Source organism: Streptomyces pyxinicus (assembly GCF_024753135.1).
Taxonomy (GTDB): domain Bacteria; phylum Actinomycetota; class Actinomycetes; order Streptomycetales; family Streptomycetaceae; genus Streptomyces; species Streptomyces pyxinicus.
Genome location: NZ_JANUGP010000010.1, coordinates 56,139 through 169,826, shown reverse-complemented (window position 1 = coordinate 169,826; position 113,688 = coordinate 56,139). Strand labels below are relative to the sequence as shown.

The window sequence follows — 113,688 nt, the reverse complement described above, 5'->3', positions numbered from 1 at the left end:
CACGCGCGGCACCGCCCTCGGCCGGGCCCTCGCACCGGTCGCCGCCGAGATCACCGAGGACCGCGCCGCGCTGCTCGGCATCATGCGGGACCTGGACGTGCCGGTGCGCCACTACAAGGTGTGGGGCGCCTGGGCGGCCGAGAAGGCGGCCCGCCTCAAGGGCAACGGGCGCCTGGTCCGGCGCTCCCCGCTCAGCACCGTGCTGGAGCTGGAGGCGCTGCGGCTGGGCATCGAGGGCAAGGCGGCGGGCTGGACCACGCTGCGCCGGCTCGCCGACAGCGAGTCCCGCCTGGACGCCGGGCTGCTGGACCGGCTCATCGACCGGGCGCGCCGCCAGCTGGAGACGGTGGAGTCCTGGCGGGTGCGGGCGGCGGAGGCGACGCTGCACCCGACGGAGGCGGCACCCGCCTGACACCTCGTCACCTCCTCGACAGCGGCCCGGCGTTCCCTCGCCGGGCCGCTTTTCCATGGACCTCCGCCACGAGACTTCGGCACGGCGCTTCCCCATGAACGGGCAAAAGGAGAGTCCCGGACCTTGACCCCAGTTTGGTCCAGACCAATCATGGCCTAGACCAATCGCCCCGGCCGGGCCGCACAGCGCGACAGCACCACCCTCCCCACCCGCCTGTCGTTCGCTTTCCGGGAGTACCCGATGACACGTCCGAGATCCGTCCGCGCCCTGCTCACCGGAGTGGCCACCCTGGCCGCGTCGGCGGGGCTCACCCTGGGGATCGGGGGCACCGCGCACGCCGCGACCCCGCTGCCCGCGCACGTCTTCGCGCCCTACTTCGAGGCCTACAACGGCGACAGCCCCGCCGCGCTCGCCCAGGCCTCCGGCGCCAAGTACCTGACCATGGCCTTCCTCCAGACGGAGAAGAAGGGCTCGTGCACGCCCTACTGGAACGGCGAGACCAGCACCCCGGTGGACGCCTCGGTCTTCGGCTCCGACTTCACCACGATCCGCTCGCGCGGCGGTGACGTGATCCCCTCGCTCGGCGGCTACGCGGCCGACAACGGCGGCACGGAGATCGCCGACAGCTGCACCAGCGTGGACTCCATCGCCGCCGCCTACGAGAAGATCATCACCACCTACGACGTCTCGCGGCTCGACATGGACGTCGAGGACAACTCCCTCACCAACTCCGCCGGCGTCGACCGCCGCAACCAGGCCATCAAGAAGGTCCAGGACTGGGCCGCCGCCAATGGCCGCTCGGTGCAGTTCTCGTACACCCTGCCGACCACGACCACGGGTCTGGCCGACAGCGGGCTCGCCGTGCTGCGCAGCGCCAAGAAGGCGGGCGCCAAGGTGGACGTCGTCAACCTCATGACGTTCGACTACTACGACGGCGCCACCCACCACATGGCCACCGACACCCAGACGGCCGCGAGCGGACTGCGCGACCAGCTCGCCGGCCTGTACCCGGACCTGTCGGACACCCAGCTGTGGAACATGATCGGCGTCACCGAGATGCCCGGCGTGGACGACTACGGCCCGGCGGAGACCTTCACCACCGCCGACGCGGCCACCGTCTACGACTGGGCGGTCGCCAAGGGCATCAACACCCTGTCCTTCTGGGCGCTCCAGCGCGACAACGGCGGCTGCCCCGGCGGCGCCGCCTCCGACACCTGCTCGGGCATCGCCCAGGACACCTGGTACTTCACCCACACCTTCGCGCCCTTCACCGGCGGTACGACGACCCCGCCGGCCAACGACTTCGCCGTGTCCCTCTCCCCCGCCACCGCCGCCGTCGACCCGGGCGGCTCGGCGACGGCGACCGTGAAGACGTCGGTGACCTCGGGCAGCGCCCAGAGCGTCGCCCTCACGGTGAGCGGCGCCCCCGCCGGAGTGACCGCCACCGCGAGCCCCGCCTCGGTCACCGCCGGCGGCACCGCCACGCTGACCGTGAAGACCGCCGCGTCCACCACACCGGGCAGCTACCCGCTGACCGTCACCGGTACGGCCGGCTCGACCAGGCACAGCTCCACCTTCACCCTGACCGTGAACGGCCCGGCCGGCAGCTCCGCTCTGGCCAACGGCGACTTCGAGACCGGCGCGCTCGCGCCCTGGACCTGCGACAGTGGCGCCACGGTGGTCACCTCGCCCGCGCACGGCGGCGGCCACGCGCTGAAGACCACGCCGTCCGCCTCGGGGACCGGCCAGTGCGCCCAGACCCTCACCCTGAAGCCCAACACCGCCTACACGCTGAGCGGTTGGGTGCAGGGGTCGTACGCCTACCTGGGCGTCAGCGGCGGCGCGACCGCCAGCGCCTGGGCCTCGCCCTCGTCGTGGCAGAAGCTGACGGTGCCGTTCACCACCGGCGCCTCGGGCACCGTCACCGTGTACGTGCACGGCTGGTATGGACAGGGCGCGGTGTACGCCGACGACCTGAGCGTCTCCTGACCGGGCCGCCCGGCCGCGCGGCCGGTCCCGTCCGCGGCTCAGCGGGTGGGGCCGGCCGCGCTGATCTGTCCCAGCGTGGACTCGGGGTCGTACTCCATGGCCACGTCCCCGAGGGCGATGATCCCGACCACGCAGCCGTCCTCCACGACCGGCAGCCGGCGCAGCGCCTTGCCGCGCATGAGCTGCACGGCGCGGTCCACGTCGTCGTCCGGGGCCACGGTCACCAGTTCGCTGCTGCACGCCTCGGCGACGGTCCGCCCGCTGACGTCCCCGCAGTCGGCGAGGATGCGCACGGTCAGGTCCCGGTCGGTGACCAGACCGCGCAGCCGGTCGCCGGCGCAGACCAGGACGACCCCGATGTCCTCGTCGCGCATCCGGGCGGCGACGTCGCAGACGGGCGTCTCCGGTGCCACCGCGACCGGATTGCTGGTCATGATCTCGCGGACCTCCTGAGACATGCGTCCCTCCCAGTGCTCGGCCCCACCGGCCTCGTCCGGCTGGTACCCCCGATCCGGCCGGATCCCGCCTGCGGAACCGGCCGGTCCGCCCCACGCGTCGCATCCGGCGCGCCCGCGCCGCCTTCCGTACGCTGAAGGGGCACGTGCCTCCCCCGGGAGGCGCCGCCGGCAGGCTGGGAGACGGGCGTGATCGAACTGGCCGCGGTCTTCGCCGTCGCGGGAGCGGCGAGCAACGCCGTGGGCACCGCGTTCCAGCGCAAGGCCGCCTCGGCGAGCAGCCGCGGCGGGCTCCGGCTGATCGCGGAGCTGGTGCGCCGGCCGTTCTGGATGATCGGCATGGCCGGCGTGATCGGTGCCGCGCTGTTCCAGAGCCTGGCCCTGGTCAACGGCCCGCTCGCCCTGGTGCAGCCGCTGTTCATCCTGGAGCTGCCCTTCGCCCTGCTGGTCGCCGCGCCGCTGATGCGCCGGCGGCTGCCCCCTTCCGGCTGGTGGGGCGTCGGCGGTTGCGTGGGCGGCCTCGCGGTGCTGCTGGTCGCCGCCGCCCCGCACGGCGCGACCGACCAGGCGCCGCTGGTGCGCTGGGTCCCGGCGCTGTGCGCCTGCGTCGGCGCGATGGGCGCGGCGGTGCTGCTGGCCGGGCGGCGCCACTCCCCCGCCCGGCGCGCCGCGCTGCTGGCGGCGGCCTCGGCGACGGGCAACGCGCTCACCGCCGCCCTGCTGAAGTCGGCCAGCGGCACCTTCGCCGACGAGGGCTTCACCGCGTTCCTGCGGTCCTGGCAGACGTACGGTTTCGCGCTCGCCGGTGTGGCCTCCGTGCTGCTGCTGGAGAACGCGCTCCAGGCCGGCCCGCTCGCCGCCGCGCAGCCCGCGCTGACCATCGGCGACGCGGTGGTGAGCCTGACGCTGGGCATCGTCCTGTTCGGGGAGCGCGTCCGCACCGGCTGGTGGCTGGTGCCGGAGGCGTGCGGGGCGCTGCTGATCATCGGGGGCGTGCTCGTCCTGAGCCGGGCCGTACAGCGCCTGGTCGTGCTGCCGGTGCCGACCGAGGAGCGGCGGGCGTCCACCTGAGGGCGCGTGCGGGGCATGGCCTCTCCTTTGCTCGCCACGCCGTGACAAATAATCCCGTTCATATGTTTATCGCCCCTAATGTTCCGGCGGGAGAGGTTCCCGAGCGAACAGCGCACGACGTGCCCCGGCGGGGCACGGGGCGGGAGGCCGATGAGTGGGATCAGCCGCCGGAACATGGCACGCCTGGGTCTCGGTGCCGGCATCGGGGCGGCCGCCCTCGCGCTGGGCCGGGGCGGCGGGGAGGACCGGCCGCGCGCCGGCGCCCCGGGCGTCCCGGCCGCGCCGCCCCGGCCGATCGGCGACGGTTCCACGGCGCACACCGGCCCCCAGCCGAACCAGCCGGACCCGCCCCGCGCCCTCGAACCGGGCGAGACGCCACCGCAGTTCGTGGTGTTCTCCTGGGACGGCGCCGGCGAGGTCGGCACCGGTCTGTTCCCGCGCTTCCTGGAACTGGCCCGCGCCCACGGCGCGCACATGACGTTCTTCCTGTCCGGCCTGTATCTGCTGCCGGAGTCGAAGAAGCGGCTGTACCGGCCGCCCAACAACCCGGTCGGCGCCTCCGACATCGGCTACCTGACCGACGCCCACCTCAGGTCGACCCTCACCCACGTCCGCCAGGCCTGGCTGGACGGACACGAGATCGGCACCCACTTCAACGGGCACTTCTGCGCGGGCTCGGGCTCGGTGGCCGACTGGGGCCCGGCGGAGTGGCGCTCGGAGATCGAGCAGGCCCGCACCTTCGTCACGTCCTGGCGCACCCACACCGGTTGGCGCGACCTGCCACCGCTGCCCTTCGACTACGGCACGGAGCTGATCGGCGGTCGCACCCCGTGCCTGCTGGGGCAGGAGAACCTGCTGCCGGTCGCCCGGGAGCTGGGCTGGCGCTACGACGCCTCCTCGCCCGGCGGGGTACAGCGCTGGCCCCGCAAGCGGCAGGGTGTCTGGGACCTGCCGCTCCAGGAGATCCCTTTCCCCGGGCGGCAGTTCGAGGTGCTGTCCATGGACTACAACATGCTGGCCAACCAGTCGGGGAACTCGACGCGGGCACCGTCGTACAACTACCCGTACTGGCGGGCGCAGGCGACCCAGTCGTATCTGGCCGGGTTCGAGCGGGCCTACCGGACGAACCGGGCGCCGCTGTTCATCGGCAACCACTTCGAGGAGTGGAACGGCGGTATCTACATGGACGCGGCCGAGGAGACACTGCAGCAGATCGCCGGCCGGCCGGAGGTCCGCCTGGTCTCCTTCCGGCAGTTCGTGGACTGGCTCGACGCCCAGGACCCGGACCTCCTCGCCCGGCTGCGCACCCTCCAGGTCGGGGAGGCGCCGGACGGCGGCTGGCGGGAGTTCCTCCGCCCACCGGAGAAGGAGCGGCACGCATAGGCTCGGAGCCGGGGGTGCGCCGAGCGAGGTGCGCCACTATGCTCGACGTTGTTGAATCTGGAACTATCATGGAGGGGAGGTGGGCTCCGGTGAGCAACACCGAGACACGGCCTGCCGAACTGCGGTGCGGCGGTACTCCTGTCGAGGACGGCCCGCCGGGCCCGGCGTCCCGCGTCGAGATCCTCACGCCCCGCGACGTACCGCTCGGCGGCCCGCGCGCGATGACCGTGCGGCGCACACTCCCCCAGCGCTCCCGCAGCATGATCGGCGCCTGGTGCTTCGCCGACCACTACGGCCCCGACGACGTCGCCCGCAGCGGCGGCATGGTCGTCGCCCCGCACCCGCACACCGGGCTTCAGACGGTCAGCTGGCTGTTCAGCGGGGAGATCGAGCACCGCGACAGCCTCGGCAGCCACGCCCTCGTACGGCCCGGCGAGCTGAACCTGATGACCGGCGGACACGGCATCGCGCACTCCGAGGTGTCCACGCCCCGCACCACCGTCCTGCACGGCGTGCAGCTGTGGGTGGCGCTGCCGGACGAACACCGGGACACCGCACGGGACTTCCAGCACCACGTCCCGCCGCCGGTACGGGTCGGGGGTGCCGTCCTGCGCGTCTTCCTGGGCTCCCTCGCCGGCGCCGTCTCCCCCGTGCGCACCTTCACCCCGCTGCTCGGCGCCGAACTCCTCCTGGACCCGCGCGCCACGGTGAGCCTGCCGGTGGACCCCGCCTTCGAGCACGGCGTGCTGGTCGACCGGGGCGAGGTGCGCGCCGCCGGCACCCGGCTCGGCCCGGCCGAGCTGGGCTACGTACCGGACGGTGCCGAGAGCCTCAGCCTCGCCAACACCTCCGACGACACCGCCCGCGTCGTACTCCTCGGCGGCCCGCCCTTCGGCGAGGAGATCGTCATGTGGTGGAACTTCGTGTGCCGCTCCCACGCGGAGGTCGTCCAGGCCCGCGCGGACTGGGCGAACGGAGCCCGCTTCGGCGAGGTCGAGGGCTACGACGGCGCCCCGCTGCCGGCCCCGGAACTCCCGAACGCCCCGCTGAAGCCACGGGGCGCGGCGCGGGGGCGCGCCGGGCGGTGACTCAGGTCCCCGACGGCCCGGCGGGGCGGTAGCGCGGGCCAGAGTGGGGCGGGAGGCGTCGCACGGAGCGACCCGGGTGACGGCCGCCTCACCCCGCGCACGGGGGTGGACCCCGGCTCGTCTCACGGACGAGGGTGGGCGGCATGAACGATCACCACGTGCCGTCGGACGGGGAAGCCGGGGAGGTCCGCCGGTTCTGGGCCGGGCTCGGGCTTCCCGGACTGGTCGACGTCCACACGCACTTCATGCCCGAGCGGGTCCTGCGCAAGGTCTGGGAGTACTTCGGCGCCCGGGGGCCGCTGACCGGCGGTCTTGAGTGGCCCATCGCCTACCGGCGGGAGGAGGCCGAACGCACCGCGCTGCTCAGGGAGTTCGGGGTCCGGGCGTTCACCGCGATGCTCTACCCGCACAAGCCCGGCATGGCCCGCCGGCTGAACGGGTGGGCGGCCGACTTCGCCCGCCGCACCCCCGACTGCCTGCACACCGCCACCCTCTACCCCGAGCCGGACGTCGGGACATATGTGCGCGAGGCCGTGGCGGCGGGCGCGCGGGTGTTCAAGGCACATGTGCAGGTGGGCGCGTACGACCCGGCGGACGAACTGCTGCGGCCGGCCTGGGATGTGCTCGCCGAGGCCGGCGTCCCCGTGGTGATCCACTGCGGCTCCGGGCCCGCACCCGGCGAGCACACCGGCCCGGAGCCGATCGCGCGGGTGCTGGCCCGCCACCCGCGGCTGCGGCTGATCGTCGCGCACCTGGGGATGCCCGAGTACGAGGAGTTCCTGGACCTCGCCGAACGGTACCCGCAGGTACGGCTGGACACCACGATGGCCTTCACCGACTTCGCCGAGGGGTTCATGCCGTTCCCGCGCCGGGCCCTGCCACGGCTGGCCGCGCTCGGCGACCGCGTCCTGCTCGGCTCGGACTTCCCCAACCTGCCGTATCCCTATGTGCACCAACTGCACGCCCTGGAACGGCTCGGACTGGGGCGGGAGTGGCTGCGCGCGGTGTGCCACGACAACGCGGCGGGGCTGTTCGGCCTGTGAGGCCGGGGGCCGCCGCTCGGCGAGTGGCGGCCCCCGGTCGCGCGGTCGTGTCAGGCCGGCTCGCCGGTGACGATGTGCCGGATGGTCTCCAGCGGCAGCTTCGGTGAACCGTCCGCGAAGAGCAGGCCGTTGGTCTCCTGTGCGGTGTCCATGAACTGGGTGTAGCAGAAGCCCGCCACGACCGTGCTGGCGCGCAGCGCCGCGAAGAGGTCGGCCAGCAGTGCCGCGTACTGCTTGTCGGAGTCGGTGCGGGTGTAGGAGAAGTCCCCGGCGTCGGCGTGCAGCGACAGACCGCCGAACTCGGTGATCATCAGGGGGACTTCGCCTGCGCCCGGACGGATCGATCACCCAGCACCCCACCTCGCCGTTCGCGGGCGGCTGGTCCCTGCACGCCTACTCCTACGCGTGGGACGACTACCCGATCGGCACCTGGTACCTCAACAGCCTGGTGATCTCGGTCCTCGCCGTGGTCCTCACGGTGGCCTTCGGCTCGATGGCGGGCTTCGCGCTGGCCGTCCTCCGCTTCCGGGGCCGGGGCCTGGTCATGGCCCTGGTCACGGCGGCGCTGATGCTGCCGACCGAGGTGCTGGTGCTGCCGCAGTTCATCGAGTACCGCTCCTTCCACCTGCTGGGCACCTTCTGGGCGCTGGTCCTGCCGTCGGTGGCCGCGCCGATCTCCGTCTTCGTCTTCCAGGCGTTCTTCCGGGGCATCCCGCGGCCCCTGATCGAGGCCGCCCGCATCGACGGGGCGGGCTGATGGCGGGTCTATACGGCGATCTGCATGCCCATGTGCCGGCCGGCGCTGTCCACGGCCGCCATCCTGACCTTCATCACGTCCTGGAACTCCTTCCTGTGGCCGCTGCTGGTCCTGAACCAGACCACGTCGCAGACGATCCCGGTGGGCCTGGCCTCCCTGATCAACAACAGCAACATCCAGTACGCCGAGGTCATGGCCTCCTCCGTGCTGGGCTTCCTGCCGCTCATCGCCGTCTTCCTGGTGTTCCAGCGGCAGATCGTCCAGGGCATCGCCACAACCGGAATCAAATGATCCGGATGGCGTGTGCGCGGCGGGTCAGCGGGTAGTCGCGTCCTCTGGAGGCGCCCGCACCGCCACCGGGAAAACCGGGGCGGCGCGGGCCTGGCAAGGAGGAGGAGACCATGAACTCGACGCGACGGATCGCGATCCTCGGTGCGTCCACCGCGGTAGCCGCGGGCGTGATGATGATCGGCGGCGGTCCCGCGACAGCGGCCACTCCTCATACTGACCGGCACCACCACATCCACGGCGCCGCACACCACCACGGCCACGGCGCCCGGCACGCGTCCCACCACCACGATGCCGCCCGGCCGGCCACGGACCCGTGGATCAAGGACCAGATCGCGGCGTTCTACCCGTCCGCGGCCCAGCGCTCGGCGGTCTACGACCCCTGGGTCAAGGACCAGATCGCCCTCTTCGAGAACGGCACGCGGTAAGCGGACCGCCGGCGGCGCGCGTCGCTATGGGGTCCGCACCGCGAGGCCGGTGACGGTGGGAACATGAACACGCCCGCACACCCCGGCCCCGTCTACCTGGACCACAACGCCACCACCCCGGTCGATCCCCGCGTGGTCGAGGCGATGCTGCCCTTCCTGGCGGACGGGTTCGGCAATCCGTCCAGCGCGCATGTCTACGGCACCGGTCCGCGGGCGGCGCTGGCCCGGGCGCGTCGGCAGGTCGCGGCACTGCTCGGGGCCGGGCCCGGCGAGATCGTGTTCACCGGCTCCGGATCGGAGGCGGACAATCTCGCGCTGCGCGGCGCCGTCCTGGCGGCCGGGCCCGGCCGACGGCGCGTGATCACCCAGGTCACCGAGCACCCGGCCGTCCTGGAGGCGTGCCGCGCGCTGCACCGGCTGCACGGCACCGAGGTGACGTGGCTGCCGGTCGGCCGGGACGGCCGGGTGGACCCCGCCGATTTGGCCGCGCACCTGGACGGGCGGACGGCGGTGGTCTCGGTGATGGCCGCCAACAACGAGACGGGCACCCTGCAACCGGTCGACGAGCTGGCCCGCCTCGCCCACGAGCGGGGCGCGCTGTTCCACTGCGACGCCGCGCAGGCGGCCGGCAAGGTGCCGCTGGACGTACGGGTGCTCGGCGCGGACCTCGTCACCGTCGTCGGACACAAGCTGTACGCCCCGAAAGGCGTCGGTGCCCTGTACGTCCGGTCGGGCGTCCGGCTCGAACCGCTGGTCTACGGCGGCGGCCAGGAGGGTGGCCTGCGCGCCGGCACCGAGAACGTGGCCCTGGCGGTGGCCCTGGGCAGCGCGGCGGATCTCGCCGCCGCGGACCTCGCCGACGGCGCCGGGCCGCGCCTCGCGGCGCTGCGCGACCGTCTGCACCGGGAGCTGTCGCGCACCTTGCCCGGCCGGGTCCGGCTGAACGGCTCCGCGCGCCATCGCCTGCCCAACACCCTCAACCTCAGCGTCGACGGAGTCACGGGCCACGACCTGCTGGCCGCCGCTCCCGGGCTCGCGGCCTCCACCGGCTCCGCCTGCCACAGCGGGGCCCACTCCCCCTCGCCCGTGCTGCGCGCGATGGGCCTGGACAAGGTCCGCGCCCTGGCCGCGGTACGCCTGTCGCTGGGCCGCTGGACGACCGAGGCGGAGGTCGACCGGGCCGCCGGGCTGCTCGTCGCGGCGGTGCGCTCACTGAGCCCGGCGCCCGTCCCTTCCTGACCAGCCCGCCGACCCGCCCCTCCCCCGGCGCGGCAGCGGGTGCGGCTACTGGCCCACCCGGCCGTCGACGCGTTCGCGCAGCAGGTCGGCGTGGCCGCAGTGCCGGGCGTACTCCTCGATGCGGTGGACCAGGAGTTCGCGGACCGCGATGCCGTCCTTGCCGAGGCGTTCGCCGAGGTCCGGGTGGGCGGCCAGGGCGGCGTCGGTGGCGGCCTGCTCGCGGGCCAGGTCGGCGTAGGCGGCGTCGACCACTGCGGGGTCGGCGATAGCGCCCTCGAAGTCGGCGTCCCGTGCGCCGTACAGCTTCGGCAGCGGGTCGGCGTCGGTGATCCAGTCGCGCCAGTCCCGCTCCACCTCGGCGAGGTGCCGCAGCAGGCCGAGCAGGGACAGGGGGGAGGGCGGGACGGAGCGGCGGGCCAGCTGCTCGGCGTCCAGACCCTCGCACTTCATCCGCAGGGTCAGCCGGTAGTTGCTCAGGAAGTCCTGGAGCGTGGGGAGTTCGCCGTCGGGGCTGACACCTTCGCTGTCGCGCGGGTCGTCGTCAGGGTCCGTCCACATGTCCGGGTAGACCGTGGCCTGGGTCCAGCGCTCGGGATGGTCGCTCATGGGCCCATCGTGTCGTCGGCGGTGCCGAGCCGCCACCGGGTTTCAGGTGACCGGGCCCGAGCGCGGCGGTGCGGGGTCGTAGGCCGACTCTCGCACGACGGCCCGCAAGTGCCGGGCCGCCGTGAGGAGTTCGGTGTGGGTGGTGTAGAGCGCGTTGACGCCGAAGCGGAGCAGGTCGGGGGCGCGCATGTCGATGACGACGCCCCGGTCCGCCAGGGCCCGGGTCAGGCCGTGGGCGTGCGGGTGACGCAGGGCGACGTGGCCGGCGCGGCGGGCCGGGTCCCGGGGTGTCACGGGTGTGATGCCGAGCGGGGTGAGAAGTTCGTCGGCGCAGGTCAGGAAGAAGTCCGTCAACGACAGGCTCTTGGCGCGCAGTTCGCTCAGGTCCACGTCCTCGAAGACGGTGAGGGCCGCTTCCAGGGCGAGCAGGGAGAGGATGGGCGGGGTGCCGATACGGGCGCGGGCGATGCCCGGGGCCGGTGTGTAGTCCCGGTGCATGGCGAAGGGGTGCGCGTGGCCGTTCCAGCCGGTCAGCGGGGTGTCGAGGGCGTCGTGGTGGCGGCGGGCGGCGTAGAGCCAGGCGGGTGCGCCGGGGCCGCCGTTGAGGAACTTGTAGCCGCAGCCGACGGCGAGGTCCACCTCCAGGGCGTCCAGGCGCAGCGGCATCGCCCCGGCGGCGTGGCACAGGTCCCACACCGCGAGCGCGCCGGCGCGGTGCGTGGCCTCGGTCAGCGCGGCCATGTCGTACAGCTCGCCGGTGCGGAAGTCCACGGGCGAGTAGCTGACCGCCGCCACCCGGGAGCCGTGCCCGGCGAGGAACGGTTCCAGGTCGGCCGGGGGGACCCGGCACACCTCCATGCCGTCGTGGCGGCGGGCCACCGCGTCGGCCAGGTAGCGGTCGGTCGGGAAGTGCCCGGGGTCGGTGACCAGCAGGGGCCGGCCGGGGCGCAGCGCGGTGGCGGCGCCGAGCGCGGTGAACAGCTGCACGCTGGTGGAGTCGCCCGCCACGGTCTGCCCCGGCGCGGCCCCGACCAGGCGGCCGATGGTGTCGCCGATCCGCAGCGGAGCCTGCCACCAGCCGTTGTCGTTCCAGGAGTTGATCAGGTCGGTGCCCCACTGGCGCCCGACGGCGTCCGCCAGGGCGGGCGGTACGGCGGCGGGCAGCGGGCCCAGGGAGTTCCCGTCGAGGTAGATGACGCCCTCGGGGAGCAGGAAGCGCCCGGCCAGTGGGGCCAAGGGGTCCTCGGCGTCGGCGCGGGCGGCCCGGTCTTCGAGTGAGGTGGCGGTGGTCATCGGGTCGTGGCCTTCCCGGAGTCGGTACCGGGGCGCCGGGCGCCGAAGGCGGCGGACATGTCCCGGAGGGTGTCGGCGACCGCGCGGGCGCCGGGCGCGCCGGGTTCGATGAGCGTGTAGTGGCCGGTGCCGGGCAGTACGACGGTCCGCAGGTCCTCGTGTACGGCCGCGTAGTCGGCGAACTGGCTGAGCGGGACCTCCTCATCGGCGGCGCCGTGCAGCAGCACCGTGGGCACACCGGTGGTGCCCGCCCCGCGCAGCAGCGTGAGGGGATCGACAGCCGGCAGCCGCTCCTCGAACACCTCGGTGCCGCCGAGGAGTTGCAGGGCGGCGCCGTCGCTGAGGTCGTCGCGGCGGGTGGCGGTGAGGTCCGTGATCGGGGCGAGGGCCAGTACGCCCGTCGGGAGGGCTGTGGTGTGCCAGCGGGAGCCCTCGGGCAGCAGACCGCGCGCCGCGCACCACAGGGCCAGGTGGCCGCCGGAGCAGTGCCCGGCCAGCAGATACGGCCGGCCTTCGGGGAGGGTGTCCACGATCCGGGCCACGTCGTCGAAGGTCTCCGGGTAGCCGCCGGCGCCGCCGGAGCGGCGGAAGCCGGGCAGCAGCACGTCGAAGCCCTGCTGGGAGAGGTAGGCGGCGAAGGGGGTGAGGTGCATGCGGTCGTAGCGCCAGTAGCCGCCGTGCAGCAGGATCACCAGCGGGGCGCCGGGCTCCCGGGCCGGCCAGGCGTCGTAGGACTGGTGCGGGTGGTCGCCGTAGCGGCCGTGTGACGGTGCGAGGACCGGCTTCAGGCTCAGGACCCGCTTCTCCTCCTCCGCCGCGAAGGCGGAGATCTCCCTAGACACCACCGCGCACCTCCCACAGCTCCGGGAACACCGGTTTGCCGGCGCGCTGTTCGAGCCAGGCGAGGCCCGTGGAGCCGGCGCTGCCGGTCTTGGCGCCCATCGCGCGGCGGACCACCATCACGTGGTCGAAGCGCCAGCGCAGGACGAGTTCGGCTATGTCGGTGAGCAGTTCACCGAGGGTGAGCAGCGGATGGTGCTGAGGGCCGGTGTAGATCCGCCGCCACACCTCCACGACGCCCGGGTCCGCCGTGTAGGGCGCGGTCATGTCCCGGCCCCGTACCCGCTCGGGCACCGGCAGCCCCTGCCGGTGCAGGTAGCCCAACACCTCGTCGTACACCGACGGTTGGCGGTACGTCTCGCTGAGCGCCTCGTGCACGGCCGGGTCGCCCCCGTGCAGGCGGAGCATCGCCTCGGACTTGTCGCCGAGGAGGAACTCCAGGTGCCGGTACATCGCGGACTGGAAGCCCGACGCGTTGCCGAACGCCGCCCGGAAGCCGTTGAACTGGGCGGGCGTCAGGGCGGCCAGCGGCGCCCAGGTGGCGTTGAGGGCGGTCAGGGCGCGGCGGCTGCGGGTGAGGGCGTCGGTGGCGGCGTTCAGGTCGTCCTTGGCGAAGGCGGTGCCCGCCGCGCGCCACTCGTGGACGATCAGCGTGAACCACAGCTCCATCACCTGGGTGGTGACGACGAAGCCCATCTCCTCGGGTGCCTCGGTCAGGGGCTGTTGGAGGTGGTTGAGGACGGACGCGTGCACATAGGCGTCATAGGGGCTGGCGCCGTCGAAGGGCCGGGTCAGTGAGTCGTCCGCGGTCTGCCGGGCCGGCGCGGACGTGCCGTCGTTCATGGTGAGGGTCTCCTAGAGGTGCCGCGGGCGGTGCGGCGGGACGGGCGCGGGGCCGGGGCTCACGGGCCGAGGTGGACACCGCCGGAGGCGTCGAGCCACTGGCCGGTCACCCAGCGGGCCTCGTCGCTCGCCACGAAGGACACGATGTCGGCGATGTCCGCGGGGGCGCCGAGCCGGCCGAACACGGAGGCGGACTCGTACCGTCGGCGGATCTCCGGGACGGCGAGGGTCGGGTTGATCTCCGTCTCGGTGTAGCCGGGGGCGACGCTGTTGACGGTGATGCCGCGCGGTCCCAGTTCCCGGGCGAGGGCCAGGGTGAGGTAGTCCAGGGCGGCCTTGGTCATGGTGTAGGCGATGATCGGCGGGAAGGCGACGCGGGTGGCGACCGAGGAGACGTTCACGATCCGGCCGCCGTCGCGCAGCCGGCCGAGGCCGCGCTGGACGATGAAGAACGGCGCCTTCGTGTTGACGGCGAACACGCGGTCGTAGTCCTCCTCGGTGACGTCCGCGATCCCCCGGGGGACGGTGATGCCGGCGTTGTTGACGAGGATGTCCAGGCCGGGTTCGGCGCCCTGCCCGGCGAGGGCCCGGTCGAAGGCCGTCCAGAGGGTGTCGGCGTCGCCGGGCACGCCCAGTTCGGCGTGGACCGGGAAGGCGTGTCCGCCGTCGGACTCGATCTCCTTGACGGTGCGCTCGGCGGCCTCGCGGTCGTGCCCGTAGTGGACGGCCACCAGAGCGCCTTCGCGGGCCAGCCGGCGGCTGACGGCCCGGCCGATGCCGCGACTGCCGCCGGTGACCAGGGCGGTCCTGCCCGCGTGCCGCAGGGGGGTGGTCATCGTGCTCTCCTTCTGCTGGGGGTGGGCCTGTTGGAGGGGTGGATGCCGGCCGGGGCGGGTGCCGTCAGGCGTCGAAGTCGACGGTGACCTCGGCGCCGAGGGGTCTGGCGCGGCAGGTGAGCGTGTAGCCGGCGGCCAGCTGGGCGGCGTCCAGGGCGTGTTGGGGGCCGGTCGCGACCTCGCCGGTGAGGACCTTGGCGCGGCAGCTTCCGCAGATGCCCTCGCGGCAGGCGTAGGGCACGTCGGGGTGGTCGCGCAGCAGCGCGTCGAGCAGCGCCGGGTCCCGGGGCCCGGCGGTGACGACCCGGCGCCGGCCGTCGTACAGGGCGGTGATCCGGGTGCCCTCGGGGGTGGGCGGCGCGCCGGGCACGGGCGGGGTGCGCGGGGCGGCGCCGAGGGTGAACAGCTCGGAGCGGACCAGGTCCGGGTCGGCTCCCGCCGCCGTCAGCGCCGTACGGACGGTGGCGGTCAGGCCGGCCGGGCCGCACAGGGCGTAGGTGGTGCCGGGACCGGGCCGGGCGTCCAGCGCGGCGAGCAGGCCCGGCAGGTTGCCGGCGTCGATCCGGCCGTCCAGGGGCGGCCGCGCTTCGCGGGTGAGGACGTGGAGCACGGTGAACCGCTCGATGAACGCGTCCTTGAGCAGGGCGAGTTCGTCGGCGAGCAGGGCGTCGGCGGCCGTGGGCACCGCGTGCACGAGGGAGACCCGGCACGTCGGGTCCGTGCGCAGCGCGCCCGCGGCCAGGGCGGCGAGCGGGGTGATGCCGGAGCCGCCCGCGATCAGCACATGGTGGGCTCCGGGCAGCTCGGGCAGTGCGAAGTCGCCATCGGGCGGGGAGAGTTCGAGGTGGTCGCCGGGTGCGAGGCCGGTCAGGGCGTAGGCGCCGAAGCCGTCCGGGGTGCCCCGCTTGATCACCAGCCGCAGCGCGCCGGGGTCCTCGGGCGGCGGGCACACCGAGTAGCTGCGGCGCAGTTCCTCGCCCGCGCGGCGGTGCCGGACGACGACGTGCTCGCCGGGCCGGTGCGCGAAGGTGTCCCGGAGGGCGTCCGGGACGGCGAGGGTGACGGCGACGGCGTCCTGGGTGAGCCGCTGCACGGCGGTGACCGGGAGCCGGTGCCAGCCGGTGCGCCGGCGGGCGGCGGGCCGGACAGTGCCGGCCGGGGCGACGGAGTTCACGCGGGGCCTCATAGCGCGTTCAGGTGGGGGAACAGCTCGTGGCAGGCGGTGCAGCGCAGCATCGACTGGCAGCGGGAGGGGCCGAACGGGCTGTGCGGCCGGGTGGCCCGGGACCCGCAGTGCGGGCAGGGCACCCCTCCGAGCCGGACGAGCACCGGGCCGTCCCCCGGCGCGGCGGTGGGCGGGGCGATGCCGTGGGCGGCGAGCGCGGCCCGGCCGGCGGCGGTGATGCGGTCCGTCGTCCACGCCGGTGACAGCACCTGCCGTACCCGCCCGTCCGGGTGGCCGCAGTCGGCCAGGACATCGCGGATCGCGGAGGCCATGGCGGCCAGGGCCGGGCAGCCCAGGTAGGTGGGGGTGAACTCCACTTCGAGGCGTCCGTCGGCGCCGGGGGCGACCGAGCCGACCACCCCGAGGTCGCCGAGGGTGAGGAAGGGCAGCTCCGGGTCCGGTACGGCCGCCACCCGCGCCCGGACCTCCGGGGCCGCGAGGGCCGTCGCTCCGCTCACCAGGTGCCTCCGGGGAACTGCCGGTTGACCGACTGGAGTTCGGCGACCAGGGACGCGAACTCCTCGGTGTGCAGGCCCGTCCGGCCGCCCCGGGCCTGCCAGGCGGGGGTCGGCACGGTGAGTCCGGCCCGGGTGATGACCTCCGTCGTGCTCCGCTCCCACAGCGGGCGCAGCGGGGCGGGCGAGGGGATCGTGCCGGCGGCGGCGAGGGCGCGCACCACGTCGTCCTCGTCGAAGAGTTCCGCCGTGTACGGCCACACCAGGTCCAGGCCGCGCTGCATCCGGCGGGTGCTCTCGGGGGTGCCGAGGCCGAGCCGTTCGGTCCAGGTGTCGGCGTGCAGCCGGTGGAAGGCGACCTCCTTGGCGGCCCGCTGCCCGAACGCGGCCAGCTCGGGGTCCGGGCAGCCGCCCAGCGCCTCGTAGTAGGCCACGGCGTAGTGGGTGTAGGCGAGTTGCCGGGCGACGGTGGCCGCGAAGTCGCCGTTGGGCAGCTCGGTGAGCAGGGCGTTGGTGAACTCGCGGTCGGTGCGGGCGTAGGCGAGGGCGTCCTCGTCGCGTCCGGTGCCGTCCAGGCCTCCGGCGCGGGTGAGCAGCACACGGGCCTGGCCGATGAGGTCCAGGGCGATGTTGGACAGCGCCAGGTCCTCCTCGATGCTGGGCGCCCGGGTGATCCACTGGCACAGCCGCTGCCCGAGGACGAGGGCGTCGTCGCCGAGGCGCAGCAGGTGGACGGCAAGACCGGGATCGAGCCGGAGGCCCCCCGGGTCGGTCGTCGTGCTGACCGCCGGGTCAGTCGTCGTGTTCGCCGCCGGGTCAGTCGTCGTGTTCACCGTCGGGGCCCTTCTCGGTGGTGAGCGGCGCGAACTGCTCCGGGTACCGGTACGGCTTGTGCCGCGCGTTGGCGAAGTAGGGGTCGTGTTCGTCCGGGGAGGCGGTGTGCACGGCGTCGGAGCGGACCACCCACAGCGACAGCGGGTCGCCCCGGCGGGTGTACAGGTCGCGGGCCCTGAGCAGGGCGGTGTCCGGGTCGTGGGCGCGTACCGAGCCCATGTGCTGGTGGGCGAGTCCGCGCCTCGGGCGCAGGAAGACCTCCCAGGACGCGGGGGCGCCCTCCGGCTGCCGGCCGCTCATGCGCGCGCCTCCGGGATGTCGTCGCCGTCGGTGTTCGGGGTGCGGGCGGCATGCGCGGCGGCGGCCTCCCGCACCCAGGCCCCGTCCTCGTGCGCGGCGCGCCGGTGGGCCACGCGCTGCCGGGCCCAGTGCGTGTCCTCGCCGAGCGCCCGCCGGTAGCCGTCCCAGTCGACCGGGGTGAAGTCGTGGTGGCCGCGTTCCTCGTTCCAGCGGATCGCCGGGTCCGGCAGGGACAGGCCGAGGCGTTCGGCCTGCGGGACGCAGCTGTCGACGAAGCGCTGGCGCAGTTCGTCGTTGGTGTGCCGCTTGATGCCCCAGGCCATGGCCCGGCGCGAGACCGCGGCGCCGACCGCCGCGGTGCGCGCGTCGGCGCCGCCCGCCTCGGTGTCGGGCGGCCCGAACATCAGCGCCACGGCCGGCAGCCACCAGCGGTTCACGGCGTCCTGCGCCATCTCCTTCTGCGCCGGTGTCCCCTCGCACAGGGCGCGCATCAGGTCGTAGCCCTGCCGTACGTGGAAGGCCTCCTCCTGGCAGACGCGCCGCATGGCCCGTGCGTAGGGCCCGTACGAGGTGCGGCACAGCGGGGCTTGGTTGATGACGGCGGCGCCGTCCGTCAGCCAGGCGATGGTGCCGGTGTCGGCCCAGGTCAGCGCGGGGTGGTTGAAGGTGGCCGAGGCGCGCTGGCGGCCCTCGTGCAGGGCGTCCAGCAGGTCGGCGCGGTCCACGCCCAGGGTCTCGGCGGCGGAGTACAGGTACAGGCCGTGGCCGGCCTCGTCCTGCACCTTGGCGAGGAGCACCGACTTGCGGTGCAGGGAGGGTGCCCGGGTGAGCCAGGCGCCCTCCGGCTGCATGCCGATGATCTCGGAGTGGGCGTGCTGGGCGAGCTGCCGGAGGACCATGCGGCGGTAGCCGTCGGGCATCCAGTCCCGCGGTTCGACGGCCTCGCCGGCGCCGACGAGCGCCTCGAACCGCGCCGTCATCTCGTCCTCGCCGGCGGTCTCGGTGCCTGCGGGTGCTGCCGCGCTCATGCCACTCCTCCCCGGCCGGTCCGCCCGCCGCACGCCGGGGCGGGGACGTGGGCGCCCCCGGACCGGACCCCTCGCCTGGGCACTGGCATCACTCCTTCGGCACGTCCCGGACGCGTACGGCGCCCGCCGCGCCCGGCGGATCGGGCGCGGCCTCCGTCTCGGAAAGAGGCCGGGAGACGGGTCCGCAATCCCCCGGCCGGTGGCATGTGCGCGTGACAAACGTCACGCGGGGCCGCGGGGATTGCGGTCCGGTGCGGTCGCCTCTTGTTCGGGTGACAGGCGCGGGTGAACCGGCGCGGGTGACCGGCGCGGGTGAAGGCGGGCGGCGGCGCAGGACGCGATCCGCTCCGCGCCCGGCTCGGACGATCCGCCCGGCGGCCGGCCCGCCGGGGGCGAAAGGGGTAACCGATGAGCACCATCAGGGAGTTGCTGGTCGAGCTGACCGGCACCGAGGAGTACGCGGACGCCGGGCGGGTCGGTGACGACGTCGACCTCGCCGCGAGCGGCATCGACTCCGGTGACCTGGTGCGGCTGGTGCTGCTGGTCGAGCAGCGGGCCGGGGTGGAGATCACCGCCGACGACATGGAGAAGCTGCGCTCGATCGGCGACTACGAGCGTTTCGTGGCCGAGCGGTCGGCGGCCGGTGCGGGCGGCGGCGCCTGATGTGGCTGACCCAGCTGCTGGAACGCAACCGGCAGTGCTTTCCCGGGCGGACGGCACTGGTCGACGAGCAGCGCGCGGTCACCTGGGACCGGTTCCACGACCGCACGCTCGAACTGGCGCGGGGCCTGGCCGAGTTGGGCATCGGGCGCGGTGACCGGGTCGCCGTGCTGTCCAAGGACCGTATCGAGGTCCTGGAGACCTACTTCGCGCTCGCCCGGCTGGGCGCGCTGTTCGTGCCGCTGAACCACAGCCTGGCCGTGCCCGAGGTCGCCGGCATCGTGGCGCGGGTCGGGGCGGTGGCCGTGTTCGGCGAGTCCGAACTGCTGGACCGGCATCCGGAGTTGCCCGGGTCGGTGCGGCTCAGGATGGCGTTCGACAAGCCGGCGTTCGAGGCGCTGGGCAGGGTGGCGCCCGAGCGGGCGCTGCCGGCCGTGGCCGACACCGATCCGGTGGCCGTGCTGCACACCTCGGCGACCACCGGGCAGGCCAAGGGCGTCACGGTCGACAGCGCCTCGTTCCGCGCCATCGCCCTCGGCTGGCTGGTGTCGGCCCGGCCCACCGACGACATCGTGATGGTCAACTGCTGCCCGCTGTACCACGGCAGCATGGTGGTCTCGCTCACCTACATGGCCGCGGGCGCGACCATCGTGCTCATGCCGGGTTTCACCCCGCAGCGGGCGCTGGCCGCGGTGGAGCGGCACCGCGCGACCCATATGTGGCTGGTTCCGCAGATGCTCCGCTTCACGCTCCAGGCCAAGGGCGCGGACCGCACCGACCTCTCCACGCTCCGGGAGGTCCTGTACGGCGCCGCCCCCATGCCCCTGGACGTGTACGAGGAGGCCGTACGGCGCCTCGGCTGCGGCTTCCGGCAGGTGTACGGCATGACGGAGGTCGGCGGCCCGTTCGTCACCCTCGGCCCCGACGAGCACCCGGCGCCCGGGGACGTCACGGCGCGCATCCCCTGCGGGCGGGTGATCCCCGGCATGTCCGCCCGCGCGGTGGGCTCGGACGGAGCGGAGCTGCCGGGCGGCGAGACCGGCGAGATCGTGGTGCGCGGGCCCGGGGTGATGCGGGGTTACTGGAACGATCCGGAGGCCACCCGCGAGATCGACCTGGACGGATGGATCAGGACCGGTGACCTGGGGTTCGTGGACGAGGCGGGGCGCATCCACCTCGTGGACCGCACCAAGGACGTCATCATCCGGGCCGGGCAGAACGTCTACCCCTCGGAGATCGAGCGGGCCCTGATGAGCCACCCGGCGGTACGGGACGCGGCGGTCGTCGGCATGCCGGACGAGGACTACGGCGAGGTGCCGCTGGCGTACGTGGTGGCCGAGCCCGGCACCGGCACGGTCGAACTCCTCGGCCACGTCTCGCGGTTGCTGGCGCCCTACAAGCGGCCCCGGCGGGTGGAGTTCATCGAGCAGGTGCCCCGCAACCCCGCCGGGAAGATCATCAAGAAGCTGCTGCGGGCCTGAGGGCGTGCGGCTCCTCGCGGAGTTGCGGGCGGCGGGGCTCGGCGCGGGGATCGCCCTCGGCACCGAACCGCACCTGGCGCCCGCCGGGCCCGGTGAGGCCGCCGCGATCGCGTCGATGCCCGAGCGCCGCCGCTCCGAGTTCCTCGCGGGCCGGCTCGCCGCGCGCCGGGCGCTCCGCTCGGTCGGGCTGGACTGCGGGGACGTGCCCCGGGCCGGCCGGCGTCCACTGTTCCCGCCCGGCCGGGCCGCGTCGATCTCCCACAGCGGGGGCGTCGCGGTCGCGGTGGCCCGCGCCCCCGGCCACGACACCCCGCTCGGCTGCGACCTGGAACTGCGCCCCCTCCCGCCCGGCGCGGCCCGGCTGCTGCTCTGCGAGGACGAGGAACACCTGCTCCACACCTGGCCGGTGACCGCCCTCTTCTCCGCGAAGGAGGCCGCCTGGAAGGCCCTGGCGGGCGGCGGTTCCGTGGGCACACTCCGGGATCTGCGGGCCGCCCCGGGCGATGCAAGCTGCCTGCGGGTCGAGGTCCGTGACGAGACGCGACGCGCGGTGCGGGTCCGTGTCCTCGCCGCCGGGCCGGGGGTGTTCAGCGTGGTGCTGGGCGGGGACGAAGGCTGACGGACGCGTTGCCCCGCCGCTGGGCCTGGATGCCGGGGGCGGAGGTGTGACTCCCGCACGGGGTGGAGAGGCCGAGTGACGGACGCGCGCAGCCCGCGCTGGGCGGGGATGCCGGCCGACGGACGAGCGGTGCTCCCAGGTCCGCACGCGGGTTGTGGCGCCGTGCTGCCACGCGGCGCCAGCGCCGGGTCGGCCGGCGGCCATCGTGTCGCCCCACCGCATCGGGGTTGCCCATGGCACCCACCTGGTTCCGGCACCGGGGCCCAGCGCCGTCGGTCCCAGGGGCCGGCTGAGCCTTCGGCACCGGACCCACCGGCCGACGTCGCACCCCGCTCAGCCCCGGCCAGTCGGCGGCCCCCGCTCCGCACCCGGCGACCGAGCCGGCCGGCACTGCCAAGTGCCTGCCGGCCGACCCGGTCCAGCGTGTCCTACTCCGCCGCGTTCACCAGCACCGCCATGTTCCCCGCCGGGTGGCGGTTGTCGTGGATGAGCTGGTGGGCCAGGCCGATCTCGTCGAAGGGGAAGGTGCGGGAGAGGCAGGGGTCGATGATGCCCTGGTCGATGAGGCGGGTGACCTCGCGGGCCTCGCGGGCGCTGGCCACGTGGGAGCCCTGGAGCCGCTTCTGGCGCATCCAGAGGAACCGGAGGTCCACGTCGCCGTTGTAGCCGGTGGTGCCGCCGCAGATGACGACCATGCCCGCGTTGTCGCACAGGTAGATGGAGGTGGGGATGGTGTCGGCGCCGGAGTGCTCCAGCACGATCCGCGGGTTGCGGCGCTCGCCGAGCACCTCCCAGAAGCGCCGGCCGAAGGCGCGTGCCCCGGACAGCCAGCGGCTCATCGCGGCCTCGTCGGTGGTGTCGGGCATCCGCCCCCAGTGGTCGAACTCGCGCCGGTCGATCCAGCCCTTGGCGCCGAGGCGCATACAGAACTCGCCGCGTTCCGGGCTGGAGACGACGGCGACCGGGATGCCGCCGACGTGCCGGACGAGCTGGATGGCGATGCTGCCGAGGCCGCCGGCGCCGCCCCAGACCAGCACCGGGTCGCCGGGCCGGACGGTGTGCGGGTCCCAGCCGAAGAGCTGCCGGTAGGCGGTGGCGGCGGTCGCCATGTAGCAGGCGGCGGACGCCCAGGACAGCCGGGCGGGCTTGGGGTGGCACATGTAGTCGTCCACCACCGCGAACTGGGCGAAGGAGCCGTAGTTCTCCTCGTACCCCCACACCCGCTGGCTGACGGAGGCGGCCGGGTCGCCGCCGAGGCGGATGTCCTCGGCCGACTCGTCCCAGCGGCAGGCGAGCACGACCACCTCGTCACCGAGGCGGACGCCGCTGACGCCCTCGCCGACGGCCCACACGACGCCGGACAGGTCGGAGCCGCCGATGTGGAAGTCCTCGGTGGCGCCGGCCTTCTGCCGGGCGCCGATCACGTCGAGCGGCTGACCGAGCGCCGCCCACACGTTGTTGTAGTTGACGCCGGCCGCCATCACCTTGACCAGCACCTGGCCGCGGCGGACCGGGGGCACGTCGACCACCTCGGTGCGGAAGGCGTCCACGGGCTGTCCGTAGCGCTCCCGGCGGATGAGCGAGGCGTACATCTGCCGGGGCACGCTGCCGAGTTCGGGCGCGTCACCGAGTTCGTAGAGATCCTGGGGTGCGGTCACGGTCATGCGGGGTCTCCTGGACGGTCGGGGCCCCCTGGGGGCGGTACGGGTACGGACGCGTGGGAGTCGGGAGTGGCGCGCAAGGCCTCGGCGACCGCCTTGCCGATCAGGGCGAGCGGCTCGGGTTCGGTCATCTCGTAGTGCCCGCACGGCACCCGGTGGTCGTGCAGGGTCCCCCGCACGTGGGGCCGCCAGGCGTCGGCCTTGCCGGGCAGCACGGCGAGGTCGCCGGCGAAGTCGGTGACCGTCTCGTCGGCGGCGGTGAAGAACAGCACGTCGCCGTCGAAGTCGCCGGGCGCGAACTGCGGTGCGAGGCGCAGGTTGTTGCGCATGACGTCGGCGATGGCGGCGGCCTCGGCGCGGGTGACGGGTGAAGCGGTCGGGTCCGCCGCGACCTTGCCGGCGATGCGGTCCAGGACCTCTGCCACGTCCGGCGGTTCGGCCTCCGTGTCCATCGGGAGTCCGGCCACCCGCGTCAGCAGGGCCGCCACCTGGCGTTCGGCCGTCTCCGCGTCGTACGCGCTGCCGTGCGGCTGCGGGGCGTCCAGCATCGCCAGCAGCTCCACCCGCTCCCCCCGCTCCCGGAGGGCGCGGGCCATCGCGTGGGCGACGAAGCCGCCGTAGGACCAGCCCAGCAGCCGGTAGGGGCCGTGCGGCTGAACCTCGCGGACCAGGTCGACGTAGGAGGCGACCATGCCCGGGGCGTCCGGCGCGGGCGGCCGGGTGCCGTCGAGGCCGGCGGCCTGGATGCCGTACACCGGCTGGTCGCCGCCGAGGTGCGGCAGCAGTCCGGTGTAGCGCCAGGAGACGCCGGCGCCGGGGTGGACGCAGAACAGCGGGGCGGCGCTGCCCTCGGGGCGCAGCGGCAGCAGCGGGGCCAGGGCGTTCGCGGTGCCGGTCGGCTGGTCGCCGTCGCCGGTGGCGGCGAGGACGCCGGCGACGGTCGGGGCGGCGAGCAGGGTGGCGGCGGGCACGTCGAGGACGCCGGTCCGGCGGAGCCGGCCCGCCAGCAGGACGGCGCGCAGGGAGTCGCCGCCGAGGTCGAAGAAGTTGTCGTGCACACCGATGCCGCCGATGCCGAGAGTCTGTTCCCACAGGTGGGCGACGGTCTGTTCTCGGTCGGTGCGTGGTGGGACGTGTGCGGTGGTGAGGCGGGGGCGCGGCGCGAGGACCGGTACGGGCGGGGCCGTCTCCGGGGTGTCGGGCGCGGTGGCGCGGGCGCCGGGGGCGTCGATCCAGTGCCGGTGCCGTTCGAAGGCGTACGGCGGCAGCGGTACGGTCCGGGGCGCGCCCGGCACCGGTGGCAGCGCGCCCGCCACGCCGGCGCTCCACAGCCGGCCCAGTGCCTCGGCGAGGACGAAGCCGTCGGAGGCGTCGGCCTTGGCGTGCCGCATGGTGGTGACGGTCACCGGAGTGTCCGGGTCCAGTCGGGCGGCGGCCAGCTTGGTGAGGGTGTCCGCCGGTCCGATCTCCACCAGGACCGGGCGCCCGCGCTCCCACAGGGCGGTGACGCCGTCGGCGAACCGCACGGTGGCGCGGGTGTGGTCGAGCCAGTGCCGTACGGAGGTCGCCTGCTCGTCGGTGATCCAGGTGCCGGTGACGTTGGTGACGAACGGGATGCGGGGCGGGCGCAGGGTGACACCGCGCAGATGCTTCTCGTAGGTCTCCAGGACGGGGTCCAGGACGTGGGAGTGCGCGGCGGCCGGAATCCGCACCCGGCGGAACGGCACGTCCCGGCGGGCGAGTTCCTTCTCGAAGCGGGCCACGGCCTCGTCGTACCCGGCGACGGTGCAGGCGGCGGGCCCGTTGACCGCGGCGAGGGACAACTCGTCGTCCAGCAGCGGCAGGACGTCCTCGGCCGGGGCGGCGACGCCGACCGTGGCCCCGCCCGCCTCGCTGATCAGCCGGATGCGTGCGGTGACCAGGGGCAGCATGTCGGCGAGGTCGATGACCCCGGCGAGGCAGGCCGCCGTGTACTCGCCCAGGGAGTGGCCGATCAACGCGTCCGGGCGGACGCCGGCGGCCATCAGGGTGCGGGCGAGGGCGTACTCGGTGACGACCAGGCCGAGGAAGGTAGTGGTGTGGTCGGCCGGCGCGCCCTCGAACAGGGTGGCGCGCAGGTCGGCGCCGAGGACGGGGCGCAGGACGCGGGCGCATTCGTCCACGGTGTCGCGGTAGACGTCGTGGTCGCGGTACAGCTCCGCGCCCATGCCCGGGTACTGGGTGCCGCCGCCGGGCAGCAGGAACGCCACCCGGGCGGGTTCGTCCGGCACGGCCGGGGTGGCGGGGGCGGCGGTGCGCAGGGCCGACAGGGCCTCCTCGCGGGAGGCGGCGGTGACGGTCAGGCGGTGGCGCAGGGCGGGGCGGCTGGTGCGCAGCGCGTGCGCCACGTCGTCCAGGCGCAGGTCCGGCCGGTGTTCGAGGTGGCGGCCGAGGGCCTCGGCCTGGCCGCGCAGGGCGCCGGCGGTGCGCGCGGACAGCGGCAGCACCAGCCGGCCGCCGTTCTCGGGGGCGCGCGGCGGGGCGGGCGCGGGGGCCGGGGCCTCCTCCAGGATGACGTGGGCGTTGGTGCCGCCGATCCCGAAGGCGCTGATCGCGGCCCGCCGGGGGTGGCCGGCGGCCGGCCAGTCCTCCAGCGCGGTGGGGACGCGGAAGGGGCTCGCCGCGAAGTCGATGAGCGGGTTGGGCCGGTCGAAGTGCAGGCTGGGCGGGATCTGCCGGTGTTCCAGGGCGAGGACGGCCTTGATCAGTCCGGCGATGCCGGCCGCCGCGCCGAGGTGGCCGATGTTGGTCTTCACCGAGCCCAGCGCGCAGTAGCCGCCGCGGTCGGTGGTCTCGCGGAACGCCTCGGTGAGGGCGGCGACCTCGATGGGGTCGCCGAGCCGGGTCGCGGTGCCGTGCGCCTCGACCAGGCCGATGGTGCCGGCGTCCACCGCCGCCTGGGCCTGGGCGGCGAGCACGACCTCGGTCTGGCCGGCCGCACTGGGCGCGCTGAAGCCGACCTTGCGGCGGCCGTCGTTGTTGACGGCGCTGCCCCGGATGACGGCCCGGACGGGGTCGCCGTCGGCGAGCGCGTCCTCCAGCCGTTTGAGGACGACCGCGCCGACGCCGTCCCCGGAGGAGGTGCCGGCGGCGTCCGCGGCGAACGCCCGGCAGTGCCCGTCCGGTGAGAACGGTCCGTCGGGTACGTGGCGGTAGCCGAGCATGGCCGAGGGGTTGAGGGAGACGGCGGCGGCGAGGGCGGTGTCGCAGCGGTGGTCCAGGAGGTCCTGGCAGGCGGTGTGCACGGCGACCAGCGCGGTGGAGCAGGCCGTCTGCAGGGAAACGCTCGGTCCCATCAGGCCCAGTTCGTAGGAGATCCGGGTGGCGAGGGTGCCGAGGGAGTTGGCGGTGGCCGCGTGCACCAGCTCGACGGAGCCGGGCTGTCCGGCGTAGCGGGGGTGGATGTGGGCCGGGTAGTACCGGCTGTCGCCGCTGCCCGCGTACACGCCGAAGGTGCCGTTGTCGGTGCCGGGCGCGAGGCGGCCGGCGTCCTCCAGGGCGTGGTAGGCGGTCTCCAGCAGCAGGCGCTGCTGGGGGTCGATGACGGCGGCCTCGGCGGGTGTGCAGCCGAAGAAGCCGGAGTCGAAGCGGTCGATGCCCTCGACCACGGACGCCATGCGGATCAGCGACGGGTCGTCCAGGTCGCGCGGGTCGCCGCCGGCGGCGAGGAACTCCTCGTCGGTGACGGGCCGTACGGACGCGCGGCCGGCGGCCAGGTTGTCCCAGAAGGCGTCGAGGTCGTCGGCGCCGGGGAACCGGCCGGCCATGCCGATGACGGCGACGGCCGGTATCTCCTCCTCCGGGATGTCCTGAGCTGGGTGGGTCTCATGCATGGCCTCGGCCCTTTCCGTGCCGTGGGGAGCGGCGGGCCCGGGCCGCGCGCTGCCGTTGTGCCTGTTCCCTGGCGCGGTCGAGCCCGCTCGGCGGGTCTCCGGCATCGTCGTCGTCGGAGGTCTCGGGTGCGGGTGTGCGGGCGGCGAGGTGGCGGGCCAGGTCGCGCACCGTGGGGTGCGCGAACAGGTCGACCACGGTCAGCTCGCAGCCGAACGCCTGGTTGACGGCGGTCTGCGCGCCGACCAGCAGCAGCGAATTGCCGCCCAGGTCGAAGAAATTGTCCTCGCGGCCGACCCGGTCGCGGCCCAGGACACCGCACCACAGGTCGGCGATCCGCTGCTCCAGGCCGTGCAGCCGTTCCTCCGACTCGGCGGCGGCGGGCGGCCGTTCGGCGCTGCCGGCGGCGCGCAGCACCCAGGGCGTGGCACCCGCGGCGTCGGCCGCCGTCCGGTGCAGGGCGCCGAGGTCGGCGCCGTCCTCCAGGGCGACGCGTCCGGCCAACCGCCGTACCCCTCGGACCGGTTCGGCGGTGTGACTGCGGATCCAGGGGGCGGTGCGGTCGGCGCCGATCAGCAGGTGGGGTTCGTCCAGGGTGCAGGCGAGGTCGAGGGAGCGGAGCGCGGCGGCGGTGTCGAGCACCCGGTAGCCGCGGGCCTCGGTGAGGGCGGCCAGCCGGTAGCCGCTGCTCATGCCGCGTTCGTGCCACATGCTCCAGGCGAGGCTCTGCGCGGGCAGGCCCTGGGCGCGGCGGTGCAGGGCGAGTGCGTCGAGGTAGGCGTTGGCGGCGGCGTAGGCGGTGTTCAGGGCGCCGCCGAACCAGCCGTTGACGGAGGAGAACAGCACGAACGAGGTCACCGGGTGGTCGGCGCTGATCCGGTGCAGGGTCCAGGCGCCGTGGGCCTTGGCGTGCAGTGCCGTCCGCCAGGCGTCGGCGTCCAGGTCGCCGACCGGGCGCTCCACGAGGGTGCCGGCCAGGTGCCAGACCGATACCAGGGGCACGCCCCAGGCCGCGCCGGCCGCGTCCACGGCCGCCCGTACCTGGTCCTCGTCGGTGACGTCGGCGCGGGCGTGGCGCACGTTCGCCGTGTCGGGCAGGCGCGGGTCGCCGGGGGCCGGCGGGGTGCGGCCGAGGAGCAGCAGCCGGGTGCCGGGGGTCCGCAGCAGGTGGGCGGCGAGTTCGGTGCCGACGCCGCCCAGTCCCCCGCTGATCAGGTGGAAGCCCTCGGCGGCGGGCGGTTCCACACGGGCCGGCACCTCCGGCAGCCCGGCCAGCCGGCGCACCTGGCGGCGCCCGGCGCGGTGGGCCACCTCGGTGTCCACCGGCGGCTGCGCGGCTTCCGCCAGGATGAGCGGTACGGGATCGGTGCCGGGCTCGACGTCCAGGTGGACGCAGCGCAGCCCGGGCACCTCCTCGCGCAGCGACTTGAGGACCGCGCCGGCCATCGCCTGTGCCGGGGACGGGAGTTCGTCCGCAGTGACCGCCTGGGCGCCCGCCGTCACGTGCAGCAGGTCCACCGGCCGGGTGCCGAGGGCGCGGGCGAGGGCGAGCAGGGTGCGGGCGCTCGACTCGTCCGGGGCGCTCTCGCCGCCGCCGGGGGCGGTGAGGTGGACGACCGCGTCGACCGGCCGCTCGTCGGCGTCCAGGTCCCGCAGCAGCGCCGCGTGGTCGGTGTCGTCGGCGGGCCTGACCCGGTAGCGGGCGGCGTCGAGGCGCTCGTACGACGGCCCGTCCGTGACCACGGTGCAGCGGGCGCCGTCGGCACGCAGGGAGCGGGCCAGGCGGTCGGCGAGTGCGTGGGTCTCGGGTTCGGCGCCGGCCAGGACGAGGGTGTGCCGGCCGGGCGGCAGGACGCGCGGCCGGTGCGGTGCGGCGGGCCCCCACGTGGGCCGCAGGAACCAGTCGGGCAGGGTGGCGGCGGTGCCGAGCAGCAGTTGGGCCTCGCGGACGGCGTCGTCGAAGTCGCCCGCCTCGAAGCTCTTGCGGAGCTTGGTCCGCTGGATCTTGCCGATCTCGGTCTTGGGGATGTCGCCGGGGCCGACCGGGACGAGGAAGGCGGGGCTGACGCCGATCTCGCGGGTGACCTTGCCGGCGATCTCCCGCAGCGCGGCGGCGCGGTCGGGTCCGGGGGCGAGGTGGACGAACAGGGCGAGTTCGTCGGTGCCGGCGGCCGGGTCGGAGCGGACCGCGCAGGCCGCGGTGAAGCTGCGGACGACGGCGGGCAGTTCCTCGACGCAGGACTCGATCTCGTGGCTGTAGTGATTGACGCCGTTGACGATGATGACGTCCTTGGCGCGGCCGGTGATGAACAGTTCGCCGTCGCGCAGGAACGCCAGGTCGCCGGTGTCGAACCAGCCGTCGTCGGTGAACGCCTCGGCGTTGGCGGCCGGGTTGTCGTGGTAGCCGCCGGTCACGGAGGTGCCCCGGACCTGGAGCCGGCCGACGTCGCCCTCGGTGAGCACGGCGGTGTCCTCGCCGACGACGCGCATGGCGAAGCCGGGGTAGGGCAGGCCGCAGCTGACGAACGTCTCGTCGGTGCCGGGGGGTTCGGCGGGCAGCACCGAGTCGGTGACGACCGAGCAGGTCTCGGACATGCCCCAGCCGGGGTGCATCACGTCCTGCGGCAGTCCGAAGGGCCGCAGCGCGTGCAGGAAGCCGCGGGCGGCGGCGGCCACGACGACCTCCCCGGCGTTCATCACCAGCCGCATCGGGGTCAGGTCCCAGTCGCGGTCCCGGAAGCGGTCGGCCTGTTCGGCGAGGAGGCCGAAGGCGAAGTTGGGGGCCCAGGTGACGGTGACGCGGTGCCGGTGGGCGAGGTCCATCCAGCGGGTGGGGTCCTGGAGGATCCAGGAGGTGGGCGCGTGGATCTGCCGGCAGCCGAGGTAGAGGTCCCGCAGGTGGAACATGACGACGCCGGTGACGTGGTCGAGCGGGATCCAGTTCAGGGTGACGTCGTCGGCGCCGAGTGCGTTCATGGCCTCGGTGGCGGCGGACCGGGTGAGCACGTTGCGGTGGGTGAGCCGGACGGCCTTGGGCAGGCCGGTGCTGCCGGAGGTCATCAGCATCAGGATCAGGTCGTCCGGCCGCGCGGCGTACCAGTCGCGGTCCTCGGGCGCGTCCCGGAGCGCGGCGGCGGTGGTCAGGCGCAGGCCGGGCCAGTTCCGCCGGTCGGCGAGGCCGCGCAGGCCCGGCTCCAGCGCGGGCGAGCACACCACCCAGGGCCGGCCGAGCATCCGCCAGATGCCCTCCAGCTTGGTGAGGGCGGCCGAGGAGGTGTCGTAGGAGGCGGGGACGGTCAGCGGGACGGCGACGAAGCCGCCGAGGACGCAGCCCCACAGGGCGGCGAGGAAGTCCTCGCTGTCGTCGCACTGGAGGATCACCTGGTCGCCGGGGCGCAGTCCGGCGCGCCGGAGCCCGGCGAGGACGCGGGAGGCCTCGGGGATCAGGGAGGCGTAGTCGCGGCGGGTCTCGGTGCCGTCGGCCCGGACGTGCACGATGTCGCCGCGGGCGTGTTCGGCGGCGCGGACCAGGGCCTCGCCCCAGCCGGACACGGAGGGTTCGGTCAGCTCCGGGCCCTCGCTGAGCGCGGGACGGCGGCCGGTGTCGGCCGGGGCGGCCGTGCCGGGTGCCGGCTGTGTGGTGCGGCGCGGCGGGCCGGCGTGCCGGCGGGCCAGTTCCTCCGGGGTGTTCTCCACCGTGACCTCGGCGCCGGTGACACCGGCGGCGCGGGCGAGGCGCCGCCGCCAGTCCTCGGCGGCGGCCCGGTCGACGGCGGGCAGGGCGGCGAGGGCGGCCGGGTCGGGGGCGCCGTCGGCGGTACGGGGCAGGGTGCTGACGGCGGTGACGCGGACGGCGGCGGTGCCGGTGCGTTCCAGCAGCCGTTCGACGCCCTCGGTGGCCTCGGCGCGGCCCGGCACCACGAACAGCCGGGGCGCGCCCCCGTCGGCGGCGGGCAGCGCGACGGCGTCGCGGACGCCGGGCACGGACCGGGCCGCCTCGGTCAGGGCGGCGGTGTCGGGCACGCTGCCGCCGGCGGGGGTGCGCGGCTCGGGTGCCGGGAGCAGGGTGAGCCGGAGGTCCGGGTCGGCGGCCACGGCCGCGAGCAGCCGGCCCAGGGTGCGGGCGAACTCCTCGGCGGTGGACGGGTCGTAGAGGTCGGTGGCGTACTCGACGTGCAGGTCCAGGCCGTCGGGGGTGCCGTCCGGGGCGTGCCGTTCGAGGACATCCACGAACAGGTCGAACTTGGCGGTGCCGGTGGCGGTGGGCCGCAGCGGCACCGCGTCCCCGTCGAGGCGGAGCACGGCGGGCTCGTTGTTCTGGAGGGCGAGCATGACCTGGAACAGGGGGTGCCGGCCGGGCAGGCGGGGCGGGTTGAGTTCGTCCACCAGCCGGTCGAAGGGCAGTTCCTGGTGGTCGAGCGCGGCCAGGTCGCCCGGGCGGACGCGGGCCAGCAGCTCGCGGAAGGCGGGGTCGCCCGAGGTGTCGGCGCGCAGCACCAGGGTGTTGGTGATGAGGCCGATCAGGTCGTCGAGGCCGGGTTCGGAGCGGCCGGCGACGGGGACGCCCAGGACGACGTCCTCGCCGGCGCCGCCACGGGTGAGCAGGGCGCTGACGGCGGCGTGCAGCACCATGAACAGGCTGGCGCCCTCGCGTTCGGCGAGGCCGGTCAGGTCCCGGTGCAGGGCGGCGGGCACGTGCTCGGTGACATGGGCGCCGCCGCGCGGGGCCGGCGGCCGGGGCCGGTCGCCGGGCAGGGTGCACTCCTCGGGTATGCCGGCCAGCGCCTGCCGCCAGTGCGCGGTGAGCCGTTCGGCCGCACCTCCCGCGAGCAGGGCGCGCTGCCAGAGCGCGTGGTCGGCGTACTGCGCCGGGAGCGCGTCCCACGCCGGGGCGGTGCCCGCGCGGCGGGCGGCGTAGGCCGTGTTCAGGTCGTCGGCGAGGGGCCGCAGGGACCAGCCGTCGGCGGCGCTGTGGTGCAGGACGAGCAGCAGGGTGCGCCGGCCGCCGGTGCCGAACAGCCAGGCGCGCAGCGGGCTTTCGGCGGTGAGGTCGAAGCGGTGCCGGGAGGCGGCGGCCAGGTGCGCGCCGGTCTCCTCGGCGGGGCAGTCGACGGCGCGCAGCCGGGGGCGCAGTTCCCCGGGCGGCAGAATGTGCTGGTACGGCGTGCCGTCGTGGTCGGCGAACACCGTGCGCAGGCTCTCGTGCCGGTCGGCGAGGTCGCCCAGCGCGGCCCGCAGCGCCTCGGTGTCGACGGCGGGGCCGGTCGGCACGGCGAGCGGGATGTTGTACGTCGCCGTCGCGTCGTCGAGCCGGTTGAGGAACCACATGCGTTCCTGGGCGTACGACAGCGGGACGCGCTCGGGACGCGGCTGCGCGCCGAGGACGGGCCGGGCGGGCGCGGTGCCGGGGCGGCCGTCGAGGAGCCCGGCGATCGCGGCGGGTGTCGGTGTCTCGAACAGGGCGGTGATCGGCACGTCGGCGCCGGACTCGTGGCGCAGCCGGGCCAGCAGCCGGGTGGCGAGCAGCGAGTCGCCGCCCAGGTCGAAGAAGTTGGCGTCGACGCCCACGGTGTCCCGGGGCAGCTTGAGCACGTCCTCGAACAGGCCGCAGACCAGCGTCTGTTCGGGGGTCGCCGGCCGAGTACCGGCCGCCGTCCCGGTGAAGTCGGGCGCGGGCAACGCGTCGGTGTCCAGCTTGCCGTTGGCGGTCAGCGGCAGGGCGTCCACGGGGACGCAGGCCGCGGGGACCATGTGCTCGGGCAGGTGGGCGGCGGCGTGGGCGCGCAACTCGGCCGCCGTGGGCGCCTGTTCTCCGGCGGTGACGGTGTAGGCGACGAGCTGCCGGGCGCCGTTGTCGGCCTGCCGTACGACGACGGCGGCGCGGGTGACGGCGGGGTGCCGGGCGAGGACGGCCTCGATCTCGCCGGGCTCGACGCGGAAGCCGCGCAGCTGCACCTGCTGGTCGGCGCGGCCGAGGTAGTCGAGGGTGCCGTCGGCGCGCCGCCGGGCCAGGTCGCCGGAGCGGTACATCCGGCCCCCGGGCGGCCCGTAGGGGTCGTCCAGGAAGCGCTCGGCGGTCAGTTCGGGCCGGTTCAGGTACCCGGCGGCCACACCGGCACCGGCGACGTACATCTCGCCGACGGCGCCCGGCGGCACGGGCCGGCCCCCCGCGTCCAGGAGGTACACGCGCAGGTCGGCGAGCGGGGTGCCGATGACGCCGCCGCGCCGGGGGTCCGCCAGGTCGGCCGGGGTGAGGCGGTGGTGGGTGACGTGCACGGTGGTCTCGGTGATGCCGTACATGTTCACCAGGGCGGGCCGGTCGAGGCCGTGCCGTCCGGTCCACGGGCGCAGCCGTTCGGGGCGCAGCGCCTCCCCGCCGAACACGACGTACCGCAGCGCGCCGGCGCCGGTCTCCTCGTCGGCGTCCACGAGCTGTTCGAAGGCGGAGGGTGTCTGGTTGAGGACCGTGACGCCCTCCTCGCGCAGCAGCCGCAGGACGTCGCGCGGGGAGCGGCTGACGGCGTACGGCACGACGACGAGCCGGCCGCCGTGCAGCAGGGCGCCCCAGATCTCCCACACGGAGAAGTCGAAGGCGTAGGAGTGGAAGAGGGTCCACACGTCGTCGGCGCCGAAGTCGAAGTGCTCGGCCGCCGCGGTGAACAGCCGGACCACATGGGCGTGCGGGACGGGCACGCCCTTGGGGCGGCCGGTGGAGCCGGAGGTGTGGATGACGTACGCGATGTCGGCCGGGCCCGTCGGTCCGCCGCGGTCGGCGTCGCCGAGGTCGCCGGCGGGGCGCCCGGCGAGGTCGGCGGTGACGGCGGGGTCGTCCAGGAGGACGGCGGGGGTGGCGCCGCCGAGGTCCCCGGCGAGGCCGCTCTCGGTGACCAGGAGGACGGGGTCCGCGTCCGCCATCACCAGGCGCAGCCGTTCGGCCGGGTGCCCGGGGTCCAGCGGGAGGTAAGCGGCGCCGGTCTTGAGGACCGCCAGCAGGGCGGGCAGCAGCCGGGGGCCCCGGGGCAGCGCGAGGGCGACCACCCGGCCGGGTCCGGCGCCGCGTGCCACGAGCAGCCGCGCCAACCGGTTGGCTTCCTCGTTGAGTTGGCCGTACGTGAGGTGCGCGCCCTCGTGGGTCACGGCGACCTGTCCGGGCCGGGCGCCCGCCTGCCGCTCGAACAGTTCGGTGAGCGTGGCCGTGACGGGAAGCTCGCGCACCGGCAGGTCGCGCGGGTGCTCGCCGGGGAGCAGCAGGTCCAGGTCGGCGAGTGCGGCCGTCGGCGCGACCTGCGCCAGGTGCCGCAGCAGGGCGAGGAAGCGGTCCCGGTGCAGGGCGAGTTCGTCCTCGTCGTACAGGTCGGGGTTGGCGTCGAAGGCGAACCACAGGGTGTCGGGGCGGGTCCCGGGCCGGACGCTGATCTGGAGGTCGTCCACGGCGCCCCCGGACAGGTGGTGCCAGGTGGCCGTGCTGCCGGCGAAGTCCAGGTCCTCGGTGAAGGGCACGATGTTCAGCACGGGGCCGTACAGGCGGCGTCCGGTGCCGAGCAGGCCGAGGTCGCGGCGGATGGACTCGCCGCGGTACTGCTGGTGGCGGCGCAGTGCCGCCAGCTCGGCGGCCACCGTGCGCGCGAACTCTGCCACAGGCGTGCCTGGTTGGGCGGTGACGCGCAGGGGCAGCACGTCGGAGGCGGTGCCCGGGGTGCGCAGGGCCGCGCTGCCGAGCCGGCTCATGGTGGCCATGCCGAGGACCAGGTCGTCGGCGCCGGTCATGCGGTGCAGGTAGACGGCGACGGCGGCGGTCAGCAGGTCGGTGCGGGTGACGTCGAGGCGGCCGGCCGCGGCGGACAGCGCGTCGGCGTCCAGGGCGGCCAGTTCGGCGGTGCGGCGCAGGAACGGGGCGCGCGGCGGGGCCGTACGGCGGGTGAGGCGGGCCGGTTCCGGCAGGCCGGCCAGGCGGCCGGCCCAGTGCTCGCGGTCGCGGTCGCGGCGTTCGGAGGCGAGGTAGGCCGCCTCCTCCGTCTGGAGCCGGGCGGCCGGCGCGAAGCCGCCGGGGCCGGGCTCGCGGCCTTCGGCCAGCGCGTTGTAGAGGTCGGCGAGGCGACGGCCGAGGAGCTTGTAGCTGTAGCCGTCGAGCAGGATGTGGTGGGCCCGCAGCAGCCAGATGTGCCGGTCGGCGGCGAGGGTGAGGAGGGTGTGCGCGAACAGCGGGCCCTTGTCGGTGTCCACCGGGGTCGCGAGGTCGGCGCGGATCAGCTCCCAGGCGGCGGTCTCCGGGTCGGCTGCGTCGCGCACGTCGGCCCGGTGCAGCGGCCAGTCGTCCGCGTCCGGTGCCGGACCGCAGCGGGGGCCGTCGTCGGTGTCGGCGAAGCGCAGCGCGAAGGTGCCGGCCTCGGCCACCGTGCGGCGCAGCGCCGTCTCGAACAGACCGGTGTCCAGGGCGCCGTGGATCTCCACCGCCTCCGCGGTGTTGTACGCGGCGCTGCCGGGGGCGAGCCGCTGCGCGTACCAGAGGCCCTCCTGGGCGCCGGACAGCGGCCCGGACAGCGGTCGACGTTCGTCCTCGGGGTCCTCGGGGAGAGACTCCTCGTGGAGTGACATAGCACAACCCTCACGTGGCAAGCCGTAACGGCCCGGCCGGCACGAGCCGGGCCGGTCTGACAGGAATGCGGCCCCGGCCCACGGGGCCGGCAGCACGGGCCGCACGCCGAGGGCGCGGCCGTATCGCGGCCCGCCGCCGGTTCACGAGGCCTCACGGTGGGGCAGCCGGGCGAAGCCGGTCAAGCCCGATCCGGCCCTCCGAGCGGAATTCAGGTGTTTCCCTGAAGAACGCGGGTTCCGGGATAGCGGCGACCGCGACAAGTTTTAGGGAAAACACGAGACTTTCCTCGGGTGCCGGTCATCGGGTGGATTCGCACGGGCCCGACCGTGCACTCTCGAAAGGACGTCGAGCCGCAACCGCGTTATTGACCGATCGTCAACGCGCGCGGCTTTCGGGAATGAGCGGACGGAAAGAGGTCCTGGGTGATGCGCCGTGCGTTGTGTCCGGTGGAAACGCTGTACGTCGGGCAGCGAAGCCGAGCGGTGCTCTCCTGCACCCTGCGCGGCCAGCTCGACCCCGAGGCGCTGTCGGCCGCGTTCGACGCGGTCACCGAGGCGCACCCGTCGCTGCGGAGCCGCGTCGTGCCGGACGGCGAGGGTTTCGCGCTCCACCTGCTGGCGGAGTCGGAGCGTCCCCGCCTGACCACCCGGACCGGCGCCGCCGAGGAGGCCCACACGACGGAGCTGAACACGCCGCTGCCGGTCGGCGGACCGCTGAGCCGGGCGGTCCTGGTCAGCGCTTCCGACGGTGACAGTCACCTGTTCGTGCTCTCGGTGGACCACACCGTGGTCGACGGGCACAGCGGTATCGCCCTGCACAACGAGATCTGGGACCGCTACCGGGCCCTGGCCGAGGGTGAGGAGCAGCCCGCCGCCGCGGCAAACACCCCCGCCTGGCCGCCGCCCGTCAGCGCGTTCCTGCCGCCGGCGGACCCGGCGGAGACCGCCGGGTACCTGGAGCGGCGCACCGAGGCGGCGCGCCGGAACCCGGTCGAGCTGGTCGGCTACGACGTCACCGGCCCGGCCGCCGTCGAGGGCCGTATCGAGGTGTGCCGGCTGACGCTGGACGAGGAGCGCACCGGCCGGCTGCGCCGCACCGCCCGCGCGGCCGGCGTGTCCGTGCACGCCCTGGTCGCCGCGGCCCTGCTCACCACGGCCCGCCGGCGCCTGCCCGGCGACGAGCCGCGCACCCTCGGCTGCCTCTCCCCCGTCGACCTGCGCTCGCGGCTGTCACCGCCGGTGCCCGCCCTGGTGATGGTCCCCGCCGTCACCACCCATCTCCAGACCCTGGACGTCACCCCGGACGCGGACCCGGTCGAGCTGGCCCGCACCGTGCACGCGCGGCTCGCCGCGTTCGTCGCGGGCGACGGCCCGTCCCAGGAGATGCGGATCACGCCGGAGATCCCCCGCAACCCCACCCTCCAGCTGGCGACGGTCATCGCCACGAACATGGGCGTCGTGCCTGGGCCCCGGCTGCCCGAGGGCCTGGAGGCCACCGACGTCCGGCTGGTGCCCGCCCGGGAGCAGTACTTCCCGGCGGCCGGGCGCAGTCCGGTGATGGCCTGCGTCGTCTCCTTCGAGGGACGGCTCGCCATCGAGTTCCCGCACTTCACCGCCTGTTTCAGCCCGGAGTTCGTCCGGGCCTTCCGTGACGAGGTCAGCGCGGCGCTCGCCGCCCACACCGACGCCGCCGAGCCCGCGCCCGCACCGGCGGGCTGAGGCGGCTCACCGCACCGCACCGGCCACCGTAAGGAGCCCTTCGCCGACATGGACAACGTCAGCGACATCCCCACGCCCCTGGCGCTGCTGCCGCGCGCCCAGGCGGGCGACGAGCAGGCCATGAACCAGCTGCTGACCGGGATCATCCCGTACGTCGCCCGGCTGTGCCGGTCCATCACGCACGACGACGGCGCCGACGCGACGCAGGAGGCCCTGCTCGCCGTCTACCGCGGCCTGCGCACCCTGCGCGAGCCGACCGCGTTCTACGGCTGGGTCCGTTCGGTGACGGTCCGCGAGGCCGTGCGCACCGTGAAACGGGCCGGCGAGGAAGGGCCGTACCAGCGGGTCGATCCGGGGCAGCAGGCGAATCCGCTGGACGCCGTGCACATCAGTGACGTGCTGGACCGGCTGTCCACGTCCCACCGGCAGGTCCTCACGCTGCGCGCCTACGGCCTCAACGAGGAGGAGATGGCCCGGGTCCTGTCGCTGCCGGTGGGCACGGTACGGTCCCGGCTGCACCGCGCCCGCCTGCGGTTCCGGGAGGCGTGGCAGCCCTCGGCGGCTTGAGTCGGGTGCGCACCGGTGGCCGCCGGCGGGAGCACCCACCGGCGGCCGCCGCCGCGCCCGCCGGCCGCGCTACTCGACGAGGTCCGGCAGCACCTGCGGGGGCCACTGGCCGGGCGCGAACAGGCCGAGCGCGTGGGCGCGGGCCACCAGGGCGGGCCGGTTGGGTGCGTCGAAGCGGCGCAGCAGCAGGCCCACGCGGTACTCGACGCCCTGACGGCTCAGATACAGACGGCCGGCCAGCTGCACCGTCGACGCACCGCCCGCCACCCCCTCCAGCACGCGCGCGTCGAGTTCGCTCAGCGTCAGTGCGCGCGGGTGCGGCAGGTCCGCCTCCCGCAGGGGGCGCAGCAGCAGGACCAGTCCGGCCGGCCCGGCCGGGCCGGTGACCGCTATGGCCGTCAGGTCCGCGGCGAAGACACGGCCGCCGATGTGCCGGCCGGCCACCCGTTCCGTGAACCAGTCCGTGCGGCCCTCGGAAAGGTCGGTGAACCGATGAGGCAGCCGTGCGGGCGCGCCCGCCCGGAACAGGTCGCCCAGGGCGCGCCCGCAGATCTCGCGGGGACTCACGCCGAACTGTGCCGCGAAATCGGCTTCCGCCGCCGCGATGGTCATGTCCTTCGGACACGCGTGGGCCGTGTAGGTGCGGCGGCGGTTCGCGCCGACGCCCGCCGTGACACCGGCGGTGGCTGAGGCGGTGATGCTTGTGGTCACCACGGACATACCGTCTTTCCCTTTGTGCGTGGGGTCTGCGACGCACCGCGCCGTTTCCGACAGAGACCATGGGGCAACGTTGTCAGGCCTCCACGTCCCCGCGGCCTCCGTCGGACGGGAAGTGATATCGCATCGGGTCGGCACTTCGGAGGCTAGAGCCGCACAACCCGGCTGGCAAGGATTTGCCTACCCGGGCGCGCGCATTGCCAACTCTTTCGGCCAGCGCAGATTTTCGGCCATCCGGGAAGCGCCGCCGGACCGTTCCGAAAGTCGACGCGGAGGGAAACCACGGCAAATGACAGGGGAAATCTCTTGTACACAACCGTGTTGCCCAACTTGCCAAGTCTCCCTAAAGTATGGCCAACTTCCGGACGCCACCTCGGGAAGACAGGACACGCGAAAGACTCAAAAGGACCTCAGGGGATCAGAGGGCGAAATGCTTGAGCAGCCGCACTTCGGCCGGCAGCTGAGGAAGCTCAGGCTGGAGCGGGGCCTGAGCCAGGCGGCGGTGGTCGGTGAGGGCATGTCCACCGGGTACCTCTCCCGCCTGGAGTCGGGCGAACGCCGGCCCACCGGGCGCGCGATCAGCTACCTGGCACAGCAACTCGGCGTGGAAGCCTCGGCGTTGACCGAGCTTCGGGCGGGGGGCTGTCTGAGCCACGTGCTAGCCGCCGCGGCCTCGGCACCGCCGGGCACGGACAGCGCCGCGGCCCTGCTCCAGGCGGTGCGGGACGACGAGCGGGACGAGCGCGACGACCCCACCGGCCGCTGGCAGGCGCTGTGGCTGCTCGGCCGGATCAGCGAGGGCCACGGGGACTACGAGCAGGAGCGCGGCCATCTGCGGGAGCTGATACAGCTGAGCGAGCTGATAGCGGCACCGGAGCTGAGAGTGCGGGCGTACGTGCGGTACGCGCGCTGCCTGTGCGCGCTCGGCGACCTGCGGGCGGCGGAGCCGGCCGCCGTCACCGCGCTCGGCGTCGCCCGCGCCGAGCGGCTGCCGGTGGCCGACACCCTGGCCGCGCAGACGGTCCTCGTCGGCGTCGAGACCGAGCTGGGCCGGCTGGACGTGGCCGAGCGGCATGTCCGCGAGATCGAACGGGAGTTGCTGCCCACGGCCGCTCCCCCGCTCGCGGCCGAGGCGTTGTGGACCGCCTCGGTGGTCGCCGACCGCCAGGGCGACCACGACACCGCCCAGGCCCGGCTGGAGGGCGCGCTCGCCCTGTTCCAGGGCAGCGACGACCTGTCCCTGTGGACCCGGCTGCGTACGGCGGCGACGGCCGCGGCGCTGCGCATGTCACCGCCGCGCGTGGCGGCGGCCGAACGGTGGCTCGGCGAGGCCGACGTGGTCCTCGAACTCATCGGGACACCACCGCAGTTGCAGGAGATCCGGGCCCTGCGGGCCCATCTCGCCTTCCACCAGGGCCGATGGGACGAGGCCCGCGCGCTGTCCGGCGCACTCTCGTCGGACGCGGAACTGCGGCTGCCCTACGGGGACCGGGTGCGGCTGGCCGTCCTGGAGGGCCGGCTGAAGATCCTGGACGGCCGGGTCGACCAGGGCGTCGCTTCCCTGCGCCGCCTCGCCCGACAGGCCACGGACGCCCGCAACCTCGACCTGGCCGCCCACGTCTGGCAGTCCCTGGCCACCACCCTGGCCGACGTCCGCACCTCGGACGCCGCCCGCTAGCGCCACGCCACCGGCCGGGTCCGCCTGGGCTCCGGGCGACGAGAACGCCGACCCCTGGCACATCGGCGGGGCGAACTCCCCGTACCTGCCCTCCGGCCCCTACGGCCCCCCGCACATCCGCGACGACGAAGACCGCGCCCAGGGCGAGGAGACCCGCGCGCTGGAGGAACCGTTCGCCGGCTAGGTCGCGTACGTGTCGGTGGCCGCCACCAACGCCTCCGCGATGCCCGGGGCGCCGCTGTCGTGACCGGCCTCGTCGACGAGGACCAACTCGCTGCCGGGCCAGGCGTGATGGAGCCGCCAGGCGGTGCCGAGGAGGTTGCCGAGGTCGAGGGTGCCCTGGACGAGGGTGCCGGGGACACCGTCGAGGAGGCGGGCGTCGCGGAGGACCACGCCCTGGCCGTCCTCGGGGCCCAGGAAGTGGCCGTTGGCCCAGTAGTGGGTGACCGTGCGGGCGAAGCCGAGGCGGAAGCCGGGGTCCTCGTAGCGCGGGACGGAGCGCGGCGGCGCCGGGACGATCGCGGTCTCCCAGTCCGTCCAGGCCCGCGCGGCCCGTGCCCGGACACCGGGGTCGGGGGATTCGAGCAGCCGGTGGTAGGCGGCGGCGAGGTTCCCGTCCCGCTCACCGGGCGGCAGTTCGGACACGAAGCGGCGGAAGGCCTCCGGGAAGAGCCGCCCCACTCCCCGGGTGAGCAGGGCGACCTCGGCGTCCGAGCCGGTCGCCACCCCGGTCAGGACCAGTTCGGACACCGCCGCCGGGTGCGTCTGGGCATAGCGCAGCGCGAGCACCGAGCCCCAGGACACGCCCCACACCAGCCAGCGTTCGATGTCCAGGTGCCGGCGCAGCAGTTCCAGGTCGGCCAGCAGGTGGCCGGTCGTGTTGACGCTCATGTCGGTGTCGTGGCGGCTCGCGTGCGGGGTGGAGCGTCCGCTGCCGCGCTGGTCGAGCAGGACGATCCGGTAGGCGGCCGGGTCGAAGAGGCGCCGGGGGTGAGAAGTGCAGCCAGAGCCGGGGCCGCCGTGCAGCACCAGGGCGGGCTTGCCGTGCGGGTTGCCGCAGGTCTCCCAGTGCACACGGTTGCCGTCACCCACATCGAGCAGGCCGGACGCGTACGGTTCGATCTCCGGATACAGAGGCATCCGGGCACCCTAAGGCCCATGCCCCGGCTCACAATTGGCGTCGCACCCCGGCCTCCCGCTCGGCCAGTGTCACGCCGGTCCGGCCCGCCGCGGGTTGGAGGACGGCCGGGCCCCCGGCGCCGTACACCGCGGTCAGCGCGAAGCGGCAGGCGCCGATCAGGAGCAGCACCCCGAACAGGGGCTTTCCGGGGAGCGCGGCGACGAACAGCACCACCATCAGCGGGGCGACGCTCAGCAGGAACACCGCCGAGGCGGGGGCCAGCGCACCCGGCGGCCCGGGCGGCGCCGTCGCGGGCCAGGAACGCGAAGACGCCAGCGAGCAGTCGCAGCGGCACCACGAACACCAGGAGCGGCAGCATCAGCGGCCGGGTCTGCGCCAGGGGCACCCCGTGCGGTTGCGCGGCGCTCAGCAGGAAGCTGCCCGTGCTGGAGGCGAAGAAGCCGGGCGGGAGACTGCCGGCCGGCGGCCTGAGCATGATCCGGGTGAGGGCCTCGGGCCGGGGCGGCTCGGGCGTCGTGCCGTACGGCGGCCCCGTTGGCGGCGTCATCCGGATCACCCCTGTCCTCGGTCCGGGTCGGATACGTGCCGGGATCCGGACCGGCACGCTCGCACCGGCGCTCCGATCACCCCCGGAAGGGGTCACGGCCTGCGCTCTCCGGCCGGAGCCGGGCACCTTCGTCGCGGAACCGCCGCGGAATTGTCCGTGATCGGTAACAGACGGAGCCCGGGCCCCGGCCCGCCCGTCTGGTCAGGTGCACAAGGCGGACAACACGACAGGGGCGGGGCGGACATGGCGCGGCATGGCGGGCGGGGATGGTACGGCCGGGTGGCCGCGGCGGCGCTGGGGGTCACGGCGGTGGCGGCGGCCGCCTCGGTGTGGACCGCGCAGGCCGGACAGCCGGGCGGCGAACCGGGCCGGCCGGGCGCCTCCGCGCGGACCGCCGCGCCCACGGCCCGGCCGGTGGCCGAGTCCATCGCGCACGCCTCCGACGGGGGCGCGCACGCCGTGAACATCACCATCGACGACGGCCCGGACCCGACGTGGACCCCGCAGGTGCTCCAACTGCTGCGCGAGAACGGCGTGAAGGCGACGTTCTGCATGGTCGGCCCGCAGGCCGCGGCCCACCCCGACCTGGTCAAGCGGGTGGTGGCCGCCGGGCACCGGCTGTGCGACCACACGGTGTCGCACGACACCGGCATGGACCACAAGTCCGAGGCGTACCAGGCGCGGCAGATCAACGACGCCGAGCGGCAGATCACCCGGGCCTCCGGCGGGGTGCGCCCGATGTACTACCGGGCGCCGGGCGGGGCGTTCACCCCGTACAGCCGGCATCTGGCCGCCTCGCACGGGATGCGGCCCCTGGGCTGGAACGTCGACTCCAAGGACTTCGAGCGGCCCGGCACCGACGCCATCGTCAACACGGTCGAGAACGAGCTGCGGAACGGCCCGACGATCCTCTTCCACGACGCGGGCGGCGACCGCTCCCAGACCGTGGCCGCGCTGCGGGTGCTGCTGCCGTGGCTGAAGCAGCAGGGCTACTCCTTCGGCTTCCCGGTGCGCTGAGCGCAGCCGCAGCCAGGCTGCCCGCGTCGCGGCCCGGAAAACAGGTGGCCGCTGAGCTGCGGCGATGCTGGGATGGGCCGATGCGGGAACAGACGATGACAGTGGACCGGGGCCGGTTCCCGGACGCGGTGACGCCGTGGGAGCGGGAGTCGTGGCGGGCCGCCGCTCTCGACTGGGTGGCGGAGCGGCTGGCGGCGCACGGGCTGCGTCCGCAGGGTGCGCCGGGGGTACGGCTGCGGCCGTGGTCGGTGCTGGTGCGGGTGCCCGTGGCGGAGCGGACGGCGGTGTGGTTCAAGGCGAATCCGCCGGGCAGCGCCTTCGAGGGCCCGCTGACCGTCGCGCTGGCCCGCTGGGTGCCGGGCCGGGTGCTGGAGCCGCTGGCGGTGGACGCCGGGCGGGACTGGGTGCTGCTGCCGGACGGGGGCCCTCTCTTCCGTGATGTGCTGGCCCGGGAGGAGGTGCCGCCGGCGGACTGGGAGGCGCTGCTCGGCCAGTACGCGGACGTGCAGCGCGCGCTCGTTCCCCGTGCCCGGGACGTCGAGCGGCTGGGCGTTCCCCCGGCCCGGACCCGTGACCTGCCCGAGGTGTTCGGGGAACTGCTCGCCCGGAACAGTGCGCTGAGCCCCGAGGAGCGCGCCCGGCTGGCCGGTCTCCGGCCACAGGTCGGCGAGTGGGCGGCCGAGCTCGCCGCGGCCGGCGTCGCGGACACCCTGGATCACGCCGACCTGCACGACGGCCAGCTCTTCCGGCCGGCGCCGGGCCGCTTCACCTTCTTCGACTGGGGCGACGCCACCGTCTCGCACCCGTTCTGCAGCTTCCGTGTCCCCGCCGAGCGGGCCCGCGACCGGTACGGGCCCGGGGTCCTGCCCCGGCTGCTGGACGCCTACCTGGAGCCGTGGACCGGCACCGGCCGCACCCGTGCGGAGCTGCGCCACGCGGCGCGGCCGGCCTGGCGGCTGAGCGCCCTGGGCCGCGCCGGCTCGTGGGGGCGGATGTTCCCGGACGCCGGCGGCCCGGCCGCCAGAACGGTCCCCGGCGCGGCCGAGGGTGCCGGGTGGCTGCTCGAACTGCTCAACGAGCCGCCGTTCTGACCGTGATTCAGGGCAATGGGGTGCCGCCGGTCGCGTTGAGGATCTCGGCGGTGATGTAGCTCGCCTCGGTCGAGGCCAAATAGACGTAGGCCGGGGCGAGTTCGGCGGGCTGGGCCGGGCGGCCGAGCGGGGACTGCTTGCCGAACTCCGTCGTGTCCGGCAGCGTCGCGGGGATCAGCGGTGTCCACACCGGGCCCGGCGCCACCGCGTTGACCCGGATGCCGCGCTCGGCGACCATCTGCGCGAGGCCCTGCGTGAAGGTGACGATCGCGCCCTTGGTCGTCGCGTAGTCCAGCAGATGCGGACTGGGCTTGTACGCCTGCACGGACGCGGAGTTGATGACGCAGCCGCCGGAAGGGATGTGCGGCAGCGCGAACTTGGTCAGCCAGAACATGCCGTACAGGTTGGTGCGCAGCACCCGGTCGAACTGCTCGGTGCTGATCGCCTCGATGCCGTCCGGCTGGGACATCTGGTAGGCGGCGTTGTTCACCAGGACGTCGACGCGGCCGAACTCCGCGACCGCGCGGTCGATCAGGGCCCGGCAGTTGGCCTCCTCGCGGATGTCGCAGGAGACCGCGACCGCCTTCCGCCCGGCGTCCTCCACCAGGCGGGAAGTCTCGCGGGCGTCGTCCGCCTCCTCGTCGAGGTGGGTGAAGAGCACGTCGGCGCCCTCGCGGGCGAAGGCGAGGGCCACCGCCCGTCCGATGCCGGAGTCCCCGCCGGTGATCACGGTCTTGAGGCCGTCCAGCCGGCCGGAGCCGCGGTAGGACTCCTCGCCGTGGTCGGGCGGCGGGTCCATCGGACCGGTCCAGCCCGGGTGCGGCTGGTCCTGGGCGGGGAAGTCGGGGCGGTCGTGCCGGGTGACCGGGTTCGGCCGGTCACCGTGCCGGTCCGTCATGGCGCCTCCTGCGTCGTGCGGGGACGGATGGGCCGACCGGGTTCCCTGATCGGGGCCGCCGAAAAGCGTGCGGCGCGCCCGACCTGCGCGTTTACTGGCCGGCGGCGCGCAGCTGGTCGCGGCGGGCGTTGTTGTAGACGCGCAGCAGGTGCTTGGCGACGGGACAGGGCACGGCGTCGGCGTGGCACTGGCGGCAGGTCCGCATGTGCTGCTCGTAGGTGAGGCGCGCGTTCTCGAACGCGTCGGTGACAGAGGACATGGGTCTTCTCCGGGCTGGGCACGGCCGGAATGCCGCGCCGAGTTGACTGGCTGGTACAAACTGGCTGGTACAACCGGAGACAAGGTGATCATGTTACTGGCGGTACTGGGAAACCGCCCCTTCGTCGCTCTCCGTTCATGCGGGCCGGGGCCGTGCACCTCCTCCCGCAGGGCGCGGGCGCGGTTCAGAACAGCGGCCGGGCCCACCCCGAAGGCCCGGCCGGCGCGGCCGTCACCGACCGCGGCGAGGGCGTCGGCGCGGTGCGGGATGGGCGCGCCGTCGGTCTCCGGGGCGGCCAGGCCGAGGGCCGAGCCGAGCACCAGGTTCTCCAGCGCGGTGATCAGCGGCATGATCCCGGCACGCGGGAAGCCGGCCGAGCGCAGCAGGGTCACCGCGCGTTCGTACTGGCCGAGGACGCTCGGCGCGCGCACCGGTGAGGCCATGAGCAGCGGGATGGCCCGGGGGTGCGCGGCGAAGGCGGCGCGGTAGGAGCGGCCCACGTCTCCAAAGGGTGTCCCAGGGGCCGAGGCCGAGGGTGCCGGGGTCGATCGCGGCGGCCACCCGCTCCCGGAGGAGTTCCATGATGCCGTCCCGGCCGTCCACGTGGTGGTAGACGGACCCGGTCCGGGCGCCGAGCCGTCTGGCTGCCTCCGGGACGCTGAAGTCGCCGCCGTCGGCGTGGCGGGCGTGACCGGGCCGCGCGGATGCCGGGCGCCGATGCCGACGGCCTGCGGGAACTGGTCACGCTCCAGGACCGGGCCGGGCGGCACCGGCGGGTCGGCGGGGTCAAGTTCTTCATGGACAGCACCGTCGAGGGCGGCACGGCCCGGCTGGAGCGCCCCGGCTGCCACGGCCGGGGCACGGCCGCGTTCTGGCCGGACCCGCGCGCCCACGCCGAGGCGGTACGAGCCCCGCACGCGGCCGGCGTGCGCACCGCGACGCACGCCATCGGGGACACCGCCGTACGGCACGTCCTTGGACACCGTCGCCGCCCTCGGGCCGAGCGGGCGCGCGGCCCAGCAGATCGAGCACATCGAGATGGCACCCGACGAACTCCTGTCGCGCTTCGCGGAGTTGGGGGTGGCCGCGTCAAGGCAGCCGCCGCGCACCGGCTACACCCGCGCCGACGTCGGCTGGGCGGCGACCGGGCGGCTCGCGCCTGGCGGCTGCGGGATCTACGGGAGGCGGGCGCCGTCGTCGCGCTGGGCTCGGACCGGACCCTCGCCCCCTACGACGCCCCCATCGCGCACCGGGCGGGCTGAGAAGCGCCCCGGCCGCCGGAGCCGCGTGGACGGGTTCCGGCGGGTGTGGCTGGCATCGGCGGTGGCATCACGTGCGGGTCACCGGGCTACTCCCCCGGCGCCACCACGCGGGCCGCGATCCGCGCCGCCTCGGCCACGAGCGCGTCGACGGCCGGCGCGTCCGGGGCGGTCCGGGTCGACAGCACGGTCAGCACGACCGGTGTCCGCCGGGTCGTCCAGGCCACCCCGAGGTCGTCGGCGGTGCCGTAGTCGCCGGTGCCGGTCTTGTCGGCCACCACCCAGTCGCGCGGCAGGCCGGCCCGGAAGCGGGCCCCGCTGGTGGTGTTGCCCTGCATCCAGCCGACCAGCCGCTCCCGGGCGGCGCCGTCCAGGGCCCGGCCCAGGATGAGCCGTTCCAGCGTCCGGCCGATCGCCTCGGGGCTCGTGGTGTCCCGTGCGTCGCCGGGGATCGCGGTGTTCAGCTCGGGCTCCCAGCGGTCGAGGCGGCTCACCTCGTCGCCGAGCGAGCGGAAGAAGCGGGTCAGCCCGGCCGGGCCGCCCAGCTCGCGCAGCAGCAGGTTGCCGGCCGCGTTGTCGCTGTACTGGATCGCCGCCGCGCACAGGTCGGCCACGGTCATGCCGGTCGCCAGGTTCTCCTCCGTGCGGGGCGAGTTGGGCAGGATGTCGTGCGGCGGGTAGTGGATCACGCGGTGCATCGGGGCGCGGTCGGCGTGGTCGCGCAGCACCGCGGCGGCGGCGAACGCCTTGAACGTCGAGCACATCGGGAACCGCTCGGCCGCGCGATGGGTCAGGGTCCGCCCGGTGCGCGCGTTGCGCGCGTACACCCCGAGCCGCGTGCCGTGGCGCCGCTCCAGGTCGGCCAGCTCACCGGTGTCGGCCGGGGTCGCGGCGGCGGTGGGCGCGGCGGCGGCGGCGGTCGCCGCCAGCGCGGTGGTGGTGAGCGCGAGGCCCGCCTTGAGCAGGCCCCGGCGCGGCAGGGGGTCGAGACGGTCGGTTCCGGTCATGGGCACAGTCCTCCCGTGAAGTCCGCCGGTGCCCGCGAGCGGCCGGCGGCGTCGATCTTCGACGGGGACAGCGAAACAGCAGACCTCCTCCCATGTCCAAGAGGAAACTTTGAACACCTCATGCCTTATTGATATGACTGCTGGGTGGACCTTCTCGCACACCTGGACGCGTACGTGGCGACGGCGGACGAGGCGAGCTTCTCCCGTGCGGCCGACCGGCTCGGGATCGCCCAGCCGCTGCTCAGCCGTCGCATCAAGACACTGGAGGAGCACTTCGGCGGCCTCCTGTTCGACCGTTCGCGGCGGCAGGTGACGGTCACGGAGCTGGGGGTACTGCTGCTGCCGTACGCGCGGGACGTGCTGGACCGGGCCCAGCGGCTCGGGCAGGCGGCCCGCTCCGCCCGGCGGGCGCGGGTCCGCGCGGTGGGGGTGCCCGGTGACTGCGCCCCGGCGGCACTGGCCCGGGCCATCCGGGCGGGCACCGAGCGCGGGATCACCCTCGGGATGCGCGAACTGCCGCCCGGGGAAAGGGTGTCCGGCCTCGCCGACGGCTCGCTCGCCTACGCGCTGCTGCGGGTGCCGCCGGAACAGGCCGCGTTCCAGGCGCCGTTGGGGCTGGCCTCGGCGGCGGAGGACCCGGCCGCGCGGCGCGCGGTCCACCTGGAGGACCTACGGCCGAGGCGGGGCGGCTCCACCGCGCCGCTCCCGGTACTCGTCCAGCCGGAGGACCAAGTCCCGTGCTTCGAGGACCGGTTGGGCAGGGCGGTGGCCCGTGCCGGGCTGCCCGAGGGGCGGGTGCGTCCCGCCGGGCCCGCGTCCGGTGCGCTCGCCGAGACGCTGGCGGGCCACGCCCTGCTGCTGTGCGCCGAGCCGTTCGCCCGGCAGCACGGGGCGCGCTGGGCGCCGCTCGCCGACCGGTCACTGCACCGGGGGTACGACATCGGCGCCGCCCCGGGCCGCGACGGCACCCCCGAGGTGCCGGACTGGCTGGCCGCGCCGCTCGGAGCCGCGGTGGGCGCGGCGGCCGACGGGCCCGGCGCCACCCGGTCCGGCGAGCGGGCCCAGGACGCCCCCGCACGGCTGGCGGCACGCGGATGAGCGCCGTGCCCTGCGTCGGGGACGACGGCGCCCTGCGGGACGTGGCCGAGGCGATCGCCGCCGACTGGGCGTCCGCCGGCGTCCGGGGCGCCTTCCTGGCCCGGAACCTGGACACCGGGGAGCGGCTCGGTTTCGGCGCCGAGGAGCCGGTGCCGCTCGCGTCGGTGGTGAAGGTGCCGCTGGCCCTCGTCGTCCTTGACCGGATCGCGGCGGGCCGCCTCGATCCCGCGCTGCCGGTGACCCTGGACCCGGCCACCGGCAGCGTCGGCTCCACGGGGTTCGCGGCGTTCCGGTACCCGGCCACCGTGGCCGTCGGCGATCTGCTGCGGTCGATGCTGGCGGTGAGCGACAACGCGGCGGCGGACGCGCTGCTCGCCCTGGTGCCGGTGGCGGAGGTCGACGCGCGGCTCGCCGCCTGGGGCTGCGCGGGCGTCCGGATGCGGCACCGGCTGAACCACATGTACGAGTGCGCGGCCGGTGCCGCCGGCGACGACTTCTCCCTGGCACTGGAACTGGCCGTACGGGACGAACGCGCCGGCCGGCACACCATCGAGACCCTCGACCCGGCCCGCGCCAACACCGGTTCGGCCACCGCCCTGGTCGACCTGCTGGAGCGGGTGTGGGACGACCGGATCTCCGTGCCGGCGGCGACGGCGGAGCTGCGCCGGTTGATGGCCGCGCAGGTCTTCACCCAGCGGCTGGCGTCGGAACTGCGCGCCGACAGCCTGCGCTGGAGCGGCAAGACCGGCACCTTCCTGCACCTCAGACACGAGATCGGCGTGGTCGAGGCGGACTCCGGCGACCGGGTGGCGATCGCCGCGCTGACCCGGGCGGACCGGCGTGCGAGCCAGGCACCGGACGTCGACCTCGCGATCGGCGCGGCGGGCCGGACGGCGTTCGAGGCGCTGCGCCGCTGAACGCCCCCTGGAACAGCTGGCGTTGTTCCTTCACGCGGGTGCCGGCGCCCGTCCGATCGCGGACGCAGCGGACACGGTCGGCGAGGGGGCGGACAGCGGGGCGTCCGGGCCCGCCCCGAAGGGCGGACCCGGACGTCTGGTGCGGCGTCGGCCGGACGCCGGGCGGATCAGGCCAGGTCGAACCGGTCCAGGTTCATGACCTTGTCCCACGCGGCGACGAAGTCCTGGACGAACTTCTCCTTCGCGTCGTCGCTCGCGTAGACCTCGGCGAGGGCGCGCAGCTCGGAGTTGGAGCCGAAGACGAGGTCGGCGCGGCTGCCGGCCCACTTCAGCTCGCCGGTCGCGGCGTCCCGGCCCTCGAAGGTGGTCTGGTCCTCGGAGGTCGACTTCCAGGTGGTGCCCAGGTCGAGCAGGTTGACGAAGAAGTCGTTGGTGAGGACGCCGGGCGTGTGGGTCAGGACGCCCAGCTGGGAGCCCTGGTAGGTGGCGCCCAGGACGCGCAGGCCGCCGACCAGGACGGTGGTCTCGGGGGCGCTCAGGGTGAGCAGGTTCGCCCGGTCCAGCAGCAGGAACTCGGCCGGCAGGCGGTTGCCCTTGCCGAGGTAGTTGCGGAAGCCGTCCGCGGTGGGCTCCAGCGCCTCGAAGGACTCGGCGTCGGTGTGCTCCTCGGTCGCGTCGACACGGCCCGGGGTGAAGGGCACCCGCACCTCGAAACCGCCCTCCTTGGCGGCCTTCTCCACGGCCGCGGCACCGCCGAGGACGATCAGGTCGGCCAGGGAGACCCGCTTCGCGCCCGAGGAGGCGTGGAAGTCCTGCCGGACGCCCTCCAGGACGCGCAGCACCTGGGCCAGCCCGTCGGGGTCGTTGACCTCCCAGCCGCGCTGCGGGGCGAGGCGGATCCGGCCGCCGTTGGCACCGCCGCGCTTGTCGCTGCCGCGGAAGGTGGAGGCGGACGCCCAGGCGGTGGTGACCAGCTGGGTGACGGAGAGCCCGGAGTCGAGCAGCTTGGTCTTCAGGGTCGCGACGTCCGCGTCGTCGACCGGCTCGCCCTCGCGCTCCGGCAGCGGGTCCTGCCAGATCAGGGTCTCCTCGGGGACCTCCGGGCCGAGGTACAGCGACTTCGGGCCCATGTCGCGGTGGGTGAGCTTGTACCAGGCGCGGGCGAAGGCGTCCGCGAACTCCTCGGGGTGCTCGTGGAAGCGGCGGGCGATCGGCTCGTAGACCGGGTCGAAGCGCAGCGACAGGTCGGTGGTGAGCATCGTCGGCAGCCGCTTCCGCGACGGGTCCTCGGGGTCCGGGATGATGGCCTCGGCGTCCTTGGCCACCCACTGCTTGGCACCGGCCGGGGACTCGGTCAGCTCCCACTCGAAGCCGAAGAGGTTGTCGAAGAAGCCGCTGCCCCACCGGGTGGGCGTGGCGGTCCAGGTGACTTCGAGACCGGAGGTGATGGCGTCCCGGCCCTTGCCGCTGCCGTGGGTGCTGCGCCAGCCGAGGCCCTGCTCCGCCAGGCCGGCGGCCTCCGGGTCGACGCCGACCGCGTCGGCCGGGCCTGCGCCGTGGGTCTTGCCGAAGGTGTGGCCGCCGGCGATCAGGGCGACGGTCTCCTCGTCGTTCATCGCCATGCGGCGGAACGTCTCGCGGATGTCACGGGCGGCGGCCAGCGGGTCCGGGTTGCCGTTCGGGCCCTCCGGGTTGACGTAGATCAGGCCCATCTGGACCGCGCCGAGCGGGTTCTCCAGCTCGCGGTCGCCGCTGTAGCGCTTGTCGTCGAGCCAGGTGGTCTCGGGACCCCAGTAGACGTCCTCCTCCGGTTCCCAGACGTCCTCGCGGCCGCCGCCGTAGCCGAAGGTCTCGAAGCCCATCGACTCCAGGGCGACGTTGCCGGCGAGGATCATCAGGTCGGCCCAGGACAGGCTCTGGCCGTACTTCTTCTTGACCGGCCACAGCAGCCGGCGGGCCTTGTCCAGGTTGACGTTGTCCGGCCAGCTGTTCAGCGGGGCGAAGCGCTGCTGGCCGGCGCCGGCGCCGCCGCGGCCGTCGCTGATGCGGTAGGTGCCGGCGCTGTGCCAGGCCATACGGATGATGAGCGGGCCGTAGTGGCCGAAGTCGGCGGGCCACCAGTCCTGGGAGGTGGTGAGCACCTCCTCGATCTCCCGTTTGACGGTCGGAAGGTCCAGGCCCCGGAACGCCTCGGCGTAGTCGAAGCCCTCGCCGAGCGGGTTGGACACGGCCGGGTTCTTGGCGAGGATCTTCACGTTCAGCCGCTCGGGCCACCACTGACGGTTGCCGCCGCCCTGGGTCGGGTGCAGGGCGCGGTCGTGGGCGACCGGGCAGCCGCCGCTCACTTCCTCCGTCTTCGCGTCGGTGACGATCGCGTCGTGGTTCTCGGTCATGGCAATCCTTCCGAACTGTGCGGAACTCGGTGCTCAGGAACTGCGGCCGGTGGAACAGTCGGGGCAGGTGCCCCAGTAGACGACCTCGGCCTCGTCCACGGCGAAGCCGTGGTCGTCGGACGCGGTCAGGCAGGGCGCGTCGCCGGCCGCGCAGTCGACGTCGGCGACGGCACCGCACGACCGGCACACGAGGTGATGGTGGTTGTCGCCCACCCGTCCCTCGAACCGGGCCGGATGGCCGGCCGGCTCGACGCGGCGCACCAGGCCCGCGGCGGTCAGGGCGTGCAGGGCTTCGTAGACGGCTTGCACGGAGATGTGGCCCACGCGGTCGCGCACCCCGGACGCGATCGCCTCGACACCGAGGTGGTCGCCGTTCCGGACGGTCTCCAGCAGCGCGACGCGGGCCGCCGTCACGCGCAGCCCCGCACCGCGCAGTTCCTCGGCGGTGGTGGAGCTCGGGGAGGCGGTCATGAGGCCGAACCTACCCCCCTAAACACGAGTGGTTCAAGAAAACGACGAGAACAAATTCTGGACATTGTCTCGATCGAGTGAACGATCGCGTGAACGATCGCGTGAACGATCGCGTGAACGTCGGAAGGGGCCGGGTCGGGCGGCCACTCGTCCGGGTGCATCCCCAGCGGCCGTCCGTGGCATACCCGGGGCCGTGTCATCGGCAGCGGTGTGACGTTCGGCTCGGGACGTGATGGATTCGGGGGGACCGGCAAGGTAGCCCCTCGTGCTCCACGCGACATGCCCCACGCCACCCCTCTGCGGCAGGTGATTCGATGACCACGGCGACGACCCGGGCGCTCCGGACGCCGCCCGCGAGAACCGGCGGGCCCGCCTCCCGGCCCTCCCCGCCCACCGCCCCGCGCTCCCTGCCGTCCCTGACGGGGCTGCGGTGGATGGCGGCGCTGCTGGTGTTCGGACTGCACGTGCACAACTTCGGCTACTTCTCGGGCACCGCCGCCCGCCTGGTGCGCTGGGCGTTCGGATCCGGCGCCACCGGGGTGTCGTTCTTCTTCGTGCTCTCCGGTTTCGTCCTCACCTGGTCGGCGCGGCCGAACGACCGTGCCGTGGCGTTCTGGCGGCGGCGCGTCGCGCGGATCTACCCGGTGCACCTCGTCACTCTGACCGCGGCCCTCGTCATGGCGTACACGCTGGCGCACGAGCCGCGGCCGACGGTGCGGCAGGGCCTGGCGAACCTGCTGATGCTGCACTCCTGGTGGCGACCGTGGTGGCAGACGCTGAACCCGGTGAGCTGGTCGCTGGCCTGCGAGGCGTTCTTCTACGCGGCCTTCCCGCTGCTGTTCCCGCTGCTGCGCCGGCTGGGCGCGCGCGGAACCACCGCGCTGGGCGCGCTGTCGGTGGCCGCCGTCATGGCGCTCGCCTGGACGGACGCCCACCACTGGTGGACGTACTCGCTCTACTCGCTGCCGGCCGCCCGGCTGCCCGAGTTCGTGCTCGGCGCGGTCGCCGCGCGGCTGGTGCTGCTGGGCCGGTGGCGGGGGCCTGGCCTGGAGGCCTCGCTCGCGCTGGCGGTGATCGGCTACTTCCTCGTCCCGCAGGTCACGCCCGGCTACTCCGCGACCGTGTGCACCGTCCTCGGTTTCGCGCTGCTCATCCCGGCGGCGGCCGTCGCCGACCTGCACGGTCTGCCGTCCCTGTGGCGGCGCCGGTGGCTGGTGCGGCTCGGGGAGGTGTCGTTCGCCTTCTACATGGTGCATCTGCTGGTGCTGCGCGCCGCCGTCCATCTCCTGGGCGCCAAGCCGCACTTCGGCCTCATGGCCGGGCTGACCGTCACCGCGGTCCTGTTCACCGTCTCCCTCGCGCTGTCCTGGGTGCTGTACGAGGCGGTGGAGTGCCCGGCCAGACGGCTGCTGCTGCGCCGACGGCAGCGGCCCGCGCCACCGGCGGCGGAGCGGGAGGGCGAGCCGGACCGGGCCCGCCGTACGGCTTCCGCCGCCGCACGGGACTGACGACTGCGGCTCGCCGGGGGCTGCTGTCGTCCTCCCGGTCGCACTCCCGGGTGACGTCCGCAACAGCGGGGAGAGTCCGGCGTGATCCTGGGTAGACGCCTCCCGACACCGGCCCGGTGGCGCATGCCGCCGGGCCGGGCGCTGGAGACACCGGACGAAGGAGCCGCCTCGACGTGCTGGGGACAGTAGGACCGGCGTGCGGCCCGTATCCCTGCCCGAAACCGTGGGCGGCCGGGGCGGCGCGGGACGCGGCTCAGGCCGGGCGGCCCTGCCGGCGGCCGGCGCGTTCCGTCCCGGTGGGCCCGGACGCCAGGACCGCGCCCGCGCCGGACTCCTTGCCGAGCATCCGGTGCGCGGCGGCGCAGAACGACTCCAGGCCCTCGCGCAGCGCCTCCCGGTCGGCGACCGGCATGGCAGCGAGGACGGCCCGCACCTCCCTTTCCCGGCGGACGCGCAGGTCGGCGAGGAAAGTCCGGCCGCTGCCGCTCAGCCGCAGCCGCACCTCGCGCCGGTCGGCGGCGGCGGCCTCGCGTTCGAGGAACCCCGTGCTCTCCAGCCGGTCGCAGAGCCGGCTGGCCGACGGTGGCGTGGTGCCGAGGCTGGCCGCGAGGGTGCGCAGGTTGATGCCGTCGCGCTGTTCCAGGACCAGGAGTACGCGTACCTGCGAACGGGAGGCGGGTGCCGTGGGGGTGCGCCCCGACAGGACCGCGAGCAGCTCGGCGGCCGTGGCGGTCGCCCGGGCGGCCTCGTCGGACGGCGGACGGGAGCGGAAGGCGGCCACCGTACCCCTCTCGCAGGCACTGGGACGCTCGTCAGCGTACTAGGCCGGGCCGCCCGCGGCAGGGGACGCCCAGGCCGGCGGCGGGTTTGGCCGGGCCGGAAACCGAGGGCTACTGTTGTCGTATGGCAACGATCGGCTCGGAGCCGGCCGGCGGCGGCGCCTGACTCGTACAGAGGAGAGATGAGAGTGCCGGAGCACGACGTGACCGGATCGGCGCCGCGGTGCGCGAGCGCCTTCCCGGACGAGCGTCGGGAACGGACCGCCCGGCGCCGGGCCGGGGCCCCGCTGCTCCGCTCGATCTGCACGCGGTCCCGTGACGCGGCGGCGGACGCGGCAGGGGCCGGGGCCGACGCGTGGGCCGGGGTGCCCGCGCCGCGCGTGCCCGCCATCGCTCCGCTGCGCGCCGGATTCGCCGCTCCGGCCGGCGACGCGACGCCGAGCGCCGACCGCGTCGCCTCCAACGTCCGCCCGGCCATGGCGCGGACGATCGTACGGCTCGGCCTCGGCCTCGGGCCGGTGCTCACGCGGGCGTCGCGGTCCGGGCAGGGCGTCGTGGTCTCCCGTGCGGCCCACGGTGTGGGCGCGCGGTGAATCCGTCCACCGCCGGTCCGACGGCGTCCGTCCCGGTTCCCGGCTCTCGCGGCGTGCTGTCCGGCGCGCACCGGGGTGAGCCGGGCGACGGGCGGAGCGGACGACCGCGGTACGGCGTCACCGGGCGGAGCGCCGCGCACCGGGTGACCGGTGTGCCGGCCGGCGTCTCCGGTGCGGCCGTCGGCGGCCTGTTCCCCGGCCGGGTGCGTGCGGAGACCACCGCCACCACCCAGCCCCTGGCGACACGCACGGTGCCGGCCGGCTGGCGGGCGGTCGCCCCGGCGGGGCCGGGGGACGCCGACGGCGCCCGGACACCGCTGTCCCGCCCGAGGGGGACCTGATGCGGCCGTCCGGCCCGGACTGCGCGACCAGCCTGCCCATCGGCTCGGACGCGGATCTGGCCTGGGTCCGGCAGCAGGTGCGGCAGTGCGCGGCGCGGCTCGGTTTCGGCCTGGTGCAGCAGACCAAGCTGGTCACGGCGGCGAGCGAGCTGGCCCGCAACACCCTGGTGCACGGCGGCGGCGGGCATGTGGAGATCACTCCGCTGGACAACGGCCGTACCCAGGGTCTGCGGATGTGCTTCGTCGACAGCGGTCCCGGCATTCACGACCTGGAGCTGGCCATGACCGACGGCTACACCAGCGGGGGCGGCCTCGGTCTCGGGCTGAGCGGGGCGAAGCGGCTGGTGCACGAGTTCGCCGTGGACACCGAGCCCGGCCGGGGTACCACCGTGACCGCCGTCGCCTGGGTGGCGCACGTCCCCTCCTCGCGGCCGGGGGCCGGATGAGCCGGGTGTGGGAGGTCCGCGTCCACGGCTCCCCAGGGGTAGCGGACGCCCGGACGGCGGCGCGGGAGGCGTGCGGGCGCGCGGGGCTCGCGGCGCGCGCGGACGTTGCCGAGCTGGTCGCGACCGAGCTGGCCACCGGTCTGCTCCGGCAGGCGGGCAGCGGCCTCCTGGTGGTCAACCTGGTGCCGGCGCCGGCCGGTTCGGGCAGCTCGGTGCAGGTGTACGCCCTCGGCCACGGTCCGGGTGTCACCGAGGTGCCGGCCGCACCGTGCGACGGGTACGGCACGGCGGCCGACGCCCTCCAGCGGTACGGCGTACCGGGCCGGGGCACGGTGGCGGCGGCCCGGATCGACCCGGAGCCGGGCGCCGGGCAGCCGTCCGGCGGCGGGGTGTCCGTGGGCGGGATCGCCCTGGCCCTCGGGCAGGCGGAGGAGTGCGGCGACGCCTGGGGCTGGGCGCGCTCGGGCCGGCTGCTGACGCTGCTGCTCGCCGACGGCCTCGGCCACGGCGCGCGGGCCGCGCTCGCGGCCGACACGGCTGTGGCGGAGCTGCGCCGCGCCGCGCGGCTGCCGCCCGGGGACCTCCTGCGGCGGCTGCACACCGTACTGCGTCCCACCCGGGGCGCGGCGGTCGCCGTGGCCCAGGTGGACACGGAGCACGGGGAGCTGTGCTTCGCCGGGGTCGGCAACATCGGTGCCCGGCTGCGCGTCGGTGACCGCTGGTCCTCCCTGATCTCCCACCCGGGGATCGTGGGGGCGCACTTTCCGGCGCGCGTACCCTTGCGCCGGGTGCCGTGGCGCGGGGACAGTCTGCTCGTCGTGCACAGTGACGGGCTGCCCAGCCGCTGGAGCCCGCCGGACGATCCACGGCTGCTCGGCCACGACCCGCCGGTGGTGGCCGCTACGATCCTGCGCGACGCCGGCGGCCCCGGCCGCCCCCTTCGCGACGACACCAGCGTGGCCGTACTGGCCCCCGACCGCCGGACCCGCACACATGACAGCCGCTTCTGAGACCTGGACCATCGACTCCGCCGCCGCCGCGGTCCGCGCCCGTGCCCTGCTGGCGCGGGTCGCGGCGGACGCCGGCGTGCCCGCGTCCGAACGCGCCCGCTTCCTGGCCGAGGTCGGCTCCGGGCTGCGCCGGGCCCTGGCCGGGGGCCGCGCCGAACTGCGCCTGACCACCACGGCGGACGGGGGGCTGTGCCTGGAGGTGCCCGGGCCTCGGGAGTGGCGGTACACGCTCGACTGCCCCTCGCCCGTGCCGCTGCCGCTGCCCCGCCCGGACTCCCTGGACGAGGCGCGGCTCGCGGAGGCGCTGCTGGCGGCCGACGAGGACGCGGCCGGTGCCCTCGCGGGCCTGGCGGAGAGCGAGGAACTGGTCCGGTTCCACCGGGAGGAGCTGCACCAGACCAACCAGGGCGTGCTGGCGCTGCACGCCGAGCTGGAGGCCGCGGCGGTGGCGCAGAACGAACTGCTGGACGCCGAGCGGGCCGCGCGCGCCGAGGCCGAGAAGGCCCGTCGGCTGCTGACCTTCCTGGCGAACGCCAGCGCCGTGCTGAACGCCTCCCTGGACCACGAGGCGATCCTGCGCCGGCTGCCCGAGCTGCTGGTCCCGGAGTACGCGCGGCACGTGGACGTCTGGCTGCTGGACGAGGAGCCGGCCCAGGCGGCCGGGCGGACGGCGGCCACGGTGGCGGCGGCCCGCACCGGCCGGCCCCAGCACGCCGGCCCCCGGCCGGGCCGGCTGCCGGGGGTGGACGACCTGCCGGCGTCCGCGCTGTCCCCGGACCGGCCGCTGCTGTGCCTGCCGCTGGTCGCGCGCACCGTGCAGGGTGTGCTGACGCTGTCACCGCCCGGCGACCGGTTCGACCCGGACACCACGGTGATGCTCCTGGAGGTGGCCCGCCGGGCGGGCATCGCGCTCGACAACGCCCGCCGCTACGAGCAGCACCGGGACGTCGCCGAGGCCCTGCAACGCGCCCAGCTCACCGACCTGCCCGGAATGCCGGGCCTGGCGCTGGCCGCCCGCTATCTGCCGGCCACGCACGGTCTGAACATCGGCGGCGACTGGTACGACGCCTTCCCGCAGCCGGACGGCAGTGTGCTGGCGGTGATAGGGGACGTGACCGGGCACGGGCTGCGCGCCGCGGTGATCATGGGGCAGCTGCGCACCGCGCTGCGCGCCTACGCGGTCGAGGGCAACGGCCCGGCCCGGACCCTGACCCTGCTGCACCGGATGCTGCGCCATCAGCAGCCCGAGCTGTACGCGACCTGTGCGATCGCCCGGTTCACCCCCGGCTCGCCCCGGGTGGTGTGGGCCGCGGCCGGGCATCCGCCGGGCCTAGTCCGGGACCCGGACGGCGCGGTGCGGGTGCTGGAGGCCAAGCCCGGGATCATGCTGGGCGTTCCGGTGGCCTTCGAGTACGAGGAGCATTCCACCCTGCTGCCGCCGGGCTCGACGCTGGCGCTGTACACGGACGGTCTGGTGGAGCGCCGGTCGGCCGGGATCGACGCGGGCATCGAACGCCTCGCGCGGGCCATGGGCGCGCTGTCCGCGGCGGAGCTGGAGGAGCTGGGGTCGGCGGCCGACTCCCTGCTGAAGCCGATGCTGTACGACTCCGAACACGACGACGACACCTGCCTGCTGCTGTGCCGCACCACGGCGGAGGACCCGGCGGGGTGAAAGGCCGTGCGCCGGCCCGGGAGGGGGCCGGCGCACGGGTGCCGTCACTGGTCCTCGGCCGCGCCGTTCCGGGAGGTCAGACGGCGGCCGGGAAGCGTTCCCAGACCCGGTGCGCGCCCAGCAGTTCGACGAGCTGTTGCAGGACGACGCCGGCGCTGTCGCCCGTCACGACACCGGGCGAGTCGAGCGGGATGCCGGCCGCCTCCAGCGCGCTCTGGCCGCCCCGGGCCGCGCCGATCGCCTTGCCGTGCCGGTACGCCTCGGCCAGCAGCAGCCCCACGCGCGGGTCGGGGGTGGCCGGCCGGGTCGCGGGCAGGCCCGCCTTGGCGTCCCGGGCACCGTAGGCGTCCGCGCCGACGCCGGGGGTGCCGGCCACCAGCAGGGCGTCGAATTCCACGGAGCGTGCGGTGGCGTAGGTGCGCTGCACGGTGAGGGCGTCGGCGCCGGAGCCGAGGGTGCCGCCCGCCGGGGCGACGACCAGCGGGACCATGCCGCCGTCCAGCACCTCCTGGCGTACGGCCCTGACGCCCTCCAGGTCGCCGTCCTCGCCGGTGAGGATGCCGATGATCCGGCCGTCGGTGGGCCAGGTGCGGCCGACCTGGGAGAGGGCGGGGCTCGGCTCGACGTCGGCGAGCGGCTCGCTCGGCTCGGGCGCGGGCAGGCCGAGGCCGGCCGCGACGCCCGCGCACAGCTCCGGGTCGATGTTGGCCAGCACCCGCAACGCCCGTTCCCTGATCGCCACTTCGTAGCACTTGGCGAGTTCGAAGGTGTAGGCGCCGATGATGTGCTCGCGCTCCACCGGGCTCATGCTGAGCCAGAACCGGCGCGGCTGGCTGAAGTGGTCGCCGAACGACTCGGGGGCCTCGCGGACCTTCGTGGCCTCCGGCACCCGGACCGGGGTCTCGATGTAGGCGCCCAGGTCGGCGCCGGCGGTGAACGGGCAGCCGCCGTCGAGGGAGTTGGGGCGGTAGGGGGCCACGCCCCGGTGGACGGCGCTCTGGTGGAAGCCGTCACGCAGCATGTCGTTGACGGGGGCGTGCGGCCGGTTGATCGGGATCTGCCCGAAGTTGGGTCCGGCCAGCCGGGTGATCTGGGTGTCCAGGTAGGAGAAGAGCCGGCCGGCGAGCAGCGGGTCGTCGGTGACGTCGATGCCGGGGACGAGGTGGCCGACGTGGAAGGCGACCTGTTCGGTCTCGGCGAAGTAGTTCGACGGGTTGCGGTCGAGGGTGAGCAGCCCGATCGGCTGCACCGGGGCCAGTTCCTCGGGGACGATGTTCGTCGGGTCCAGCAGGTCGATGCCCTCGAAGGTCTGGTCGGGGGTGTCGGGGAAGGTCTGGATGCCGAACTCCCACTGGGGGTGGGCGCCCGCCTCGATGGCGTCGGCGAGGTCGCGCCGGTGGAAGTCGGGGTCGACGCCGTTCGCGATCTGTGCCTCCTCCCACACCAGGGAGTGCACGCCGAGCTTCGGCTTCCAGTGGAACTTCACCAGGGTGGTCCCGCCGGCGGCGTCGACCAGGCGGAAGGTGTGGACGCCGAAGCCCTCCATGGTGCGGTAGGAGCGCGGGATGCCCCGGTCGGACATGTTCCAAAGGGTGTGGTGGGTGGCCTCGGTGTGCAGGGTGACGAAGTCCCAGAAGGTGTCGTGGGCGCTCTGCGCCTGCGGGATCTCCCGGTCCGGGTGCGGTTTGCCGGCGTGGATGACGTCCGGGAACTTGATGGCGTCCTGGATGAAGAAGACCGGGATGTTGTTGCCGACCAGGTCGAAGACGCCCTCGCTGGTGTAGAACTTCGTCGCGAAGCCGCGGGTGTCGCGGACGGTGTCGGAGGAGCCCCGGGAGCCCAGCACGGTGGAGAAGCGGACGAAGACGGGCGTCTCGACGTCCTCGGCGAGGAAGGCCGCCTTCGTCACGCCGGCCGCCGTGCCGTAGCTGCGGAACACCCCGTGGGCGCCGGCGCCGCGGGCGTGGACCACGCGCTCCGGGATGCGCTCGTGGTCGAAGTGCATCACTTTCTCGCGCAGGTGGTGGTCCTGGAGGAGTACCGGGCCGCGCGGGCCGGCCTTGAGCGAGTGGTCGGTGTCGTACAGCCGGGTGCCCTGGGCGTTGGTGAGATAACTGCCGCTCTGGGCCATTCGGGCCTGGTCGGCGCCGGTGGGCTGGCCGGTGGGCGACACGGTGTCCGGGCCGGTCTGGTCGGGCTTCGGGGGCAGCGGCTCCCGGGGTTCGGTGGGCTCGGCCACCGGGGGCGACTCGAAGCCTGGTTTGCCCGGGATGCCGTCCTCGGGTCCCGTTCCGTCGCCTTTGAGGGCGTCCGTCACCTTCTCCGCCGCTCGCTTGAGGGGGTTGGTCTCGCTCATATCGGTCCATTCCTTCGCTGGTCACGGGACGGGCGCGGGGCGGCGACACCGGGGCGTGCGGATGACGCCCGTACGAGGTCCCCGGGCCGGGGCGTCCGAAACCGGGAATCGCGAGGGATGTCCCGGTCGGGGTGAAGTCGGGCCGTCTCCCATCGAGTTTCCGGGGCGAGGGGCCCGCCGGACGCGCTGGTCCGGTCCCGGGGACCGCCGGACGGGGCCAAGGGCCCCCTGCCGAGGGTGTCTTCGTCAGGAGGGCCGGCTTCTTGACCCGGGCGCGGACGGGCCGTGGCCCGTCCGCATGCGGCCACCCTAGGCGCTGCTCGCCGCCCCCGCAGTCCGGAACGGACCGGGAGGGGGCGGGCGGAACGCGCGGACCGGCCCGGAGCGGTGCTCCGGGCCGGCCTGCCGGCTACGCCGTACGGGGGGTGCTACGGGAAGGACGTCACCTTGGACGGGACGGTGCTGGTGCCCGAGGTGGGGGCGCCGGTGTTGTTGACGACGTGGGCGTACTGGCCCTTGCCGCCGAGGGAGATCACCTGGAGGTCGTGCATCTTGATGCCCGGGGTGGTGGGCACCTGGAAGCCGTGGGTCTGCACGATCGACGGGTCGGCCGTGAAGTTGCAGTAGCTGCCCAGGCCCCAGGCCTCGTGGCTGGTGACCGTGTCGGCGACCTTGTAGGCCGCGTAGCCGACGATGCCGTCGTGGGTGACTGCGGCGGCGTTCGGGACGTCGTACGCCTTCTCGTTCTGGAAGAAGATCGTGCGTCCGCGCTCGCCGTTCCAGTAGACGTCGTACTTGTTGTAGTGCTCGACGAACAGGCCGGTGGCGAGGACGTCGTCGCCGTTGACGCGCAGTCCGTAGTCGGCGCGGTTGGTGTCCCAGCCGACGCCGCTGCCGTGGTCGGCGCGCCACAGCCAGGTGTGGTCGATGATCACGTTGTTGCTGTTGACGACCACGGAGTTGGTGGCGAGCCCGGGTCCGGCACCGCCGACGCGGACGAACACGTCCTGCATGGAGGTGGGGTTGGCGGAGTGGTCGGCGGTCGAGCCGGGGGTGCCGATGCGCAGCAGGGTGTCGGAGTTGACCGGGCCCGCGTCGATGAGGAACCCGGCGAGCTTGACGCCGTCGACGTCGGCCACGTGCAGGGCGTCGATGCCGTTGTCCGGGATCAGGGTGGCGAGGCCCAGGCCGAGGACGACCGTGTCGGCCCGGTTGACGTCGATGGTCTGGTCGAGGTGGTAGACGCCGGGCGTGAACAGGAGGTTGAGACCCTGGGCGAGAGCGGCGTTGATGGTGGCCGCGGTCGCGCCGGGCTTGACGACGTAGAACTGGTCGAGAGGCAGCGAGGCGCCCGCGTTGGCCGGCCAGGAGACGCCCTGGGCGTTGGTGCGCTTGGCCGGGACGAACACCTTGTAGGTGGAGCCGTCCAGGTAGAGGAAGGGCTTCTCGCGGGAGACGGGCGTGTTGTCCAGGGTGGTGTACGGGCCGGTGTCGAAGTTGGTGGCGGGGGCGCCCTGGACGCCGGAGAAGGTCATGTTCCACACGCCGTTGGTCCAGCCGCCCACCGAGCTGTCGCGGGTGTACCACTGCTGCTGGGAGTAGGGGCCGACGGTGCCGTCGATCCTGGAGTCGGCGATGTAGCCGCCGGAGGCCCAGCCGTAGCCGTTCGGGGCGAGGTTGAGGCCGCCCTTGACGTGGATACGGCGGAACGGCGCGGCCTGGGCGACGGCCCAGCGGTCGTCGCCGTTGGACGGCGTGATCGCGAGGTTCTCCGCCGAACGCCAGAAGTTCTGGGTGGCGTTGCCGTTGAACCAGCCGGCGTCCACGGTGACGTCACCGTTGATCTGGGTGTCGTCGGGGTTCAGGCCGAGTCCGGAGATGGAGGTGTAGAAGCCGATCTGGGCGTTGACGCCGTTGTAGGTGCCGGGCTTGAGCAGGAACTGGTAGCGGCCGGTGCCGAACTGGTTCGACTCCTGCTGGGCGAAGACCTGGTCGAACTTCTGCTGGAGGTTCGGGGTGGAGGGGTCGACCACGATGACGTTCGGGCCGAGGTCGCCGCCGCCCTGGACCGGCGGGATGCCGGTGCCGCCGGTGTGCACGGCGACCTCCCACAGGGAGTAGCCGTAGCCGGTGCCGCGCGCGGTGCCGTAGACCCGCAGGTACCGGCCCGAGCCGCTGACGTCGTAGGACGCGGTGCCGCCGGTCGCGCCGGTGACGCTCTTCAGGGTGTTCCAGCTCTGGCCGTCGCCGGAGACCTGGATCTGGAAGTCCTTGCCGTAGGCGGCCTCCCAGGTGAGGTCGACCTCGCAGATGTCCTGCGTGGAGCCGAGGTCGACGCGCACCCACTGCGGGTCACCGGCCTGGCTGGACCAGCGGGTGCCGGTGTCGCCGTCGAAGGCGGCGGAGGCGGGGGTGCCGGCGTTCTCGGTGGAGGAGGCCGAAGCGGGCTTGCCCCGGGCGGCGTCGGCCGTGCCGCAGGTGGGCTGGGTGGCGGACGTCGAGCCGAACACCTGGAACTCCCAGAGGGAGTAGCCGTACTGGGTGGCCCGGTGCACGCCCTGGAGCCGGACGTAGCGGCCCTGTCCGCTCACGTCGAGCGTGTCGGTGCCGCCGTCCGAGCCGGTGACGGACTTCAGGTCGGTCCAGCTGGTGGTGTCCTTCGAGATCTGGACCTTGTAGTCCTTGCCGTAGGCGGCCTCCCAGGTGAGGACGACCTGCTTGACGTCGGCGGTGGCACCCAGGTCGACCTGGAGCCACTGGTCGTCGGTGGCGGCGGACGACCAGCGGGTCCCGGTGTTGCCGTCGACGGCGGCGGCGGCCGGGGTGCCGGCGTTCTCGGTGGAGGAGGCGGTGACCGTCTTCCCCTGGGACAACGGGGTCTCGGCGGCGGCGGCCGGCCCCTGGGTGAGGGGCAGCGCGACGCACGCGGCCAGCGCGGCCAGCGCGACTCCCAGGGGTCTCAATCTCGTACGGCGTGTGCTCATGTGGCGGCTCCCTGCGACTGCTGGGGTCGACGGAACGACCCACCGGCTTAGTTCATGTTTTGATTTAAGTGGTGAGTCAAGCAGCCGACAAGCCTTCGGAAGCCACATACTTCGAGGTGAACAGGGCGTACAGCAACGGGGGTCGCCCGCACAGGCCGGGAGGCCTGTGCGGGCGGGAACAATGTGGAGGCGGGGGCTACCCGCCGACCGGGGTGAAGGACAGGGTCTGTTCGGCTGCCGTGCGGCCGCCGCCGACGGAGCTGCCGCCGCGGTCGGTCCAGGTGCGCACCGGTGTGGTCTCGGCGAGGCGGCCCGAGGTGCCGGAGAGGCCGAGGACGAGGCCGCTGTAGCGGTTGACCAGGTGGTAGGTGCCCTTCGTCGCGGAGCCTGAGGTGTCCGGAATGACGAACCACTGCTGTCCGGCGGTCGGGCCGGCCGTGCTCGCCGCCGTGACGGTGGGCTTGGCGCCCCAGGCGCGGCCCGCCGTGCCGGTGGAGTCGACGCCCAGCAGCCGGCCGGTGGCGGTGTTGGCGAGGGTGAACGCTCCGTCGCCGGTCGGGGTGAACCGCCACAGGTCCCGGCCGGATACCGCCGGACCCGCGAGCGAGGTGGTGGCGGAGCCGCCGGAGCCCACGGCGAGCCGACGGCCCGCGCCGCTGGAGATCCGGTAGCGGCGCCCGGTGTCCACGGGGGAAGCGGCGGGCGCGGCGGGGTCGACGGTCAGGTCGACGTACTCGCCGGAGGCGTCGTGGGAGCAGCCGAAGGAGCAGTAGGTGCGGAAGGTCCTGCCGACGATCGCCGAGCCGGTGCGGCTCGTGCCGTCCAGGAACCAGCGGTACCAGGAGGCGGTGGTGTAGGTGCCGGTGTCGCCGATGAGCCGCCACTTCTGGGTGGCCAGGTTGTCGGTGGCGTACAGGTACTGCGGCGACTTCCCGCTCTGGTCGACGGCCTGCGGGGTGCCGATGTACAGGCCGAGGTGGGCGTCGTAGGCGATGTTCATGACGAACAGCGGCGAGGTCGGGGGTGTCCTGCCGGCCGCGATCTGCTCGGCGGTGGTCCCGGTGGTGGCGGGGTCGTACTCGGCGGCGGCGGGCGTGTAGCCGCCGGGGTGGGCCGCGTCGACGGGGACGACGTTGCTCTCCCGGCCGCCGGTGCCGGGCTGGGTCCAGGCGCCGTCGTACCACTTGCGCCAGGAGCCCGGCGCCATCTTCCCGGAGATCGGGGCGCGGGCCACGTGCTCGTAGAACGCCTTCCAGCTGCCGCCCTTGTCGACGATCCGCGAGCCGTAGTAGACGTAGAAGTACCCGGAGGCGGTGTCGACGAACAGCCGCTGGTCGCCGTCCCCGTAGGAGTACGTCTGGTGCGGGAAGGCGGCCGTGTCCCCGCGTTTCGTGCTGTACGGGGAGGTGATCACGTGGTCCTTGACGGTCCAGGTGCGGCCTCGGTCGGTGGAGACGGCGTAGTCGATCGCGTCGTAGTGCAGTCCGTCGCCGAAGGGCTGCGGGGTGAACTCGTTGTGCACCAGGCCGTACCAGTCGCCGGTGTCGGGGTCGACCCACAGGCCGGACAGGTCGCAGTAGTTCTTCCGCGCGTAGCCCGAGCCGCTCGGGGCGTACGTCGCCTCGCGGCCGGTGGGGCTGTTGTCGCAGCGCCAGGTGGTGTCGTCGTTGCGGTCGGCGGGGTTCGCCGGGTTCACGGCCTCGCTGAGCTTCTTGTCGTAGGTGGCGGTGTCGAAGTCCTTGCCGGTGTAGAAGTCCCAGACGCGCGGGTCGTCGGCGCCGTAGAGGGCGGCGGACTGCTGGTAGTGGAAGGTGCCGTCCCGGTCGAGGTAGGGGGAGGCCGGGGTGTCCGTGGGGTGGGGGAACGGCACCGGGGTGCCGACGGTCACGGTGTAGCCGGCGGCGGGGGCCGCGGCGGCCGCCGGGGCCGCTGTGCCGCCGCCCAGGACCAGGGCGGCGGTCGCGGCCAGGGCGCCGCCTGCTCTGCTGAGGAGTCGCAACGGGTGCTCCTTGTCGCCGAAGGGCCGGTTGCGGGGAACGATCCGGCCCCGGCCCGTGCCCCGGCAATGGACTCCGGTGCTCCGCCTCTTGCACTTTCGCGCGGGCGCCCCGGGGTCAGCCGGCCGGGTGCGGGTCGACGGACAGGGGTGTGTCCCAGTCCAGTTGGCGGATCAGGGCCTCGTCCGGGCCGGCGGGACGGCCCCCGGCCGGGCCGGGACGGCCGGACGTGTGGGTGCCGCGGGAGATGCCGCCGCTGACCGAGATGTTGTGCTCGGCGCGCGGGCGGCGGTGTGCCTCGTAGGCGGCGAACGCGCCCTCCGCGTCCGGGAGGTCGCGCAGCGCCTTGGCCAGCACGACCGCGTCCTCCAGGGCCATCGAGGCGCCCTGGCCGGTGGCCGGGGAGGCCGCGTGGGCCGCGTCGCCGACCAGCAGCACGCGCCCGGACCGCCAGGGGCTGCCGAGCGGCAGTTCGGTGGCGTCGGTCGCCATGATCGTGTCCGCGGCCTCGACCAGTCCGGCGGCCGGGGTGGCGTCGGCCCGCAGCAGCGGCAGCAGCTCCCGGCGCAGCGCCTCGGTCGGCCCGGCGGGGGTGTCGGACGGCAGCGGGTCTCCGCCGACGCGGGCGAACCAGTACGACTCCCCCGCCGGTGAGGTCGCGTGGCCGAAGGCGGCCCCGGTGCCGCGCACCATGGTGATGGTGGCGGCCGGTCCCGGCGCGGGTGGGGTGGTGGTGTAGCCGTAGTAGACGCGCTGGCCCGCGTAGCCGGGCCGGACGCCGGGGGTGAGGAGGCGGCGGACGGTCGAGTGCAGTCCGTCGGCGCCGATCAGCAGGTCGCCGGTGGCGGTGGTGCCGTCGGCGAAGCGGGCGGTGACGCCGTCCGGGCCGTCCGTCACGGACTCCAGCCGGGCGCCGTGCCGCAGCGGGATGCCGCGCCGGGCCGCCTCGGCCTGGAGGGCGGCGTTCAGCTCGCCGCGGCGCAGACAGCGGAAGCGCAGGGCGGGGTCGGCGGCCTCGCCGAGGGGGGCGTGCGCCTGTTCGGTGCCCCGGTCGTCGAGCAGCCGGAGCGAAGTCAGCGGAAAACCGACGGCCGTCACGGCGTCCGTGGCGTCGAGCTGGGCGAGTGCGCGCATGCCGTTGCTGGCGAGGGTGAGGAAGGCGCCGATGTCCTCGGCCGTGCCCGGGTGCGCCTCGTACACCTCCACGTGGTGGCCGGCCTTGCGCAGGCCCAGCGCGGTCGCGGTGCCCGCGATGCCGCCGCCGATCACCAGCGCCTTCGTCGTGTCCGTCGTGCTCAACTGCCACTCCTCGGTGCCGACTGCGGTCGTCCCCATTCAAGGGCAGGGGTGGGTACGGCGCGGCGGGCGGGGCCGGGTTCCGGACAGGGCCGGGCGGTGGCTCGGGGGCGCGTCGGTGCCGTGACGTGTGCCGGGCCGTGCGCGTCCGTGCCGGGGCGTGTGCGCAGAAGCGCCCCCGGTGCGGGGCGTCGGTGGCGGCTGAGCGGGTAGTGACCGGCCATGCGGGTGAGTGTGGTGGACGCGGGGTCGAACACGGTTCGTCTGGTGATCGCGGATGTGGAAGGTGGTGTTCCGCTGCCGGTGCACACCGTCAAGTGGAAGCTGCGCCTGTCCGAACAAGTGGGCCCGGACGGCTCGATCGCCGACGCGGCGGTGGAGCAGTTGGTGACGGCGGTGGCCGCAGCGGGCGCGACGGCCCGGCGATGGCGCGCGACGGGTCCGCTGGCCTTCGCGACGGCGGTGGTGCGCGGCGCCCCGAACCGGCACGAGGTGCTGGAGCGGGTGGCGGCGGGCACCGGCATCCGGATGTGCACCCTCCCGGGTGAGACCGAGGCCGAGCTGACATTCCTGGCGGCCCGCCGCTGGCTGGGCTGGAACGCGGGACCACTGGCGCTGCTCGACATCGGCGGCGGCTCCCTTGAGGTGGCCTTCGGCCGGGGCCGGCTGCCGGACTTCGCCGCCTCCCTGCCGCTCGGCGCGAGCCGGCTGACCCGGGAGTGCCTGAGCGTCCAGGACCCGCCGGGACCGGCCGAACTGAAGGTGCTGCGCCGCCGGATCCGGCACGAGCTGCGGGACGTGGCGTCCCGGATCCGCTGGGAACGGCCGCGTACCGCCGCCGTGTCCTCCCGTACGTTCCAGCAGCTCGCGCGGCTGTGCGGAGCCGCGCCCGGACGGCACGGGCCTTTCGTGGCGCGGGAGGTGGACTGCGACGACCTGCGCGGTGCGGTGCGGGCGCTGTCCGCGCTCCCGGCCGCCGAGCGCGCCCAGCTGCCGGGGATCTCGGCGCCGCGCGCGGCCCAGAGCCTGGCCGGCGCCGTCGTCGGGCACACCGCCCTGAAGCTCATGGGCCTGCGCCGGGCGGTGGTCTGCCCCTGGGCCATCCGTGAGGGCGTCCTGCTGCGCTACATCGAGGACGGCCCCGACTGGTGGACCGAGGCCACGGCGCCGGCCGCCCCGCCGGCCCCGGTCCCGGCACTGCGGATCGCGAGCCCGCCGGCCTGACCTCCCGGCACCGCGCGTCGCGAGTCCGCCGGCGCAGGCCCGTCTCCCGGGTCTTGCCGGTGCGCGGGGCCGGGACCCGCCCTCCGGGGCGTCGTCGTCGGCTGCCGGCTCCGCCACGCCCGGCTCCGCTCGCGCCGGGGGCGCCGCTGCCGCGCCGGCGTCTTCTCGCAGCCGCACGCACCGGTCCCCGCTCGGGTGGGCCGGCAGGCGGGCAGGTCCGCGCGCACCTGCGCCGACCCCGCCGGGTCACCTGGAGCCGGCCGGATCCGGGAGAGACCCGGGGGCCCGGGGGCCCGGGGGCCCGGTCAGCCCCGGGTGCGCAGAGAGCCCACCGTCCTCAGCAGCCGGTCGGCGGGGTCGCGGAGCGCGGGGTGGGCCAGGACCGTGTTGCGCAGGCCGCGTACCGGTCTCCGCCACATGCGGCGGGCGAGCGCCACCGGGTGCGTCCGGTCGGCGAAGCCCTCGGCGACCCGCAGTTCGCGGGTCTTCAGCCAGTCCTTGTACTCCTTGTCGCCGCGGCCGAGGTCGACCAGGGTCACCCCGCCCCGCGCGGCGGCCTCGGCGGTGCGCAGGTGCATCATCAACCCGGGCGAGTAGTAGCGCAGTTCGGGGTCGTACGCGGTGAACCAGGCTGCCAGCACGGTGCTCGAACGGGGCCCGAAGTGGGCCGCCACCGGCCGGTCGCCCGCGTACAGCACGGACAGCACGCCGGTGAAGTGCTCCTCGCGGACGTGGAAGAGATGCTCGACCAGACCGACGATCCAGGGCCGGGAGAACCGGTCCATGCGGCCGGTCCTGCGGTACTGGGCGGACTTCCAGCGCATAAGGGTGCCGAGCGCCCGCGGGTCCCGCTCGTCGAAGACGAACCGCACCTCGCCGAGGTCCCGGCCGAGCCGCCGCTCCTTCTTCAGGGTCGTCTTGGCCAGCCCCGGGTACGCGCCGCGCAGCCACTGCGGATAGTCGCCGTCGCCCGGTTTCACGTCGATCACCGGTGAGGCGAAGGTGCCGGTGACGTGGGGGGCGAACGGCCGCTGCCCGCACACCAGATGGTCGAACTCGAAGATGCTGAGGCGTGCGGCCCGCAGCAGTTCCCCGGTGTCCCAGGTGACGCCGGGGCGGTGCACGAGCGCCTGGCAGTCGGAGAGTCCGAGTCCGACGGCCCGTCCGGTGCCCAGCGGCCCGCGCTCGAAGGGGAGGAAGCCGACCGGCTCACCGCCCTCGCGCAGCACCGCGATCCGGGTGCCGCGCCGGAAGCGGCCGACGCCGGTCGCGAACTCCGGTGCCAGGAAGGGGTTGGCGTACTCGGGTGACTCGTCCATCGCGCGGTGCCAGGCCGCGCGCAGGTCCGCCGTCAGCTCGCCGGGACGGTGAACGGTGATCTGGCCGATGGATCGCATGGGCGATCGCTCCCCCCACGACGCGCCGGGCGCGCCCTGCCGCTGGTTTCCGTGTCCGCCGATCCCCACCACGCCGTGCCGTCCCGCGACCGCCGTCCGGGTTTCCGGACGGGGCCGAACCCGGCGAAACAGCACGCGCACCGTCAAGGGTGCCCCAGGCGGCGGACCGTTCGCCACGGATACGCCGACATCGGTCACGGCTTCGGGCTCACCGTCCACGCGTGCGGACGCCCTCGACGGTCGCGCTATTGACATGAACCTGCACCAGCCCCGAGGCTTCGTGCGTGAAGTTGCTCGATAGTCGCTCGTTTCGAGCGTCTGCGAGCAGCAACCGTTAGGACAGTCATCAAGGACACGCAATCCGCAAGGGTGCGAGGGGAGCTGTTCCGCCGTGCGAAGACTCCGACATCGTGTGCCGTGGCCGGCCTGGGTTCCGCCGGTACTGGCCACGTTCCTGGCCGCGACCGTGCTGGCCGGCCCGGGGCCCGCCGAGGCCGCCACCGCCTCCGGGGCCGTACTGGACCCGGGGCACAGCAGCGTGAGCTGGCAGAGCCCGGTCTACGCCGAGGGCACCAAAGGCGGCACCGAGAGCTGCCCCGCCGCCGGCGCCGACCCGGAGAACAAGGTCTGCGACCGTTTCGACCTGAACGTCTCGGTGCCGGACGGCTACTGGGACGACAACCCCGAGGGCGGCGTCCCGCTGTCGGTCACATGGGACCACCCCTCGGACGACTTCGACCTGTACGTCTACGACGACCAGGGCAAGCAGGTGGCGTCCAGCGCGGGCACCGCCGACCCCGAGGCCACGGTGATCCCGCGGGCGTCGGGGACGTATCACGTGCTGGTGGTGCCGTACGACGTGCACGGCGGCTCGGTCACCGGCACCGCGTATCTGCCCGCCACCACGGACGCCGGCGACCTCACGTCCTTCTCGGGCCGGGACGGCAGCTACACCATCGGCGCCGGGACGCTGACGGCCCGGGCGGACTTCCTGACGGGTGATCAGCTGCGCCTCCAGGCAGACCCGTCGGGCTCGCTGAGCGACCCGGCCGGCACCGCCATCGTGCGCGAGCAGCCCGCGCTCCAGCGGCACACCTCGTCCTTCGACGCGGGCGCCTACTACGGCATCCGCTCCCCCGGGGCCGTGCTGCGCGTCTACAAGCACCCCCTGCGGTTCGGCCTGTACAAGCCCGACAACCGCGCCCGGATCTGGCAGGAGGACAAGCCGCTGCGCTGGTCGACCGGCGGTATGCGGCAGAGCCTCGCGCGGGGCGCGGACGAGCAGTTCTTCGGCGGCGGCGAGCAGAACGGCAGCTTCTCGCACCGCGGGCAGACCATGTACGTGTCCAACAGCTTCGACTGGGACGAGGGCGGCTACAACAACTCCCAGCCGTTCTACCTCTCCAGCGCGGGCTACGGCGTCTTCCGCAACACCTTCGCGCCGGGCGTCTACACCTTCGGCTCCCCGGTCACCACCGGCCAGCAGGAACGGCGCCTGGACGCCTACTACTTCCTCGGCGACGCCAAGCACGTCATCGGCGACTACACGGCACTCGTGGGCAAGCCCTTCATGCCGCCCGTGTACGGCCTCGAACCCGGCGACTCCGACTGCTATCTGCACAACGCCAACCGGGGCGAGCGGCACACCCTGGACGCGCTGAAGGTCGCCGACGGGTACACCGAGCACCAGATGCCGCTCGGCTGGATGCTGGTCAACGACGGCTACGGCTGCGGGTACGAGAACCTGGAGCAGACCGCCAAGGGGCTCCAGGACCACGACGCCCAGCTCGGCATGTGGACGCAGGACGGCATCGACAAGCTCGCCGACCAGGTCAAGGCGGGCCAGCGGGTGGCGAAGCTGGACGTGGCCTGGGTCGGCAACGGCTACAAGTTCGCGCTGGACGCGTGCGACGCGGCGAAGAAGGGCATCGAGGACAACAGCGACGCCCGCGGGTTCGTGTGGCTGCCGGTGTCCTGGGCGGGCGCCCAGCGCTGCGGTGTGCTGTGGAGCGGCGACCAGAAGCTGTCCTGGGACTACATCCGCTGGCAGATCCCGACCTACGCCGGGGCGACCCTGTCCGGCATCGCCTACAACACCGGTGACGTGGGCAGCATCTACCGCCACGACGCCAAGATGTACGCCCGCGACCTCCAGTGGAAGGCCTTCCTGCCGGCCATCATGACCATGGACGGCTGGGCGAGCGACCTCACCACGGGCAAGCCGGCCGACCAGCAGCCCTGGCTGGACGGGGAGCCGTACACCTCGATCAACCGCAAGTATCTCCAGCTCAAGGAGCGGTTGTTGCCGTACATGTACACCCTGTCGGCCCAGGCGGCGAAGACGGGTGTGGGGGCGGTACGGCCGCTGTGGCTGGAGTACCCGGACGACCCGAAGACCCTGGGAGCCGAGGCGAAGTACGAGTTCCTGTCCGGCCGGGACTTCCTGGTGGCGCCGGTCTACCAGGACTCCGAGACCCGCGACGGCATCTATCTGCCGAAGGGCACCTGGACCGACTACTGGACCGGGCGCACCTACCAGGGCCCGACCACGCTGAACGGCTACCACGCGCCGCTGGACACGCTGCCGCTGTTCGTGCGCGAGGGCGCGGTCGTGCCCATGTGGCCTAAGGGGACGACGAGTTGGCAGACCCGGGACCGGCACGAACTGGACTGGGACCTGTACCCGGCCGCCCACGGCACCAGCCGGTACACCCTCTACGAGGACGACGGCGTGACCCGCGACTTCACCAAGGGCGCCGCCGCCACGCAGTCGGTGTCGACGCGCGCGGACCGGACGGGCATCTCGGTGGCGGTCGGCGCGAGCAAGGGGTCGTACAAGGGCAAGGTGACCGCGCGGACGTACACGTTCACCGTGCACGGCGGCTCGGCGCCCGCGCGGGTGCTGCTGGACGGGCGCCGACTGCCGCGCTCCGCCTGGTCGTACGACAGCGCGAAGCACGTCACCACGGTCACCACGCCGAGTCTGCCGCTGAAGCGTGGGTTCGGCCTGCGGCTGGTCGAGGGGAGGTAAAGGAATCGTATGGTCTAGTCCAAAGTGCTCGTTGGTCTAGTCCAACTCATTGACGTGGCCGCAACACCTCCCGGAGGGTGGGGCGCGCCCTGGGACTCCCCACTCAGGGCTCACTTCTCCCCCACCCTCTGGAGGCACGCAGTGAGACGTCTTCGGGCATGTCTGGGCGCGGCGGCGGCCGTCACGCTCGCCGCAGCCGGCACGACCGCACTGGTCGCGAGCACCGCGTCGGGCGCCACCGGCGCGCTCGACAACCGCTGGTACGCCGCCGCCCCCTATCTGATGCCGACGGACAACGACCCGCCGGACGCCGGCGCCATCATGGACGCCACCGGCCTCAAGGCCTTCCAGCTCGCCTTCGTCCTCGCCCCGAACGGCGGCGGCTGCTCGCCGACCTGGGGCGGCACGGCACCCGTCTCCTCGGACACGGCCGTGCAGTCGGTGATCAGCACGATCCGCGCCAAGGGCGGTGACGTCTCGGTCTCCATCGGCGGCTACGGCGGCACCAAGCTCGGCCAGGCCTGCGCGGACCCGGCGGCCACGGCGGCGGCCTACCAGCAGGTCATCACCAAGTACGGGCTGCACGCCATCGACTTCGACCTGGAGGAGCCGGAGTACGAGAACACCGCGGCCATCCACAACGAGATCGGCGCCGCGAAGATCCTCCAGCAGAACAACCCGGGGCTGTACGTCTCGGTGACCACGGCCGGCACGGCGGACGGCACCGGCTGGTTCGGCAAGCAGATGCTGCTGGAGGCGAAGTCGCAGGGCTTCACCCCGAACAACTTCTCCATCATGCCCTTCGACGGCGGCTTCAACGGCGCGGCGAGCCAGACCAGCGCGCTGACCAACTTCAACACGATCCTCCAGTCCACGTTCGGCTGGGACCAGGCGACCGCCTACGCCCACGAGGGCTTCTCCGGCATGAACGGCCGCAGCGACACCGGCGAGTACTTCAGCCAGGCCGACTTCCAGACGGTGCTCGACTACGCGACAAGTCACCACATGGACCGTTTTACATACTGGTCGCTGAACCGGGACCGGCAGTGCACCCCGGCCGACAATGGAGGCCGCACCTCCGGCACCTGCTCCAGCGTGGCGCAGAACGCCTGGGACTTCGCCAAGTACTCGGTGAAGTTCGCGGGCGCCACCCCGCCGAGCGGCACCCCCACACCGACCCCGACGCCGACGCCGACCCCGCCGGGCGGCGGCGCCTGCAAGGACGCGTGGAGTTCCTCGGCCGTGTACACGAGCGGGAACGAGGCGTCGTACAACCACCACAACTGGAAGGCCAAGTGGTGGACCCAGAACGAGACGCCCGGCGCGTCCGAATGGGGCCCCTGGCAGGACGAGGGCGCCTGCTGACCCCTTGACGGCGCGGGGCCGGGCCTCTAGCTTCACGGGTCATCAGTGAACAAGGATGCGTCCAGCGTTCAGCATTCTGAACCACGGGATGTGAGCGCCGGGCGTGTCCTTCTCGCGAAAGGACCCCCCACCGTGAACCGTTCCCGGCTCTGGGCACCCCCGGCCGCCGTCGGCCTCGCCCTCGCGCTCACCCTCCTCAGCGGCGCCGGCGCGGGCGCGGCCGACCCGCACGTGGCACCGGGCGGCAACTTCGACCTGTCCGTCTGGCAGCTCCAGGAACCCGTCGGCTCCCCCGGCAAGCCCACCACCATCCCCTCGTCCCGGCTCCAGGGCGCGAACGGCTACCAGGACACGTACTTCTTCACGGACACCCGGGACGGCGCGATGACGTTCTGGGCACCGGAGAAGGGCGTCACCACGCCGAACTCGAACTACGCCCGCTCCGAGCTGCGCGAGATGAACCGCGACGGCAGCGCCGCCGACTGGGCGCTGTCCGGCTCCCACCGGCTGAGCGCGACCCTGCGCGTGGTGTCCGTGACCAAGAACGTGTGCGTCGGCCAGATCCACCTCGGCTCCGGCGGCTCCTCCACCAAGCCGCTGGTCGAGCTGTACTACCACAGCGACGGCGACATCGTGCTGGGCACCGAGGACTCCCCCTCCGGCGGCCAGACCCCGCACCCGGTCGGGCACGTGTCCGTCGGCAAGACCTGGAGCTACACCATCGCCGTCTCGGGCGGCGACACCGTCGACCTGACCGTCAACGGCACGACCACCCACTACGCCATCCCGTCCTCCTTCAAGCCGTACAAGCAGTACTTCAAGGCCGGCTCCTACAACCAGTCCTCCTCGGACAGCACCACCAAGGGCGCCCGGGTCGGGTTCTACGGGTTGACCGTCTCGCACGGCTGACACGCACTCCGACCTGCGCGATTGGTGCATTCGGGCGGACGGTCGTAGCGTCGATGTGCGGTCCGACACAGCACGACTGGCGGGAGCGGCCAATGCGCGGATCATTGACGGGAACGGCGATCACCCTGGCGGCGGGAGCCCTGCTCACCGCGGCGATGTCCACAGCCTCGGCCAGTACGGCGACCACCTCGGCACCGAAGGTCGCATCCCCGGCACCGGTGCTCGTCGACTGCCAGTGGCAGCGCGATGTCCGTCCGACCGACTTCATTCTCGCCTGCGGTGACGGCAACAGCCGGCTCTCCGGGCTCCAGTGGAAGCAGTGGGGCGCGGACGGCGCCACGGCCACCGGTGTGAACATGGTCAACGACTGCAAGCCGTACTGCGCGGCGGGTCACTTCCGCTACTACCAGGTGAGCGTCAGGCTGGACCGCCCGCAGGCCTGGAAGAAGGACCCGGCGGTGCAGCACTTCACCCGGATGAGCCTCACCTACACCGACGCCCGTCCGGACGGGTTCCAGCGGGTCATGACCTACCCGCTCTGGGACTGACCGTCATCTCCACGACATGTGTGCCGTGCCCGGGAGGTCTCCGGGCCCGGCACACGCCGCCGTCGCGGCTCAGCGGATCTCGGCGTGTGCCGTGCCCGGGAGGTCTCCGGGCCCGGCACACGCCGCCGTCGCGGCTCAGCGGATCTCGGCGAGCAGGTCGCCGCCCTCCACCTGCTGGATGCGGTTGATGGCCAGCCGGGCCACCCGGCCCGCCTGCGGCGCGGTGATCGTCGCCTCCATCTTCATCGCCTCGATGGTGGCGACCGTGGCACCGGCGGCCACCTCGTCGCCCTCGCTCACCGCGAGCGTCACCACCCCGGCGAAGGGCGCCGCGACATGGCCGGGGTCGGAGCGGTCCGCCTTCTCCGTCACCGGGACGTCGGAGGCCGCCGCCCGGTCCCGTACCTGAATGGGGCGGAGCTGGCCGTTGAGCGTGGACATCACGGTGCGCATGCCGCGCTCGTCGGCCTCGCCGATCGCCTGCAGCTCGATCAGCAGCCGGACTCCGGGCTCCAGGTCGACGGCGTACTCCTTGCCCGGGCGCAGCCCGTAGAAGAAGGCCTTGCTGTCCAGCACGCCGGTGTCGCCGAAGGACTGGCGCCGGCTCTCGAACTCGCGGGTGGGCGCGGGGAACAGCAGCCGGTTCAGGGTGGCCCGGCGGTCCTTGGCCAGCCCCTCGCGGTCCTCCGCTGACAGCTCGGGCACCGGCCTGGGCGCCGCCCGCCCCTGGAGCGCCTTGGTGCGGAACGGCTCGGGCCAGCCGCCGGGCGGGGTGCCCAGTTCGCCGCGCAGGAACCCGATGACCGAGTCCGGGATGTCGAACCGGTCCGGGGTCGCCTCGAAGTCCGCCGGGGAGACGCCGGCGCCCACCAGGTGCAGGGCGAGGTCGCCGACCACCTTGGAGGACGGGGTGACCTTGACCAGGTGGCCGAGGATGCGGTCGGCGGCGGCGTACATCGCCTCGATGTCCTCGAAGCGGTCGCCGAGGCCCAGGGCGACGGCCTGGGTGCGCAGGTTGGAGAGCTGGCCGCCGGGGATCTCGTGGTGGTAGACACGGCCGGTCGGGGAGGCCAGGCCCGCCTCGAACGGGGCGTAGATCCTCCGCACGCCCTCCCAGTACGGCTCCAGGTCGCCGACCGCCTGGAGGTCGAGGCCGGTGGGCCGCTCGGAGTGGTCGGTGGCGGCGACGATCGCGGACAGCGACGGCTGCGAGGTCGTCCCCGCCATGGAGGCCACCGCGCCGTCCACCGCGTCGGCGCCCGCCTGGATCGCGGCGAGGTAGGTGGCGAGCTGGCCGCCGGCGGTGTCGTGGGTGTGCAGGTGCACCGGCAGGTCGAACTCCCGGCGCAGCGCCGAGACCAGCTTCGCGGCGGCCGGGGCGCGCAGCAGTCCGGCCATGTCCTTGACGGCGATGACATGGGCGCCGGCCTCGACGATCCGCTCGGCGAGGCGCAGGTAGTAGTCGAGGGTGTAGAGCCGCTCGGCCGGGTCGCTGAGATCGGCGGTGTAGCAGAGGGCGACCTCGGCGATCGCGGTACCGGTCTCCCGGACGGCCTCGATCGCGGGGCGCATCTGGCCGACGTCGTTGAGAGCGTCGAAGACGCGGAAGATGTCGATGCCGGTGGCGGCGGCCTCCTGCACGAAGGCGTCGGTCACCTCGGTCGGGTACGGCGTGTAGCCCACGGTGTTGCGGCCGCGCAGCAGCATCTGGAGGCAGATGTTGGGCACGGCCTCGCGGAGCGCGGCCAGCCGCTCCCAGGGGTCCTCGGCGAGGAAGCGCAGGGCGACGTCGTAGGTGGCGCCGCCCCAGCACTCCAGGGACAGCAGCCCGGGCAGGGTGCGGGCGACGACCGGGGCGACGGCGAGCAGGTCCTTGGTGCGCACCCGGGTGGCGAGCAGGGACTGGTGGGCGTCGCGGAAGGTGGTGTCGGTGACGCCGATCGTCGGGGACTCGCGCAGGTGGCGGGCGAAGCCCTCGGGGCCCAGCTCCACCAGCCGCTGTCGTGACCCGGCCGGCGGCTCACCGCCGGGCAGCGGCGGCAGCTTGGTCAACGGGTCGACCAGCTCGGGCCGTTCGCCGTGCGGCTTGTTGACGGTGACGTCGGCGAGGTAGGTGAGCAGCTTGGTGCCGCGGTCGGCGGAGGAGCGGGCGGTGAGCAGGTGCGGCCGCTCCTCGATGAACGAGGTCGTGACCCGGCCCGCCTGGAAGTCCGGGTCGTCCAGCACCGCTTGGAGGAAGGGGATGTTGGTGGATACGCCCCGGATGCGGAACTCGGCGAGGGCACGCCGGGCGCGTCCGACGGCGGCCTTGAAGTCGCGTCCCCGGCAGGTGAGTTTGACCAGCATCGAGTCGAAGTGCGCGCTGATCTCCGTACCGGCGTGGGTGGTTCCGCCGTCCAGCCGGATGCCGGAGCCGCCCGGGGAGCGGTAGGCGCTGATCCGTCCGGTGTCGGGGCGGAAGCCGTTGGCCGGGTCCTCGGTGGTGATCCGGCACTGGAGGGCGGCGCCGCGCAGGGTGACGGTGTCCTGGGCGAGGCCGAGGTCGGCCAGGGTCTCGCCGGCGGCGATGCGCAGCTGGGCCTGGACCAGATCGACGTCGGTGACCTCCTCGGTGACCGTGTGCTCGACCTGGATGCGCGGGTTCATCTCGATGAAGACGTGGTTGCCGTCGCGGTCGAGCAGGAACTCCACGGTGCCCGCGTTGCGGTAGCCGATCTCGCGGGCGAAGCGCACGGCGTCGGCGCAGATCCGCGTCCGCAGCTCCGGGTCGAGGTTCGGGGCGGGCGCCAGCTCGATGACCTTCTGGTGGCGGCGCTGCACCGAGCAGTCCCGCTCGAAGAGGTGGATGACGTTGCCCTCGGCGTCGGCGAGGATCTGTACCTCGATGTGGCGCGGGTCCACGACGGCCTTCTCCAGGAAGACGGTCGGGTCGCCGAACGCGGACGCGGCCTCCCGGGAGGCGGCCTCGATGGACTCGCGCAGCTGCGCGGGCTCCGCCACCCGGCGCATACCGCGCCCGCCGCCGCCCGCGACCGCCTTGACGAAGACCGGGAAGCCGATCTCCTCGGCGGCGCGCAACAGTTCGTCCACGTCGGTGGACGGCTGCGAGGAGCCGAGCACCGGCACGCCGGCCGCCCGGGCCGCGGCGACCGCGCGCGCCTTGTTGCCGGTCAGCTCCAGCGTCGGCGCGTCGGGACCGACGAAGGTGATGCCGGCCTCCGCGCAGGCCCGGGCCAGTTCCGGGTTCTCCGACAGGAAGCCGTAGCCGGGGTAGACGGCGTCGGCACCGGCCCGGCGGGCGGCGGCCACGATCTCCTCGACCGACAGGTAGGCGCGCACCGGGTGCCCCGGCTCGCCGATCTCGTACGCCTCGTCGGCCTTGAGCCGGTGCAGCGAGTTGCGGTCCTCGTGCGGGAAGACGGCGACCGTGCGCGCGCCCAGCTCGTAGCCCGCCCGGAACGCGCGGATGGCGATCTCGCCTCGGTTGGCGACCAGCACCTTGCGGAACATCCTGGATTCCCTTCAGCTGCCTGCCGGCGACGAACACCCTGGTGTCAGCCACGCCTTGCGTACTCCGCGGCCACCCTAGGGGCTGCCCGCCCGGGGGGCCGTGCGAAAACCATCACACCGAGAGGGTGGGCAGCGCCACAGGGGCGCGCCGCGGGCGCCGGGTCAGGGGGCTGGGGGGACGGTGGTGGGCGGGGGCGCGGCGGTGCGCCCGGCGTCCGCGCGCACGGTACGGGGAGCGGGTCCTCGGCCTCTGTCGGCGCGGCGGACCGGGAGCAGGGTCAGGGCGGCGGTGGCGCGGAGCCGGCCCCCCTGCCCGTGCAGCAGACCGAGGACGACGGCCGTACCCACCGCGACCAGGTGTTCCCTCCCGGCCAGGTTGGGGACGGCGACGGACTCCCACACCATCGAACCGCCGGTCAGCGTGAACACCACGGGGGCACGTCGGACGACGGCGAGATAGGTGAACAGGCCGACGACGGCGGCCGAGGGCCCGGTGTCCAGCACCCGGCCGGTCTCGGGCGGCAGCCCGAACCCCCACCAGCCAGGTCCGGCGGCGATCATCAGGCGGGCGGTGAGGGTGCCGGCCAGCGTGGCGGTGTAGGCGATCGCCAGGGTACGGGCCCGGCCGAGGGTCAGCTCGGCGAGCGCGAAGGCGAGGAAGAGCTGGGTGATGCCGGCCCAGACGGGCAGGTCGAGGGCGGGCACGTACAGCGACACGGGGGTGCGCAGCAGGGACTCCCACAGCGGCAGGTCGGCCCGGACGCCACCGAGCCGGGTGACCCACAGGGCGCCGGTGGGATGCTGGGCGATGTCGTGGAAGAAGACGACACCGAACGCGGCGACGAAGGCGAGCAGCAGCCCGGACAGCCCGCGCCGGGCGAGCCGCCGTACGGGGTCGGTGACGATGGCGTGCCACTCGGCGCGCAGGGTGCGGGCGGTGAAGCGGGCGAGCCGCACGAGCCGTGGGGCGACCCCTGGGCGGCAGCGGTCGAGGCGCACTCGCCGTGTCACGTTCCCTCGTCCCTCCGCCTCCGTCTCCGCCTCCGCCGCGCGAGGCGTTTTCCCGCGCTCCGTCCGTTTCAGGCGCCCTCGTATGGATGTCCAGACTCGATGAGCCACAAGCGGGACGTCAAGATCCAAAACGGGTGGGAAGCCCCACAGGCCCGGACGGCGGGAATCACGGCCCGGGAGGCAACCTCCGCACCGCCGCCGACGTCCCGGCGGCACGTCTCCCCTGTGCGGGCGGGATCAGGTCACGACGCCTGACACGACGGGTAGGCGGGCCAGCACATGCGCGTCCAGGAAGCCTCGTTCGGAGGCCGGGTCGTGGAGCAGCCGGGCAACGACGTCGAGACCGACCCCGGCCAGCAGCTCCGCGAACCGGTCCACCGGCCAGCTGTAGGCGGGCGCCACTTTATGGTCGAACCGAACTGGCGTGGACCCGTCGGTTCCGAAGAACGAGACCAGGAGCAGACCCCCCGGCGCCAGGGCCCGCACCTGCTCGGCGAGCAACGCGGGCAGTTCCCCGGGCGGGGTGTGGATCATCGAGTAGTGAGCCAGCACGCCGCCGAGGGTGCCGTCCTCGACCGGCAGGGCCTCCATCCGCGCCTCCTCGAACCGCAGCGCGGGATGGGCCCGCCGGGCGTGTTCGACCATGACCGGAGAGAGGTCCAGCCCGAAGGCGTCCAACCCGAGGTCGCGCAGCATGGCCGTCAGGTGTCCGGGCCCGCACCCCACGTCGGCCGCCCGCAGGTTCCCCGTCGCCCGCACCAGTTCGGCGAAGGTACCGATCATGTTCCGCGCGAACGGCCGCGTCTCCAGCCGATCGGCGAACATCGACGCGTACAGCTCGACGACTCCGTCGTAGGCCGCCCTGGTCTCCTCCTGGTGCACCGTCACGGGAAGGGAAGCTAGCACCCGAGCCGACCGTCCGCACGCGCCCTCTCACCATCGACACGTCCACCGAGGAAGAGGCCACTCAGAAAGGAAAAACGCAACTTCGACAGGCCCCCCAGCGGCAGCTACTTTCCCCTCGTCTTCGGCAATCGCCCACCCCAGATCCCCCCGACCAGGGAGAGACGCATGCCCCGTCTTGCGCTGTACACGTTCGGCGTCCTGAAGTCACCTCTCACCGACCCGGGACCTCTCACCCGCGCACTCCACACCAGCGGTGAGGCCGTCTACCGGAAGATCAGCCGGCACCCGGGATACCTCGCCCGTGCCGAAGCCGCGGACGGCTGCCGGGGCACACACTTCGACCTGGACTGGGGTGCGTGGGGCGAGTTCGCCGTACCGACCTGGTACGGCAAGGGCCGTACGGCGGGGACCATCGCCCTGGACGCGACCCTCTCACTCTGGACGGACCTCCCCCTCGCCTTCGACGCCATCTACACCGGTCCGCACCGTGCGGCGCTGAACAGGCGTCACGACTGGTTCGAGAGGACGGAACACCCGAGTCACGTCCTCTGGTGGGTCCCCGACGACGAGATACCCACCTGGCAGGACGGCGTATCCCGGTTGGAACACCTCCACGCCCACGGCTCCGCCCCGCACGCCTTCACCTTCCACCGCGTGTTCGCCCCGGACGGAACTCCGACAGCGCCTACCGACCGCGTGCCGGACGTGCGGAGGCGCGGCCGGCACACCCACGGCTCGATCTAAGCGAGGCGGAACCGCTGGTGGGGCTGGTCACCACCGAGCCACTGGACCAGCGCGGCGCTGTTGTCGGTGCTCTCGCCGTTGACGGACACCGATTTGTCACTGTGCCGGGCGTTCAACGCCACACACCTGTAAAGCCAAAGCACCTGTACGAGCGGCGCTACATCACCACCTGTACGAGCGGCGCGACATCTCGCCCTGCATCCCGCCGCGCCCCGCACGCCTCGATGTCGTTGCGCTTCAGCGAGGCCCAGGGGATCAGCCGCCGTCACCTCCAGCGCATCGAGGCCGCCTCGTCCCGTGACCGGGAACGGGGAGGCCCCGCCGGGGGCAGCAGACGAGCGGGGCAGGTCCAGGCGGTCAGCCGGGCAGGGACCAGCGTCTGCCGCTCGGCAGGTACCAGGCGTACGCGCCGCCCCCGAACTCCCGGGCGTAGCCGAACCTGTCCTGCGCCGGGCGGCCGACGCCGTTCCACCAACGCCAGGCCTCCTCGGCGTGCTGCCACAGACTCTCGTCGCCGCCGAAGGTCATGATGCCCGCGCTGTCCCCGGCGAGCGGGACGCGGGCCCACGAGCCGTCCGGCCGCTGGAGCTGGAGTGCGAGTCCTTCCTCGTCGTGGTGGTAGACGAGTTCGGCGTCGGGCAGGTGGAAGGCGAGCACCAGGCGCAGCGGGTAGTGGGTGCGCAACTCCGCCGCCGTGAGCGAGGTCGGCCGGCTTCCCGCCGCAGGCGCCCGCTCCGGCCGGGCCTGGGCGGGGTACGTACGGGCATCGGCGCGCGCGGGCATGAAGCGACCGGCGTTGGTGGTGAAGAAGCCGCGGGCGAGGCCGTCGGAGCCGCGGGAGAGCCGTACCAGCCCCCCTTCGATCCCGAGCGTCAGGTCGGTGACGATGACTCCGCCCGGGCGTAGCTGGTGGATCCAGGCGTCCGGGACGGCCCGCACGGAGCAGGTGGCGATGATCCGGTCAAAGGTGTACGGCTGCGGGTATCCCAGCGTTCCGTCTCCGGCCAACACGCACGGGTTGTAGCCGGCGTCGAAGAGCCGGGCCCGGGCGGCGTCCACGAGTCCCTGGTCGACGTCGACGGAGTGGACGGCGGTACTGCCCAGTCGGGCGCACAGCAGGGCGGCGTTGTAGCCGGTGCCCGTGCCGATCTCCAGGACTCGGTGGCCGTCGCCGACGCCCAGGTCCTCCAGCATCCCGGCCATGAGGCTGGGCAGGGTGCTGGAGGACGTGGGGAATCCGGTCCAGGCGTCCGGTGCGACCTGCTCGGCCGTCTCCGGGTCCAGGCGCGTAACGAGAGTGGCGTCCCGGTAGACGGCCGCCAGCTCCTCGTCATCGGTGTGGCGCCGGCGCCACACCGCGATGCCCCGCTCGTCCGTCTCCTGCTCGAACCATGTGGGCACGAACAGGTGACGAGGGACGGTGGCGAAGGCCTCTTCCCAGGGCGCGCTGCGGATCGCGCCGTGGGCGACGAGGTCTTGGGCGAGTGCGGCGAGGTAGGGGCGGGCCGCGTCGTGGGCGGTGACGCTCATCCGTTGACTCCCTGGAGTTCGTCGGCGATGGCCTGGGTTCGGATAATGGTTGAGCTGCCCGGGCGTTGGGCGAGGTCTGTGCTGGTCCCAGAGCAACTGGGCGAGGGTCTCGGGCAGGAAGAGGTCACGTGACTCGGCAGGTTCTTGGGCGTGCGGTATTGGTCGCAGTCGTGGGTGTGGGGCGGGGGGATGGCCTCGGGATGGGCCGCGACGATGTGCCGGGACACGGCGGCCCGCGCGACGAAGCAGTTCGTGTCCACGCGAAGCCGCTCGGCGAGCGTGGTCATCACCGTCACGCACTCCAGACAGCCGAACATGAACGGCGGCGGCACCGGCAGTTCCAGGGAGACCGAGGCATCGTCAGGGCCGTCGTGCGGGTCTTCGCTCAACCGGCGCCTCCCTCAATGGCCTCGGCAAGGTCGGCCACGGGGAGCACGTCCTTCAGGGCGACCATGAGGGCGGCAGCCAGAGTCCACCGGAGGAGAGTGCTCGCCGTGAACGGCACCTTGTTCATGCCGTTCTTGTCTCCCGGCAGCAGATCGAGAGTGTCGGGGTCAAAAATCTGACCGCTGACGCCCCACACCGGCGCGTAGCCCACCAGCGCAGCCGTCCATCCCTTCCGCAGCGACGGGCAGTGCTCACGCGCCTCCTCCGCGCAGACCCGGTGGACCGGCGGCGCGACCACTACCTGCCCCTCCTCGATCAGCCTTCCGCTGGGCGAGGCGACCATGAAGAGCGAGCGCTCGTCGCGACGGCTGCCGGTAGGGCCACCGCACACCTGGCACAGCAGACGGCTCATGGCCTGCCGCTGCCGCAGCGGGTGCACCTCGTCGAACACCGGCCGGCCTCCGCGCGTGACCGGCTTCCGCGCCCACAGGACCCCGTACTGGCGATCGAAGTGATGCTCGTCCTGGAAGCCGAGGCCGGTACCGCCCCGGCCCCTGATCCGCTTGATGGGCTGCCCCGGCCCCTGCTCGCCCGACCAGGCGGTGATGTACGGGACAGGGGTGCCGTTCCAGTACCGGATGGGCCGCACTCCCGCCTCGGTACTGGACTCCGCGGCCTCGGGCAGCCGCAGTTCGACGGCCATCAGCTCCGTCCTTCCGGGTTCGGCTTCCCCTCGCCGTGGTGCTCGTGCGGCGGCGGCAGGGCCCGGAGCCTGCCGCCGCCCGTGGACCGCGAGCGGCACTTCGGGCTGTGCAGGTAGCTGAAGTAGGACCCGGCGTCACCCGGCCAGTGCCGGGGCACGGTGCCGGGGTTGAGGATGCTCAGCTCGGCCTGGCAGGCCATGCAGGTGACGAGCCGGCTGCCGGTGGCGGTCTCGCAGGCGGTTGCGTGCGCCTCTGCGAGCGGTACGGCAGCGGCGCACCGGGGACCGGCCTCGCAGGCCTCACACTCTGCGGCGTGCCTGACCCAGAGGATGAAGGTCTCGACCTTCGCGGTCCGGGCCTCGACACACGCGGCGCAGACCCGCGGCGGCCAGCCCGCCTCCATGCCCTCCAGGGGCCGCAACTCGACCGGCGCGGTGGCCGGGCACCACATGCACTGCCGTCCGGCGCGCTGTGCTTCGTTCAGCGTGCCGGTCAGCGGCATCTCGTGCGTCGAGACGAGGCGGCTGACCCAGGTCGGATCGTCAAGTGGATCCGGCAGCAGCCTCGGCCGCGGCGGCGGTACCAACTCCATCGTGCTCCTTCGGTGTGACCGCCCCACCCGGACTTCCGGGACCGAGTGGGGCGGCCGTCCCGCCCGGCCGCGGCGACAGCGAGGAAGCCGCAGCAGGGCGGGGGCTGGTGGGATGCGGCCCTGACCCGAATCGGCCGCCTGGGGCCCCTGGAACCCGGGGCGAGGTGAACCGCTCAGTGAGCGGGGTGCAGACTCGGGGCGCAGGCCGCGTGCACCGTGCTCGTGACGGTGCCGCCCGAGTTGCCGGCCCGGTCGTAGGGCGCGGTGTCGTCCCCGGCTCGGATCGGCCGGTCGCAGGCCACACACATGCCCCGGCCGGTGAGCGCCTCGTAGTGGTCGCACAGCGCGCTGAGCGTGCGGGCCAGCCTCCTGGCGTATACGACGTCCTCTCCCGGCGCGGTACCCGCGCGAGCGGACAACTTGACGCGCGCCTCGCTGACACAGGCAACCGCGCAGTAGCGGGGGATGTCGTCCTCGGGCAGCAGCGCGGCGATCCGCTCTACCTGCGGGATAAGGGACTCCATGTGCCCGCGCAGGGTCGCGGTCAGAGCCGCCAGCTTTTCGCCGGCGGGCGGCCGCACCGTGTCGTGCGGGAGCAGCAGGGCGATGCTGCTCCGCATCAGGTCGGTGCCCGCCGTCGCGGTGTCGGCGGCGGCCTGGGCGGTCTTCGTCATCGGGCCGCCTCCGTCTGACGGTACAGCGGGCACGCGCAGGGCGGCAGCGCCGTGGTGGTCTGCTCGGGCTGGGGCGGGTAGCTGCGGGAGACGGTCACGATCGCGCGAGGCGCGGTGACGACGCCCTCACGGGTGACCGTGTAGACCTTGATCGTCATTGCGGCGTGCCGTGTCGGCCTTCGTCCTCGGCCGATACCGTTGGTCATGTCGACGCTCCCTTCAGGGTTCGAGCGTTGGCCATGCCCCGGGAGGTCTCACCACCTCGCCGGGGTCATTGCGTCAACGGTCCATCGTCAGGGACTCCGTGGCTTGCCCACCGCAGGTATACCCATGATGGATAGGCTTGTTGGGAGGCCAGTACGGAAGGCTGTCACTGCCAGGCGAGGGCATCTGATGATCGGTTATGGACCTCCAACTGCGTTGCCGCGCAACCTTCTCGAACGCGCGGACATGCAAGCTGCCTTTGCCGCACACGACTTCGGCACTGTTTTCTCCCTGGCTCGCAGCGAGGCAAAAATCAGCTACTCAAAGATCGCTACAGAATGTGATATCAAGCCCAACCGCGTCGGCGAACTGGCCCGCGGGCAGGGAAGCGTCACCACCTTCGAGAAGATCGCTCGGATTGCAGATGCTCTACGCATCCCCGGTCACATGCTCGGCCTTGCCCCGCGCGGGTGGGAGGCAGGTGCTCCCGACGCCGGCCAGAGAGAGGGAGACGTGCACCGTAGGCAGTTCGTGAAGGCGGCGATGGGCGGCGGCCTGGCCGCTGGCCTACCCGCGCTCACCCGGCCGTCGGTCGGCCGCAGGATCAGGAGCGACCTTCCGCAGCGACTTCGCGAGCGAACCGCTCGTCTTCGCCGCCTGGACGACATCCTCGGCGGGGGTGACACCTACTCGGTGTACGCCAGCGAATACCAGTACACAAAGACGATCATTCGGGATTACCAGCACACGCATGCCACGAGGCAGGGCCTCCTATCGGTTCTCGCCGAGCAGGCGCAGCAGGCGGGATGGGCGGCCTTCGACGCCGGCCGGGCAGCAGACGCAGCCAGTCTGTACAAGGCCAGCCACGTGGCCGCCGTCGAGGCCCAGGATGCTGCGCTCGCCGGAAACGCCCTGGCCTTCCTCGCCTACCAGGCGGTGAACCGGCAGGACGGGATGGAGACCGCAGCCCGTTCCGTCCAGGAAGCCGGCCCGGCAGCGCCCTCCGGCGTTCGGGCACTCCTCAACGAGCGACTCGCGTGGGCCTATGCCGTTGCTGGACACGGCTCAGAATGCGAAGGTGCTCTGGAGGCCGCCGAGGCGGCCCTCGCTGAAGCCGATGGCACTCCTCAGCCCGACTGGGCGGCCTGGGTCGATGCCACAGAGCTGCAGATCATGGCCGGTCGATGCTGGACGGAGTTGCGCAGGCCCCTACGTGCGGTGCCGGTGCTGACCGGGGCCCTGAAGAGCTATGCCGATGCGCATGCGCGTGACAAAAGCCTGTACCTTTCACGGCTGGCCACGTCCTATCTGCACGCCGGCGAAGTCGAGGAGGCTGCGAAGCTGGCCAGCCGCGCGCTCGATCTTTCAGCCGAGGTTGCCTCAGTCCGGCCCAGGCAGCGCCTTACCCCACTCATCGAGCAGCTGCGCCCGTATCACCGTCTCTCCGCAGTCGCCGATGCCTTGGAGCGGGGCGGGGCGGCGTGATGCCCTAGTCCGTGGGTGTCGTGTTGGCGGCGATCCACTCCAGGTAGCCTTCGGACCCTGCCTCGATCCGTACTGCCACGACTTCCGGGTTCTGCCAGGGGTGGTGCTTCAGAATGTCGGCTTCGAGTTCGGGATATCGGGCGGCAGTGGTCTTCATCAACAGCTGCCACTCTTCGCCTGTACCGAACTCCCCGTCGTGCCAGAAGGCGGAGATCACCGGGCCGATGATCTGAGCGCCTGCGGCGAGACGACGGCTGACGACGGTACGCGCCAGCTCAACAGCCTGTTCGCGTGTCGGTGTTGCCGTGGATACCTGGAAGTAGTCGGCCATGCCGCGAGCGTAGCCTGACTTTGATCTCCGCGAAGAACGTCGCGGCTCCAGTGGCTCAAAGCAGAGAACGCAGCTATGTGTTCAGTTTCCGACGACCTCGGGCCCGCCCATGAGGAATGGCACGCCACCTGCCGGCAACTCGCCGTACACCCGCGTACCGCGGCAGCAGTTGATCAGCCGACAGGCCCGCCCGTGGCGGCAGGGCCGTCGAACCGGCCCCTGGGCGGCACTGCACGGCCATGGCCGACCTGCCACCTGTTCCGCCGCGCCTCGGGGAAATTTTGTCGTGCCTCGGAAAGCAGATCGCCGATCACGCCCCTCGTCCGGCTCGGGCGACGTACCGCGCCTCGGGCTCCGTCGCCGTGCTTCTCGCGTGCCAGGAAGTGGACGCCTGATCGGAACGGTGGCTCGGTGGTTGGGCTGCTCGCGGCCATCGAGGAGTGGCCGTGGACTCGCGCTCTCGTCAGGCGCGGGCGCCCCTTGATTTGATCGCCGCATGACGGCGTGTGGCAGCGTGCGACATCACTGGTGGTGGTGGCCCGGATGGTGTGTGGGCCGCCGCTTCTCCCCTGACCATGCAGGGCGTCGGCTTCGTCGGTGAGGTCGAGGAGCACGACGTCCGGGCCATCGCCGACGCGGCCGGCGAGCGCCTGGCCGCGGTCCCGGCTTTCGGCGTCCAGGTGGGCCCGCATGTACGGGACCCGGGAACCATCCTGCTGCACGTCCATCCGGACGGCTCCGTGCACGCCGTCCGTACCGCCTTCCGCAGCGTGCTTGACGAGGTACCGGAGAACGCCGACGGCTTTACCCCGCACGTATCGGTCGCCTATGGCGCGAGCAGTGGCCCCGCCGGCCCGGTCTTCCAAGCGCGCGACCAGCAGGACTTCACCCCGGCTCAGGCTCGCGGGCTTGACTTCGAGAGCGCTCCAGCTCGTAGCGTCCTGGGATGCCGGGGCCGGGAATCCGTCGCTAGATGGAAGAAGGCTTCCGGCACCCGGTAAGACGACGAATCAGCGTGTACGACGTGGATGAAAGGACCCCCCATGCAGAAGCGCAGTCTGCGGGACCTTCAAGTATCTAGCCTCGGCCTCGGCTGTATGGGCATGTCCGCCTTCTACGGCACCACCGACGAGGCGGAGGGCATCGCGACCATCCGGCACGCCTTGGAGCTGGGCATCGACTTCCTGGACACCGCGCAGCTCTACGGCCCGTTGACCAACGAGTCGCTGGTCGGTGAGGCGATCCGGGGACACCGCGACGAGTATGTGCTCGCGACGAAGTTCAACTACCGGATGGACGACGCCGTACCCGGCGACATGAGCTCCGTCGGCCCGCAGGACGGCTCCGCCGAGCACGTCCGCAGCTCGGTCCACGGCTCGCTCCAGCGGCTCGGCACGGACCACATCGACCTCTACTACCAGCACCGGGTCGACCCGAACGTGCCGATCGAGGAGACGGTCGGCGCGCTCGGTGAGCTGGTCGCCGAGGGCAAGGTGCGTCACATCGGGCTGAGCGAGGCGAGCGCGGAGACGATCCGGCGGGCGCACGCCGTCCACCCGGTCACGGCCGTGCAGAGCGAGTACTCGCTGTGGACGCGCGACGTGGAGGCCGAGGTGCTGCCGGCCTGCCGGGAACTGGGCATCGGCTTCGTGCCGTACTCGCCGCTCGGCCGGGGCTTCCTCGCGGGCCGCTTCAGCTCCCCTGACGACCTGGACGAGAACGACTTCCGCCGCAGCAACCCGCGCTTCACGGACAGCAACCTGGAGGCCAACCTCCGGCTCGCGGCCAAGGTCAAGGAGATCGCCGCCGAGAAGGACGTCACCCCGGCCCAGCTCGCCATCGCCTGGGTGCTGGCGCAGGGCGAGGACCTGGTACCGATCCCCGGCACCAAGCGCCGTAGCTACCTGGAGCAGAACGCGGGAGCGGTCGGCATCGAGCTGACCAAGGAGGACCTGTCCCGGATCGACGCCGAGCTGCCCGAGGCGTCCGGCGACCGCTACGACGAGGCGGGGATGCGGTCGGTCAATCGCTAGCCGGGACGGCAGCCCCCGTACAGGGGGCTCGGTGACCGGGCGCTCCGGAGCGTGACCGGGGTGTCCGGTGGGGCAGAGAGCTGTGAGGAAACCCACGCGGGGTCCCAAATGCCCTGGCGAATAGCGGGTTTGGGCTTCCGCCGGGGCCGGTCGGGCAGGGCATCGGTGGGGCCCCGCCCGGCCCTTCTGCCACCATGGGCGGCGCCCCGACCAGGCGTCCCGGCCTCGCAGCGCAGCCGGCCCGACGGGAACCGCCGGTCCTTCTCCCCCACCCCCCGAGTACTCCGCCTTGTCTGCTGCCCCTGCCCTGCCCACGCCCCTGTCCCCCACCGCCCCCTCCCGGTCGCCCTGGCGCTCGTTGCGGCACTGCGGCATGCGGTGGTGGTCCGTCGCCAACCTCGTGTCCAACACCGGTACCTGGACGCAGCTCACTGTGCAGAACCTGCTGGTGCTGCACATCACCGGGTCGGCGGCGGCGACCGGTCTGTCGATGTCCGTGCAGGCGGCGCCGGCGCTCTTCGTGAGCCTGCTGGGCGGCGCCGCCGTCGACCGCTGGCCCCGGAAGCTGACGGTCGCCGTCAGCCAGGCGCTGCTCGGCGCGGTGGCGTTCACCACGGCCCTGCTGGTGGCCCTCGACCGGATCGACATGACGTCGCTGCTGGTACTGGCCGCCGTGACGGGCGTCGTCGCCACCGTCGACGGGCCGGCCTGCGCGCTGCTCGGCAACGACCTGGTGCCCGTCGAGGACGTGCCGTCCGCGATCGGCGTCGGCGCGCTCGTGCACAGCGCGGGGCGGCTGGCCGGGACCGCGCTGGCCGGACTGACCGTCGGCCTCCTCGGCACGTCCGCCGCGTACGCCGCCAACGGCGTCTCGTTCCTGTTCGTCGCGTCGGTCGTGCCGTTCCTGCGGCCCGCGCCGGGCGCGGTGAAGGAGCCGGCGGTCGAGGTACGGCCCGTACCGGCGCCCGAGGAGCTGAGCGTGCGGGAGGGGCTGAAATTCTTCGTGCGCCGTCCCCGCCTGGTCGCCCTCGCCGGCATCACCGGAATCAGCTCGGTCCTCGGCCGGAACTACGGCCTGACCCTCGCGGTGCTGGTCACCGGGCCGCTGGCGGGTGGCGCCGGCGCCTTCGGCACGGTGTCCACGGTGCTGGCCGTCGGCGGCATCCTCGGCGCGGTCCTCGGCGCCCGGCTGCACCGGCCGTCCGTACGGACCGTGGGGCTGCTCGCGGCGGCCGGCGGCCTGCTGCAGGCCGTGGCCGGGCTCTCCCCCTCGCTGGCCATGCTGCTCGTGCTGGTGCTCCCCATGGCCGTCGTGGAGTCCGTCTCCGACACCGCCGGCACGGCCGTCCTCCAGACCGACCCGCCCACGCGTCTGCGGGGCCGGGTGCTCGGCGTGTGGAGCAGCATCGGCACGGTGTGGGGCCTCGGCGGGCCGCCCCTGCTGGGTCTGCTGATGGAGTGGGCCGGCGCCCGCGGCGCCCTGATCACGGGCGGCCTCCTCATCGCCGGCTCCATCGGCGCGGGCCTGCTGCTGCGCCGCCGGGACCTGCCGGTACCGGCGCGTGCGACGGGGCGGGAGGCGCTGGGCACGGCGGCCTGACGGCTCCTCCGTCGCACGCGGTACGTACGGCGGCGGCCTGGCGGCCCGTCGAACGCCGACCAGCCCCGCTTGCGGCGCGGTGGGAGGGACAGGGGGGTGTGGGTACGGCGCCGCGCCCAGGCGCCCGGCCATGGGACCGGCCATGGGAACAGCCCTGGGACCGGCCATGGGAACGGCCGCCTTGCGACGGTCCCGCACGCCCCGGCCGCCCCCGGCGTCACGCAGACCGCTCTCCGCCTCCGCCCCCGCCCCCGCCCCCGCCCGGCAGGTGGTACACGTGGAACGCCTGCCCGATCACCGGCTGCGCGACGTTGCGCACCCGGACGCCGCCGCTCGTCATGCCGTGCTCCGTGCCGGCGTGGGCGTGGCCGTGTACGGCGAGGTCGGCGCCCCCGGTGTCGATGGCCTCGGCGAGGAGGTAGCTGCCGAGGAACGGGTGGATCTCCGGCGGCTCCCCGGCGAGGGTGTCGGCGACCGGCGAGAAGTGGGTCAGCGCGATGCGGGCGTCGCAGTCCGCCTCGGCCAGTTCCTTCAGGGCCGTGTGCAGACCGTCGGCGCACCGGCGGGAGTAGCGCACGAACTCCTTCATGATCGGTTCGCCGAACTCGCCGGCGCAGCGGCCCACGAAGCCGCCGCCGAAGCCCTTGGTGCCGGCCACCCCGATCCGTGCCTCGCCCGCGGGGACGACGACCGCCTCCCCCTCCAAGACGTGCGCGCCGGCCTCGCGGAGGATCGCGGTGACCTCTTCGGGCCGTTCGTCGTGGTGGTCGTGGTTGCCCAGGACGGCGACCACCGGCACCCCGAGGTCCTTGATCTCGCGGGCGACGACCGCGGCCTCCTCCGGTGTGCCGTGCCGGGTCAGGTCACCGGCGAGCAGCAGCACGTCGGCGCGGTCGGGCAGTGTCTCGAAGGAGGGGCGCAGCGTGCCCTGGCTCTCGGGGCCCATGTGGATGTCCCCGACGGCCGCGACGCGGATCATGTCAGGTCCTCCCCCCGGTCGGGCGAGGAGGTCCCCGCGATGAGCAGGTCGCAGTGGACGGGATGCCCCGCCAGCTCCTCGCGGACCAGGCTCAGGATCTCGTCGCGGCACTGCGCGGACGGCACGGTCCCGGTCAGCAGGACGGAGTCGCCGCGCGGTTCGAGCCGTACGCCGAGTTCCCCCAGGGGCCCGGCGGCGAGGCGTTCGGCGACATGGGCGACGTGGTAGTCCAGGCTGGCCGCCGGCTGGACCGGCGGACTCGCTTCGGTCATGGCTGCCCCTCCTGTGGGTCGATCACGTTCAGCCGTTCGAGGAGGAAGAGGAACGCGGCCGGCATGGGCTGGTCCCCGCAGCCCGCCCGCACCGCGTCCCAGTCGACCTTCTCGCGGACGGCCCGCGCCACCGGCAGGACCGAGCCGAAGTCGCAGTAGTGCTCGGAGAAGGCGCTGATCAGGCTGCGGATCAGGTCGGTCGGGGACAGCACTGGCATGAGCACCGAGTCGACCGGCAGGGTGTGGGCCCGGTCGAGCATGTCCTTGGTGACGGGCTCGTGCGCGAGGGCGAAGATGATGTCGACGTTCTGCCCGTGGCAGGTGGTCTTCAGCAGCCAGTCCTCGGGCGGTGTGAGCACCGCGAGCCCGGCCTCGCGCAGCGTGGCGGCGACCGCCTCGGCGTCCTCGGGCAGGACGCAGAAGTCCGCGTCGTGCTGGAGGTAGCGGCTGCCGCCGTGCGCGTAGACGGCCACGCTCCCGGCGAGTGCGAAGGGATGGCCGGCGCGTTTGAACAGCGCGCCGATCTGTTTGGCGGCCTCCAGGATCGCCTGGCTGCGGTCCTCGGGCAGGTCGGCCCGCGGCGGTGCGGGCGGGGCCTGCTGGTCCTGGCCGTTCATGGCGAGCCGGAGCCCGGTGACGTCCGGTCGCCGGGCGGCGGCGGTGTCCTCCCCGTCGTGCGTCATGTCTCTCCATTCGCGAGCACGCTGCCCCTGGCGGGCCGGTGCCGCCCGGGGCTGTTCCGGGTACCCGGGGCCCCCGCGCGGCACACCGGGGGTCACCCGGCCGTGTCAGGGGGCCGGGCCGGGCCGCGGCGGGCCGGGTCGGCGAGTGGCCGCCCGATCTGCCCGGGAGCACGCTGTAGGCATGACATCCCGGCTCGCGGACGTGATCGGGCGGCGGCGGTCGTGGCGGTCCTTGCGGTCCGCGCCCGCCCTGCTGCTGCTCCCCGTCACACTGATCGTCGTCATCACGGTGGTGGACGTACAGGCGCCCACGGACGTGCACCTGGGCCCGACCCTGGTGATCGCGCCCGCGATCACGCCGTCCTTCGCGGGCCCCCGCACCACCGCGGCCGTCGGCGCGCTCGCGACCGGCGCCCAGGCCCTCATCGGCGTCACGCACGGCGGGATCGGCACCCTGAACCACATCGTGCAGATCATCACGCTCGCGGTGCTCTCGGTGCTGTGCGTCCTCTACAGCGCGCTGCGCCGGCGCCGGCTGGCCCAGCTGGCCCAGGTCCGCACGGTCGCCGAGGCCGCGCAGCACGTGCTGATGTGGCCGCTGCCCGAGCACATCGGCCCGCTGCGGATCGCCTCCCTGTACCTGGCCGCCGAGGACGAGGCGCAGATCGGCGGCGACCTGTACGCGGCGACGGTCAGCGACGGCGCCGTACGCGTGCTGATCGGGGACGTGCGCGGCAAGGGGCTGTCCGCCATCGGCGAGGCCGCTCTGGTGCTGGGCGCCTTCCGGGAGAGCGGGCACCGGCACATGCCGCTGGTAGAGCTGGCCGCCGCCCTGGACCAGAGCGTCAGCCGGTACGCGGCCGACCTGGAGCCCGCGGAGGAGGCCGGTGAGCGCTTCGCCACCGCCCTGATGGTGGAGATCCCGGACAGCGACCCGGTCACCCGGATGACCAGCTGCGGGCATCCCCCGCCCCTGCTGCTCAGCCCGGGGCACGTCGTGACCGTGCCGAGCCTGCATCCGTCGCCGCCGCTCGGTGTGCATCCGGGCGCCGATCGCACCCTGGACGTGTTCTCCTTCGAGCCGGGCGACACCCTGCTGCTCTACACCGACGGCGTCGTGGAGGCCCGGGACGCGCGGGGCCGGTTCTATCCGCTGGCCGAGCGGGCGGCGCGGTGGACCGAGGAGCGTCCGGAGGCGCTGATGCACCACCTACGGCGCGATCTGCTCGCCCATGCCGGCGGCCGGCTGGACGACGACGCCGCGCTGATCGCCCTGCACCGCACCCCCGTCGACCGGCACCGCCACCACGACCGGGGCGGCGGCGTCGAGACGCGGCGGGCCGGTTCCGGCACGGAGTCGCGGCAGCACACGGCCTGATGCCCGCCTTCTCCCCTCCCTCGCGCACACGGCCTGACGCCCGCCCGCCTCCCTCGCACCGTCGTCCGGTCCGCCGCGCCGGGTTTCCCGGGCCGGAGGTCGTCAAGGGCTTCCGGATGGTGGAACTCAAGGATGTCCTGAATCCGGCCGGCAGCGGTCCGGAGCCCATCGTGCCGCTCGCCGGGCCACGGCTTCCCGCCGGGTGCCGTGGGACTGCCGGTCGTCGCGGGCGGCCCCGGCGGTCCCGGCGTGAGCCCGCCCCGAGTGGGGCGGGGCGGGGCCACGCCGGTGGGATTCCGGCCGTTCTTCCTGACCGTAAGAGCCCGTTCCTCGTGCCGCGGTTCCGTTTCACCTCTGTCTTTCAAGAGATGCCCGGAACCCGAGGCACCGAAAGGCTTGTATCGCATAGCGGACCGGCGACGACACGGTTTCGGTCATTCCGGTTCGGCCGCCGGGCGGCCCTCCACGAGCCGGGCGAGACGGCCGAGGGCCATCCCGGTGCCGCGTTCGTTGTCGGCGCGCGGGACGGCGTCGGGGACGCCCTCGTGCAGGATCTCCACGTCCGTGCCGCCGCCCCGGGCGGTGAGCGTCGTCGTCAGGGTCATGGTGCCGCTCAGTGCCTCTTCACCGGTTTCGAACGCGAACACCTCCACGACCCGGGCGTCCGGTACCAGCCGGGCGAAGTGCCCCCGGTAGGTGTCGGTGCGGGCGCCGGACTTGCCGGTGTCACGCGCGTCGTCGTAGGTGAGGGAGATCCGGAAGGCACCGCCCTCGCGGGCCTCGAAGAGGTGGACGCGAGCGGTCATGCCGTCCGGGACCCGCCAGGCCGCGAGCGCGCCCGGGTCCAGCAGGGCCCGGTAGACGGCCTCCGGTGGCGCCTGCACATGCCGGATGATCCGGGTGGCGTACACGCTCCCACGCTACGACACCCACGGGCGCCGCGCGGGCTCGCCTGTTTGCGGTCTTCAACTTGGCGGTTGCGAGGCTTCGTTGGCTGGTGGGAGAGTGGGCGGCACTGCTCCCGACCCAGGAGCGGGCGTCCCCCCACAGCCCAGCGGACCATCCCCCACTCGTCCGAAGGACTCGCCATGCACCGCACTGCCCCCTGCCCACACTCGTGTCCCTGTCCCTGCGCCGCCCTCGATCCGTCCTGGACCCGGACCCGGCCCGCCCCGGGCTCCCAGGAGCGGCCCGGCTGATCCGCGTCCGCCCGGGCCCGCACCCCGCCCGACGGGACGGCGGGTTACGGCATCCGGCCCGGCACCCGCTAGATTCGCCGCCGGTGCGGAAGGACCGCACCCGTGGGCGGCTCGTGCCCGCCGTACGTGGCACTGTGCCCGGGGACGTCATGGTCTGGTCGCTCATCCGCCGGCTCCGGCCCGCTCCCGGCCTGCCGGTGCCCGGGCGGTGCGGACCGGACCGGCACGTCCTGGCCACCGGGCGGCTGTTGCTGTTCACCCCGCGCCACCGCCTCGACGTGGCGGCGGCGCTGGCCGCGTGCGCGGACCCGGAGGCGCAGCGGTGGCTGGGCACCCAGGCCGACCGGATCGTGCCCGATCCCGCCGTGCGCAGGGTGCTGCTGGGGTGGCGGCCGGCCGGTGACGACGGCCGCCGGGTGCCCCGTGAGCTGGCCGAGCCGTTCGTGCCCGACGGCACCGGCGCCCTGTTCCTGGTGTGCGTGCGCCGCTCGGACCTCAGCTATGCCGGGGGCCTGGAACTCGACCCGCGCACCGGCGAGTTGGGCGGCTGGCTGGCGCCGGGCTGCCGGGGCCGGGGGCTCGGCGCGGAGTTGTTCGGCGCGGGCCTCGCACTCGCGCACACCCACCTCGGCCTCGCCACCGTGCGGGCGGGCGCCGAGCCCGGGAACACCGCCAGCCGGCGGGCCCTGACCCGGGCGGGGCTGGTGCCGGACCGGGGCCCGGACCGGCACGCCCTGCCCGACGGCCGGGTGATCGAGGCGGTCTGGCACCGGCACGACACCCCGGCGCCGTCGCGTTGCCGCTGACCGCGCCGGAGGGTGCCGTACCGGTGACCGCGCCGGAGGGTGTCGTACCGCCGGTCAGACCGTGCGGGCGAGGCGGTCGGCCAGCAGCTTGGCGAAGCGGGCCGGGTCCGTCAGGTCGCCGCCCTCGGCGAGCAGGGCGGTGCCGTAGAGCAGTTCGGCGGTCTCGGTCAGCTCGGGGGCGTCGGCGCTCCGCTCGTGCGCCTCCCGCAGTCCGCTGACCAGCGGGTGGTCCGGGTTCAGTTCGAGGATCCGCTTGACCTTCGGGACCTCCTGGCCCATCGCCCGGTACATCCGCTCCAGGGCCGGCGTGAGCCCTTCGGAGTCGCTCACCAGGCAGGCCGGCGAGCTGGTCAGCCGGGTGGTCAGCCGGACGTCCTTGACGTCGTCCAGCGTCTCGCCGAGCCAGGTCAGCAGCGGCGCGTACGCGCCCGTCCGCTCCTCGGAGACCTCGTCCTCCTCGGACAGGTCGACGGCGCCCCGGGCGACCGACCGCAGCTCGTGGCCGTCGTACTCGCGCACGGACTCGGTCCAGATCTCGTCGACCGGGTCGGTGAGCAGCAGCACCTCGTACCCCTTGGCCCGGAAGGCCTCCAAGTGCGGGGAGTTCTCGATCTGGGCGCGGCTCTCGCCGGCCATGAAGTAGATCTTGTCCTGGCCCTCCTTCATCCGGGTGACGTAGTCGGCCAGGCTGGTGGGCTCCTCGCCCTCGGTGGAGGCGAACGAGGCGATGTCGAGGATCGCCTTGTGGTCCTCGCCGGCGTCGAGCAGGCCCTCCTTGACCGCCGCGCCGAACTCCCGCCAGAACGTGCGGTACTTCTCGACGTCGTTCCGCATCAGGTCCTTGATGGTCGACAGGACCTTCTTGGCCAGCCGGCGGCGGATCATCTGGATGTGCCGGTCCTGCTGGAGGATCTCGCGGGAGATGTTCAGCGACAGGTCGGCGGCGTCCACGACGCCCTTGACGAACCGCAGGTGGGACGGCAGGAGTTCACGGGTGTCGTCCATGATGAACACCCGCTTGACGTACAGCTGGATGCCGTGCCGGGCGTCGCGCTGGAAGAGGTCGTGCGGGGCACGGGAGGGGAGGAAGAGCAGCGCCTCGTACTCGAAGGTGCCCTCCGCCCGCATCTGGATGATCTCCAGCGGGTCCGACCAGTCGTGGCTGACGTGCCGGTAGAACTCGTGGTACTCCTCGTCCTTCACCTCGGAGCGCGGCCGGGCCCACAGGGCCTTCATCGAGTTGAGGGTCTCGTCGCCGAGCCGGATGGGGAACGAGATGAAGTCCGAGTACCGCTTGACGATCTCGCGGATCTTCCATTCGTCGGCGTAGTCGTGGAGGGCGTCCTCCTCGTCCGCGGGACGCAGGTGGACGGTGACCGCGGTGCCCTCGGGGGCGTCCTCGACGGTCTCGATGGTGTAGGTGCCGTCGCCGTCCGACTCCCAGCGCGTACCGGTCTCCTCACCGGCCTTGCGGGTGAGCAGGGTGACCTTGTCGGCGACCATGAAGACGGAGTAGAAGCCGACGCCGAACTGGCCGATCAGCTCCGCCGACTCCTTGTTCTCCTTGTTCTCCTTCAGCCGGCGCAGGGTCTCGGCGGTGCCGGATCTGGCGATGGTGCCGATGAGGCCGACCACGTCGTCCCGCGTCATGCCGATGCCGTTGTCCCGCACGGTCAGGGTGCGGGCCTCCTTGTCGGCCTCGATACGGATGTGCGGGTCGTCGGCCCGGAGGCGGTCGTCCTGGAGTCCGGCCAGGCGCCGCTTGTCCAGGGCGTCGGAGGCGTTGGAGATCAGCTCACGCAGGAAGATGTCCTTGTTCGAATAGATCGAGTGGACCATCAGCTGCAGGAGTTGCCGCGCCTCAGCCTGGAACTCCAGCGTCTCGGTGCTCATTTCATCCCTTCTGGTCATATGGACGTGTGCCGGCGCATGCCCGTCAAGAATTTGGCACACCGGTGAAGGCTCGCACAACTCCTTCCCGGCCCGGCGCCGCGCCGCCCGTCCCACCTGGACTTATGCTGCGAAATGCCGCATCGAAGGGAGTGCCCCGTGCCCGATGTCCCGCCGACCTCCGCGCTGACGCCGCGCGAACTCGGCCTCGATCAGCTCGCCGCCGTCCTCGATCTGGGGCGCCGGGTCTACGACACCGGGGCCATGCCATACACCGGATGGTCGCTGTCGGCCGTCGCCGGGCACCTGGACGCGCCCGACCCCGCGTGTCTGGTGGTGCTGGACGGCGAGCGGGTGGCCGGCTTCGTCCTCGGCTCCCTCGGCTTCGAGCAGCGCTCCGACTGGGGCTATCTGGAGTGGATCGCCGTGGACCCGGACTACCAGGGGCGCGGGGTGGCCTCGCGGCTGGTGACGGAGTGCTGTGCGCGGCTGGCGGCGGCCGGGGCGGTCCGTGTGGTCACGGACGTGGAGCGGCGCAACACGGCGTCGGCCGAGCTGATGCGCCGCAACGGCTTCGCGGAACAGGCGACGGTCAGCTTGTTCGTCCGGCCGCTGACCGGCCCGGACGACAGGGGCGGTGCGGGTAGTACAGGGGGTGCAGGCGGTACGGGAGGTGCAGGTGGTACGGGTGGTACGGGCGAGGAGGCCGACCGGGACTCCGCCGCGTCCCGTCGGCACTTCACCCGGGCGGCCGACCGCGTCCGCTGAGCGACGGCTCAGGTGAGGTGGAGGGTGATCTCGGCGGCGGCCGTGTCGGGGACGCCGCGGGGCAGGGCGAGCGGGAAGACCCGGTCGGTGGCCGTGACCGGCGAGCCGGTCGAACTCAACCTGCCGGCCCTGCCTCGATCCGGTGCCGACGCCCCTCACCACGCCCGCCAGGGCCCGTCCCAGCCGCCCGGGGCGAGTCCTGTGCCGGTGACGGCGTCCCGGGCGGCGAGCAGTGCGAAGGCCGTGAACCAACCCAGGAGCGCCGGGCGCGGCGGAATCCGGGGCGGCACCTGGCGGGATAAGGCGACAGGCAGTCCGTCCCGGTACGGATCGGCGGCCGCGGTGGATCGTCCGGCGCACAGCCCGGCCCGGGCCGGGCCGCGTTCCGGCTCACCCCTGCCAGGGTGACCGGCCCCGGTCCGGTGACGGCCGCCGCCGGGTAGCGGCGAATCGTGGCCTGTGCGTGGGCCTGCCGCATGAGCCGTGATCACCGGGCCCGTGGCACGTGATTCCCGACCACGGCAACTCGTTCGGCCCAGCGGGGCGGGAGGACCACCGGGGCGGGAGGACCACCGGGGCGGGAGGACCACCGGGGTACCCGAGCCGAGGGTGGTCCCGGCTCAGCCGGGCCGCCTCCGCACGAGGTGCGTCGGCCTGCCGGGTCAGCGCCCTGCGCGTCAGGGGCGTCGGCCGGTTCAGCCCCCTGCCCGGGCGTGCGTGAGCAACGCCTCGGCGGCGGCGCGCAGTTGACCGGCCGCCGTGGCGCACGCCTCCGCCTGCCGCTCCAGGGCGGGTCCGGTTCCCTCGGGGGCCGTCGGGCAGCCGCTGAGGGTGGTGGCGGTGGTCAGCAGGCGGCGGGCGTAGCCGTCCATGAGGTCGGCGTCGGCGCGCAGGGTGGCGATGTGGGTGAGGAGGTCGTCGGTCGCGCGGCGGGACTCGGTCACCATGGCGGGGGCTCCCCAGGGGCGTTCGGCGGTGCGGGACGTCAGCGGGGCAGGACGGTGCCGGCGCCGCGGTGGGCCAGGAGACGGGGGCAGGTCAGGACGAACAGCGGGCGGGTGCCGTCGACGCCGAGCCGGCGCAGCGGCCCGGCCAGCGGTTCGGCCGCCGCGGTGTCCAGCAGCGGCCGGATGCCGTGGGCCCGGTGCAGCCGGACCCGGCCGTGCGTACGGACCGGGGTGCGGACGGTGCTCCCGCCGCGCCGGCCGTAGAGGATCCAGTCGGCGTCGGGGCAGCGGACGCCCGGTCCCAGCCGGCCCTCGACGGTGAGCCCGAGGTCCCGGGAGCGGAGGTCGATCGCCCGGTCCGTCAGGTCTGCCTCGGCGCCGACCCGCATCGCGGGCTGGCCCCAGATCTCCCGGGCGACCCGCCGCGCCTCCTCGGTGGTGACGGCGAGGGAGACGACGTACCGGCCGGTGCGGCGCAGGTCGGCGCGGCGCAGCAGGTCGGCCGCGATGTCGTGGGGGCGGGGCCGCCACAGGTCGTCCACCGGTACCGACAGGGCGACCTCGGTGTGGGGGCCGATGGTGGTGCAGCGGTGCTCGTAGAGGGAGAGCACCGCGAGTGCGCGGCCTCCGAACCGGCTCGGGGTCAGCCGGCCGGTGTCGGGCAGCAGCGCCCGGGCCGCGTCGGCGTCGACGGGGAAGCACAGATGGGCGGCGGCGGAGTCGTGGTAGCGCACGGGGACCTCGACCGGGCCCGCCGTGGTGGGGACCGAGGTGGTGGGCACGGTGAGGAAGGGGTAGCCCTCGGGCGGGTTGGCGCGGTTCTCCAGCCGGTAGGCCCGGGTGCGCACGATCGGGCCCCGGTAGGGGGTGAGCGCCTCGTCGATGTCCGCGCGGGCTTCGGGGACGACCGTGCGGAGGTGTTCGATGTACTCGCGCGGGGAGTGGCTCCGCGGGAACTCCCGGCCGGGGCCGGGGCCGGCGTACTCGGCCACGTACCGGTTCGGGTGCGGATGCGGGACGGCGGCGGCGGCCGCGGAGCCGTCACCGTCCGGGCCGTCCAGGGCGGCCGGGGCGGCCATGATGTCGTGCTGGTTGACGACGGCGGCGACCCAGGTGTCCGGGTCTGCGGGCTGCTCGCCGTCGACCGGGGAGCCGACGGTGACGACGTGGGTGACCCGGTAGGTGCGGGTGAACTCCGGGTCCCGGGCGAGGTGCAGCACCGCGAGGCCGCCCTCGCCGTGGCCGATCAGCGCGAGGTCGGCGCCGTGCGGGATGCCGTAGTCCGCCACCGCGAGGCGGATCGCGCGGGTGTGCGGCGAGCCGGCCGTGAACAGGGCGCGCCAGGCGCCGACGGGGTCGCGCGGGGAGTCGGGGCGGGGACGGCCCGGCGTGGTGCCGGGGGCCTGGACGACGTAGCGGACGACACCGTCGGGGCCGCGCACGTTCTGTACGAGGAGCCGGCCGCCGACCAAGAGCACCTCGATGTTGCGCAGGTAGCCGAGGAAGGAGCCCTCGGTGGCGACGAGTCGCCTCTCCTGGCCGGTCAGGTCGACGGCCTCGGCGGCGGCCTCGCCCTGGTCAGGGCCGGCGGGGAGCGCGGTGCGGACGTCGGCCGGTTCCTCACCCAACAGGGCGCGCAGGCTGAGGAGTTCGGTCAGCAGTGGGGTCAGTCCTGACAGGGCGCGTTGGGCTCCCCGGTCCCGGAACAGCGCGCGCAGGGCGCGTACGGCCTCCCGGTCCCGGCCGGTGCCGAGGGCCGTCCGCAGCAGGCGCGTGCCCGGGTCGCGCGCGAACTCGGGGTGATCGGCCAGGAGGGCGGCGGTCCGCAGCCGCAGTGAGGTGACAGCCGTCAGCGCGGCCAGGTCCTCCCGGCCCGGCGGCCCGTCCGCAGCGCCGGTGGCGCCGAGGAGCCGGCCCACGGCCTTCGGGAGGACGCCGGCCGAGCCGCCCAGGCCCTGCTTGTGGGTGAGGGCCCGCAGCAGGGCCCACCGGGCGGGCAGTCCCGTGCGGGGCCGGCGGCGCGCGGAGGCGGTGAGGAGCGGTGCGTACAGGGCGGCTGCGGTGCGTTCGGACACCGCGCGGACGCCCTCGGCGACCTCCGCCACGTCCCTGGCGCAGCGGCGCAGCAGGGCCGTGGTGTGCTGGCCGTCCGGCGTGAGCCGTTCGGGCGCGTGGCCGTCCGCTCGCATCCGGCGCTCCCTCGGCTCGACGCCGTACGGCGACGTACGACGTCGTACGGCGGCATACGGGCATATGGGCATGTGGGCATACGGCGGGGCCCGTGCGGTCCGGTGGGACGCGACCCCGGTCCCATGGTCTGCCAGGGCAACCAGGCTCGCACGTCCATCCGTCCGGGCGGCGGGGGCCCGGGACCCGTACCGCCCGCCGGACGCGGGCCCGGGCGTCGTCCGGGCCATCGGTGTCCGGTCCCCCGTCCGGCGGAGGGCGAGGCTCCGGGGTCCTCACCCGTCGGTCGTCAGCCCCGCGGCGACGGTGGCGCCCAGGTCCCAGCAGGCCTCGGTGCCGGGCTTGCCGGGCTCGCCCGTGACGATCACCGGTTCGGCGGCGCGCCGCCAGCCGAGGCCGGTGGTGACGGACTCGATGGCGCGGACGGCCCCGGTGGCGTCGTTGCCGCCGTGCACGTAGCCGAAGGGGCGGCCCCGGGTCGCGTCCAGGCAGGGGTAGTAGACCTGGTCGAAGAAGTGTTTCAGGGCGCCGGACATGTAACCGAGGTTCGCCGGGGTGCCGAGCAGATAGCCGTCGGCCTCCAGGACGTCGGAGGCGGTGGCGGACAGGGCAGGCCGGCGGACCACGCGGACGCCTTCGATCTCCGGTGTCGTGGCGCCGGAGACGACGGCCTCGAAGAGGGCCTGGCAGTGCGGTGAGGGCGTGTGATGGACGATCAGCAGGGTAGGCACGTCCGGCACCCTGCCGCGCCCCGCCGGACGCGCAAACCCCGGCGGGCGGGGGCGGGGGCGGGGGCGAGTCGGGGCCGCCCGCCCGGGGTAGGACGAAGCCCGGTGGGACACACGGCGTGACGCCGGGACGCACGGCGTGGCGCCGGGAGACCGGGGGTGACGCCGGGAGACTCGGGGTGGCGCCGGGACACTCGGGGTGACGTGAGGAGACGACATGGTGGCCGAGGACGATCGCCGGGTGCGGGCCGCCCGGGTGTTCGACGCGCTGGGCCTGGACTACGAGAAGGCCTTCGCCGGTTCCGAGCCGCACCGGGCCTCGCTGCGCCGGCTGCTGGAGCGGCTGACGCCGGACAGCAGGGTGCTGGACGTGGGGAGCGGAACGGGCCGGCCGACCGCCGCGACCCTCGCCGGGGCCGGGCACCGGGTCCTGGGCGTCGACGTCTCCCCGGTCATGGTGGAGCTGGGCCGCCGACAGGTGCCGGAAGCCCGGTTCCGGCTCGCCGACATTCGCGAACTCCCCCTGGACGACGACTCGTTCGACGCGGTCTGCGTCTACTTCTCGCTGTTGCAGATGACCCGCCCGGAACAGCGCGCCGTGATCGGGCGGCTGGCGCGGGCGGTACGGCCCGGCGGACTAGCCGCGCTGGCCACCGTCCCCCTCGACGTGGAGGACGCCGAGGGAGTGTTCATGGGACAGCCGGTGCGGGTGACGAGCTTCGCCGCCGAGGCGTTCACGGAGCTGGTCGCCGGGGCGGGCCTCACGGTGCTGGCCGAGGAGCACGCCGTGTTCGAGCCGGCCCACCCGGACGCCGTACCCGAGCCGCACCTGTTCCTGCTCTGCCGGCGGCCCGAGGGCGGGTGAGGCGGGTCAGGGCCGCAGTGGCAGCGTCCCGCAGGTGGACCGGGCGGGACGGCCCGCGAGCCGGTCGGTGAGCCAGCCGAGCGCGGCGCCCTGGTCGGTGAGCAGCGGCGTGAGGTGGTTCAGCAGCGCCCGCCCCAACTGCGGTACGACGACCGGGGCGTAGTCGACGTCGGCGCCCTCGCGGCACCAGTCGACGGCCAGTTGGCGGGCCTGCGCGTGCGGGACGAGGTCGTCGTTGACGCCGGTGGCCACGCGGACCGGACTCGCCGGCGGGGTCCGGCCGATGCGCTGCCGGTCGAGGAAGTCCCCCAGGGCGGGTTCGGCCCGGATCACCTCGCTCAGCGAGGAGCCGTCGGTCGTCCAGGCCGTGCTGTGCGCGGAGTTGTAGGAGAGGATGGCGTCACCGACGCACATGGTGGCCAGGTCGGCCAGCGCCGCCTTGCCCTTCTGGCTCAGGTGCCGGTCGGCGACGGGGGCCAGTTCCGGGTCGGACTGCAGGAAGCCGTTGACGGCCCAGCCGAGGGCGCCGGCGAGGTCGGTGCCGTCGATCGCCTCGGTGACCTCGGTCAGATCGGCGGGCGGCGCGCCGGCGTAGGTGCCGGCGAGGGTGACGTCCGGGGCGTAGTCGGGCTGGAGTTCGGCGGCGGCGGCCGTGGCGCCGCCGCCCTCGCTGTAGCCGTACAGGCCGACCGGCGACTGGGCCGTCACCGACGCCCCGGCCAGGTTGCGGGCGGCGCGCACCGCGTCCAGGACCGCGTGGGCGCCGTCGAGACGGTTGACGTAGGTGTGCAGCCGGTCGGTCGCGCCCAGGCCGGCGTAGTCCGTGACGACGACGGCGACGCCCCGCGCCAGCAGCCGGTAGATCGCGAGATCCTCGTAACCGACCGAGACCGTACGGCTGTTCAGGGACAGCGGGTGCTCCAGGCCGAGGGAGGCGGCGCACTGGTCGCCCTGGCCCATGGTGCCGGGGGCGAGGGCGACCAGCGGGCGGGGGCCGCCGCGCTTCCAGGCGGCGGACGGTTCGATGTAGGCGCCGGTCACGGCGACCGGCTGTCCGGTCGAGTCGGTGGACTTGTACATCAGCCGGGTGGCCCGCCCGGGCAGCGGGCCGTCCAGGCCGGGCAGGCTCAGCGCCAGCGGCAGGCGCTCGCTGCGGACCAGGGCGCCGTCGGCGGCGGGGAGGGTGCTGGGCGGGGTGTAGAAGGCGGGGATGGTGACGCCCCGGGAGACGACCGGTGCCGAGGCGGCGGCGGGGAGCGCGGCGGCGGCCTGCGCGCCGAGGCAGGCGGCGACGGCGACGGCGAGTGCGGACAGACGGGTGCGCGGGGACGGACGGGTGTGCAGGGACGGACGGGTGCGCGGGGATAGGCGGGCGGGCGCGGACATGGCGGACCTCCTGGGCTGCGGGGTGGGGCAGGGGGCTCCGAAGCGGCTGGGCAGGAAGGTAACCGCCAAGGTGTTACCGGCGGTAGCACCTGGAACATTACGGTTCAGTAAGGTGACGCCACGTCAGCCGATAGTGCGCTCACCGACTCGGCTCGGCGGCCTCGGCTACAGTGACGGCCTCGGTTCGGAGGGGAGACAACGGTGCAGGTCAGGGTGGGGTCCGTGGGCGGCCGGACGGTCGCGGCGCTGCTGCTGGCGGCGGTGCTGGGCGGCTGCGCCAAGGCGGCGGATGACGACGGCAGGAGGGCGTCGAGCGCGTCGCCGGACGCGAAGGCCGAGGGGAGCGGCGGTACGACGGCCGCGCGCGGCGGCACGGTCGGCGCCCGGGGCTCCGCCTGCGAACTGCCGGTCGGCTTCGACGTCGCCAGGGGCTGGCAGCCGAAGGCGATCGACGCCGGGGCGGCCTCCGCCGAGGCCTCGGCGACCTCGAACGCCTCGGAGGGCTCCGACGACGACCTCGGGGCGGCGATCGCCGACGCGCTGCTGCGCCAGGGTCCGGTCACCGCCGCCTGCGAGATCGACGCCAAACCGGCCGGCAGCATCGGCTTCCTGCGGGTGTGGACCGGGAAGCCGGGCGGCGCGGACGCGGGCGGGGTGCTGCGGGCGTTCGTGGCCGCCGAGGAGCACGTCAGCAAGGCGAAGTACCACCGTTTCACGACCGGCGGGGGTGTGCCCGCCGTGGCGGTCGAGTACCTCACCACCAGCGAACTGCTGGACGAGGCCAAGGAGGAGAGCGCCTTCGCGGTCTCCACCGCGGCCGGCCCGGTCGTCCTCCACCTCGGCGGCATGGACACCGGGGAGCACGAGCGGATGCGCCCCGCCTACGATCTCGCCCAGCGGAGCCTCACCCTGTCCTGACGCCGCCGTCAGCGCCCGGCCGCCGCCTGGCCGTGGCCCGGCCCAGATAGGTGAGCGGACCCGCGTCCGGGACCGGGATCTCGTGGAAGCCGAGCCGGTCGTAGAACGCCCGGGCGCCGGTGTTGACGGTGACCATGCCGAGGTGGACCGCCTCGACACCCTGGAGCCGCAGGGCGTCGAGGAAGGCGTGCATCAGCCGGCGCCCGTGACCGCGCCCTTGCCAGGGTGGCAGCAGGTCGATGTGCAGATGCGCCGGGTAGGCGGCGAGTTCGGGTACGAGCATGCGCTCGGGGTGGTGCAGAAGCCGGATCATCTCCTCGGTGGGCGTGCCGGGCGTCGTGCCGCGCGACGTGTCGGGCCTCGTGTCGGGCTTCGTGCCGGGCGGGTCCGTGGGTTCGGGATAGCGGCCGGCCAGCCGGGGGATCCAGTCGCCGCGGAACTCCTCGACGAACCGTTCGGTGTCGGCCGTGCCGACGATGTAGCCCACGGCCCGGCCGGTGCCGTCGTCCAGGACGAACGCGAGATCCGGGTCGTAGTGGCAGTACGGCTCCGCGAAGATCGCCGGCAGGAGACGCGGATCGGGGTAGAGCGCCCTGGAGTCGCCGCCGTTGTGGGCGGTGCGTACGCAGACGTCGGCGAGGGCTGCGCGGTCGGCGGTGCGGTAAGGGCGGATCGAAGGGGGCGCGGGGGTCGGTTCGGCGGTCGGCATGACGGCATCGTGACGGTCTGGGAGCGCTCCCACAAGGGTCGTGCGGGCAGGGTCGGGGACGCCGTGCGGCGCCGGTCAGTAGCGCAGGCGCCGGGCCCGGAGCAGCATCAGCAGGCCGGACAGGGCGAGCAGGGTGCCGAGGGCGGCGGGCCAGAGGTGGGCGCCGGTCTCGGCAAGACCGCCCCCGGTGGTCTGAGGTTCGGGCTGTGTGACGGGCGGCGGCTGGAGGTTTCCGGCGGGGGTCGGCTGGGCCGGCGAGGAGTCGGCGGGTGCGGACGGGGACGGGGCGGGTGCCGCTGGAGCCTGGGCCGTACGGCTCTCGGTGGACGCCGGTTCCGGTGCGGCCGGGGAGGCGGTGCCGGTGCCGGTGCCGGTGTCGCGCTTGGTCGTGCGGGCGGGGTCGGTGGCCGGGGCGGCGGACTCGGTGGCCTGGTCGGTCCCGGGTGCCTTGCCGGGCCCGGCGGAACTCCCGGTCGGGGTGGGCGCCGTACCGCTGTCGTCGCCCTTGCCGTCCTCGCCCTTGCCGTCGCCGTCCCTGGGACCGCACGTACGCCCGGAGTTGATGCAGTCGACCATCTCGCGCATCAGGGAGTCGTCGAAGACGTCGATGAAGTCGCCGTGGTCGGTGACGGGCTTGTGGAGCTGCTCCGGGAAGGAGTCCACCGCGAACAGCGGGACGGTACGGCCGCCGTCCTGGACGCTGGGCGCCCTGACGTCGTAGACGATGCGCTGCACGAGCTGCGGGATGGCCCGGAAGCCGGCCGGGCAGGAGCCGTCGGGGTCGGTGAAGGCCACGTGGGTGCGGTGGTTGGCGCTGTCGGTGTTGCGGCCGTCCCAGCAGCTCTGGAACCGGAAGGTGCGCACGACGTCGCTGCCCTGCGGGCACAACGGGTACTTGTCCTTCAGCTGCCGGTCCTCGAACCCGGTGCAGCTCCAGGAGGCGTTGGCGTTGCCGGGGCCGTTGACGAGGGCCTTGGCGTCGCCGGTGATGATGCGCAGCAGGCGGGGCATGGCGGCGACCTTCTCGCGCGGGTTGCCCACGAAGGTCAGCGTCACCTGTTTCGGCGTCACGATCCGGCCCGCGTTGCCCTCCGTGCCGCCCCCCGGGGCTCCGGCGTCCCGCTCCCGGGTGCCGTCCTGCACACGCAGCACCGGCCAGTAGTACGTCGATTTGTCGCCCTGGTCGACGCAGCTGGTGTCGGCGGCGGCCAGGTCCTCGTCGCTGGCGAAGGCGTTGTCGCCCTGGTTGCCGACGTAGTCGTGGAAGTGGTGGGCGCCGTTGGAGACGCCGGGCGCGACGATGACGTTGTCCGAGTTGAACAGGCCGCCCGCGTTGACGCCGCAGTCGGAGGCGAAGGTGCCGCGCGAGGCACCGGCCTGCCGGGGCGGATCGGTCGCCTCGGGCTCTACGGAGGTGATGTCGGCGTAGTCGGAGACGACGGGCCCGTTGCCGCCCTGGCCCGCGCCGCCCGGCGCCGGTGCCTGGGTCGCGCCGCTCGGAGTGGCGGCGCCGTCATCCCCGTCGGCTCCGGGGCGCAGGGTGCACTCGGCCAGGGCGTCGAGGCCCTCGGGGCGCTCCCCCACCCGGTCGATGGCGTCGGCGATGCGCCGGATGCTCTGCGCCCGCTTCTCCTTCAACGGGTCGGTGATGGCGCCGGAGTCCGTGCCGATCGCGCGGAGTCGCTGGTACGCGGCCGCCGTCTGCCGGTCCAGAGCGGCGAGTTCGCGGTCGACGTCCGCCCGCGCGCCGTCCGGGACGTCGGTCAGCCGGCTGCCGACGTCGGGGCAGTCGATCGTCGCCGCCCCCGAGGACAGGACCCGCCCGTGCGCGGCGGTGTCGGAGCCGTCGCCCCAGCCCTCGGAGGCCGAGGCGTAGACGTTCGCCGCGACGAGGCCGCCCCCGGCCAGCATCAGGGCGACCGCCGCGTAGGTCGCGCGTCGTGCGCCGGTCGGGCGTCTGCGCCTGTTGCGTCCCAAGGTCGCCCCCTGTGTCGTCGCCGGTCGGGCATGGTGTCCCCCGGCCTCATACGGAGCACGGTGCCACGGTGTTCAACCGGATCGCGAATTCATCGACATCTCACAGGAAGACATGGGCATCAACTCTTCCCCGCCGAACATCGTTGCGAACATCACGCATACGTATCGGACATTCACCACCCCAACCTTCACACGAGGCACACACGTTGGTTAGGTTGACGCGGGCCGGGTCGACGCGTGGCGTTCGGGGCCCGGCCCCGGCGAGCCGCCGCGCGAGGCGGCCCAACTGCCCCGCACCGCATGGCAAGGAAGGAGCGTGTCCTCCATGGCGCCGGAGAACCGTGACGAGGTGCGGCGGCGGATCGCGTCCCTCTACGACCGGGCCGAGGACGCGACCGGGAACTTCAACGCGACGCGGGCCATGGCCGGCCGCTCGCGCTCCCGGGGCGTCCCACTGGCCAAACGGCGGGGCGATGGCGCCGATCCCTCGCTCGACGAGCTGACCCGGCGGTGGTTCGACGCCGCCCGCGCCGGCCTGGGACCGACGGTCCCCGCGGTCCTGCCGGCGGACCGGCGGCCCCTCCCCGCGCCGGCCGCCTCCCGGGACACCGCCCCCGCCGCCGGGCCCCGCGCCCTGGAACCCGGACTGCGCGAGACCCTCGCGCTGGAATCCGGGCCGCATGAGACCTCTGCGCTGGAATCCGGGCCGCGCGTGCCCCCCGCGCTGGAACCCGGCGCGCGGGAGCCCCTCGCCCTCCCGAGCGCCGAACGGCCGGCCCTGGAAAGCGGCTTGTCGGTACCGCCGCCCGAACCGGAGCGGGGTACGGATCGTGCGGGGCGCGGTTCGATGCGGGCACTCCCGAGCGGCGGCCCTTCACCGGCTCCGGAGAGCGGCCCCACGCCGGCCCTGGAAAGCGGTCCCACGGCTTCGCCGATCGCGGCCACCACACCTCAGCCGTCCGCCACCGTCACCACACCCCTCACCGGGACAGCCTTCGCCGGACCGCCCGTTCCCCTCACCCCCCTCCCCATGCCCAGGGTGCTCTCCGGCCGTCCCTCCCCTGTCCTCTCCAAGGACGGCAACCGGAGCAGACTGGCGGCGGCGCAGGCCCTCTTCGACCGGCACACCGCTCGACTCGCCCTCTCCGACACGGGTTCCGTCATCCTTCCCGCCGTGCCGCCCCGGTCGCCGTACGCCTCGCGGGCCGCGCGGGCCGTCGCCTTCGCCAGGGCGCAGGTCGGGAAGCCGTGCGTCTGGGGCGCGACGGGGCCCGGTTCCTACGACTGCTCCAGCCTGACCCGGGCCGCGTGGAAGGCCGCCGGGGTCACGCTGCCGCGGGCCGCGCACCGGCAGGCGCTCGCCGGGACACCGGTCACACTCGCCGAGCTGGAGCCCGGGGACCTCGTCGTGTTCTTCGACGACGACCGGCACGTGGGCCTGCACATCGGCGACGGCATGATGGTGCACGCCCCCGGCCCGGGCTCGACCATCCGCGAGGAGTCGGTCTTCGGCGCCGGCGAGACGGCGATCCACCGCATCGTCCGGCCGTCCTGAACCCCCTATAAGGCAGCCATGGACCAGGCATAAGATCACCTTATGAGGTCATAGACCGGACCCGCGTACTAACTTAGGTCTGCCTTAGTTTAAGCTTCCCAGTCGAGTCGCCTGTCCACGCTCGAAGGGAACAGATCATGCCGCGCCCCCTGCGGGTAGCCATCGTCGGAGCCGGCCCCGCCGGGATCTACGCCGCCGACGCCCTGCTCAAGTCCGACGTGGCCGCCGACCCCGGTGTGGCCATCGACCTCTTCGAGCGGATGCCCGCGCCGTTCGGTCTGATCCGTTACGGGGTCGCGCCCGACCACCCGCGCATCAAAGGCATCGTCACCGCCCTGCACCAGGTGCTGGACAAGCCGCAGATCCGGCTGTTCGGCAACGTCGACTACCCGACCGACATCAGCCTGGACGACCTGCGCGCCTTCTACGACGCGGTGATCTTCTCCACGGGTGCGATGGCCGACCGCGAACTGCGCATCCCCGGCATAGACCTGGACGGCTCCTACGGCGCCGCCGACTTCGTGTCCTGGTACGACGGTCACCCGGACGTGCCGCGCACCTGGCCGCTGGAGGCCGAGAAGGTCGCCGTGCTCGGCGTCGGCAACGTCGCGCTGGACGTGGCCCGCGTCCTCGCCAAGACCGCCGACGAACTGCTGCCGACCGAGATCCCGGCGAACGTGTACGAGGGCCTGAAGGCGAACAAGGCCCTGGAGATCCACGTCTTCGGGCGGCGCGGCCCGGCCCAGGCCAAGTTCAGCCCGATGGAGCTGCGGGAGCTGGACCACTCGCCGAACATCGAGGTCATCGTCGACCCCGAGGACATCGACTACGACGCGGGCTCGATCGAGATCCGGCGCGGCAACAAGCAGGCCGACATGGTCGCCAAGACCCTGGAGAACTGGGCGATCCGGGACGTCGGCGACCGTCCGCACAAGCTGTTCCTGCACTTCTTCGAGTCCCCGGCGGAGATCCTGGGCGAGGACGGCAAGGTCGTCGGCCTGCGCACCGAGCGCACCGCCCTGGACGGCATGGGGAACGTCAAGGGCACCGGCGAGTTCAAGGACTGGGACGTCACGGCCGTGTACCGCGCCGTCGGCTACCTCTCCGAGAAGCTCCCCAAGCTGCCCTGGGACATCGTCTCGGGCACCGTCCCGGACGACGGCGGCCGGGTGATCCAGGAGACCGGGGCTCCGCTCCAGTCCGCCTACGTCACCGGCTGGATCCGGCGCGGCCCGGTCGGGCTCATCGGCCACACCAAGGGCGACGCCAACGAGACCGTGGCCAACCTGCTGGACGACCACGCGAACGGCCGTCTGCAGACGCCGGCTTCGCCCGAGCCGGAGGCCGTGGACGCCTTCCTCGCCGAGCGCGGGGTCCGCTTCACCACCTGGGAGGGCTGGTACCGGCTGGACGCCGCCGAGCGCGCGCTGGGCGAGCCGCAGGACCGTGAGCGCGTGAAGATCGTCGAACGCGAGGACATGCTGCGGGAGAGCGGGGCGTAAGCACCCGGAGCGAGGGGGCCGGCGCCGACGCGCCGGCCCCTTTCCCTTTTCCCCCTTCCCCCCATTTCCAGGTCCCGCCGTCTCAGCCGTCTCGGTGGCGGGTCAGCTCCCGGCCGCCCACCATCGCCAGCGCCGCGACCAGCACGGCGAGCACCGCCGTCTGACCGAGCCCGCCGACGACGAGCACACCGGCTTCCGGGACACCCAGCCACGGGACGAGCGCCGCGATCCGTACGGCCAGGATCAGCAGGCCGAGGGCGGCCAGGGCGAGCGCGGCGCCGGGCGGGGTGGGGTCCGCGCGGCGGGCCTGCCACAGCAGCCAGCCGAGGGCTCCGACGGCGAAGCCGGTGGCGGGCGCCCACACGGTGTCGGGGACGCCACGCATCAGGACCACGGAGGCGCCCATCACCACACACCCGGCCAGATAGAGCCGGCCGGGCGAGCCCACCGGGAGCCGGGCGGGCGGCGCGTCCCGGTGCTGGGCGGCGCACAGGGTGAGCGCCGACACCCAGGCCAGCAGCGCCCCGGTCGTCGCGTACGCCGGATACGGGGGCACCCGGTCGCTCACCAGCGGGCCGAGCAGCGGCCACAGCGACGGCAGGGCGGCGCCGAGCGCCGCGGCCCTGGCGAGGCGGCGGCGGTCGTGGACGAGCGCGAAGTACGCGACCGTCCACAGCAGCGGCAGCACCCAGTCGAGGACGGCGATCACGGTCAGGGACGGGCCCCGGTCGGTGAACCCGCCGAGGAACAGCCGCCGCTCGCTCGCCCCGCGCGTGAACGACCAGGTCACTTCGAGGACCCGGTCGACCAGCGCGGCGGCCGCCTGGACGAGGACCGCGCACAGGGCGAAGTGGCGCGCCGCCGAACCCAGCAGGGCGTAGCGGAAGGGCGCGCCGGGGCCGCCGAGCCGGGTGCGGAGGGCGAGGGCCGCGACGCTGGCCACCTCGGCCAGGGTGGGCCTGCTCTGGTCCTGGGTGTCCCGGTCGAGGTCGCCCAGGTAGGTCTCGACCATCTCCTCCTCCCGTTCGCGGCGGTAGGAGGCGGGCAGCAGGCGCAGTACGGCGCGGTAGCGGGTCTCCAGCAGCGTGGTCACGCGTGACCTCCGGCGAGTCCGGGGGCGGCCGGGGGGACGTGGCCGGGCGAGGTCCGCGGGGCCGGGTGGGCGGCGCGGCCCTCGGCGATCCGCCTCTTGGCGGCGCCGGCGCCCGCGGCCATGCGCTCGGCCTCCGCGTCGAGGGTGGCGACTCCGTCGTCCGTGAGGCGGTAGTAGCGGCGCAGCCGGCCCTGCTGGACCTCCTCGCGGTCCAGCACGATCAGCCCGTCCGCGGTGAGCCGGTCCAGCACGCCGTACAGGGTGCCGACCCGCAGCAGCACCTCTCCGTCGGACAGTTCCTCGACCTCGCGCAGGATGCCGTAACCGTGCCGGGGCTGGTCGGCGAGCGCGGTCAGGACGAAGAACGCCGCCCGCGTCATGCTCTTCGCAGTCATGCGGACAGGATATATCGGCTGCCGATATATATCGCCGGGTGTGCGGGCAGTGCGTCTGCGCCGCGCGGGGTCCGCCCCTGAGCGGATGGGCGGGCGGGCCCCGCTCGGCGGCCCATTGTCGGGCGGCGCCGGACGCCGCCGCCACGGGTGTGCGGCGGTCACCCGCCGTGTTCCGGGCGCGCCCGTGTGGGCCCCGCGCACCCCGT

Annotated in this window: 95 protein-coding genes and 2 pseudogenes (1 of these 97 cut by a window edge); 44 read left to right on the top strand and 53 right to left on the bottom strand. The window is 73.9% G+C overall.

The genetic code is table 11. The annotated features are described in order from the left end of the window. Together NX794_RS16195 and NX794_RS16190 are read left to right on the top strand one after the other, a co-directional pair. Positions 1-412, top strand: partial view of a hypothetical protein gene (locus tag NX794_RS16195; RefSeq protein WP_258779298.1) — the 3' portion only. 116 nt of this gene lie to the left of the window's left edge; only the last 412 of its 528 coding nucleotides appear in the window; the start codon falls outside the window, past its left edge; it ends in the stop codon at positions 410-412. 240 nt (positions 413-652) lie between these two features. After that, a complete protein-coding gene (locus tag NX794_RS16190) occupies positions 653-2,401 on the top strand; it encodes a carbohydrate binding domain-containing protein (protein ID WP_258779244.1) in 1,749 nt (582 codons plus the stop codon). 38 nt (positions 2,402-2,439) lie between these two features. Here the strand turns inward: NX794_RS16190 and NX794_RS16185 are convergent, their stop codons facing one another. Beyond that, a complete protein-coding gene (locus NX794_RS16185) occupies positions 2,440-2,859 on the bottom strand; it encodes a CBS domain-containing protein (protein ID WP_258779243.1) in 420 nt (139 codons plus the stop codon). 186 nt (positions 2,860-3,045) lie between these two features. On the opposite strand from NX794_RS16185, the gene NX794_RS16180 reads away from it, so the two are divergent. The 4 genes from NX794_RS16180 to NX794_RS16165 all read left to right on the top strand — a co-directional run bounded on the left by NX794_RS16180 (position 3,046) and on the right by NX794_RS16165 (position 7,441). Beyond that, a complete protein-coding gene (locus NX794_RS16180) occupies positions 3,046-3,927 on the top strand; it encodes a DMT family transporter (RefSeq protein WP_258779242.1) in 882 nt (293 codons plus the stop codon). Between the two features lie 150 nt (positions 3,928-4,077). Further along, on the top strand, positions 4,078-5,310 hold the full coding sequence (locus NX794_RS16175; RefSeq protein WP_258779241.1) for a polysaccharide deacetylase family protein: 1,233 nt from the start codon (positions 4,078-4,080) through the stop codon (positions 5,308-5,310). A gap of 89 nt (positions 5,311-5,399) precedes the next feature. Beyond that, on the top strand, positions 5,400-6,398 hold the full coding sequence (locus NX794_RS16170; RefSeq protein ID WP_258779240.1) for a pirin family protein: 999 nt from the start codon (positions 5,400-5,402) through the stop codon (positions 6,396-6,398). Between the two features lie 143 nt (positions 6,399-6,541). Then, positions 6,542-7,441: an amidohydrolase family protein gene (locus tag NX794_RS16165; protein ID WP_258779239.1), complete on the top strand. Its 900-nt coding sequence runs from the start codon at positions 6,542-6,544 to the stop codon at positions 7,439-7,441. Positions 7,442-7,491: 50 nt separating this feature from the next. Here the strand turns inward: NX794_RS16165 and NX794_RS16160 are convergent, their stop codons facing one another. Further along, positions 7,492-7,752 (bottom strand): hypothetical protein, encoded by a 261-nt coding sequence (locus NX794_RS16160; protein WP_258779238.1) that lies wholly within the window; start codon positions 7,750-7,752, stop codon positions 7,492-7,494. A 137-nt stretch (positions 7,753-7,889) separates the two neighbouring features. On the opposite strand from NX794_RS16160, the gene NX794_RS16155 reads away from it, so the two are divergent. From NX794_RS16155 to NX794_RS16140, 4 genes are all read left to right on the top strand, one after another. Next, positions 7,890-8,198, top strand: a complete 309-nt coding sequence (locus tag NX794_RS16155) for an ABC transporter permease subunit (RefSeq protein ID WP_258779237.1) — start codon at positions 7,890-7,892, stop codon at positions 8,196-8,198. A gap of 24 nt (positions 8,199-8,222) precedes the next feature. Next, positions 8,223-8,489, top strand: a complete 267-nt coding sequence (locus tag NX794_RS16150; protein ID WP_258779236.1) for an ABC transporter permease family protein — start codon at positions 8,223-8,225, stop codon at positions 8,487-8,489. A gap of 110 nt (positions 8,490-8,599) precedes the next feature. Next, on the top strand, positions 8,600-8,914 hold the full coding sequence (locus NX794_RS16145) for a hypothetical protein (protein ID WP_258779235.1): 315 nt from the start codon (positions 8,600-8,602) through the stop codon (positions 8,912-8,914). A gap of 63 nt (positions 8,915-8,977) precedes the next feature. Continuing rightward, positions 8,978-10,153 carry a cysteine desulfurase family protein gene (locus NX794_RS16140; protein ID WP_258779234.1) on the top strand — a complete coding sequence of 392 codons (1,176 nt, stop codon included), beginning with the start codon at positions 8,978-8,980 and terminating at the stop codon, positions 10,151-10,153. A 45-nt stretch (positions 10,154-10,198) separates the two neighbouring features. Here NX794_RS16140 and NX794_RS16135 read toward each other — a convergent pair whose 3' ends face one another. From NX794_RS16135 to paaA, 10 genes are all read right to left on the bottom strand, one after another. After that, complete coding sequence (locus tag NX794_RS16135; protein WP_258779233.1) at positions 10,199-10,759, bottom strand: DinB family protein; 561 nt, start codon at positions 10,757-10,759, stop codon at positions 10,199-10,201. 42 nt (positions 10,760-10,801) lie between these two features. Next, positions 10,802-12,052 carry a kynureninase gene (locus NX794_RS16130; RefSeq protein ID WP_258779232.1) on the bottom strand — a complete coding sequence of 417 codons (1,251 nt, stop codon included), beginning with the start codon at positions 12,050-12,052 and terminating at the stop codon, positions 10,802-10,804. After that, entirely contained in the window at positions 12,049-12,897 is an 849-nt protein-coding gene (locus tag NX794_RS16125) for an alpha/beta hydrolase (RefSeq protein WP_258779231.1), read from the bottom strand. The genes NX794_RS16130 and NX794_RS16125 overlap by 4 nt, the downstream gene beginning before the upstream one ends. Beyond that, a complete protein-coding gene (locus NX794_RS16120; RefSeq protein WP_258779230.1) occupies positions 12,887-13,735 on the bottom strand; it encodes a tryptophan 2,3-dioxygenase in 849 nt (282 codons plus the stop codon). The genes NX794_RS16125 and NX794_RS16120 overlap by 11 nt, the downstream gene beginning before the upstream one ends. 59 nt (positions 13,736-13,794) lie before the next feature. Then, entirely contained in the window at positions 13,795-14,571 is a 777-nt protein-coding gene (locus NX794_RS16115; protein WP_258779229.1) for an SDR family oxidoreductase, read from the bottom strand. A gap of 64 nt (positions 14,572-14,635) precedes the next feature. After that, positions 14,636-15,757: a 2Fe-2S iron-sulfur cluster-binding protein gene (locus tag NX794_RS16110; protein ID WP_428985916.1), complete on the bottom strand. Its 1,122-nt coding sequence runs from the start codon at positions 15,755-15,757 to the stop codon at positions 14,636-14,638. Next, positions 15,754-16,254 (bottom strand): 1,2-phenylacetyl-CoA epoxidase subunit PaaD, encoded by a 501-nt coding sequence (paaD, locus tag NX794_RS16105; RefSeq protein ID WP_258779227.1) that lies wholly within the window; start codon positions 16,252-16,254, stop codon positions 15,754-15,756. The genes NX794_RS16110 and paaD overlap by 4 nt, the downstream gene beginning before the upstream one ends. Further along, the gene (gene paaC / locus NX794_RS16100; RefSeq protein ID WP_428985915.1) at positions 16,251-17,084 is read right to left on the bottom strand and encodes a 1,2-phenylacetyl-CoA epoxidase subunit PaaC; all 834 of its coding nucleotides are present in this window, start codon (positions 17,082-17,084) and stop codon (positions 16,251-16,253) included. Before paaC ends, paaD begins: the two co-directional genes overlap by 4 nt. Then, complete coding sequence (locus tag NX794_RS16095; RefSeq protein ID WP_258779226.1) at positions 17,068-17,385, bottom strand: 1,2-phenylacetyl-CoA epoxidase subunit B; 318 nt, start codon at positions 17,383-17,385, stop codon at positions 17,068-17,070. Before NX794_RS16095 ends, paaC begins: the two co-directional genes overlap by 17 nt. Then, positions 17,382-18,413, bottom strand: coding sequence for a 1,2-phenylacetyl-CoA epoxidase subunit PaaA (paaA, locus tag NX794_RS16090; RefSeq protein WP_258779225.1), 1,032 nt, complete (start codon positions 18,411-18,413; stop codon positions 17,382-17,384). The genes NX794_RS16095 and paaA overlap by 4 nt, the downstream gene beginning before the upstream one ends. 408 nt (positions 18,414-18,821) lie before the next feature. On the opposite strand from paaA, the gene NX794_RS16085 reads away from it, so the two are divergent. Genes NX794_RS16085 through NX794_RS16075 form a run of 3 tightly spaced genes read left to right on the top strand, consistent with a single transcriptional unit; the run spans position 18,822 to position 21,173 of the window. Next, complete coding sequence (locus NX794_RS16085; protein ID WP_258779224.1) at positions 18,822-19,076, top strand: acyl carrier protein; 255 nt, start codon at positions 18,822-18,824, stop codon at positions 19,074-19,076. Then, positions 19,076-20,554: a class I adenylate-forming enzyme family protein gene (locus NX794_RS16080; RefSeq protein ID WP_258779223.1), complete on the top strand. Its 1,479-nt coding sequence runs from the start codon at positions 19,076-19,078 to the stop codon at positions 20,552-20,554. The genes NX794_RS16085 and NX794_RS16080 overlap by 1 nt, the downstream gene beginning before the upstream one ends. Before the next feature lie 4 nt (positions 20,555-20,558). Next, positions 20,559-21,173, top strand: a complete 615-nt coding sequence (locus NX794_RS16075; RefSeq protein WP_258779222.1) for an enterobactin synthetase — start codon at positions 20,559-20,561, stop codon at positions 21,171-21,173. A gap of 428 nt (positions 21,174-21,601) precedes the next feature. On the opposite strand, the gene ccrA is transcribed toward NX794_RS16075, so the two are convergent. The 3 genes from ccrA to NX794_RS16060 are packed head-to-tail and all read right to left on the bottom strand — an operon-like array spanning position 21,602 to position 35,299. Next, entirely contained in the window at positions 21,602-22,831 is a 1,230-nt protein-coding gene (gene ccrA, locus NX794_RS16070; protein ID WP_258779296.1) for a crotonyl-CoA carboxylase/reductase, read from the bottom strand. A 2-nt stretch (positions 22,832-22,833) separates the two neighbouring features. Beyond that, positions 22,834-26,706, bottom strand: coding sequence for a type I polyketide synthase (locus NX794_RS16065; RefSeq protein ID WP_258779221.1), 3,873 nt, complete (start codon positions 26,704-26,706; stop codon positions 22,834-22,836). Next, complete coding sequence (locus tag NX794_RS16060) at positions 26,699-35,299, bottom strand: non-ribosomal peptide synthetase (protein ID WP_258779220.1); 8,601 nt, start codon at positions 35,297-35,299, stop codon at positions 26,699-26,701. Before NX794_RS16060 ends, NX794_RS16065 begins: the two co-directional genes overlap by 8 nt. A gap of 447 nt (positions 35,300-35,746) precedes the next feature. On the opposite strand from NX794_RS16060, the gene NX794_RS16055 reads away from it, so the two are divergent. After that, on the top strand, positions 35,747-37,018 hold the full coding sequence (locus tag NX794_RS16055; RefSeq protein WP_428985914.1) for a phthiocerol/phthiodiolone dimycocerosyl transferase family protein: 1,272 nt from the start codon (positions 35,747-35,749) through the stop codon (positions 37,016-37,018). A 48-nt stretch (positions 37,019-37,066) separates the two neighbouring features. Continuing rightward, the gene (locus NX794_RS16050; RefSeq protein ID WP_258779218.1) at positions 37,067-37,585 is read left to right on the top strand and encodes an RNA polymerase sigma factor; all 519 of its coding nucleotides are present in this window, start codon (positions 37,067-37,069) and stop codon (positions 37,583-37,585) included. Positions 37,586-37,654: 69 nt separating this feature from the next. On the opposite strand, the gene NX794_RS16045 is transcribed toward NX794_RS16050, so the two are convergent. Beyond that, positions 37,655-38,305 carry a helix-turn-helix domain-containing protein gene (locus NX794_RS16045; RefSeq protein ID WP_258779217.1) on the bottom strand — a complete coding sequence of 217 codons (651 nt, stop codon included), beginning with the start codon at positions 38,303-38,305 and terminating at the stop codon, positions 37,655-37,657. 427 nt (positions 38,306-38,732) lie between these two features. On the opposite strand from NX794_RS16045, the gene NX794_RS16040 reads away from it, so the two are divergent. Further along, positions 38,733-39,980: a helix-turn-helix domain-containing protein gene (locus NX794_RS16040; protein WP_258779216.1), complete on the top strand. Its 1,248-nt coding sequence runs from the start codon at positions 38,733-38,735 to the stop codon at positions 39,978-39,980. Between the two features lie 180 nt (positions 39,981-40,160). Here NX794_RS16040 and pip read toward each other — a convergent pair whose 3' ends face one another. Together pip and NX794_RS16030 are read right to left on the bottom strand one after the other, a co-directional pair. Further along, on the bottom strand, positions 40,161-41,120 hold the full coding sequence (gene pip, locus NX794_RS16035) for a prolyl aminopeptidase (protein ID WP_258779215.1): 960 nt from the start codon (positions 41,118-41,120) through the stop codon (positions 40,161-40,163). A 28-nt stretch (positions 41,121-41,148) separates the two neighbouring features. Then, complete coding sequence (locus tag NX794_RS16030) at positions 41,149-41,364, bottom strand: hypothetical protein (RefSeq protein ID WP_258779214.1); 216 nt, start codon at positions 41,362-41,364, stop codon at positions 41,149-41,151. Between the two features lie 547 nt (positions 41,365-41,911). On the opposite strand from NX794_RS16030, the gene NX794_RS16025 reads away from it, so the two are divergent. Both NX794_RS16025 and NX794_RS16020 read left to right on the top strand, forming a co-directional pair. Next, positions 41,912-42,685, top strand: coding sequence for a polysaccharide deacetylase family protein (locus NX794_RS16025; protein ID WP_258779213.1), 774 nt, complete (start codon positions 41,912-41,914; stop codon positions 42,683-42,685). An 80-nt stretch (positions 42,686-42,765) separates the two neighbouring features. Continuing rightward, the gene (locus NX794_RS16020; RefSeq protein WP_258779212.1) at positions 42,766-43,776 is read left to right on the top strand and encodes an aminoglycoside phosphotransferase family protein; all 1,011 of its coding nucleotides are present in this window, start codon (positions 42,766-42,768) and stop codon (positions 43,774-43,776) included. A 7-nt stretch (positions 43,777-43,783) separates the two neighbouring features. Here the strand turns inward: NX794_RS16020 and NX794_RS16015 are convergent, their stop codons facing one another. From NX794_RS16015 to NX794_RS36060, 3 genes and pseudogenes are all read right to left on the bottom strand, one after another. Continuing rightward, positions 43,784-44,674 carry an SDR family oxidoreductase gene (locus NX794_RS16015; protein ID WP_258779211.1) on the bottom strand — a complete coding sequence of 297 codons (891 nt, stop codon included), beginning with the start codon at positions 44,672-44,674 and terminating at the stop codon, positions 43,784-43,786. Between the two features lie 91 nt (positions 44,675-44,765). After that, positions 44,766-44,933: a hypothetical protein gene (locus NX794_RS16010; protein ID WP_258779210.1), complete on the bottom strand. Its 168-nt coding sequence runs from the start codon at positions 44,931-44,933 to the stop codon at positions 44,766-44,768. A 362-nt stretch (positions 44,934-45,295) separates the two neighbouring features. After that, a pseudogene (locus tag NX794_RS36060) lies at positions 45,296-45,376 on the bottom strand (TetR/AcrR family transcriptional regulator); the annotation flags it as partial. 261 nt (positions 45,377-45,637) lie between these two features. Here NX794_RS36060 and NX794_RS16000 point away from each other — a divergent pair. Then, positions 45,638-46,195 carry an amidohydrolase family protein gene (locus NX794_RS16000; protein WP_258779209.1) on the top strand — a complete coding sequence of 186 codons (558 nt, stop codon included), beginning with the start codon at positions 45,638-45,640 and terminating at the stop codon, positions 46,193-46,195. An 86-nt stretch (positions 46,196-46,281) separates the two neighbouring features. Here the strand turns inward: NX794_RS16000 and bla are convergent, their stop codons facing one another. Continuing rightward, the gene (bla, locus tag NX794_RS15995) at positions 46,282-47,199 is read right to left on the bottom strand and encodes a class A beta-lactamase (RefSeq protein WP_258779208.1); all 918 of its coding nucleotides are present in this window, start codon (positions 47,197-47,199) and stop codon (positions 46,282-46,284) included. Positions 47,200-47,343: 144 nt separating this feature from the next. On the opposite strand from bla, the gene NX794_RS15990 reads away from it, so the two are divergent. Both NX794_RS15990 and NX794_RS15985 read left to right on the top strand, forming a co-directional pair. After that, entirely contained in the window at positions 47,344-48,297 is a 954-nt protein-coding gene (locus NX794_RS15990; protein WP_258779207.1) for a LysR family transcriptional regulator, read from the top strand. After that, complete coding sequence (locus tag NX794_RS15985) at positions 48,294-49,214, top strand: serine hydrolase (RefSeq protein ID WP_258779206.1); 921 nt, start codon at positions 48,294-48,296, stop codon at positions 49,212-49,214. Before NX794_RS15990 ends, NX794_RS15985 begins: the two co-directional genes overlap by 4 nt. Positions 49,215-49,381: 167 nt before the next feature. On the opposite strand, the gene katG is transcribed toward NX794_RS15985, so the two are convergent. Continuing rightward, a complete protein-coding gene (gene katG, locus NX794_RS15980) occupies positions 49,382-51,607 on the bottom strand; it encodes a catalase/peroxidase HPI (RefSeq protein WP_258779205.1) in 2,226 nt (741 codons plus the stop codon). Positions 51,608-51,640: 33 nt separating this feature from the next. Continuing rightward, positions 51,641-52,078 carry a Fur family transcriptional regulator gene (locus tag NX794_RS15975; protein WP_258779204.1) on the bottom strand — a complete coding sequence of 146 codons (438 nt, stop codon included), beginning with the start codon at positions 52,076-52,078 and terminating at the stop codon, positions 51,641-51,643. 314 nt (positions 52,079-52,392) lie between these two features. Between NX794_RS15975 and NX794_RS15970 the strand changes: the two genes are divergently transcribed. After that, entirely contained in the window at positions 52,393-53,586 is a 1,194-nt protein-coding gene (locus tag NX794_RS15970) for an acyltransferase family protein (protein WP_258779203.1), read from the top strand. A 253-nt stretch (positions 53,587-53,839) separates the two neighbouring features. Here the strand turns inward: NX794_RS15970 and NX794_RS15965 are convergent, their stop codons facing one another. Beyond that, positions 53,840-54,367 carry a MarR family winged helix-turn-helix transcriptional regulator gene (locus tag NX794_RS15965; RefSeq protein ID WP_258779202.1) on the bottom strand — a complete coding sequence of 176 codons (528 nt, stop codon included), beginning with the start codon at positions 54,365-54,367 and terminating at the stop codon, positions 53,840-53,842. Positions 54,368-54,553: 186 nt separating this feature from the next. Here NX794_RS15965 and NX794_RS15960 point away from each other — a divergent pair, with 186 nt between their 5' ends. The 5 genes from NX794_RS15960 to NX794_RS15940 are packed head-to-tail and all read left to right on the top strand — an operon-like array spanning position 54,554 to position 58,427. Beyond that, positions 54,554-54,958 carry a hypothetical protein gene (locus NX794_RS15960; protein WP_258779201.1) on the top strand — a complete coding sequence of 135 codons (405 nt, stop codon included), beginning with the start codon at positions 54,554-54,556 and terminating at the stop codon, positions 54,956-54,958. Then, a complete protein-coding gene (locus NX794_RS15955; RefSeq protein ID WP_258779200.1) occupies positions 54,955-55,299 on the top strand; it encodes a hypothetical protein in 345 nt (114 codons plus the stop codon). The genes NX794_RS15960 and NX794_RS15955 overlap by 4 nt, the downstream gene beginning before the upstream one ends. Continuing rightward, positions 55,299-55,745, top strand: a complete 447-nt coding sequence (locus NX794_RS15950; protein ID WP_258779199.1) for an anti-sigma regulatory factor — start codon at positions 55,299-55,301, stop codon at positions 55,743-55,745. The genes NX794_RS15955 and NX794_RS15950 overlap by 1 nt, the downstream gene beginning before the upstream one ends. Next, on the top strand, positions 55,742-56,755 hold the full coding sequence (locus NX794_RS15945; RefSeq protein ID WP_258779198.1) for a SpoIIE family protein phosphatase: 1,014 nt from the start codon (positions 55,742-55,744) through the stop codon (positions 56,753-56,755). The genes NX794_RS15950 and NX794_RS15945 overlap by 4 nt, the downstream gene beginning before the upstream one ends. Then, positions 56,739-58,427 carry a PP2C family protein-serine/threonine phosphatase gene (locus NX794_RS15940; RefSeq protein ID WP_258779197.1) on the top strand — a complete coding sequence of 563 codons (1,689 nt, stop codon included), beginning with the start codon at positions 56,739-56,741 and terminating at the stop codon, positions 58,425-58,427. The genes NX794_RS15945 and NX794_RS15940 overlap by 17 nt, the downstream gene beginning before the upstream one ends. A 76-nt stretch (positions 58,428-58,503) precedes the next feature. Here NX794_RS15940 and NX794_RS15935 read toward each other — a convergent pair whose 3' ends face one another. The 4 genes from NX794_RS15935 to NX794_RS15920 form a co-directional block, all read right to left on the bottom strand. Beyond that, complete coding sequence (locus NX794_RS15935) at positions 58,504-60,783, bottom strand: catalase (protein ID WP_258779196.1); 2,280 nt, start codon at positions 60,781-60,783, stop codon at positions 58,504-58,506. Positions 60,784-61,211: 428 nt separating this feature from the next. Continuing rightward, the gene (locus NX794_RS15930; RefSeq protein ID WP_258779195.1) at positions 61,212-63,767 is read right to left on the bottom strand and encodes a discoidin domain-containing protein; all 2,556 of its coding nucleotides are present in this window, start codon (positions 63,765-63,767) and stop codon (positions 61,212-61,214) included. 196 nt (positions 63,768-63,963) lie between these two features. Then, positions 63,964-65,766 (bottom strand): RICIN domain-containing protein, encoded by a 1,803-nt coding sequence (locus tag NX794_RS15925; protein ID WP_258779194.1) that lies wholly within the window; start codon positions 65,764-65,766, stop codon positions 63,964-63,966. A gap of 115 nt (positions 65,767-65,881) precedes the next feature. Then, positions 65,882-67,063, bottom strand: a complete 1,182-nt coding sequence (locus NX794_RS15920; RefSeq protein WP_258779193.1) for an FAD-dependent oxidoreductase — start codon at positions 67,061-67,063, stop codon at positions 65,882-65,884. Positions 67,064-67,282: 219 nt separating this feature from the next. Here NX794_RS15920 and NX794_RS15915 point away from each other — a divergent pair, with 219 nt between their 5' ends. Beyond that, a complete protein-coding gene (locus NX794_RS15915) occupies positions 67,283-68,284 on the top strand; it encodes a Ppx/GppA family phosphatase (RefSeq protein WP_258779192.1) in 1,002 nt (333 codons plus the stop codon). Positions 68,285-68,589: 305 nt separating this feature from the next. Here the strand turns inward: NX794_RS15915 and NX794_RS15910 are convergent, their stop codons facing one another. Then, the gene (locus NX794_RS15910) at positions 68,590-69,681 is read right to left on the bottom strand and encodes a GNAT family N-acetyltransferase (RefSeq protein WP_258779191.1); all 1,092 of its coding nucleotides are present in this window, start codon (positions 69,679-69,681) and stop codon (positions 68,590-68,592) included. 859 nt (positions 69,682-70,540) lie between these two features. On the opposite strand from NX794_RS15910, the pseudogene NX794_RS15905 reads away from it, so the two are divergent. From NX794_RS15905 to NX794_RS15890, 4 genes and pseudogenes are all read left to right on the top strand, one after another. Beyond that, positions 70,541-72,697: pseudogene (locus NX794_RS15905) on the top strand (glycoside hydrolase family 31 protein); the annotation flags it as partial. A gap of 156 nt (positions 72,698-72,853) precedes the next feature. Further along, positions 72,854-74,077, top strand: a complete 1,224-nt coding sequence (locus tag NX794_RS15900; RefSeq protein WP_258779189.1) for a carbohydrate-binding protein — start codon at positions 72,854-72,856, stop codon at positions 74,075-74,077. A 132-nt stretch (positions 74,078-74,209) separates the two neighbouring features. After that, positions 74,210-74,986 carry a polysaccharide lyase family 7 protein gene (locus NX794_RS15895; RefSeq protein ID WP_258779188.1) on the top strand — a complete coding sequence of 259 codons (777 nt, stop codon included), beginning with the start codon at positions 74,210-74,212 and terminating at the stop codon, positions 74,984-74,986. A 92-nt stretch (positions 74,987-75,078) separates the two neighbouring features. Then, positions 75,079-75,534, top strand: a complete 456-nt coding sequence (locus NX794_RS15890) for a hypothetical protein (protein ID WP_258779187.1) — start codon at positions 75,079-75,081, stop codon at positions 75,532-75,534. A 135-nt stretch (positions 75,535-75,669) separates the two neighbouring features. On the opposite strand, the gene NX794_RS15885 is transcribed toward NX794_RS15890, so the two are convergent. The 3 genes from NX794_RS15885 to NX794_RS15875 all read right to left on the bottom strand — a co-directional run bounded on the left by NX794_RS15885 (position 75,670) and on the right by NX794_RS15875 (position 80,943). Continuing rightward, positions 75,670-79,044: a pyruvate carboxylase gene (locus NX794_RS15885; RefSeq protein WP_258779186.1), complete on the bottom strand. Its 3,375-nt coding sequence runs from the start codon at positions 79,042-79,044 to the stop codon at positions 75,670-75,672. Between the two features lie 162 nt (positions 79,045-79,206). Then, on the bottom strand, positions 79,207-80,055 hold the full coding sequence (locus NX794_RS15880) for a hypothetical protein (RefSeq protein WP_428985913.1): 849 nt from the start codon (positions 80,053-80,055) through the stop codon (positions 79,207-79,209). Between the two features lie 237 nt (positions 80,056-80,292). Further along, the gene (locus NX794_RS15875; protein WP_258779185.1) at positions 80,293-80,943 is read right to left on the bottom strand and encodes a class I SAM-dependent methyltransferase; all 651 of its coding nucleotides are present in this window, start codon (positions 80,941-80,943) and stop codon (positions 80,293-80,295) included. Between the two features lie 183 nt (positions 80,944-81,126). Here NX794_RS15875 and NX794_RS15870 point away from each other — a divergent pair, with 183 nt between their 5' ends. Continuing rightward, positions 81,127-81,705, top strand: a complete 579-nt coding sequence (locus NX794_RS15870; protein WP_258779184.1) for a DUF3291 domain-containing protein — start codon at positions 81,127-81,129, stop codon at positions 81,703-81,705. Positions 81,706-82,062: 357 nt separating this feature from the next. Here the strand turns inward: NX794_RS15870 and NX794_RS15860 are convergent, their stop codons facing one another. The 6 genes from NX794_RS15860 to NX794_RS15835 all read right to left on the bottom strand — a co-directional run bounded on the left by NX794_RS15860 (position 82,063) and on the right by NX794_RS15835 (position 85,750). Beyond that, the gene (locus NX794_RS15860) at positions 82,063-83,235 is read right to left on the bottom strand and encodes a methyltransferase domain-containing protein (protein ID WP_258779182.1); all 1,173 of its coding nucleotides are present in this window, start codon (positions 83,233-83,235) and stop codon (positions 82,063-82,065) included. Next, positions 83,232-83,624 (bottom strand): hypothetical protein, encoded by a 393-nt coding sequence (locus tag NX794_RS15855; RefSeq protein ID WP_258779181.1) that lies wholly within the window; start codon positions 83,622-83,624, stop codon positions 83,232-83,234. The genes NX794_RS15860 and NX794_RS15855 overlap by 4 nt, the downstream gene beginning before the upstream one ends. Then, positions 83,621-84,325 (bottom strand): hypothetical protein, encoded by a 705-nt coding sequence (locus NX794_RS15850; RefSeq protein WP_258779180.1) that lies wholly within the window; start codon positions 84,323-84,325, stop codon positions 83,621-83,623. The genes NX794_RS15855 and NX794_RS15850 overlap by 4 nt, the downstream gene beginning before the upstream one ends. Further along, positions 84,325-84,918, bottom strand: coding sequence for a hypothetical protein (locus NX794_RS15845; protein ID WP_258779179.1), 594 nt, complete (start codon positions 84,916-84,918; stop codon positions 84,325-84,327). Before NX794_RS15845 ends, NX794_RS15850 begins: the two co-directional genes overlap by 1 nt. Before the next feature lie 173 nt (positions 84,919-85,091). Then, on the bottom strand, positions 85,092-85,592 hold the full coding sequence (locus NX794_RS15840) for a DUF6415 family natural product biosynthesis protein (RefSeq protein ID WP_258779178.1): 501 nt from the start codon (positions 85,590-85,592) through the stop codon (positions 85,092-85,094). Then, entirely contained in the window at positions 85,589-85,750 is a 162-nt protein-coding gene (locus tag NX794_RS15835; protein WP_258779177.1) for a hypothetical protein, read from the bottom strand. Before NX794_RS15835 ends, NX794_RS15840 begins: the two co-directional genes overlap by 4 nt. Positions 85,751-86,012: 262 nt before the next feature. Between NX794_RS15835 and NX794_RS15830 the strand changes: the two genes are divergently transcribed. Further along, positions 86,013-87,281 (top strand): NsdA family TPR-like regulatory protein, encoded by a 1,269-nt coding sequence (locus tag NX794_RS15830; RefSeq protein ID WP_258779176.1) that lies wholly within the window; start codon positions 86,013-86,015, stop codon positions 87,279-87,281. Between the two features lie 4 nt (positions 87,282-87,285). Here NX794_RS15830 and cutA read toward each other — a convergent pair whose 3' ends face one another. Then, complete coding sequence (gene cutA / locus NX794_RS15825; RefSeq protein WP_258779175.1) at positions 87,286-87,612, bottom strand: divalent-cation tolerance protein CutA; 327 nt, start codon at positions 87,610-87,612, stop codon at positions 87,286-87,288. A gap of 575 nt (positions 87,613-88,187) precedes the next feature. Here cutA and NX794_RS15820 point away from each other — a divergent pair. The 3 genes from NX794_RS15820 (at position 88,188) to NX794_RS15810 (ending at position 91,245) form a co-directional block, all read left to right on the top strand. Then, entirely contained in the window at positions 88,188-88,613 is a 426-nt protein-coding gene (locus tag NX794_RS15820) for a 2'-5' RNA ligase family protein (protein ID WP_258779174.1), read from the top strand. A 42-nt stretch (positions 88,614-88,655) separates the two neighbouring features. Further along, on the top strand, positions 88,656-89,645 hold the full coding sequence (locus NX794_RS15815; RefSeq protein WP_258779173.1) for an aldo/keto reductase: 990 nt from the start codon (positions 88,656-88,658) through the stop codon (positions 89,643-89,645). 373 nt (positions 89,646-90,018) lie between these two features. Beyond that, positions 90,019-91,245 (top strand): MFS transporter, encoded by a 1,227-nt coding sequence (locus tag NX794_RS15810; RefSeq protein WP_428985918.1) that lies wholly within the window; start codon positions 90,019-90,021, stop codon positions 91,243-91,245. A gap of 217 nt (positions 91,246-91,462) precedes the next feature. On the opposite strand, the gene NX794_RS15805 is transcribed toward NX794_RS15810, so the two are convergent. The 3 genes from NX794_RS15805 to NX794_RS15795 are packed head-to-tail and all read right to left on the bottom strand — an operon-like array spanning position 91,463 to position 93,179. After that, the gene (locus NX794_RS15805) at positions 91,463-92,224 is read right to left on the bottom strand and encodes a metallophosphoesterase family protein (protein ID WP_258779172.1); all 762 of its coding nucleotides are present in this window, start codon (positions 92,222-92,224) and stop codon (positions 91,463-91,465) included. Next, entirely contained in the window at positions 92,221-92,496 is a 276-nt protein-coding gene (locus NX794_RS15800; protein ID WP_258779171.1) for a BON domain-containing protein, read from the bottom strand. Before NX794_RS15800 ends, NX794_RS15805 begins: the two co-directional genes overlap by 4 nt. Next, a complete protein-coding gene (locus NX794_RS15795; protein ID WP_258779170.1) occupies positions 92,493-93,179 on the bottom strand; it encodes a nucleotidyltransferase family protein in 687 nt (228 codons plus the stop codon). The genes NX794_RS15800 and NX794_RS15795 overlap by 4 nt, the downstream gene beginning before the upstream one ends. Before the next feature lie 181 nt (positions 93,180-93,360). Between NX794_RS15795 and NX794_RS15790 the strand changes: the two genes are divergently transcribed. Continuing rightward, on the top strand, positions 93,361-94,557 hold the full coding sequence (locus NX794_RS15790; protein WP_258779169.1) for a PP2C family protein-serine/threonine phosphatase: 1,197 nt from the start codon (positions 93,361-93,363) through the stop codon (positions 94,555-94,557). A gap of 434 nt (positions 94,558-94,991) precedes the next feature. Here the strand turns inward: NX794_RS15790 and NX794_RS15785 are convergent, their stop codons facing one another. Further along, positions 94,992-95,468 carry an SRPBCC domain-containing protein gene (locus tag NX794_RS15785; protein WP_258779168.1) on the bottom strand — a complete coding sequence of 159 codons (477 nt, stop codon included), beginning with the start codon at positions 95,466-95,468 and terminating at the stop codon, positions 94,992-94,994. A 422-nt stretch (positions 95,469-95,890) separates the two neighbouring features. Between NX794_RS15785 and NX794_RS15780 the strand changes: the two genes are divergently transcribed. Next, positions 95,891-96,562: a GNAT family N-acetyltransferase gene (locus tag NX794_RS15780; protein WP_258779167.1), complete on the top strand. Its 672-nt coding sequence runs from the start codon at positions 95,891-95,893 to the stop codon at positions 96,560-96,562. A gap of 54 nt (positions 96,563-96,616) precedes the next feature. Here the strand turns inward: NX794_RS15780 and htpG are convergent, their stop codons facing one another. Beyond that, positions 96,617-98,455, bottom strand: coding sequence for a molecular chaperone HtpG (gene htpG, locus NX794_RS15775; protein ID WP_258779166.1), 1,839 nt, complete (start codon positions 98,453-98,455; stop codon positions 96,617-96,619). A gap of 156 nt (positions 98,456-98,611) precedes the next feature. On the opposite strand from htpG, the gene NX794_RS15770 reads away from it, so the two are divergent. Continuing rightward, on the top strand, positions 98,612-99,220 hold the full coding sequence (locus NX794_RS15770) for a GNAT family N-acetyltransferase (RefSeq protein ID WP_258779165.1): 609 nt from the start codon (positions 98,612-98,614) through the stop codon (positions 99,218-99,220). A 695-nt stretch (positions 99,221-99,915) separates the two neighbouring features. On the opposite strand, the gene NX794_RS15765 is transcribed toward NX794_RS15770, so the two are convergent. The 3 genes from NX794_RS15765 to NX794_RS15755 all read right to left on the bottom strand — a co-directional run bounded on the left by NX794_RS15765 (position 99,916) and on the right by NX794_RS15755 (position 103,085). Then, positions 99,916-100,167 carry a hypothetical protein gene (locus NX794_RS15765; RefSeq protein ID WP_258779164.1) on the bottom strand — a complete coding sequence of 84 codons (252 nt, stop codon included), beginning with the start codon at positions 100,165-100,167 and terminating at the stop codon, positions 99,916-99,918. A 38-nt stretch (positions 100,168-100,205) separates the two neighbouring features. After that, positions 100,206-102,356 carry an acetoacetate decarboxylase family protein gene (locus NX794_RS15760; protein ID WP_258779163.1) on the bottom strand — a complete coding sequence of 717 codons (2,151 nt, stop codon included), beginning with the start codon at positions 102,354-102,356 and terminating at the stop codon, positions 100,206-100,208. A 273-nt stretch (positions 102,357-102,629) separates the two neighbouring features. Next, on the bottom strand, positions 102,630-103,085 hold the full coding sequence (locus tag NX794_RS15755; protein WP_258779162.1) for a flavodoxin family protein: 456 nt from the start codon (positions 103,083-103,085) through the stop codon (positions 102,630-102,632). 214 nt (positions 103,086-103,299) lie between these two features. Here NX794_RS15755 and NX794_RS15750 point away from each other — a divergent pair, with 214 nt between their 5' ends. Beyond that, the gene (locus NX794_RS15750) at positions 103,300-103,947 is read left to right on the top strand and encodes a class I SAM-dependent methyltransferase (protein ID WP_258779161.1); all 648 of its coding nucleotides are present in this window, start codon (positions 103,300-103,302) and stop codon (positions 103,945-103,947) included. Between the two features lie 6 nt (positions 103,948-103,953). Here NX794_RS15750 and NX794_RS15745 read toward each other — a convergent pair whose 3' ends face one another. Continuing rightward, positions 103,954-105,333, bottom strand: a complete 1,380-nt coding sequence (locus tag NX794_RS15745) for a lipase family protein (RefSeq protein ID WP_258779160.1) — start codon at positions 105,331-105,333, stop codon at positions 103,954-103,956. Between the two features lie 201 nt (positions 105,334-105,534). On the opposite strand from NX794_RS15745, the gene NX794_RS15740 reads away from it, so the two are divergent. Continuing rightward, positions 105,535-106,251 (top strand): lipoprotein, encoded by a 717-nt coding sequence (locus NX794_RS15740; protein WP_428985912.1) that lies wholly within the window; start codon positions 105,535-105,537, stop codon positions 106,249-106,251. Here NX794_RS15740 and NX794_RS15735 read toward each other — a convergent pair. Together NX794_RS15735 and NX794_RS15730 are read right to left on the bottom strand one after the other, a co-directional pair. After that, entirely contained in the window at positions 106,238-106,960 is a 723-nt protein-coding gene (locus NX794_RS15735; protein WP_258779159.1) for a GNAT family N-acetyltransferase, read from the bottom strand. The genes NX794_RS15740 and NX794_RS15735 overlap by 14 nt on opposite strands. Before the next feature lie 75 nt (positions 106,961-107,035). Further along, positions 107,036-108,871 carry a DUF1996 domain-containing protein gene (locus NX794_RS15730; protein ID WP_258779292.1) on the bottom strand — a complete coding sequence of 612 codons (1,836 nt, stop codon included), beginning with the start codon at positions 108,869-108,871 and terminating at the stop codon, positions 107,036-107,038. 391 nt (positions 108,872-109,262) lie between these two features. Here NX794_RS15730 and NX794_RS15725 point away from each other — a divergent pair, with 391 nt between their 5' ends. Continuing rightward, positions 109,263-110,492 carry a C40 family peptidase gene (locus NX794_RS15725; protein WP_258779158.1) on the top strand — a complete coding sequence of 410 codons (1,230 nt, stop codon included), beginning with the start codon at positions 109,263-109,265 and terminating at the stop codon, positions 110,490-110,492. Between the two features lie 137 nt (positions 110,493-110,629). Beyond that, on the top strand, positions 110,630-111,994 hold the full coding sequence (locus NX794_RS15720) for an FAD-dependent oxidoreductase (protein ID WP_258779157.1): 1,365 nt from the start codon (positions 110,630-110,632) through the stop codon (positions 111,992-111,994). Positions 111,995-112,076: 82 nt separating this feature from the next. Here the strand turns inward: NX794_RS15720 and NX794_RS15715 are convergent, their stop codons facing one another. Further along, complete coding sequence (locus NX794_RS15715) at positions 112,077-113,087, bottom strand: hypothetical protein (protein ID WP_258779156.1); 1,011 nt, start codon at positions 113,085-113,087, stop codon at positions 112,077-112,079. Continuing rightward, positions 113,084-113,467, bottom strand: a complete 384-nt coding sequence (locus tag NX794_RS15710; protein WP_258779291.1) for a PadR family transcriptional regulator — start codon at positions 113,465-113,467, stop codon at positions 113,084-113,086. Before NX794_RS15710 ends, NX794_RS15715 begins: the two co-directional genes overlap by 4 nt. Positions 113,468-113,688: the final 221 nt, after the last annotated feature.

Excerpts from the sequence above, each read along its gene's own strand:
- NX794_RS16190 (WP_258779244.1), top strand. The coding sequence starts at position 653 with ATGACACGTCCGAGATCCGTCCGCGCCCTGCTCACCGGAGTGGCCACC.
- NX794_RS16185 (WP_258779243.1), bottom strand. The coding sequence starts at position 2,859 with ATGTCTCAGGAGGTCCGCGAGATCATGACCAGCAATCCGGTCGCGGTG.
- NX794_RS16175 (WP_258779241.1), top strand. The coding sequence starts at position 4,078 with ATGAGTGGGATCAGCCGCCGGAACATGGCACGCCTGGGTCTCGGTGCC.
- NX794_RS16165 (WP_258779239.1), top strand. The coding sequence starts at position 6,542 with ATGAACGATCACCACGTGCCGTCGGACGGGGAAGCCGGGGAGGTCCGC.
- NX794_RS16160 (WP_258779238.1), bottom strand. The coding sequence starts at position 7,752 with ATGATCACCGAGTTCGGCGGTCTGTCGCTGCACGCCGACGCCGGGGAC.
- NX794_RS16150 (WP_258779236.1), top strand. The coding sequence starts at position 8,223 with ATGCCCATGTGCCGGCCGGCGCTGTCCACGGCCGCCATCCTGACCTTC.
- NX794_RS16145 (WP_258779235.1), top strand. The coding sequence starts at position 8,600 with ATGAACTCGACGCGACGGATCGCGATCCTCGGTGCGTCCACCGCGGTA.
- NX794_RS16140 (WP_258779234.1), top strand. The coding sequence starts at position 8,978 with ATGAACACGCCCGCACACCCCGGCCCCGTCTACCTGGACCACAACGCC.
- NX794_RS16135 (WP_258779233.1), bottom strand. The coding sequence starts at position 10,759 with ATGAGCGACCATCCCGAGCGCTGGACCCAGGCCACGGTCTACCCGGAC.
- NX794_RS16130 (WP_258779232.1), bottom strand. The coding sequence starts at position 12,052 with ATGACCACCGCCACCTCACTCGAAGACCGGGCCGCCCGCGCCGACGCC.
- NX794_RS16120 (WP_258779230.1), bottom strand. The coding sequence starts at position 13,735 with ATGAACGACGGCACGTCCGCGCCGGCCCGGCAGACCGCGGACGACTCA.
- NX794_RS16115 (WP_258779229.1), bottom strand. The coding sequence starts at position 14,571 with ATGACCACCCCCCTGCGGCACGCGGGCAGGACCGCCCTGGTCACCGGC.
- NX794_RS16110 (WP_428985916.1), bottom strand. The coding sequence starts at position 15,757 with ATGAGGCCCCGCGTGAACTCCGTCGCCCCGGCCGGCACTGTCCGGCCC.
- NX794_RS16095 (WP_258779226.1), bottom strand. The coding sequence starts at position 17,385 with ATGAGCGGCCGGCAGCCGGAGGGCGCCCCCGCGTCCTGGGAGGTCTTC.
- paaA (WP_258779225.1), bottom strand. The coding sequence starts at position 18,413 with ATGAGCGCGGCAGCACCCGCAGGCACCGAGACCGCCGGCGAGGACGAG.
- NX794_RS16085 (WP_258779224.1), top strand. The coding sequence starts at position 18,822 with ATGAGCACCATCAGGGAGTTGCTGGTCGAGCTGACCGGCACCGAGGAG.
- NX794_RS16080 (WP_258779223.1), top strand. The coding sequence starts at position 19,076 with ATGTGGCTGACCCAGCTGCTGGAACGCAACCGGCAGTGCTTTCCCGGG.
- NX794_RS16065 (WP_258779221.1), bottom strand. The coding sequence starts at position 26,706 with ATGCATGAGACCCACCCAGCTCAGGACATCCCGGAGGAGGAGATACCG.
- NX794_RS16060 (WP_258779220.1), bottom strand. The coding sequence starts at position 35,299 with ATGTCACTCCACGAGGAGTCTCTCCCCGAGGACCCCGAGGACGAACGT.
- NX794_RS16050 (WP_258779218.1), top strand. The coding sequence starts at position 37,067 with ATGGACAACGTCAGCGACATCCCCACGCCCCTGGCGCTGCTGCCGCGC.
- NX794_RS16045 (WP_258779217.1), bottom strand. The coding sequence starts at position 38,305 with ATGTCCGTGGTGACCACAAGCATCACCGCCTCAGCCACCGCCGGTGTC.
- NX794_RS16040 (WP_258779216.1), top strand. The coding sequence starts at position 38,733 with ATGCTTGAGCAGCCGCACTTCGGCCGGCAGCTGAGGAAGCTCAGGCTG.
- pip (WP_258779215.1), bottom strand. The coding sequence starts at position 41,120 with ATGCCTCTGTATCCGGAGATCGAACCGTACGCGTCCGGCCTGCTCGAT.
- NX794_RS16025 (WP_258779213.1), top strand. The coding sequence starts at position 41,912 with ATGGCGCGGCATGGCGGGCGGGGATGGTACGGCCGGGTGGCCGCGGCG.
- NX794_RS16020 (WP_258779212.1), top strand. The coding sequence starts at position 42,766 with ATGCGGGAACAGACGATGACAGTGGACCGGGGCCGGTTCCCGGACGCG.
- NX794_RS16015 (WP_258779211.1), bottom strand. The coding sequence starts at position 44,674 with ATGACGGACCGGCACGGTGACCGGCCGAACCCGGTCACCCGGCACGAC.
- NX794_RS16010 (WP_258779210.1), bottom strand. The coding sequence starts at position 44,933 with ATGTCCTCTGTCACCGACGCGTTCGAGAACGCGCGCCTCACCTACGAG.
- NX794_RS16000 (WP_258779209.1), top strand. The coding sequence starts at position 45,638 with ATGCCGGGCGCCGATGCCGACGGCCTGCGGGAACTGGTCACGCTCCAG.
- bla (WP_258779208.1), bottom strand. The coding sequence starts at position 47,199 with ATGACCGGAACCGACCGTCTCGACCCCCTGCCGCGCCGGGGCCTGCTC.
- NX794_RS15985 (WP_258779206.1), top strand. The coding sequence starts at position 48,294 with ATGAGCGCCGTGCCCTGCGTCGGGGACGACGGCGCCCTGCGGGACGTG.
- katG (WP_258779205.1), bottom strand. The coding sequence starts at position 51,607 with ATGACCGAGAACCACGACGCGATCGTCACCGACGCGAAGACGGAGGAA.
- NX794_RS15975 (WP_258779204.1), bottom strand. The coding sequence starts at position 52,078 with ATGACCGCCTCCCCGAGCTCCACCACCGCCGAGGAACTGCGCGGTGCG.
- NX794_RS15970 (WP_258779203.1), top strand. The coding sequence starts at position 52,393 with ATGACCACGGCGACGACCCGGGCGCTCCGGACGCCGCCCGCGAGAACC.
- NX794_RS15950 (WP_258779199.1), top strand. The coding sequence starts at position 55,299 with ATGCGGCCGTCCGGCCCGGACTGCGCGACCAGCCTGCCCATCGGCTCG.
- NX794_RS15945 (WP_258779198.1), top strand. The coding sequence starts at position 55,742 with ATGAGCCGGGTGTGGGAGGTCCGCGTCCACGGCTCCCCAGGGGTAGCG.
- NX794_RS15940 (WP_258779197.1), top strand. The coding sequence starts at position 56,739 with ATGACAGCCGCTTCTGAGACCTGGACCATCGACTCCGCCGCCGCCGCG.
- NX794_RS15935 (WP_258779196.1), bottom strand. The coding sequence starts at position 60,783 with ATGAGCGAGACCAACCCCCTCAAGCGAGCGGCGGAGAAGGTGACGGAC.
- NX794_RS15930 (WP_258779195.1), bottom strand. The coding sequence starts at position 63,767 with ATGAGCACACGCCGTACGAGATTGAGACCCCTGGGAGTCGCGCTGGCC.
- NX794_RS15915 (WP_258779192.1), top strand. The coding sequence starts at position 67,283 with ATGCGGGTGAGTGTGGTGGACGCGGGGTCGAACACGGTTCGTCTGGTG.
- NX794_RS15910 (WP_258779191.1), bottom strand. The coding sequence starts at position 69,681 with ATGCGATCCATCGGCCAGATCACCGTTCACCGTCCCGGCGAGCTGACG.
- NX794_RS15890 (WP_258779187.1), top strand. The coding sequence starts at position 75,079 with ATGCGCGGATCATTGACGGGAACGGCGATCACCCTGGCGGCGGGAGCC.
- NX794_RS15885 (WP_258779186.1), bottom strand. The coding sequence starts at position 79,044 with ATGTTCCGCAAGGTGCTGGTCGCCAACCGAGGCGAGATCGCCATCCGC.
- NX794_RS15870 (WP_258779184.1), top strand. The coding sequence starts at position 81,127 with ATGCCCCGTCTTGCGCTGTACACGTTCGGCGTCCTGAAGTCACCTCTC.
- NX794_RS15860 (WP_258779182.1), bottom strand. The coding sequence starts at position 83,235 with ATGAGCGTCACCGCCCACGACGCGGCCCGCCCCTACCTCGCCGCACTC.
- NX794_RS15850 (WP_258779180.1), bottom strand. The coding sequence starts at position 84,325 with ATGGCCGTCGAACTGCGGCTGCCCGAGGCCGCGGAGTCCAGTACCGAG.
- NX794_RS15845 (WP_258779179.1), bottom strand. The coding sequence starts at position 84,918 with ATGGAGTTGGTACCGCCGCCGCGGCCGAGGCTGCTGCCGGATCCACTT.
- NX794_RS15840 (WP_258779178.1), bottom strand. The coding sequence starts at position 85,592 with ATGACGAAGACCGCCCAGGCCGCCGCCGACACCGCGACGGCGGGCACC.
- NX794_RS15835 (WP_258779177.1), bottom strand. The coding sequence starts at position 85,750 with ATGACGATCAAGGTCTACACGGTCACCCGTGAGGGCGTCGTCACCGCG.
- cutA (WP_258779175.1), bottom strand. The coding sequence starts at position 87,612 with ATGGCCGACTACTTCCAGGTATCCACGGCAACACCGACACGCGAACAG.
- NX794_RS15820 (WP_258779174.1), top strand. The coding sequence starts at position 88,188 with ATGCAGGGCGTCGGCTTCGTCGGTGAGGTCGAGGAGCACGACGTCCGG.
- NX794_RS15815 (WP_258779173.1), top strand. The coding sequence starts at position 88,656 with ATGCAGAAGCGCAGTCTGCGGGACCTTCAAGTATCTAGCCTCGGCCTC.
- NX794_RS15810 (WP_428985918.1), top strand. The coding sequence starts at position 90,019 with ATGCGGTGGTGGTCCGTCGCCAACCTCGTGTCCAACACCGGTACCTGG.
- NX794_RS15805 (WP_258779172.1), bottom strand. The coding sequence starts at position 92,224 with ATGATCCGCGTCGCGGCCGTCGGGGACATCCACATGGGCCCCGAGAGC.
- NX794_RS15800 (WP_258779171.1), bottom strand. The coding sequence starts at position 92,496 with ATGACCGAAGCGAGTCCGCCGGTCCAGCCGGCGGCCAGCCTGGACTAC.
- NX794_RS15795 (WP_258779170.1), bottom strand. The coding sequence starts at position 93,179 with ATGACGCACGACGGGGAGGACACCGCCGCCGCCCGGCGACCGGACGTC.
- NX794_RS15790 (WP_258779169.1), top strand. The coding sequence starts at position 93,361 with ATGACATCCCGGCTCGCGGACGTGATCGGGCGGCGGCGGTCGTGGCGG.
- htpG (WP_258779166.1), bottom strand. The coding sequence starts at position 98,455 with ATGAGCACCGAGACGCTGGAGTTCCAGGCTGAGGCGCGGCAACTCCTG.
- NX794_RS15765 (WP_258779164.1), bottom strand. The coding sequence starts at position 100,167 with ATGGTGACCGAGTCCCGCCGCGCGACCGACGACCTCCTCACCCACATC.
- NX794_RS15760 (WP_258779163.1), bottom strand. The coding sequence starts at position 102,356 with ATGCGAGCGGACGGCCACGCGCCCGAACGGCTCACGCCGGACGGCCAG.
- NX794_RS15750 (WP_258779161.1), top strand. The coding sequence starts at position 103,300 with ATGGTGGCCGAGGACGATCGCCGGGTGCGGGCCGCCCGGGTGTTCGAC.
- NX794_RS15745 (WP_258779160.1), bottom strand. The coding sequence starts at position 105,333 with ATGTCCGCGCCCGCCCGCCTATCCCCGCGCACCCGTCCGTCCCTGCAC.
- NX794_RS15735 (WP_258779159.1), bottom strand. The coding sequence starts at position 106,960 with ATGCCGACCGCCGAACCGACCCCCGCGCCCCCTTCGATCCGCCCTTAC.
- NX794_RS15730 (WP_258779292.1), bottom strand. The coding sequence starts at position 108,871 with ATGCTGGCCGGGGGCGGCCTCGTCGCGGCGAACGTCTACGCCTCGGCC.
- NX794_RS15725 (WP_258779158.1), top strand. The coding sequence starts at position 109,263 with ATGGCGCCGGAGAACCGTGACGAGGTGCGGCGGCGGATCGCGTCCCTC.
- NX794_RS15720 (WP_258779157.1), top strand. The coding sequence starts at position 110,630 with ATGCCGCGCCCCCTGCGGGTAGCCATCGTCGGAGCCGGCCCCGCCGGG.
- NX794_RS15710 (WP_258779291.1), bottom strand. The coding sequence starts at position 113,467 with ATGACGCGGGCGGCGTTCTTCGTCCTGACCGCGCTCGCCGACCAGCCC.